This is a genomic window from Sorangium sp. So ce1504 (assembly GCF_051521635.1).
In the GTDB taxonomy this organism is placed as follows: Bacteria; Myxococcota_A; Polyangia; order Polyangiales; family Polyangiaceae; genus Sorangium; species Sorangium cellulosum_B.
The window spans coordinates 3,462,254-3,577,596 of sequence record NZ_CP150365.1 but is presented as its reverse complement, the minus strand read 5'-3'; the positions used below and the strand labels follow the sequence as shown (position 1 = coordinate 3,577,596).

Below are 115,343 nucleotides of genomic sequence, written 5' to 3'. Positions count from 1 at the left end.
ACGACGAGCCGATCGCCCGCCGACGTCACCTCCATCTCGTAGCGCCGCCCGGAGGAGAGCGAGACGGTCGCCGAGGGGACCGGCGCGCCGCTCGCCGCCCCCCGCGAGCCCATCTCTTCCTGAGGACGGAGCCCGGCCTGATGCAGCCCGCGCTCGCTATCGGGTGGATCCCCACTCATCAGGATCGGAGCCTAACGCAGCAAGCGCACGCCCCGCGAGCGCTTTCGACGCTTGTGACGCTTGTGACGCTTGTGACGCAGGGTTCAAGCGTCTGAGCCCGGCCCAGTACGCCGCCTGGGGAACACGCGGCTCGCCTTCCTGCGATCGGGCGCGGGCGCATCCGAGCCCAACCGACCCCCTCCGACGCGGTGCGCCCGGTCGCCTTGGCTCGCGCCTGAGCGCCGCGGCCTGCGCTCGGTCGCGCAGGGTTGCGCAGGAGCGCGCTCGGTCACCCAGGAGTTGGGTCGAGGGTGCACTCCGACACCGAGCGCTTACGTGGCCCAGCGTGTCTTCATTTCACGAGGTGCCTCGCTGCGCTCAAGCCCGGGCTGCGCTGACAAAAATCGCCGCGGCTGGCGTTCTCTTGGAATTTCTCGGCGCTGATCGCAATGCGTCGAGAGGGGTCATTCCGGGCGTATCCCGGCCCATCTTCGCTTGAAACGGTCGCGTCTGTAGTAAAGCGGGCTGCGAGCTCTTCCCGACAGGAGGTCTATGAAGACTACCTCTCTCGCGCTTGCGCTGCTGTTCACCGCGTGCCTCCCAGGCTGCTTCTACACCAGAGAGACTATCGAAACATGCGACACCGAGTGTGAGAACGTGCCCAACCAGGACGCGTGTCTAGCGGAATGCGGGACGTGCGTGGATCAATGTAAAAGCGAGCCCTACGGGCCCGACCGTTGGGATTGCATAGCGGAATGTCGGACATGCGCGAAAGTGTGTAGAAACCAGCCCGACCGCGACGCGTGCATCTCGGCATGCGACGACACGTGCAGCGGCGACCAGTGTGTCGAGCCGGCTCCGGAGGGCTTCTATGGCCCGGCGCTGCTCTGGGTCGGCAGAACGGTGGACGAGCCGAACTGCCCCGGCAGCGCCCCGACCAGGGTGTACAGGGGGTACGAGGCCGCTGACTTCCCCTTCGCGTGCAGCCCATGTCGGTGCGGCGAGCCAGCCTGCGCCTTGCCCGCCGATCTCAGGACGGCCGCCTCGTTGAAGTGCGGTGGCTCGCCGGTGTCGGTGCATGAGCCCCGGGACATGCTGAACGGCACCTGCGTGGTGCCCAGCGACGCCCTGGTGAACGATCAGCAATCGCTCGTCCTCGGCGCGACCCGAGTGACGCCTTGCGAAGCCAGCATCGAGCCCCCCCCGGTGCCACAGTTCAGCTTGCGGTGGTATCGCTCCGGCGTTGCGTGCGGAGGCATCCCCGAGAAACGCACGTGCGCCTCTCCGTCGAAGACGTGCGTGCCGCCCGTTCAGGAACACGGCTTCGCTCAGTGCATCATGCACCTCGGCGAGGGCGAGGTGACCTGCCCGGAAGATTACCCGGAGGACGTCGTCCTCTACGACGGCATGAGGGACGAACGCCACTGCACGCCGTGTGAGTGCGGTCCTCCGACAGGCAGCGAGTGTTCCCTGGCGCTCCTTTCCTTCCGGGACGGCGCGTGCGGCGAGCTGATCACCGCCGGTACCGCTTCGAGCCATGCCCCGGGGTGCGTCGCCGCCAAGCCCGGGGAAACGCCCAAGAGCATGAGGGCTATCTGGCAGGTCAACCAGCCCGGAAGCTGCGAGCCGAGCGGCGGAGAGCTGCGAGGCGAGATCGTCCTCACCGGTCCGAGCACGTTTTGCTGCCAAACACGTCCAGGCGAGAACGGGTGACGGTGACGCGCCGCGAAGGGCGGCGCAGCGCCGCCCGAGCCACACGATTCGGGCTTCTCCTGAACCACAGTCGGGCTTGACCAGAACCTGCGATGTCAGGCAAAGGCGCCAAGTAGATGGATCCGTGGGCATGACGGAAAAATCTCTCGATAGGGAGAAATCGACGAGCCAAAACGCAATGCGACCCGCGCGCTCGAGAGCGCACACAAAAGCCTTTACGTGCGCTCCAAAGTCAGTATCTACAGGATCACGACGTGGGAGCGGCGACGTCGAGCCGGCCTCCGTCACGCGGCAGAGGTGCACTGTCCTACGGGCGCCGGAGACGGTGAAGAGGGGGGCCACATGGCGGGGTGTTGCGGCCGGACGGGAGACAGCGGCGTGCATCGGGTCGAGGTGTCCACTCCGCTCCGTACCGCACCGATCCCGCCCTAGCCGGGACGCCGATGCGACGCGCCGGTTGTGCCGCCGTGCTCGTTGTCTTGATGGCGACGACCCCGGTGCACGCGGATACGCCTCGGTCTGAATCGGGACGGGAGACTCAGGAGGACGACCACATGTTCCGCGGCGAGATCTCCGCGTCACCGCTGCTCGCGGTGGGCCTCCTGCCCGCGCTCGGCGGAGGGGCCTCTTTCGCCACGGCGTTCCGCTGGCCCAGCCTGTCGATCGGCGTCGAGGCGCGGATGTTCACCTCCCTGGCGGACACCTTCGCGGACGGCGTCTTGGTCCATGCGAGCCTTGCGATGCCGACGCTCGACATCTGCGGTCATCGCGGGGTCCTGTCGGTGTGCGCCGTCTTCGACGCCGGCGAGCTGCGGATCACGAGCGACCCCGGCGTCAGCATTCAAGCGCGCCAGCCGTGGGTCAGCTCGGTCGGCCTGCGGGTCGCGGGCGACTGGCGCTTCTCCGAGCAGCTGTTCCTGCGCGGGTTCGCCGAGCTGCACACGAACCACAGCCGTCCGTCCCTCTGGGTCAACAACAGAGAGGTATGGCGGGTCCCTCCGCTCTCCGGCGTGGTCGGCGTGGGGCTCGTGCTCCCCGTGGATGCCTTCTGAGCGAGTCACACTGGCCGCTCCCTGGACGGGAATGCGGCCGATGACACCTGGCCTGAACAAGCGGTCACCACGCCGCGATGAGCACCATGTCAGCAGCATCAGCAAGAGACACCGGGGCTGACGCGGCAACGCAGGACCGACCCAGCTCCGCGCGTCGGCAATCCCTGGCCGGACTTCGGGCGAGCGGAGCTAGCGTCCGAGCGCCGTGGTGGCTCGTCGCTGCGGCCGCGGCCCTGCTGTGGCCCTGGCGCGCCGGCGCCGCGCCGCCCCGCGCCGCAGTGCAGCTCGAGTACCGGCGCGCGCCAGGGGCCGAGCGCTGCCCGGGCGAGGCGCTCCTGCGCGAGGAGATGGCCAGGCAGCTCGGCTATGACCCGGTGGAGCCCGAGGCGGCCGCGCAGGCCAAGGCCCTTGTCTTCCGCGGTCCAGGGAGGGAGATACACGCCACCATGGATCTCTACGACGCGGATGGGTCCATCGCATGGTCTCGGCACCTGGTCGTCTATCACGACGACTGCAAAGAGCTTGTCATGAACATGGCGCTCTCGCTCCGCGTCGCGCTCGATCCGAGCCTCCACGTGCCCCCCGCCCCGCCCCCACCGCCGCCCTCCCCTGCCCCGCCCCCGCCCGACGCCGCTGCCGCCGCGCCCGCGCGGCGGGCGTGGCCCGACGTCAGGATCGGCCTTGCGGGGTCCGCGGTGTTCGGAACCCTGCAGGAGACGACCGCCGGGACGGCGCTCCATGTCGCGCTCCGCTATCCATCCTTCACCCTCGGCATGGAAGGCCACGTTCAATTGCCGGTCACGATTCAGCTCGACGAGGCGACGAGCATCTCGACCTGGCTCGCGGCGGCGAACGTGATGCCGTGTTCGCAGCGCCGTCACCTCTTCGCTTGTGCCGTCGCGTCGGTCGGGGTCGTGACCACCTCCAGCACCGACGCCAGGATCATCGACACCTCGTCGCTCTGGCTCGCCACAGGGCCGCGCGCCGGCATCGAGATGCCGATCTCCGATCGGCTCGCCATCCAGTTCTATGGCGACATCGTGCTGCGCCTCTCGGAGTTCCGCGTCGAGAGCCAGGAAGGTGTGCTCTGGACCCCGCCCGCCTACGGCGGGCTCGTGGGCCTCCGTCTGGACGTGAATCTCGATCCGCGGAGCGAGGCGCCCGCGCGTCGCGCTGCCCTCCCTCGGGGTGCCGAGGCAGCGCATTGACAAGCTTCGCGACGACGCCGTCGCCACGCTCGAGGGGGGAACAGAGATGGGGTCACAGTCACGCAAGAACACATCCGCAGAGCCTTCCCACGCCCGCATGGCGGAGATCGCCGACGAGCACTTCTCGTTCATCGCCCGCTACCTCGCCCGCCTCGGGGTTCGCGCGCAGGACATCGAGGACGTCGCCCAGGAGGTCCTCGCCGGCGCCTACCGTGCGCTGCCGCGGTTCGATCCCAGCCGGGGCACCGTGCGGTCGTGGCTCATGGGCATCGCGACCCACCAGGCGTCGAATCATTTCCGGCGGGCTCACCGCCGCCACGAGCGCCTCCGGCCGTTCGACGATCTCGCGGCGCTGCCTGACGTCACCCCCGACTCCGAGCAGCACGCCATCGCGAGGGACCGGCGCTGCGTGCTCGACAAGCTGCTCCAGGAGATGCCCATGGAGCGCCGCTGCGTGTTCGTCGCCCATGAGCTCGAGGAAATCGACATGTCCGAGATCGCCCAGCAGCTGTCGATCCCCCTGAGCACCGCGTGGAGCCGGCACCGGCTCGCCTGGGTCGACATCGAGGCGGCGATGCGTCGCTGGCAGGCGCGGCAGCGCGGCCGCGGGCTCGCGCTCATCCCCTTCAGCGCCGGCGCGCTCGTCCAGGAGGCGCGCACGGGAGGCGAGGGCGCGCCAACGTGGCTCACGAGGCTGTACCGCAGCGTTCGCCGGGTGTTCTCTCCGTGGTCATGCAAGCTCCCGATCGAGGGCAGCGCGCCGACGCGGGCAGGCTCGCTCCATATCGCAGCGAGCATCGCAGTCCCGCTTGCGAGCGCCGCCGCCGTCATCGCGCTCACGCTAGGCGCGCTGCGCGCCGCCTCGACGCCGGCCGCCGCCGGAGCGCGCGCCGCAACCGGGCTCGCCATGGCGGTCATCCGGACGCCCCCGCCCGCGCTGCCGCCGCCGTCCCCGGCCACGCTATCGCTGCCTTCCCCGGCTGCGCTGCCGCCGCCGTCCCCGGCTGCGCTGCCGCCGCCGTCCCCGGCCGCGCTGCCGCCGCCGCCCGGCGCAGCTGCAGCGGCGGACGCTCCGCAGGGCGGCCGGATCGCGGGCGCCGGGAGCTCGCGAGCGACCAGCGCGGCGCTGCGCGCGCAGAAGGGCGCGCCCCGTACGGCGGGCGGAGCTACCTTGCCCCACGCGGGACCGTCTGGGGCGTCGAACGATCAGGAGATCGCCGCGGAGCGCACCCTCATCGACGGCGCGATCACGGCGTTGTCGCGCGGTCACTATGCGGAGGCGAAGCGCCGCCTGATCGAGCACCGGATGAGGTTCCCAGCTGGCCGCCTCACCGCCGAGAGGAACGCTGCGCTGCGCGCGCTCCGCGCCAGGACGGCTGCCGCCGGGCCACGCCCGCTGCTCTAGAGCGACGGTCACCCGCTTCGGATACGGGCCCACCTCGACGTTTTCGGTGCTCAGCGCACCGGAGTGCGCTTGCGCGCCGAAAACGCCGATCTGGGCCCGTCTCCTGTGCGGGAGACCGCCGCTCTACTTGGCATGTAGCTGAGGTGGGCGGAAACCGCTGTAGAGCACTGCTCGGATGGCAAGGCACGACTTCAGTGCTGCTCTCCTGTACAGGACACGACCCATCCCAACCGCCGACGACTACTGCTCTCCCGTCCGCGGCGCTTGCGGGTGAGTTGCGGGGGATCGCGCGCGCACAGAAGATCAATTTTCAGAGCCGGTGGCTTTTTTTTGAGATGGGAGATCTGCTCCTCCTAACTAAGCGAGCATGGGACAACCGCATCGCACTCTCGCACCGTCGATGCCGCTGGATAGACAGCGGGCCTTCGTCCGGCTCTTTCGGGGGAAGACCTACGACTCCGTATGGAATTGGCTTAGGCGGCTCGGGGTCCCACGCCGCGATCGGCGAGACATTCTCCAGGATGTGTTCCTCGCCGGATACCAGAGCTTCCCATCGTACGACCCGCTCCGCGCGCGACCGGAGCGGTGGCTCAACAGGATCACGGTCCACGTGGCCGCCCACTACCGCGACCGCGCGCACCACCGGCGCGAAGAGCTGTCCTCCGGCCACGCCCCGCGCCGCGTCGCCGACGAGCGCCCGAACGCCGAGGAGCAGATCGACGCAGAGCAGACGCGCTCCCTCATCCTCTCGCGGCTCAGGTCGCTGCAGGCCGAGGAGCAGCAGATCCTCATCGCGCACGACATCGAAGGCGTGCCGATGGCGACGGTCGCCGAACAACACGGGATCCCGCTGTCGACGGCGTACAAGTGGCGCACGCGCGCGCTCGCGTCCCTGCGCGCGCTGCTCGAGGAGCCCCGCGCAGAGCGCAGGCAGCAACGACCGCCGCGACCGACGGCGAGCGACGTCACCGAGGCGGCGCGCTCGGCGAGCGCCACACGCTCGGCGAACACCCCACGCCGGACGGCGCTGGTAGAGCGACCCGCCCGCTCGACCACGGCGGGCACGAAGCGGCCGGCGGCGCCCTGCCGCACGCAGCCGAAGGGCGCCCCGTTCCTGCGGCGACCGGGCGGGGAGCGGGCGCACTCGCCAGCGCGCATATGACCGGCGGAGGCCGCCAGCGCGGTCGGGCCAGCGCGCGCGCGAACGCCAGCGTGAGCCCGGATCCGACGGCCCCCCATGGCCCGATAGCCCGCCCGCGCCTGCGAGACAAATCTTCAGGCCGATCGCAAGGCGTACGGAAACGGGAGTACGGGGCGCCGTACAACGACCAGAAAGCGCCTCCGGCCCACGCGCGGGTAGTCGGGGCGTATGTCGTCGCGCTATGCTGGAGCCTCAACGATGTACTACTCGACCGACGACCTTCGTATTGCAGGGCTCAGGCCCTTGATCCCCCCCGCGATCCTTATCGAAGAGATCCCCGTCAGCCCCGCGGCCTCCGAGACCGTGGCCTTCACGCGCAAGGCCGCCGAGCGCGTGATCTCGGGCGACGACGACCGGATCATCGTGGTGGTGGGCCCCTGCTCCATCCACGACCCCAAGGCCGCCCTGGAGTACGCCGCGCAGCTCCGGGAGGCGCGCGACCGGCTGAGCGATGATCTGCTCGTGATCATGCGCGTGTACTTCGAGAAGCCGCGCACCACGGTCGGCTGGAAGGGGCTGATCAACGATCCCGACCTCGACGGGAGCTTCTCGATCAACAAGGGGCTCCGCGTCGCCCGCGGGCTGCTCCGCGACATCGCCGAGCTCGGCCTCGCGAGCGCGACCGAGTTCCTGGACACGATCTCGCCGCAGTTCATCGCCGATTTCATCTCCTGGGGCGCGATCGGCGCGCGCACGACCGAGAGCCAGATCCACCGCGAGCTCGCCTCCGGGCTCTCGTGCCCCGTGGGCTTCAAGAACAGCACCGAGGGCGACGTCCAGATCGCGGTCGACGCCGTGCGGGCCGCGCGCGAGGCGCACCATTTCCTTTCCGTGACGAAGCAGGGGATCTCGGCGATCGTGGCGACGCGCGGCAACGCGTCGTGTCACGTGATCCTGCGCGGCTCGCAGCGCGGGCCCAACTACGCGGCCGAGCACGTCCGCGAGGCGGCCGATCGCCTGACCAAGGCGGGCCTGCCGCGCCGGCTGATGGTCGACTGCAGCCACGGCAACAGCCAGAAGGATCCGGCGCGCCAGAGGATCGCGGCCGAGAGCCTGGCCGACCAGCTGCGCTCGGGCTCGCGGGACATCCTCGGCGTGATGATCGAGAGCCACCTCGTGGGAGGCCGGCAGGATCTCGCGCCGGGCAAGCTCCCCACCTACGGCCAGAGCATCACCGACGCCTGCCTCGGCTGGAACGACACCGTTCCGGTGCTCGAGCTGCTCGCGCAGGCGGTGCGGGACCGGCGAGCCAGCAAGGCCGCGTGAGTTTTCCGCGCAGCGCCCGCGGCCGTGCGTGATGGCGCGGCGGCCGCCGCGCCTGGCGACGCGCCGACCCGCCGCGCCTGGCGGATCCCTTCAGAAAATTTCACCATAAGCGCAATTCACGGCCCGCGGCACGCTGCAGCCACGGCCGCCTGGGTTTCGTGCGCCGCGGGCCCGGCGCCTTGGCCGTCCGGGCGAGCGACACGCTATGCCTGCGCCCGGGAACGCCGCGGAGGGAGCCGCCATTCTCTCGGAAATCCTCATCATCCTGGCCCTCGTGCTCGTGAACGGCGTCTTCTCGGGCGCCGAGATCGCGATCGTCACCGTCCGCAAGACGCGGCTCGACCAGCTCGTCCAGTCGGGGAGCCGCCGGGCGTGGGCGGTGAAGCGCTTGCGGAGCAACCCGGAGCGCTTCCTCGCCACCGTGCAGATCGGCATCACCGTCGTCGGCGCGACCGCGAGCGCCTTCGGCGGGTCGACCCTCGCGAAGGACCTCGCGCCGGTCCTCCGCGCGGTGCCGTGGGTCGGGGACGCGGCGGACGAGCTCGCGTTCGCCGCGGTGGTCGCGCTCGTCTCCTTCCTGTCGCTCGTCCTCGGCGAGCTCGTCCCGAAGTCGCTCGCGCTCCGCGCCTCCGAGCGGTACGCGATGCTCGTCGGCCCGCCGCTCCGCGGGCTCTCGTCGCTCGCCCGCCCGCTCGTCTGGCTGCTCACCGCCAGCTCCAACCTGGTGCTGAGGCTCTTCGGCGACCGCACGAACTTCGTCGAGGCGCGCCTCTCCCCCGAGGAGATCCAGCAGATCGTCGACGAGGCCGCCGAGGCGGGCTCGGTCGACAAGCGCGCCGGCGAGATCGCGTCCCGCGCCATCGATTTCGCCTGGCTCACCGCGCTCCAGGTGATGCTCCCCCGCGGCCGCGTCGTGGCGCTCCCGCGCGACGCGGCCGCCCCGGAGGTGCAGCGCGCCGTGCTGGAGCACGGCCACACGCGGATGCCGGTCTACGAGGGGTCGAACGACAACGTGATCGGCTACGTCACGATGCCGGAGGTGCTCGCGCTCCTGTGGGGCGACGGGCAGTTCTCGCTGGAGAGCATCCTGCGCCCGGCGTACTTCGTTGTCGGGTCGATGCCGGCCGTCGATCTCCTCGCCGAGCTGAAGCGGCGCCGGCTCCAGCTCGCCGTCGTCGTGGACGAGCAGGGCGGCATGATCGGCATCATCACGATGGAGGACCTCGTCGAGGAGCTCGTCGGCGAGATCTTCGCCGAGAACGAGGCGCACCCGCCCCACGCAGAGACGATCCGGCGCGAGCCGGACGGGTCGGCGCTCGTGCCCGGCGACATGCCGGTCCACGAGGTCAGCCGACAGCTCGCGATCGCGCTGCCCGACGACGTCCGCTGGTCGACGGTCGCGGGGCTCTGCCTGGGGCTCGCCCGGCGCATCCCCGCACCCGGCGACGTCGTGACGACCCCGGACGGGGCGGAGCTCCACATCGTCGACGCGAGCCCGCGGCAGATCCGTACGGTGCGGGTCCGCATCCCGCCCGCGCATGCGAGCGAGCCCGAGGACGAGGAGCGGCGCGGCGAGGGCTGAACCGGCGCGACGCGTCAGGATGCAGGGACGGACGCGCCCGGGGGCCTCCGCTGGAAGTAGTCGACCACCACGTAGCGCCGGGCGAGGAGGCCGAAGACGACGGCCGCGATCAGGATGAGCGCCGCGAAGAAGAGGTATTGGAGCGCGCCCGTGAACACGTTGAGCGCCGCCACGCCGGCGGTGATCAGGTTGCCGACCGTCACGGTGAGGTTCCAGAAGCTCATGAGGGTGCTCTTCATCTCCCGCGGCGCCTGGGAGTAGGCGAACTCGAGGCCCGTGGTGGACACCAGCACCTCGGCGAACGTGATGAGCAGGTACGGCCCGGCCTGCCAGAGCACGCTCGGGCGCTCACCCGAGGTCATGGCGAGCTCGATGGCGGCGACCGCCACGAACGAGAGCCCCGCGATCGCCATGCCGGCCGTCATGCGGCCGAGCGCCGCGAGGCGGACGCCGCGCCGCTCGAGGGCGGGGTAGAGGATCATCGTGTTGAAGGGGATGATCAGCATCACGAGGAGCGGGTTCAGCGCCATGAGCTGCGACGGAGCGAGCTTGTGGCCGAGGACCTCGAGATCCATGCGGGTCGCCTGGACGATCCAGGTCGACCCCTTCTGGTGGAACAGCGCCCAGAACACCGGGATGGGGGCGAAGATCGTCACCACCCGCAGGACGGCCTTGGCGCCGTCGATCGCGCCCTCCGGGTGCCTGCCGCGCGCGGCGTCGAGGAAGTGCCCGCGCGCGGCGCTGCCACGCGCGTCGCGCCCCACCCGGACAGCGTCCCAGAGGACGCGAAGGAACGAGTGGGGGTTCTTGCCGGTCGGCGGCACGTGCACATACCGGTCGCGCCCTATCCAGAACACGAGCGTCGCGATGAACATGAGCGCGCCCGGGATCCCGAACGCCACCCTCGGCCCCCACCACTCCAGCGTCTTCGGGATCAGCGCCGACGCGAAGAACGAGCCGAAGTTGATGATCCAGTAGAAGAGGGCGAACACGCTCTTGACGAGGTGCTTGTTCTCCTCGGAGAACTGGTCACCGACGTGCGCCGAGACGCAGGGCTTGATGCCGCCCGAGCCGAGGGCGATGAGCGCGAGCCCCGCGTAGAAGCCGGCCGGACGGCTCTCGAAGACCGCGAGGCACGCGTGCCCCGCGCAATAGACGAGCGAGAGCCAGAGGATCGTCCGATATTTCCCGAGGAAGCGGTCGGACAGGAATCCCCCGAGGAGCGGGAAGAAATAACAGGCGCTCACGAACAGGTGGTAATTGGCCTTGGCCACATGCTCGTGGATCAACATGATGTTGATCATGAAGAACGTTAGGATGTTCTTCATCCCGTAGAAGCTGAAGCGCTCGCACCCCTCGTTTCCGATGATGTACTTGATCTGAGGGGGGAATCGGTCGGTGCTCGGAGCGGTTTGCGTCATGGCAGGCCCTCGCGCGCGCCATCCATCCGTAGACCGCCTCCCGCGCCAGGACAATCCGCGCTGCCTCCCGCCCCTCCGGAGAGCGCGGGCGCGGGCTGGCCTGGCCACGCACGCCTAGGCCAGCCCGAGCAGCGCACCCTGTGGTCAAGGTGTGCGACGGTGGCAAAACGGCGCGCGCACGCGCCGGCGCAGACGACGATCGACGCTCTGCGCGCGGGATTCAGGCTGCAAGCATTGACATCCTGGAAGGCCATCGTCGTATCCTCCCGGTAGCTCCGCGTTACGACCCCCGTCGTCGGCGACTCTGCCGAGGGAAGGTTCATGGAAAAGCTCAAATCGCGCTTCAGGCTCGCGCCGACGTATACCCTGCTCTGGCTCGCTGCGGCGGCGCTCGCCTCCGTGGCATCGTGTTCGGACGGCGGCCCCAGCACGAGCGCGTGCGTCGCGCCGGAGACGGAGTGCGACGGCATCTGTATCAACACGGGCACGAGCACGAGCCACTGCGGCGCGTGCGGCGTGGCGTGCGGCAGCGATCAGACCTGCCGCGACGGCGAGTGTGTGGCCGTGGCCGCGTGCGACGACGGCCTCGCGGCGTGCGGCGACAGCTGCGTCGACACCCAGAGCGACGAGGCGAACTGCGGCCGCTGTGACAACGCCTGCGAGGCGGGGCAGACCTGCGAGGCCGGCGAGTGCCAGGACCAGGGCGGCTGCGCCGCGGGGCGCACCGACTGCGGCGGCACGTGCGTCGACGTCGCGTCCGATCCGAGCAACTGCGGCGAGTGCGGCGCCGCGTGCACGGACGGCCAGACCTGCGAGTCCGGCGAGTGCCAGGACGGCGAGTGCTCGGAGGGGCTCACCGACTGCAACGGCGCCTGCGTCAACCTCCAGAACGACGCCGGGCATTGCGGCGAGTGCGGCACCGCGTGCACGGACGACCAGACGTGCGTCTCCGGCGAATGCCAGGACGGCTGCGGCTCCGGGCTCACGGCCTGCGACGGCGTCGATGTCTGCGTCGACCTCCAGACCAACGCCGATCACTGCGGCGAGTGCGGCGCCGCGTGCAACGACACGCAGGTCTGCCAGGCCGGGGCGTGCGCGTGCACGGTGAGCCCGGGCAACGATCTCGGCAGCGCCGTGCCGCAGATCGTGAACGGCACGACCGCGGGCCAGGCGAACACCTATTCCCCGACGTGCTCCGCCGCGAGCTCGGGCGAGCGCATCTACTCGTTCACCGCCGCGACCGCGGGCGTCTACTCGTTCGACAGCACGAACTCCGGCTACAGCGTCGTCCTCGCCCTCCTCGACGCGACGGGCTGCTCCGAGCTCGCGTGCAGCGCCGACCCGAGCGCGGTCATCACGGCCGATCTGGCCATGGGCCAGACCGTCTACATCGTGGTCGACGGCGCGGAGGGCCAGGCGGGCACCTTCGAGCTGAGCGTGACGCGGGCGAGCGCGCCGAGCTGCCCGGCGGGGACCCTCGCCTCGTCGGTGCCGCAGACGATCACCGGCAGCACGATCGGCCGGCCCAACAGCGTGCGGCCGACCGTGACGACGGCCTGCCGCCAATCGAGCAGCCCCGACGCGGGATACGCGTTCACGGCGCCGGTCGCCGGCGACTACACCTTCGATACGTTCGGATCGGCGTTCGACACGATGCTCCACGTGCACGACGCGACCTGCGGGGGGGCTCAGCTCGCGTGCAACGACGACACGGACGTCGAGCAGTCGGAGGTCACGGTGACGCTCGCGGCGGGTCAGACCGTCGTGGTCGTGGTGGACGGCTCCACCGACACCAGCGACGGCGCGTTCACGCTCAACGTGAAGCGGGCCGTCCCGCCGCCGGTATGCGACGGCTCGGGCACCTGCGGCGACGGCAGCTCGGGGTGCACCCGGTGCGCGCTCGAGACCAGCTGCGCCGACGAGCTCTCGGCGTGCACGGAGAGCATCCCGTGCATGGAGTACGTGAGCTGCTTCCGTACGTGCGACACGGCCGCCTGCAAGGAGGCCTGCAGGACGGCAGACCCGGCCAGCGCGGCCCTCTACGACGCGATGCTCCAGTGCGCCCACTGCGACGTGTGCCGGAACGATTGCAGCGGCTCGCCGGAGGTCGTGTGTCGCTGAGAGAGCGGGTGAAATAGAAACGCTGCGTCGCCCGTGTTACGAACGGGATGATGCAGCGCATCCTCCACGGCCACTTCTGGACGGTCGCTCCCTGGCTCAAGCACCAGATTCACGCCCCGCGGCTCGCTCCGTCTTCCCCCTTCTCGGTCCACGTCGATGAGACTCCTGCCGGGCCCGTCCGGTTGCTCGGCAGGATCCGCCACCGAGAAGACGCGGGCTCGATCCTCGTCGTCGTCCACGGGCTCGGCGGTACGAGCGAGAGTTATTATGTGGTCGAGGCCGCCCTGAGGGCCGAGCGCGCGGGGCTCGCCTGCTTGCGCATCAACCTGCGCGGCGCCGGGGGCGACGGAGACGACATCTACCACGCTGGCCTGTTCTCCGATCTCCACGCCGCCATCACCTCCCCCGAGCTCGACCGGTACGAGCGCGTGCTCGTCCTCGGCTACTCGCTGGGCGGGCATATCGCCCTCCGTTACGCGGCGTCGGGCTCGCTCGACGGGCGCGTCTCCGCCGTGGCGGCCGTCTGCCCGCCGCTCGACCTGGAGCGAGCCGTCGCCGCCATCGATCAGCCCGAACGGTGGGTTTACCGCAGGCACGTGATGGCCGGGCTGAAGGAGATGTACACCGCCGTCGCCTCGCGCCGCGCCGTGCCCGTGCCCCTCGACGAGGCGCTCGCCATTCGCACGATCCGCGAATGGGACCGGCGCATCATGACGCGACGCTTCGGCTACCAGAGCGCGGAGGCCTACTACACGAGCGAGAGCGCCGCCCCGCGCCTCCGCGACATCGCCGTCCCGTCGCTGATCGTCGCGGCGGAGGCCGACCCGATGGTGCCGCTCGACACGGTGCGGCCGGCGATCGATGCCCACCCGCGCTCGCCGCTGCTCGACGTGCAGTGGCTCCGGCACGGCGGGCACGTGGGCTTCCCGCGGACGCTGAGCCTCGGGTTCGGGGCGGCGCCGGGCCTCGAGTCCCAGGTCATCCACTGGCTCACGAGGCATTGACCCGCGGGCGCAGGCGCGGCCGTGCCCGCGGCGCGCTGGCTCCCGGGCTCCCCAGGGCATCGCGGCGCGGGAGCGCGATCGGATCACCGCGCGGCCGCGGCGCGGCGGCGTCACCCGCGCGGCGCGGCGGGCGTCAGCGCATAGACGTCGACGTCCACGCCCGGGCTATAGAGCACGTGCGGCGCCCCCGCCGGGGCGGGCAGGCCGGCCGCGGCGACGACGCTCTCCTCGACGTGGGTCACCTCGGCCCGGTGGAGCGGATAGGGCGCGTGGTGCACCTGCCCGATCTTGAGCGCGCCGCCGCTCGCGGCGAACAGCAGGTAACGCTCGGCCAGGAAGTGCTCGAAGGTCCCCGGCGCCGCGGCGCCGCCGTCGATCGCCGCGCCGACGCGATAGCGCGCCTCGAAGCGCGCAGGCACGGGGCCCGGCCAGCGCCGCTCGCTGCGGTAACGGACCTCCCCGTCCCTCGAGTCGAGATCCATCGAGGCGTGGTGATAGGGCAGGTGCCAGCCGACCCGGGCCGCGACGACCGCGATCGCCTTGGCCGCGTCCAGGCTGAAGAACCAGACGCCCGGCGCTCGCCCCTCGTGGTGAACGTAGGTGCGGACGTTGAGCTCGTGGAAGTTCGAGATCCCGGGCACGCTCGGCGACCACCAGGGGCTGACGTCGCGCATGGTGAAGGCGACGACGCCGACGTAGGCCCTGCCCTCGAAGGTGTCGAGTTCGAGCGCAGGCGGCACGACGGCGCGCAGCGCGGCGATCGGCGTCTCCCAGTGCAGGAAGAGCAGCTCTCTCCAGCGCTGGAAGCCCGCCGGGCGGCCAGGGGGGCGGAGCGTGGGGGCGATTCGATCCACGGCGACCTCATCATAGGACGGCGCGGTCAGAAGATCTCCTCTCGCGGCGGGCAATGGCATGGGGATATCCTGCGCGCGGGCCGAACGGGTACGGAGCGGAGGCCGGATGAAGAAGCTCATCAATGCGCCGGACGATCTCGTCGATGAGGCGCTCGAGGGGATGGCGCTCGCGCACGCCGAGCTCCTCCGGGTGAACGCCGCGCCGCGCTTCGTCACGCGCGCGGAGGCGAAGGGCAAGGGCAAGGTCGCGCTCCTCTCCGGCGGCGGCAGCGGGCACGAGCCGCTGCACGCCGGGTTCGTCGGGCGCGGCATGCTCGACGCCGCCTGCCCCGGCGCCGTGTTCACGAGCCCGACGCCCGACCAGATCTTCGAAGCGACGCGGGCAGTCGACGGCGACGCCGGCGTGCTCCACATCATCAAGAACTACACCGGTGACGTGATGAACTTCGAGATGGCCGCCGAGCTCGCGCGCGAGGCGGGAATCCCGGTGGAAGGCGTGCTCGTGAACGACGACGTGGCGGTCGAGGACAGCCTGTACACGGCCGGACGGCGCGGCGTGGGGACGACCGTCCTCGTCGAGAAGATCTGCGGCGGCGCCGCCGAGGCGGGCCGCCCGCTCGAGGAGGTGGCGGCGCTCGGCCGACGGGTCAACGCGCGCGGCCGCAGCATGGGGGTCGCGCTCTCCGCCTGCACGGTGCCACACGCCGGCAAGCCGTCGTTCGAGCTCGGCCCGGGCGAGATGGAGGTCGGCATCGGCATCCACGGCGAGCCCGGCCGGCGGCGGGCCATGCTGGAGCCGGCCGACCGGGTGGCCGAGATCCTGATGCAGCCGATCCTCGACGACCTGCCGTTCGAGCCGGGCGACGACGTGCTGCTGTTCGTCAACGGCATGGGCGGGACGCCGCTCCTCGAGCTCTACGTCGTGTACCGCAAGGCGCGCGCGATCGCGCAGGGCCGCGGCCTCAAGGTCGCTCGCAGCCTCGTGGGGTCGTACATCACGTCGCTCGAGATGGCCGGCGCGTCGGCGACCCTGCTCAAGCTCGACGACGAGATGCTCCGCTGGTGGGACGCGCCGGTGCACACGCCGGCGCTGCGCTGGGGGACCTGAGCCATGGACGCCTTGAACGGCGCGCACATCGCGGCGTGGATCGAGCGCGCGGCCGACGTCATGGAGCGCGAGAAGGTCCTCCTGACCGAGCTCGACGCGGCGATCGGCGACAGCGACCACGGCGTCAACATGGCGCGCGGCTTCACGGCGGTGCGCGCCCGGCTCGGCGGCCTCGATCACGGCGACGTCGGCGCGCTGCTGAAGGGCGTCGGGATGATCTTGCTGTCGACCGTCGGCGGGGCGAGCGGCCCGCTCTACGGCACGCTGTTCCGCGACGCGGGCCAGCGGGCGACCGGCGCGGCGGCGCTGGACCTCGCGGCCCTGGCCGGGTGCCTCGAGGCGGGCCTCGACGGCGTGAAGCGGCGAGGCAAGGCGTCGCCCGGCGACAAGACGATGGTCGACGCGCTCTCCCCCGCGGTCGACGCGCTCAAGGCCGCGCTGAGCGCGCCGGCGCCCACGGGCGACCCGGCGCGCTCCCCGCTCATGGACGGACTCGCTCGCGCCGCCGAGGCGGCGCAGGCCGGCGCGCTTGCGACCGTGCCGCTCATCGCTCGCAAGGGCCGGGCGAGCTACCTCGGTGAGCGCAGCGCTGGGCACCAGGACCCCGGCGCCACGTCGTGTTCGCTCTTGCTGCGGAGCCTGGCCGCGACGGCAGGCGTATGAGCGGGGCGGCGGGCCGCGTCGGGCTCGTCCTGGTCTCGCACAGCCGCGTGCTCGCCGAGGCCACCGAGGCGCTGGCCCGCCAGATGACCGGCGAGGCGGTCGCCATCGCGTGCGCGGCGGGCGCGGGCGACGGCGGCGCGGAGCTCGGCACCGACGCGACCGCGATCGCCGCGGCGATCGAGCGCGTCTGCGGGCCGGCCGGCGCCGTCGTGCTGATGGACATCGGCGGCGCGATCCTGAGCGCCGAGATGGCGCTCGAGCTCATCGATCCGGCCATCGCCGCGCGCACGCGCCTCACCGGCGGGCCGATCGTGGAAGGGGCGGTCGCGGCCGCCGTGCGGGCTGCGGCGGGCGGCACGCTCGATCAGGTCACCGCGGAGGCGCGGCAGGCGCTCGTTCCGAAGGCCGAGCAGCTCGGCGAGGCGGAGCGCCCCGCGCCGGCGGTGGTGGCCGCGACCGATGCGGCCGCCGCGGCGGCGGTGGCCGCGACCGATGCGGGCGCGCCGGCCGCGACGGTCGAGCTCGCGATCGCCGATCCGGGCGGCCTGCACGCCCGCCCTGCCGCGCGGCTCATCACGCGCGCGGTGGCCTTCGACGCGGCGATCACCCTGGAGAACGTGACGGCCGCGCGCGGTCCGGTGCCGGCCTCGAGCCTGATCGCGCTCGCCTCCCTCGGGGCGCGCCGGGGAGACGTGCTGCGCTTGCGCGCGACCGGGCGGCAGGCGGTCGATGCGGTCGAGGCGCTCGCTGCGCTCCTGCAGCGCGACGCGCCACCGGCCGCGCCTGCGGCGCCCCCCGCCTCGTGTCACGCGATCCCTGTCGCGCCCGGCGTCGCGCTCGGCCCCATGGTCCGGCTGGTGCGGTCGATCCCGGAGGTCCCCGAGACCACGGTCGACGATCCTGCGGCCGAGGCCGAGCGGCTGCGGCGGGCGCTCGATCTGGCAGCGCAGGACCTCGGCAGCGCGCTGCGCGGCACCGACATCCTCGACGCCCATCAGGCGCTGCTCTGCGACCCGGCGCTCGTCGACGAGGCGATCTCCCGCATCGAGCGGGAGCGCTGCAACGCCGCCTGGGCGTTCCGCCAGGCGATCGACGCCGCGGCCGCGATCTACCGGCAGCTCGACGACCCGTACCTGCGGGCGCGCGAGGCCGACGTTCACGACGTGGGCGACGCCGTGGTGCGCGCCCTGCTCGGCGGCGCCGCGGCGGTGCTGCCCGACGGGCCGCCGGCCGTCGTCGTGGCCGAGGACCTCACGCCGTCGGAGGCCGCGCGGCTCGAACCGCGGCGGGTGCTCGGCGTCATCGACCGGCGCGGCGGTCCCACCTCGCACGCGGCCATCCTGCTGCGGAGCGCCGGCATCCCCGCCGTCGCCGGGGCCGCGGCGCTGGTGCCGGACGCGGGCGGCGCGCGCGCCGGCCTCGACGGCGCGACCGGCGAGGTGTGGCTCGACCCGGATCCCGAGACCACGATCGAGCTCCAGCGGCGGCAGGCGGCCCTCCGCGCGTCACGGCGGCCGCCAGGCGCCCGGGACGGCCGGGTGCGCCTCGCCTGCGGCCGCGAGGTCGAGCTCTGGGCGAACGTGGCTGGCCCGTCGGATGCGCGCGTCGCGCGCGAGGCTGGCGCCCTCGGGATCGGGCTCCTGCGCACCGAGATGCTGTTCCTGGACCGCGTGGACGAGCCTGGCGAGGACGAGCAGGCGGAGCTGCTCGCGGAGATCTTCGCGGCGTTCGCCGGCGCTCCGATCGTGGTCCGCACGCTCGACGCCGGCGGGGACAAGGCGCTGCCGTACCTCGATCTCGACGCCGAGGCGAACCCCAGCCTGGGCGTCCGCGGCGTCCGCCTCTCCCTCGCGCGGCCGGCGCTGCTCGAGGCGCAGCTCCGCGCGATCCTGGTCGCGGGGCGCGGTCATGACATCCGGGTGCTGGTCCCGATGGTCTCGACAGCCGCGGAGGTGAGCGCCGTGCGCGCCGCGCTGGAGCGCGCGCACGAGGCGCTCGCGGCGACGGGCGCGGCGCACCGCTGGCCCGTGGCCACGGGCATCATGGTCGAGGTGCCGTCGGCGGCGCTCATGGCGGAGCGCCTCGCGCGCCAGGCCGACTTCTTCAGCATCGGGACCAACGATCTGACGCAGCACACGCTGGCGGCCGAGCGTGGTCACCCGCGGCTGCACGCGCTCGCGGATCCGGCGCACCCGGCCGTGCTGCGGCTCGTGCGTGCGGTGGTGGAGGCGGGGCACGCCACGAAGCGGCCGGTCTCGGTGTGCGGCGAGGCCGCCGGCGATCCCGGCGTCGCGCCGCTCCTCGTCGGGCTCGGGATCACGCGCCTCAGCATGTGCGCCTCCGCGTTCGACGCGGTGGAGGACGCGCTCGCCGGCGCCTCGTTCGCCGATCTCGCCACCATCGCCGAGGAGGCGCTCGCGGTCGACGATGCGGCGGCGGCCCGCGCAACCCACGCGGCCGCGCGGCGTCCGGGCTGACGTCGGTGCGGTGACGGAGCGGCCAGACGCCTGGCCAGGGACCGCCAGACGTCTGGCCAGTCCGGCGCCCGACCTCCCGAGCGATCCGGGCCGCGACCGCCGATGCGCCGCTCGCTACAGCGCCCCCGCCGGCGCGGCGCCCTCGTGCGCGGAGCGCGCGGTGGTGTCGCCCGAGGGCTGACTTGCCCGCACCGGGTGTCCCAGCAGGCACGCGCCTTCGCCGGGCAGCTCCGTCGCCGCGTCGCACGCCGCGAGCTCCCAGCCGGTCGCCTGTTCGGCGTCGGTCCCGGTGAGGTCGGCACCTCGGAGGTTGGCAGCGGTCAGATCGGCGGTCCCGAAGGTCGACTCCATCAGCGCGGCGCCCGAGAGGTCCGCCCCGGCGAGGCGCGCGTTCCGGAAGCTGCTCTGGCTGAGATCGGCTCGGGAGAGATCGAGTCCCGACAGATCCAGCCCGTCGAAGCTGCGGTGACCGCTCCGCGCGAGGAGGCGTACGGCGGTGGACCGTTGCGCGGCGTCGCCCGAGGCGAGCGTGGCGCGCAGCCGGAAGACCGCGAGGCGCGACGGATCGAGGCCATAGACGAGCGTCGCGGCGAACGCGGCGAGCACGAGGCGGGCGCCCAGGGAGCGCGGGGCGTTGCGTTCGGCGCCGACGAGAGGCAGCGCGAAGGTCAAGAGCGCCGCGCCCAGCGCGCTGCCGGCGTGCGCTGCCAGGAGGAGGCCGCGTGGAGGGATCTTCGCCAGAGCGACGGCGGCCGCGAGGACGAGGAGCAATGCGCCGCCGGAGAGCGCGAGGCGCAGCTCGGTCGACCGCGCGAGCTGGGGCGCGTCCGGCGCCCTCCGAGGGCCACCGGACACGGCGGCGCGGCGGACCGCCGGAGGCTCGCGCTCACCGGCAGCGCGGCGCGGGGCGCTGATCGCCACGCCCTGGCGGGGAACGTCGGTCGCGGGGGGCATCCGCTGCGACTCGGGTATCCGCTGAGACTCGGGTGGCGCCGAGCTCCGTTGCGATGACCACGCCGCCTCCATCCGCCGCGAGTCCGGCGCCGCCTCCATCCGCCGCGAGTCCGGCGCCGCCTCCATCCGCCGCGAGTCCGGCGCCGCCTCCATCCGCCGCGAGTCCGGCGCCGCCTCCATCCGCCGCGAGTCCGGCGCCGCGGGGCGACGGCTCCGCGCTGCGCTCTCGGGGACCGCGTCGGCGCTCGCGAGGGCGTCGCGCAGCGGCGAAGGGAACGACGCGATGTCGTCGAACGACGCGCCCGCGCTCGCCAGCGCCAGGATGGCCTCCTCGTCGAAGCCGGAGCGCGCGCACGCCGACGGATCGACGCGCGCGCCCACGAGCGAGCCCGCCGAGGAGAGCGAGCGCGGGAGCTTGGCCCCGCGCAGATCCGCGGCCGCGAGCAGCGCCCCGCCGATCAGCGCCCCCGAGAGATCGGCCCAGCGCAGGTCGGCCCCGGTGAGGTCGGCGTTGACGAGCGACGCGGCGTCGAGCCGCGCCCCCCCGAGGTTCGCGCCGGTGAGCTTGGCCCCGTCGAGGCGCGCGCCCGCGAGGTTCGCGCCCTGGAGGTCGGCGCAGCGCAGGTGCGCGGCCGCGAGGTCCGCGCCGGGGAGCTCGATGGCGGTGCTCTCGCCGCCGCGGCGCGACGAGAGGGCACCGAAGAGCGTGTGGAGAGCTGCGGTGTCCATGGCGGCGCCGCCTACTCGTCCGGGTCGATGGTGCCGATCGTGCTCGCGAACACCACCTGCCCGTCCTTCATGTAGCCGTCCAGCGCGAACCACGCGTGTGTATTGTCCCCGTCGAGGTCGCCTCGCGCATAGGCGGCCCACCTGCGCTCCACCGGCACGTCCTCCGGGAAATGGTTGACGGAGACAGGCATGGGAGAGCCACCGAGTCGATATCGATACTGGTACGACTGAGGGTGGCTGACCGAGAACGCAAGGCACTTCCAGCCAACGGTCGGACTCCCGGTGTTGTAGTCCACACCCGGACTGGGATCGGGCTGATATTTCTTCCCCTGGACACGATAGAACGCGTTGGGCACGGTGACCGCATCGCTGCACAGCGGCTGGACCGCCGCGGTGCCCGACATCGCCTGGAGACGCTCGGCCGAACCGACGACGGCCCTGGCGATGCCGCCGACCGTCTGCTTGGCCTCGGCCGATTTGGCGAGCACGAGGTACTTCGACACCCCCTGGGTCCCCAGGGCGGCCAGGATCGCCACGACCCCGCCCGCGACCATCACCTCGACGAGCGAGAAACCTCGTTGACCTCGCCCTCGAGCCGCCCACTCCACGCCAGGTCGAAAACTTCTTGCCACGATACAACTATATACCGGGGCTGTTCATCGATAAACAAGCACAACCCAGAGCGCTCTGGGCCATGGAACGCTGTTTGGTCGGGGGTTGTGGGGAGTGTGGTCGTGCGGCCGGCGCGACTCCCACGTAGGCCACGGAAGAAGCGATGTGGCGGCGCGGTGAGCGCGCGTGGTGCATCCTGCGCTCGGCGTCGCGTCAGTCGCGTCAGTCGCGTCAGCACCGCGGCGAGCGAGGATGGGCGGTGAGCTCAGGCGCGCGGGCCAGCGGTCTTGGGCGGCGGATCACCCGCGAGGAACGCTTCCAGCGCGTCGGCGATGCGCTCGCCGGTCTTGCCGTCCCATCCCTCAGGCACGGAGCCTCGCTTGGCGCGGCCGTCGAGGATGGCGTCGACCTCGCGCGCGATGAGCGCGGCGTCGAGCCCGACGACGATGTTCGTGCCCTGCGTCACGGTGATGGGCCGCTCGGTGCCCTGACGCATCGTGAGGCACGGGATCCCGAGCGCGGTCGTCTCTTCCTGGATGCCGCCGGAGTCGGTGGCGACGAGCAGCGCATTGCCCATCACGGTCACGAAATCGTCGTATCCGAGCGGCTCCATGATCCGGAGCCCCTTCGTCTCGCGGAGGCGCGCCGACAGCCCGAAGGACTCGGCGCGGGCGACGGTGCGCGGGTGGACGGGGAACACGGTCGGCAGGCGCCGCGCGATCGCCTCGAGCGCGTCGAGCGTCTCGGCGAGCCGCTCGGCGCTGTCGACGTTGGCCGGGCGGTGGAGCGTCGCGATCGCGTACTTCTTCGGCTCGAGCCCGAAGCGCGAGAGCGCGTCCGTCTGGCGCTTGAGGGCGTAGTGGACCGAGTCGATCATCACGTTGCCGACGAACCGGATTCGCTCGGGCGGGATGCCCTCCGCGAGCAGGTTGGGGTGGGCGTCGTGAGAGGGGGTGAGCAGGAGATCGGAGAGCTGGTCCGTGAGGATGCGGTTGATCTCCTCGGGCATCGTCCAGTCGCGCGAGCGCAGCCCGGACTCCACGTGGACGACGGGAATTCCGAGCTTGGACGCCGCGAGCGCGCCTGCGAGGGTGCTGGTGACGTCCCCGACGACGACAACCACCTTGGGCCGGTGCTCGATCATGTCGGCCTCGGCGCCGACGAGGACCGCCGCCGTCTGCTGGGCGTGCGAGCCGCCGCCTGCCTTGAGCGTGTGATCCGGCGTCGGCAGGCCGAGATCCCGGAAGAACACATCGCTCATCGTCGTGTCGAAGTGCTGCCCCGTGTGGAGCAGCCGCATCGGTAGACGGCGCGCCTTGAGGGCGCGGCAGATGGGGGCGAGCTTCATGAAGTTCGGGCGCGTCGCGGCGACGAGGTAGATCATCTCGACCGAGGATGATGCCGTGGTACTCGGCGCAGCACCAGCGTTTTGACGGAGCCGCGGGCGCGGCCGGCGCTCGATATCGTCATCGTCATCGTCACGACTTACGATGACGACACCTACGCGCCGCGGTTCGCCATCGCGCCCGCGACGCCGCCCACGTCGGACGCGTCGGACCTGCGCTCGCGATCCGCCGAGCGCCGCGCCCGGCGTGTGCGCCACCACCGCTCGACGCTCATCACCGGCAAGATCGACATCGCCACCAGCGTCGACTTCACCCACGCGTCGAGCGAGAGCGGCGCCGAGCCGAACAGCGTGTGCATGAACGGCGCATAGACGAAGCAGAGCTGCAGCGCGAGCAGCGCGCCGATCCCGACGTAGACCCAGGGATTCGAGAAGAGCCCGATCTTCAGCATCGAATCGCGCAGCGACCGGCAGTTGAGCACGTAGAAGATCTGGAACAGCACGACCGTCGTGACCGCCGCGGTCTGGGCCTCGCGGTAGGCGATCTCCGAGACGACGCCGCCGCGCACCTCCGTGAAGTACTCGTAAAAGAACAGCCCGATCGCCCCGGCCGTCATGAGGACCGCGACGATCGCCGTACGAACGAGCACGAACCGGCTCAGGATCGGCTCGCCCGGATCCCGGGGCGGGCGGCTCATCACGTCCTTCTCCATCGCCTCGAACGCGAGCGGCAGGGAGAGCGCCACCGTGGCGACCAGGTTGACCCAGAGGATCTGGACGGCCGTGATCGGCATGAGCGGCGCGCCCCCGACGATCGGGAAACTCATCACCGCCACGAGCAGGATCAGCGCCTCGCCCAGGTTCGTCGGCAGCACGAACGCGAGCGCCTTGACCAGGTTGTCATAGACGCGGCGCCCCTCCTCGACCGCCGCCCGGATGCTCGCGAAGTTGTCGTCCGTCAGCACGACGTCGGCGGACTCCTTCGACACCGCGGTCCCCGTGATCCCCATGGCCACGCCGATGTCCGCCTGCTTGAGCGCGGGCGCGTCGTTCACGCCGTCGCCGGTCATCGCGACGACCTTCCCCTCGGCCTGCAGCGCCTTCACCAGGCGGAGCTTGTGCTCCGGCGCGACGCGCGCGAACACGTGCGTGGACGTCGCCGCCGCGCGCAGCTCGCCCTCCGAGAGCCGCGAGAGCTCCGTGCCGTTCATCGCGCGCGCCCCGTCCGGCACGAGCCCGAGCTGCTCGCCTATCGCCCGCGCGGTCGCCAGGTGGTCGCCCGTGATCATCTTCACGGTGATCCCGGCCGCGTGGCACGCCTTGATCGCGTCGATCGCCTCGGGCCGCGGCGGGTCGATCATCCCCTCCAGGCCGAGGAGCTCGAACCCCTCCGGGAGGTGCTCCTCGTCGAGCGAGGCCACGTCGCGGCCCGCCGGCCGCGAGGCCACGGCGAGCACGCGCATGCCCTGCGCCGCCATCTGCTCGACCTGCGCCATCACCTGGGCCCGCCCCGCCTCGCCGATCGCGGCGCGGCCGAGCACCGCCTCGGGCGCCCCCTTCATGAAGATCACCCGGTCTCCGCCGGGGGCCTCGTGGAGCGTCGCCATGAGCTGCCGCTCCGACGAGAACGGGACGACATCGACGCGGCGGTGCTCCCGCCGCGTCCCCTCGACGTCCACGCCGAGCTTCTGGGCCGCGACGACGAGCGCGCCCTCGGTCGGGTCGCCCTCGATGCCGCAGGCGTCCCCCTCGCGCGTCATGCGGGCGTCGTTGCAGAGCAGCCCCGCGCGGAGCAGCGCGCGCACCGCCTCGGGCACCTCGCCGACCGGCGCTCCGTCGCGGCGGAGCTCGCCTTCGGGCGCGTAGCCGACGCCGGTCACCTCGAGCGCGGCTCCGGCCTGCTCGAGCGCCGCCTCCCCTTGCGCGCCGGCGGCGGGCGTCCACAGCGCCCGGACCGTCATCTCGTTCCGCGTCAGCGTGCCGGTCTTGTCCGAGCAGATGACGCCCGTGCTGCCCAGCGTCTCGACCGCGGGCAGCTTCCGGATCACCGCGCGGCGCCGCGCCATCCGCTGCACGCCGATGGCGAGCGAGATGGTGATGATCGCGGGCAGCCCCTCCGGGATCGCGGCGACCGCGAGCGAGATGCCCGCGAGCATCGCGTCGACCGGCCGGTAGCCCCGGAGCAGCGCGACCCCGACGATGAGCAGCGCGACCGCGACGATCGCGACGGTCAGCACGCGGCCGACCTTGGCCATCGAGCGCGTGAGCGGCGTCTCGATCTCGGTCGCCTCGTGGAGCATCGAGGAGATGCGGCCGAGCTCGGTCGCGGCGCCCGTGGCGACGACCACCGCGGTGGCCGTGCCGCTGGTCACGAGCGTCCCGCCGAAGGCGAGGTTCTTGCGATCGCCGACGCCGGCGTCCTCGGGGACCGCGGCGACGTGTTTGTCCGACGGCACCGACTCCCCGGTGAGCGCCGACTCGTCCACGTGGAGGTTCTTCACCGAGAGCAGCCGGGCGTCAGCGGGGACCTTGTCGCCGGCGTCGAGCACCACCACGTCGCCGGGGACCACGTCGGCGGCGGGGATCACGCTCCGCTGGCCGCCGCGCACGACCGTGGCCGTCTGGGGCACCATGTCGACGAGCGCCTCGATCGCCTTGCCCGCGCGGAGCTCCTGGACGAAGCCGATCGCCGTGTTGAGCACCACGACCGCCAGCACGACCGCGCCGTCGATCGCCTCGCCCATGGCCATCGCGAGGGCCGCCGACGCGAGCAGCACGTAGATGAGGGGGTCGTTGATCTGACGGAAGAGCAGCTTGAGCGGGCCGTCGCCCTTCGCGCGCTGGATCACGTTGGGCCCGACGTCCTTGAGCCGCCGGGCGGCCTCGTCGCCCGCGAGGCCGGCCTCGGCGCTCTCGATCCTGGAGAGCACATCGGGGGCAGGCAGGCTGTGCCAGGCGATCGCGGCCGACGGGGGGAGGACGCGTTGGGACATGGAGTCATCTCCTGCGGTGGCAGCCGCGCTGTGCGCGCTGAACCGACCGGCTGTGGCTGCTCATCACGTGGTCTTCACGTGCTGGCGCGTGGTTTCCCCCGTCTTTCGGCACGTCTCATGCCAGACCGCGCCACAGCGGAACCGGGCTGTTCAGCACCCTGGGCGGCTCGCGCGGGCAGGCTGCCGGCGGGACCTTTTCACCCCGGCGGGGAATTTTGCCCCACGACGCTCGCCCCGCGCGTCCGGCGGCGCGTCAGAGGGTGCGGGCTCGCGGCGCTCACGGGTGGCCTAGCCGCGCGCGTAGGCGAAGGTGCCGTCGATGTTGAGCAGCCGCGTCGCCTGGACGAGCTCGGCCACGGTCACGCCGAAGCGCCGCACGAGCCGATCGGCGACGTCGCGCCGGAGGATGTCCCTGCGAAAGATGTGCAGCGTGCGGGGGGCGAAATACCCCTCGAGCTCCGCGAACGTGAGGCGCTGGTAGTCCGCGCTGCCGGGGACGGGCTGCCGCGACACGACATCGTAAAAGAAGAAGATGCCGCCCGGCCGGAGCAGGCGGAGCGCCTTGTCCATGAGGCCTCGCTTGAGCTCCGTGTTGGTCACCGACGACAGGACCGCGAACATCATCACCACATCGAACGGGCCCCCGACGTCGGCCGTCAGGAAGTCGCCCGCGACGAAGCGGATGCCAGCGAAGCGCGAGCGCGCGAGCTCGGTGCGCTGCGCGACGAGATCGATGCCGGTGAGGCGCGTCGGATCCGCGCCGAGCTCGACCAGCCAGGCCAGGTTGGATCCCGACCCGCAGCCCACGTCGAGCACCGACATCTCGCGCAGCGCCTCGGGCGTGCGCACGCCGCACGCGACGAGCGCCTCGCGCAGGCGGCGCTGCCGCTGCCGCGCGACGAGGTACGGGTGGGCGTTGAGCAGGCTCGCCCAGGGGTTCCCGGGCAGGAAGCGCTCGGTGTAGTGCCGCTTGATCGCCGCGAGATCCCGCTCGAAGCCGCCCTCTTCAGCCATCGGTCCGCCTCCCTCCCCTGCGCGCCCCGCCGGCCCGCTCCATCAAGGCTGCCCCACGGCCCACGCCGGCAGGCGCTGGACCCCCCAGCGCACCACCTTGAGCAACCCGAGCGCCACCGTTTGCTCCACCGTGAGCCGGCGATGCGGCTTCCGCCGCGCGAGGTACGCGTCGAGGTAGCGCAGGAACTCGGGATCCGGCTCCATGCCGCCCACCTCGCGCCGGATGCGCCGGTACTTGCGCGTCTTCCAGATGAAGTTCTCCCAGCTGTCGAAGTAGTCGTGCCGCATCAGGAGATCGGGCACGTAGACGACCCGCAGATCAGGGAAGTCCTTCGCGATCCGGTAGACGAGGTAGACCCCCTCGGCGCCGTAGAACTGATCGGGAAAGCCCCCGGTCGAGAGGTAGACGCCGCGCCGGATCGCCATGTGCCCCTCGGTCGCGAGGACGTCGTCGACGACGTCGTCGCCGCGGTCGTAGTGCCCCGCGAGCGTGCAGAAATAGGGGTGCTCCTTGGGGATGATCCGGCCGCGCATCGCCGCGATGCGGGGGTCCTGGAAGACACGGCAGACGACCTCGACGAACGTCGGCGCGATCAGCCCGTCGTCGTCGATGAAGGCGACGTACTCGCCCCGCGCCCAGGCGATGGCGGCGTTGCGCGCGGCGTTCAGCGGAATTCCGTCGGTGAGGCGCAGCTCGACGTCGACGAGCGGGGCCGAGCGCGGCCGCAGGTGCTCGATGCCGCCGCTGTCCGCGAGCAGGATCTCGAACGGCACGTCGAGCGCAGCCGTCTGGCCGCGCGCGTGCTGGAGGCACTCGATCAGGTAGTCCTTCGCCTTGTAGGAGATGACGATCAGCGTGAGCTTCGGCGACGGGACCTCGCGCCGCACGATGAGCTCCTTCACCTCGGGCGCGTATTTCGCGCGCCACGCCTCCTGAAGGGCGCGCTCGGCCTCGGGGAGCCCCGCTCGATCCTGGAGAAGATGGTCAGGCATCGCGGGCTCGCATGCCACGGGGGCCGCCGCGCAGGCAAGGATGTCGAGCGGGCGCCGCCCGGGGAGCGGCGTCGGCGCGCGCGCTCAGCGCGGAGAGCGCGGCGTCAGGCGCGCGCGCTCAGCGCGGAGAGCGCGGCGTCAGCCCCTCGGGCTCGCCGCGACGTCCTCGAAGAGGCGGGCCAGCGCCCCCGCGCTGGCGCGCGCGCTCAGCGCGGAGAGCGCCGCGTGATCGGGCTCGACGAGCGGCCGACCGGCCGCGCGCGCGTCGAGCGCGTCCTCGATGCGGCGCTCGATCGCCGCGGCGTCGCCGGCCGCGTGCGTCCAGCCGAGGCGGGTCGTCTCGAGGATGCGCTCGATCTCAGGGGACGCGAAGGCGGCGAGCACGGGCGCGCGCGCGAGGAGGTAGTCGTAGAGCTTGCCAGGCAGGAAGTACGGCTCCTCGCCGCAGCCGGCGAGCAGCGCGAGATCGGCGCCCGCGACGAGGCCGAGCCCCTCGGCGTACGGCAGCACCGTGCGGTACTCGAAGAGCCGCGACACCCCGAGCTCCTCGGCGAGGCGGAGGTCGCTCCTCGCGACGCGCCCCAGGTTGAGCAGCCGGATCGCGCCCGGGCCGAGCGATCTCCGGCGCGCGACGGCCGCGAGCGCGCGGACGAACGGCGCGAGCGTGCGCTCGCTGTAGCAGTTGCCGAAGTGCACGAGCGTCACCGCCTCGCCGCGCTGCGGGGCGGCCGCCGCGTCCGGATCGAAGCCGGTCCGGATGCACTCGACGCGGCGCGCGATGCGCCGCTCGGCGTAGGCGTCGCGGGTCATCTCGGACGTCACCGTGAAGGCCGCGGCGGCGCCCACCACGGCCCGCTCGACGAGCGCCGCGGCCGCGCGGCTCCAGGCGGGCCGCGTCGCCATCAGCGGGCCGAACGACCACGGATCGCGGAAGTCGACGACGACCGGCCGGCCGATGGCCCTGCCGGCCAGCACGCCCGCGAGCACGGCCTCCCACGGCGGCCCGCTCGCGAAGATCACCTCGGCGCCGACCTCGCGAGCGAGGCGCGCGATGCGGACCGCGAGGGCCGGGACGCGGCCTGCATCCGGGCCGATCACCGGGACGTAGCGGATCTCGGCGGCGACCCGCGCGAAGCCCTTGCGCTGCGCGACCGGCACCGGCGCCTCGGTCGGCGCCTCCAGGGTGCCGTCGGAGCCGAGCGCGCGGCGCGGCATGCGCGCGAGCTCGGCGTCCGTGAGGTAGTCGCGGCGTACATCGCACGCGGGCAGGTCGGCGTCGGTGAACGACGGATCCACCCGCTCGCCGGGAGGCGGCTTGGCCGCGAGCACCGTCGTCTCCCAGCCGTGCTCCGGCAGAAATTTCGCAAAGCGGTACGCGCGCTTACCGCCGATGCTGAACCGCGGGGGGAAGTAGTAGCTCACGAGGAGCGCGCGCTTCATCGCGGGACCTATATCACGGGCTAGCCGGGCGCCGCGCGCACGCCTCGGGAGGCCGCTCCTGCCCGCGCATGTGCTACCGAGCCGCCATGCAGGACGAGCAGCCCGCCCCGGTCGAGCCGAGCGCGCCCTCGCGGGCCCCGGAGGTCGCGCGGGCTGCCAAGGCAGCGCCGGGCCCCGGCGAGGCGCAGGGCACATCGCTGGCCGACCGGATCGGGATGATCGTCGGCGGGCAGGTCGTCAACACGCTGATCGTCCTCGTGCAGGGCATCGTCGTTGTGCGGCTGCTCGGCAAGGCCGAGTACGGCGTGCTCGCGTTCGCGACGATGCTGTTCGTGACGGGGCGCGATTTCGCGCTGCTCTACCTCCCGGAGTCGTTCCTCTATTTCGCGCCCAAGGTGACCCGCGCCGAGCTCCGTGGGCTGGTGCGGCAGAGCATGCTGCTCCTGGTCGGCCTCGGGGCGCTGTCCGCGCTGGCCTTCTCGGTGTTCGCGCTGGTCCCCAGCGTCTTCCTCGACGGCCGCGAGGGCGTCACGCAGCTCCTCCTGCTCATCGGCCTCATGAGCGTGATCGCCTACCCGGCGAGCGTGTTCGGCCCGCTCTTCATCGCCACGAACAACCACCGCAAGTCGGCGGGGCTCGCGCTGATCGTCACGCTCTCGAACGCCGCAAGCGCGATCGTCCCCGCGGCGCTCGGGTGCTCTATCGCCTGGATCGTGGCCGCCCAGTGCGCCGCGCAGGCCCTCCGGCTCTGGCTCTCGTACCGGCTCTACGCGCGGCTGTTCCAGGACGTCGCCGCGGCCCCGTTCCCTGGCGGCGTCAGGGCGCAGCTCGCCTACGCGCTCCCGCTCTCGGTCACGCGCTTCGCCGGCCTCTTCAACCAGAAGCTCGACAAGTTCGTCATCGGCCTCTTCTTCAGCGCGGGTCTCTACGCCGAGTTCTCCGTCGGCTCGCAGGAGCTCCCGCTCGTCGGCGTCCTCGCCTACTCCGTCGCCTCGACGATGCTCCCCGACCTCGTCGCCCGCGTCGAGAACGGCCGGACGCCGGAGGAGGGCGCGAGGGCGGCGATCGACCTGTGGCACTCGGGCGTCCGCAAGACGACGCTGATCATGCTCCCGATCGCGGTGTTCCTCCTCCTCTTCGCCGAGCCGCTCATGCGCGCCATCTACGGCGACGCCTACGCCGGCGCCGCCGTCCCGTTTCGCATCTACTCCGCGCTCCTGCCGCTGCGCGTGACGGCGTACGCGATCATGCTGATGGCGTTCGGGAAGACGTCGATGATCCTGCGGATCCAGGTGCTCTCGATGGCGTTCAACGCCGCGGCGAACCTGGTCCTCCTGCCGACGGTCGGCATGGTCGGCGCGCCGCTCTCGGCGGTGCTGACCCAGGTGCTCGTGATCGCCTTGACGGTGGCCTGCATCGCGCGCTTCTCCGGCGTCGGCCTCCGCGGCGTCTTCCCGTGGGGCCATTACGGGCGCGTCGCGGCCACCGCGATCGTGGCCGCGGCGCCGCTCGCCGCGTTCCTGCTCACGGGCGCGACCGACAGGCGCCCCGCGCTCTGCCTCGCGCTCTGCGCCCCGCTCTACGCGGGCCTCTACCTCGTGGCCGCGCGGGTCACCGGCGCGCTCGCCCCCGAGGACCGGGCGTTCGTGGCGCGCTGGCTGCGCCTCGAACCGCTGCGGAGCCGCCACGGCTGACGCATCCGCGCGCGTCGCACCCTCGCTGTCTCGGGCGGCGAACGAGGGCTGCCAGCGTGAAATGCGCGCAGGCTGCGCCAAAGGGCCCTCGCCTCGAAGGCGGAAAAGATTGACAGTGGCCGGGTCGTCTCCCGCGCGGCGCCCGCCTTCGGGTGGATTTCCCGCCGATCGGTGTTCTAGGCTTACTTGCCGGCCTCATCGGCGCCTTGTGCGATGGAGACGACCATGAGCGAAGACCAGGAAGCAGGGCTCGTCCTCCGGGTCATCTCGGGCCCCCTGGCCGGGCAGACGGCGCGTATCCCTGGCGACCGTCCGCTGCTCGTCGGCCGCGCGCCTGAGTCGGATCTCTCGATCACGAGCGACGGTGAGCTCTCTGCCCTGCATTTCTCGGTGGAGCAGATCGACGGCAGCTACCTCCTCCGCGACCTGGGGAGCCGCAACGGGACGCAGGTCAACCGGGAGCGGGCGCGCGAGGTGTCGCTCCGGGACGGCGACGAGATCCGCGCGGGGGGGACCGTCTTCGCGGTGGTGCGCCGCGAGGTGAACCGCCGCTACGCGCCGACCGAGCCCGCGCCGCCCTCGCGCCGCGCGCGCAGGGCCGCGGTGCTCGCGACCGGGGCGCCGTTCGCCGCGTCGGCGCGGGCGCGGCTCCGGCAGGAGCGCTCGCCGCTCTTCGCGGTGGTCGACGCCGCCCGCGACCCGCGCATCCGGCTGCTGCTCGGCGACGCGGGCGAGCAGACCGCCTCGCTCTACACCGGCTTCCAGGGCGAGATCCTCGCGGACGTCGGCCCCACGCTCGTGCACCTCCCGCACGGGTCCAGGCTGCTCGACGCGCTGGTCGACGGAGGCTGGGGCGACTGCTGGGGCGTCTTCCTGACGAGCGACCGCGCGTTCGGCGACGTGCGGAAGCACCTCCGCCGGTTTCTCCTTGTCGAGAACGGGACAGGCAAGCAGCAGTATTTCCGGTTCTACGACCCGCGCGTGCTCCGCGGCTTCCTGCCCACGTGCGGTCCTCGAAAGATCGAGGCGCTGTTCGAGGAGGTCGAGGCCTTCGCCATGGAGGCCGAGGATCCGGGGAAGCTGCTCCGCTTCACCGCCCGGGGCGGCAAGGCGCTGCGCGAGGAGTCGGCGCTGGAACGCGACGGCTGAAGGCGCGCGCCGGCCCCGCGGGCCGGCGTGGCTCAGCGCGGCGGCGCGCCCGCGGCGCTGCCTGGGTCCTGGGCGGGCAGGTCCCAGGCGACGAGGCGCAGGAGCTCTGCCACGCTGAAGGCCTGCGCGAAGCTGCCACCAGGGTGGTGCGGCGGCTCGCCGGCGGCGACCTCGGGCACCTGGCCGAGCGCGATCTCGTTCGCGGCCGCGGAGGCCGCGAGCCGGTGCAGCAGCGGGATCACGTGCTCGCCGAGCGTGGAGAAGCGCCGGGCGGCGCGCGCGTAGAACCCGAGCAGGAACGGCCAGGCCGTGCCCTGGTGGTAGGCGCTGTCGCGCGCCTCGGGGCCTCCCTGGTACCGGGGCGCGTAGGCCGGATCGGCCGGCGAGAGCGTGCGCACGCCGGCGGGGGTCACGAGCTCCAGGCGGACCCGGTCGAGCAGCGACGCGGCCCGCTCCGGCGTGAAGCAGGCGGGATCCACGGCGACGGCGATCAGCGCGTTGGGGCGGATCGACGCGTCGCGGAACGCGCCCTCCCCGTCCGCGCGCTCCGAGATGACGTCGTACGGGTAGCCGGTCTCCTCGCACCAGAAGCGGGCGGCGAAGCCCCGACGCGCCGCGCTCGCGGCCGCCTCCGCCCGCCCCGCGAGGCGGGCGTCGCCGGCGGCCCGCGCGAGGCGCGCGAGCGTCTCCGAGCCCTTCGCCCACAGCGCCGTGAGCTCGACCGGGCAACCGGCGCGCGGGGTCACCGCGCGGCCCGCGACGCGCGCGTCCATCCACGTGAGCCCGTCGAAGGCGCCCTCGCCCAGGCGCCCTGCGGCGAAGAGGCCGTCGGCCGTGACGTGGATCCCGTTCCGGGTCCCGCGCATGGCCGCCTCGAAGGCGTCGCGGAGCGCGCCGAGCAGCTCGCCCGCCACGAACGGGTGCGTGTCGCCGACCGCGTCCGCGAGCAGGCGAGCCGCCTCGAACAGCCAGAGGGTCGCGTCGGCCGCGTGGAAGTCCGCCGGCTCGCCCGCGTCGGGGAGCCGGTTCGGCACGAGGCCGTCCTGCATCGCGTCGATCATCGCGCGGAGGACGCGGATCGCGGCCTCGGTCTTGCGGGGCACGAGGTAGAGACCGGGCAGGGAGATGAGCGCGTCGCGGCCCCACACCTCGAACCAGGGATAGCCCGCGATGACGCTGGGCCGCGCGGCCGCGTCGGCGCGGAACGCCTCGGCCGCGATGGTGAGCTTCCGCTCCAGGAGCGGGCGCCGGGGCCCCGGGTCCTCGGCGCGGATCGCCGCGCTCGCCGCCGCGAGGAGGTTCTCCGGCTCGTCGTCGGGCAGCGCGCCCACCGCCACGAGCAGGTGAACGGGCTCGGCACCGATCACCGTCTCGAAATGGCCCGGCGTCCAGAGATCCTCGAGGAAGTCGAGGCCCCGATCCTGCTCGCCGAGGTACTCGAAGCGTCGCCACCAGTCCTGCGAGCCGACGAACGTGCCCTGGTAGCGGAAGCAGATCCTCGGCAGCGCGCGGTTCGGCTGCACCCGGACCTCGCCCATCACGGGGCGGTCGCGCCCCGAGCCGGGCTCGCCGCGCGCCGCCCCTGCGCGCAGCTCGACCTTCTGGGAGATCCCGCCGTTCTCGCGGAGCAGCTGGTGGATGTGGCGGGCGGCGAGGAGCGGGCGCAGCGTCAGCATCACCGGATCCGCCCCGCTCCAGGCATAACGGAGGACGGCGGCGTTCTCGCCGCGCACGAGGCCGAGCGTCACCTCGAGCTCGCCGCCCGGGACGGCGTACGCCCAGCGCGGGAGCGGATCCTGATCGAAGCGCTCGAGGTAGAACGAGCTGCTCTCCGGATCGATGCCCGGGAACTGGTGCTTGGCGAGGTCCCACCGCGGCCACGAGGCGCGGCGCTCGGACGGCGCGCCCTGCTGTCGGACCGGGCGGACGCAGACGTCGACGTGCGAGAGCATGACGTGCCGGCGCCGCGGAGGGTCGAGGGCCGCGACGAGCAGGCCGTGGTAACGGCGGGTGTGCATGCCGGCGATCGTCGAGCTCGCGTAGGCCCCCGCGCCGTTCGTGTGCAGCCACTCCTTGCGCGCGATCGAGAACTGGCCCCGCACCTCGACGTGCGGCCACGGCGAGGCGTGCTCGAGCGCGGCGCCCTGGCCGCGGGGCGCCGCGGGCGTGGACGACAGCGCGTCGTGGGGCGGGGAATTCCGCCGGGATCCGTCCGAGCTCATCGACCGCCGGTTGCCTTCCTGAGCGAATCCTCGGCGGCGGAGCGCATCACCTCGACCGGCGCCGGGAGGCCGGTCCAGAGCGTGAAGGACTGCGCCGCCTGGCCGACCAGCATCCCGAGCCCGCCTTCGGCGCGGAGCCCTCTCTCGCGCGCCGTCCGGAGGAAGGGCGTCACCGGGGGGTTGTAGACGAGGTCGTAGAGGCACACGCTCGGCGAGAGCGCGTCCCACGGGATGATGCCCGTGACCTCCTCCCCGGGCGGCCCCCCGAGCATGCCGGCGCTCGTGGCCTGGATGATCAGGTCGGCGGCGACGGTGAACTCGCTCCAGTTGAGCCGCAGCGCCACGGAGGACTTGCTGCTGATCGACCTGTCGGTCGGGATCGGCCAGGGCGCGGTGAGCGCGCCGAGCTCGGACGCGCGCTGCCCCGCGGGCGACTCGAGCATCGCCTCGGTGCCGGTCCACGAGCGGGTGGTCACGCTGATGAGGTGATAGCCGAGCAGCTTGCACGCGGCGATCGCCGCGAACGCCGCGCCGCCCGCGCCGATGATCACCGCGCGCTGGCGCGGGCTCGAGCGCGCGCCGTACGGCCCCTCCGGATCGTCCCCGCGGGGCGGGGCGGATCCCAGGAGCAGCGCGAGCTCGTCGCGGAGCGCGACCACGTCGGTGTTGTACGCCGTCACGCGCCGCGCCTCCGTCGCGCAGAGGACGTTCGCGGCGCCGACGTCGGCCGCGCTCGCGTCCACGTCGTCGACCATCGACATGATCGCGCGCTTGTGCGGGATCGTGACGTTCGCGCCAGCGATAAGGCCGCTCCGGATGTCGCTGACGAAGCGCGCGAGCTCCGCGCCGGTGGGCACGTCGAACGCGCTGTAGATGTGCGGCAGGTGGTGCGCCCGAAACGCGGCCGAGTGCATCGCCGGCGAGACCGAGTGGCCCACCGGGTGCCCCACAAGACCGAACCTTCGCCGCTCAGCGTTCGACATGGTGCCTCTCCTCAGGACCGGCCTCCGCGCCGCCCTGCCCCACCGAGACCTGGCCGGCGGCGCCCGCGCGACCGACGGCCGGGGCGTGCTCCTCGGCCGCGAAGCCGAGCCCGAGTTGCTCGCACGCGGGCGCGCCGGGCTGCGTCCTCTTGCGCCTCGGCGCGCGGCCGGACGCGGCGCGCGGGCCGCCGCCCTGGCGCGCAGGCGGCGCGGGCGCCGCCGCTGCCACCGCTGCCGCCGCTGCCGGCGCGTGCGCGTGGCCCTCGACGAGCGGCTCGTCCGGACCTGCGGTGACGACGACCCGCGCGAGGAGCGCGCCGTGGTGCACGCGCACCGCGATCGGATCGCCCGGCGCGACCTCGCGGTGATCCCGGACCGCGCGCCCCGACGCGTCCGTCGCGATGGCGTAGCCGCGCGCGAGCACGCGGAGCGGCGACATCGCCTCGAGCCGGGCCACGTCGCCCGCGAAGCCCTCCCGCAGGAGGGCGACGTGGCGGTGCGCGGCGGCGGCGAGGCGCACCGACAGCGGCCTGAGCGCCCCGCGGGCGCCCGCGAGCACCGCGCGCGGGTGGCGCGCGGCGAGCCTCCGCTCGAGGCGCTGGAGCGCGGCGCGATCCTCGACGAGGATGCGCTCCATGCGGCGCCGGAGCCTCGCCATGGCGTCGTCGATGCGCTGCTGGGGCTCCGCCAGGATCTGCGCGGGCGAGCCGAGCCGGGCGCGCTGCCGGTCGAGATCGGCCCGAGCGCCCCGGAACCGGTGGGCGATCGCGCGGCGCATGCGGGCCTCGAGGTGCTCCAGCGCCGCGCGCCGCGCGGCCGCGTCCGCGACGAGCATCTCTGCTGCCTGCGAGGGCGTGGCGGCGCGCGCGTCGGCGGCGAGGTCGGTCAGCGCGACGTCGATCTCGTGCCCCACGGCGCTCACGATCGGCACGCGCGCGGCCGCGACCTTCCGGACGACGATCTCCTCGTTGAACGCGCTGAGGTCGTCGGCCGAGCCGCCCCCGCGCCCCACGATGATCACCTCGATGCCCGGGAACTCCTCGAGCAGCGCGATCGCGCGCACGATCCGCTGCCCTGCCCCGGCGCCCTGGACCGGCGTGCGCGCCAGGATCAGCCGTGCGCCGCCGCGGCGGAACGCGACGGTCACGATGTCGTGGATCGCCGCGCCGTCGCCGCTCGTGACGACGCCGATGATCTGCGGATCGACGGGCAGCTTGCGCTTGCGCTCCGGCGCGAAGAGCCCCTCGGCGGCGAGCTTCTCCTTGAGGCGGAAGAGCGCCTCCAGGAGCGCGCCGCGGCCGGCGAGGCGCGCGTCGTCCGCGGAGAACTGGAGCCGGCCCCGAGGCACGTAGACCGTGGCGCGGCCGGTGAGCACGACGCGCGCGCCGTCGGCGAGCAGCTTCCGCGCGCGCGGCGCCGCGGTCCTGTACATCACGCAGTCGATGGCCGCCTCTTCGCTCTCGTCCTTGAGCGTGAAGTAGGCGTGGCCGCTGCCCACGACGCGCAGGCCCGAGATCTCGCCCTCGACGCGTACGTCCGCGGTCGACCCCTCGAGGATCCGCTTCAGCCGGCGATCCAGCTCCGCGACCGAGACCACCTCCGGCTCGGCGCCCCGCTGGCGGCGCGAGGGCGGCGGGCCCGTGAGCTCGCGAGGCTCGGCGACGGGAAGGGCCGCGAACGAGAGCTCGGGCGGGATATCGCGGCGCTGCACAGGGCAGACGTACCCTTTTGCTCGGCCTGTGGAAAGACTCTCGCGGGCCTGATCCCGCGTCAGGCGAGCCCGCCGTCGGGCGCGCGACGAGGCTCGGCGCGGAGCGGCGGAGCGACGGGCCGTTCGCGGAGGCGATTCCGTGTGAAAGGGCCGGCTCGTGATCCGCAAGGTCCTCCTCCCCGACCGCGGCGAGATCGCCGTGCGAGTCCTCCGATCGCTGCATGAGGCCGGCCTCCAGGGCATCGCCGTCTGCAGCGACGCAGGCGGCGACAACCTCCATGTCCGCCTCGCGAGCGCGTCGTACGCCATCGGTCCCACGCCTGCGGCAGAGAGCTACCTCCGCTTCGACCGGATCCGCCGCATCACCAGTCGTTCCGGGGCAGGCGCTATCCATCTCGGATACGGAAAACCGCGAGTTCGAGGAAGCATGCGAGCGGACCTCATCGGGCTCCTCGTCGCCGAGGAGGGGTCGCAACGCGGCGTGACACGTCGCAGCGCACGCCATTCGCGACCCGCCGGGGACGTCCTCGGCAGGCCGTAGTCGGTCGTAACCGGTCGTAACCAGTCGTAACCGGTTGTAACGGGTTGTAACAGAGCGGGTCGTCAACAACGCGCAGCACCCTACGCAGCGCGTTGTCCCAAAGTCCCCTCGCTCCGGCCTCGGTCAATGCTATTCTACCGCCAACTTTCGGTCGGGGTGGAGGTGCGATGGGACGCGAGGCGAAGGGCCAGAAGGACCCGCTTGGGTCCGTCGCGATGCTCCCGTCGATCGAGGTCCGAGCCCACGAGCCTCCCTCTGCGACAGGCAGGCCGGCGACGCAGCGCGCGGGCGAGCCGGCGAGCGACGCCGCCGTGACGCCTGTCCCACGGGCCCGTTGGTTCGACGCGACCGCTCCCGACGTGACGCCAGCGGGGGGCACGGACACCCGGCGGCGCTGGGCGATCCCGCTCTTCCTGGCCGCGCTCGTGCTGGTCGTGACCGCGCGCGGCCTGATATTCCGTGCGCTGTTGCCGGTCGCCCTCGTGACGGCGGCGGTCGCGCTGCTCGCGCGGGGACGGCGGCAGCTCGTGCCCCCTCCGCAGGTGAGCCGGCGCGGGCTGAGCCTCGAGGGCGATCAGCTGCTCCTTCGAAGCCAGAGCAGCGCTGCGCAGCACGTGCTGCTCACCACCCGCGAGCGGTTCGGCGTCACGCTCCTCGCGACGCCGCGCCGGGATCGTATCGTCGCCCTGCTCAGCTCCAGCGCCGGGATGTCCTCCATCGGGGCCGGCTTCGACGGCCCCTCGCGGCGCACCTTCGCCGCGTTGCTCGACCACGCGTCCGTCGTGGGCTCCGACGAGGTCGGGCTCGAGGCGATCGGCCCGGACGGCGAGCCGATCTCGCTCAGCCCCGCGGCGCTCGCCGCGCTGCTCGAGGAGCTCACGCTGCGCTCTCCTGGGTGCCTCGAGCGCTTCCTCCTGACCGACGCGCGCGGCGCCGCCCTCGGCCTCGACAGCCGCGAGCTCCGCGCCGGCGGCCGCGTCTTCGATCTGACGGCGCCGCTCGAGTGGCGCGCGTTCGTGTTCCAGGAGGCGCTCGGGCAGGCGATCGCGGTGTACCAGGGAACGTGGGTACGCCAGGGTACCAACGAGCTCTCCCTCGTCTGTCTGCTCCCCGCGATGACGCCGCCGCTCGACGTGCTGGGGACATCGCTCGGCCCGCTCGATCGCGGCGCGCTCCGTGACCTCCGGCTGATGCAAGGCATACCGGAGAGCCCGCCGCCCGCCGATCAGCGCGTCGCCATCGATCGCCTGCTGATGGTCCCGATCCGATCCGCGCTGGACAAGGCGCCCCGGCCCGCCGCGCAGGCGCCGCGCGCGCGTGCATGACGCATCCACGGTGAACCCAGCGCCAGGGTTGTCCTGATGGGTCGACGAGGCGGCGCGCCAGGGCTGCCCTGACGGAGCGAGGAGACAGCGCGCGGGCGTCGTGCTTCGCTTGACTCCCGCGCGCGGGCACGGGTAAACCGCGCTCGGTATCCAGGCGATTTCGAGTCACCGTCCCACACGACATCCGGAGGCGATCCATGGCCGTCGATATCCAGAAACTGTTCAACGAGGAGCTGCCCGCTGCGCTGGTGAAGCATTCGGACGCGGCCAAGCAGATCGGCGGGAAGTACCAGATCAACGTGACGGGCGAGGGCGGCGGCGAGTGGCTGATCGACCTGTCCGACAGCGGGCCCAAGCTCTCCTCGGGCAACCCTGGCAACGCGGATGTCACGATCTCGCTCAGCAGCGAGGATTTCCAGAAGCTGCACGAGAATCCGCAGGCCAACTCGATGCAGCTCTTCTTCGCGGGCAAGCTGAAGGTCACGGGCAACCAGATGCTCGCGATGAAGCTCCCGAAGCTGTTCCAGCTCAACGCGGGCTGATCCGGGCGCCGGCGGAGATCCGGCGAGCCCGCCTGCGCCGCCGCGCGCGGTAACGGCTCGCTGGTGGATCGCAGCCCCTGCGTCCGCCCCAGCCAACCTCGTGTGCCTTCTGCGCGCGGCGCGCCCTTCGCTCATCATTCCTCGATCGCTCGATCCCTCGACGGATCTCGCGCAACGACAGGAAAGCCGCCGTGCGCCCTCTCACCGACACGCGCGTCCTCGATCTTTCGAGGCTCTTGCCGGGCCCCTTCGCGACCCTCGTGCTCGCGGATCTCGGCGCGACGGTGGACAAGATCGAGGACGTCGCCGGCGGGGACTTCCTGCGCCAGCTCCCCCCGCAGATCGCCGGAGAATCCGCGGCGTTCCAGCTCTTGAACCGCGGCAAGCGCAGCGCCCTGCTCGACCTGAAGGCGCCTGAGGGTCGCGACGCCTTCCGCCGGCTCGTCGCCGGCTACGACGTGCTCTTCGACCAGTTCCGCCCGGGGGTGCTCGATCGGCTCGGGCTCGGTCACGCGGCGCTGCGCGCGGACAACCCGCGGCTCATCGTCTGCGCGCTGACCGGCTACGGTCAAACGGGCACGCTGGCGGCGCGCGCGGGGCACGATCTCAACTACATCGCGCGCGCGGGGGTCCTCGGCGCGCAGGGGCCCGCCGAGGGGCCACCGCAGGTGCCGGGCTTCCAGGTCGCCGACATGAGCGGCGGGATGTGGTGCGTGATCGCCATCCTCGCCGCGCTGCGCGAGCGGGAGCGGACCGGGCAGGGCGCGGTGCTCGACATCGCCATGACCGACGGCGTGCTCGGCTTCGCCCTTCCCACGCTCGCCGCCGCGCTCGCGAGCGGCGGAGAAGCGGTCGGGGAGACGGCGCGCGCGGCGGGCGGCGCGCCGCTCACCGGCGGGCTCGCGCCGTACAACACCTACCTCTCGAAGGACGGGCACGCGATGGCCCTCGCCGCGCTGGAGCCGAAGTTCTGGGCCTCGTTCTGCGAGGGCGCCGGGCTCGATCCCGACCCGAGCGCGCTCGTCCCCGGGCCGCACCAGGCCGAGCTCAAGCGCAAGCTGGCCGCCGTCGTTCGGGAGAGGACGCGCGCCGAGTGGGAGACCTTCGCCGCCGAGCGCGACTGCTGCCTCGAGCCGGTCGTCGATCCGCGGAGCGCCGCGGCGGATCCCCACCTCGCCTCGCGCGATCTCCTGTTCGAGATCGCCTCGCCGCGCGGCCGGATCCCCCAGCTGAGGACGCCGGTCACGCCGGCGGGCGTCGCGTTCGCGCCGGCGCCTCGAGCCGGCGAGCACACGCGCGCCGTGCTCCGCGACGCGGGCTTCTCGGAAGGGGACATCGACGCGCTGATCCGCGCAGGCGCGGCGCGGGAGGCGCGCTGACGGCCGCCGTTCGCGAGCGCGCCGCGCGCCACGTGCCACGTGCCACGTCGAAGATGCGCGCGGCGCGCCGGCAGCGGCGACCGAGCTGCTGCTTCGCGTCAGATCTTCTTCAGCTCGTCGACGAACTCCCAGTCGGCGATGAGGTGCTTCTTGAGCATCAGCGACAGGAGCGCGGCGAACATCGCCTCCCAGCGCACGTTGTTGCCGAGGATCTCGCTCGCGTCGGCGCCGTGGGACACCGCGCGCAGCGCGGAAACCAGATCGCGCGCGGTGAGGCCCGAGTCGTCCGCCGTGGGAGGAGGAGGCGGCTCGGACTGCGCGGTGGCGCGGGGGGACGGGGCTTCTTTTCGCGGCTGCTGCGGCTGCTGCTGGGATTTGGACCCGCGCGCGGGGAGCGTGATCGTCGTCCCGTCGAGCAGGGTGAGCGAGACCATCCGCCGGCGACCGCGGCCTTGCGGCGCGGGGATGTTGCGCACCTCGCGCTCGCTCGGGGGCTCGTCGCCGTAGTCGGGCACGCTCTCCGGGACGGTGCGCGCCGCAGCGCTGGCGCGTCCGAGCACCGCGCCGAGGAGAGCCGCGGCTGGCGTGCTCGACGTCGGCGCCCCGTCCATGCTCGGCGCCGCGTCGCCGGCGGACGCCGCGACGGGCCCCGGTGCGGAGCTCGGGCGCATCGTCTTCCGGCGCTCCGGCTGCGCTGCCTGCGCCTGTGCCGCCTGCGTGAACTGCGCCTGCGCTGGCTGCGCAGGTTGCGCGGGCGTGGCGGATCGTGCTGCCTGCGCCGCCGCGAGCAGCTCGGGCGTCGGCGCGACCTTCAACGTCGGCCGCGAGCGCTCGTCCGGTCGGCCGCGGATCTGCCGCTCCTCCGGGGAGCTGCGGACTTCCTTGGCCGCGGAGCGAGGCGGTTCCCACGCCAGCTCGTCATCCATGACGCCCACGTCGGAGGGGTCGACGTCGGAGGTCTCGATCGCCGGCCCCGCGTCCTCGACCAGCCGCGCCCCGGATCGCATGGCGGGCCTGGTGAGCAGCAAGGGCTCCGGCGTCGATGGCGTCAGCGGCGTGTCCTCCGCGTGGCGCGCGGTCTCGGGCGCTCCGGAGAGCTCGGACGAAGGAGGCGGGTCGGCGGGGCGCGCCCGCGACTGCGGCTCGCTCACCTGGGCCTGCTTCGCGGGCGCGGGCGGCGGCGCCGAGCGGGCGCGCGCTCCGTAATAGACCCGGATCGCGTTCCGGATATCGCTCGGCGGAGCGATCATCGCGCGCACGGGCAGGCCGGAGAACGCCATGCACTCCTTCATGCCGTCCTCGTTCGTCGGATCGTCCATCGCGACGTACAGCGTCTCGCCCTGGTTGCGGACGTGGCGAACGTAGATCGGGACGAGGCAGTAGCGCTCGGCCACGTCGTGCGGGACGAGGTTGAGCAGCTGCCGCGAGAACTCGATGTGCAGGAGCGACACCCACGGGACAGCGAGCTGGTGCGACAGGATCTGCGTCAGCTGGGTTTCGTTGATGAGCCCTTGCTCGACAAGGAGCGTCCCCAGCCGCCGGCCATCCGTGCGCTGCTGCTCCAGGGTCCTCTCGAGGGCGTCCTGGGTGATCATCCGCGCGTCGACCAGGAGCTGACCGAGACGTAGGCGAGGCGTAACCATCGCGCCCGAGGTTACCCCAAGAAGGATCCAGGACCTAACAGACGGCTGGACGAGCCCCCCCGCCCCCCTCCGGACGGCGCCCCCTCGGGCCGAGGGAGACCTCGACTCCAATCGCTATCCCGAACGTGGTAAGGTCCCGCGCGTGTCCACAGTGGTCTGCCCGCAATGCGCGAATCCGTGCGAGCAGGCGCACAAATTCTGCCCGGTGTGCGGCTTCCCGATCTCGGAGTTCAACCGGACGTCCGACGATCCGCTGATCGGGACGACGCTCCCTGGCAACTACGTGATCCTGGAGCTCGTCGGGGTGGGCGGCATGGGCCGCGTGTACAGGGCCGAGCAGAAGGCCCTGGGGCGCACCGTGGCCGTCAAGATCATCCATCCCCACCTGCTCGGCGACGAGAGCGCGTCGGTCCGGTTCATCACCGAGGCCCGCGCCGCGAGCCGCCTCAACCACCCGAACTCGGTCGGGGTCATCGACTTCGGTAAGAACGGCGGGCAGCTCTACCTCGTCATGGAGTTCCTGCGCGGGCGCGACCTCGCCCGCGTCGTCTACGAGGACGGCCCGCTCCCGTTCCGCCGCATCGTCGACATCCTCTGCCAGGTGCTCGCGGCGCTCGCCGAGGCGCACCACCTCGGCATCATCCACCGCGATCTCAAGCCCGAGAACATCGTGCTCGAGCCGATGCGCTCGGGCGGCGACTTCGTGAAGGTCGTCGATTTCGGCCTCGCGAAGCTGAAGGGGGAGGTCGCGACGACGAACATCACGAGCCCCGGCATCGTCTGCGGGACCCCGGACTACATGGCCCCGGAGCAGGGGCGAGGCGATCCGATCGACGCGCGGAGCGACCTCTACGCGTGCGGCGTCATCCTGTTCCAGCTGCTGACCGGCCGGCTCCCGTTCGAGGCGGAATCGCCGACGCAGGTGGTGCTGATGCACCTCTCCTTGCCGCCGCCCGATCCCGCCCTGCTCGCGCCGGAGCGCGAGATCCCCGAGCCGCTCGTCGAGGTCACGCTCCGGGCGCTCGAGAAGGACGCCGCGCGGCGCTACCAGTCGGCGGACGAGTTCGCGGCGGCGCTGCGCGCGGCGCTCGGGACGTTCGACACCCCCTCGGGGCGCTTCTCGTTCTCCGACGCGACGGTCATCTGCGGCTCGTGCCGGGCCATCGTGCCGCGCGGCCAGAAGTTCTGCGGCGAGTGCGGCGCCAGGATCGCTCAGGCGCACTCGCCCGCCCCTGCGCCGCGCGCAGCGCCCCAGGCCGCCCGGCGCGATCGCGCCCCCTCGGCCCCCACGCTCCCGCTCCCGTTCGCGGCGCGCGAGGACGACCTCGCGTGGCTCGACACCTGCCTCGCCGACGTCGAGGGCTCGGTCGTCGCCGCGCGCATCGTCGGCGAGCACGGCGTCGGCAAGACCCGGCTCCTCCGCGAGTTCCTCGACGTCGCCGCGAGCCGGGGCGACATCGTCATCCAGACCGGCCCGGACCCGTGGGGCGCGGAGGTCGGCTACTACGCGCTCCGCTGGGCGATCGCCGGGCTCGCCGAGCTCCCGCCCGACGGCGGCAACGCGTCGAACTGGAGCGGCGCGACGCCGGAGGCGCGGCGCGGGCTGCTCGAGATCTTCGGCAAGGGCGACCGCGGGAGCGACGTGCGCAGGCACGCGTGGAACAAGCCGACGGCGGGGGGCCTGTCGCCCGACGATCGCCGCTTCATCGCCGCGGAGGCCCTGCGCTGGGCGCTCTCTCGCGCGCAGCAGACCGCCTTCCCGCACCGGGTCCTGCTCGCGATCGACGACCTGCACGCCGTCGACGGCGCGAGCCGGAACGCGTTCGCCGACGTGATCGCGGAGCCGCCGCTCGCGGCGCTGCTCATCGTCGCCAGCCACACGCCGGGCTTCGAGCCCGAGTGGGGCGGCGCCGTGCGCGCGCTCGGCGGCCTCCCGAAGGACATCGCGCTCTCGCTCCTCCGCAGCAGCGTCGGCCTGGACCACCGCGCCGCCCGCAAGACGCCGCCGAGCATGGGCGGCCTGCGGCTGTCGCCGCGGCGCGACCCGTCGGACGGCGCCGCCGATCAAACCCCGCTGGCCCTGCCGCCGAGCGCGGCGAGCCCGGCCGTCCTCGGCGGCGAGGCCGCGACGGTGCCGCCGCTCTACATCGACCAGCTGGTCCGCTACACGCTCGAGGGGGGCAGCGACCCGCCCGCGCGGATGGCCGACCTCGTCGCCGCGCGGATCGAGCGGCTCCCGCAGGACGCGCGCCGCACGCTGCAGGCGCTCGCCGTCATCGGCGACGCGGCGGACCGGGCCACGCTGCAGCGCCTGCTCCCGGACATCCGCGCCTTCGACGACCTGCTCGGCAAGCTCGCGGCGGCGGGCATGATCGAGGAGCACTCGAGCGGCATCCGCACGGCGCACCCGCTGCTCCGCGACGTGACGCTCGCGACGATCCCGGCCGGCGTCCGGCGCGATCTGCACGCCAAGGCGACGTTCGACAGCGCGGGCGACCCGCTCGCGCTGCCGCTCGAGGTGCAGGCGATCCACGCCTACCACGCGCAGAACGCGTTCGTCGCGCTGATGCTCCTCGAGCAGGCGGCGGACCGCTCCGCCGCGCGCGGGGACAGCGCCGGCAGCGTGCTCGCGCTGCGCCGCGGCCTCGATCTGGCGCGGCGGGAGATCTTCCGGGGCGAGCTCGACGATCCGGTGCGCGCCGTCCTGATCTTCAGCCGGAAGCTCGGCGAGGCGCTCGCGCGCGCCGGTGATCTGACCGACGCCGACGGCGTGCTGCGCGAGGCGCTCGACCTCGCCGGCCCAGGCGGGCCTGATCGCGCGCTCGTCCTGGGCGCGCTGGCGCACGTGGCGCACCAGCGCGAGCGCACGGGCGAGGCGTCGATGTACCTCCGCGAGGCGATGGACCTCGCCCGGCAGGGCGCCGACAGCGACGTGGTGCAGTCGCTCGACAAGATGCGGCGCGAGTGGATGTCGCGCTGAGCGAGAGACGGTGAACGACGAGGAACGATCGCGAGGGCCCGGATCGCCGGCGAACGCAGCGGCATCGCCGCCGCGCGCGCCGTTCATCGCGCGGTGGGACCTCGACAAGACCTACCTCCGGACCGACTTCGACACGCTGCGCGACCTCGTGCGGACCGCGATCGAGCGGCCGGATCAGAAGCGCACCGTGCCGGGCGCGGGGTCGCTCCTGCGCGAGCTCGGCCGCGCGGGCGTCGAGACCCACATCCTCTCGGGCAGCCCGGAGCAGCTCCGCTCCCGCATCGAGCAGAAGCTGCGGCTCGACGGGGCGCGCTGGGCGTCGCTCACGCTGAAGCCCAACCTGCAGAACATCCTCCGCCTGCGCTTCCGCGCGCTGCGCGGGCAGCTCGGCTACAAGCTGCCCGCGCTGCTCCAGCGGCGCTGCGAGCTCGCGGATCAGCGCGACCAGAGCGGCGCGCTCATCCGCGAGGTGCTGCTCGGGGACGATGCGGAGGCCGACGCGTTCGTCTACTCGCTGTACGCGGACGTCTGCGAGGGCCGGGTCACCCCGCTGGAGCTCGGCGAGGTGATGCGGCTCGGGCACGCGTACGACGACACCATCGTCGATGCGATCCGGTTCGCGAGCTATGTCGAGAAGGGCCCCGTCGTCGAGCGCATCCTGATCCACCTCGACCGCCAGTCCTCGCCGTCGGATTTCCGGATCTTCGGCGACCGGGTCGTCCCCTTCTACAACTACCTGCAGGCGGCGTTCGTCCTCCACGAGGACGGCCGGATCGCGGCGCACGCCGTGCTCCGCGTCGCGCAGTCGCTGGTCGTCGCCCACAACTTCGATAGCGTCGCGCTCGCGCGGAGCTACGTCGATCTGTCGCGCCGCGGGCACGTCTCCGGCAAGGGCATCGCGTCCCTCGCGGCCGCTTACGGCGAGCTCGCGCAGCGCAGGGCCGCGGGCGCGAGCGATCTCGGCGCGATGGTCGCGGAGCTCACGCGGCTCTGCAGCGATCTGCGCCCCGCCGTGAGCCGGCCGCACGCGGACATCGACTATCGCGCGCTCGCCGCCGGCCACAACCGCCGCTCGAAGCGCGGCCGCTGACAGCGGGCGGGGCGCCGCCGCGGCGACGCCCTCGCGCTCACAGCCAGGCGTTGTTGAGGATCTCGCCGACGCCGCCGGCGCCCGGGACGATGTACTGGATGCTGTTCAGGCCGCGCTCCTCGTCCCAGTGCGTGCCCGGCTCGGTCTTGAGGACGCGCGCCGGCGAGAGGCCGCGATCGAGCCGGAGCGCGTAGATGATGGCGTCCGGGTGAGCCTCGGTGACGCGGCGGATGTACTCGGGCGTGACGATGAGGTGCATGGCGATGCACTTGGCCGGCCGCCCCTCGAGCGCGGTCTTGTAGTACGTCATGGCGCTGACCATGGACGAGCCGGTGGCGCCCATCGGGTCGGGGAAGAGCACGTGGCGCCCCTCGACGTCGCGGCCGATCTTGGCGTCGTGCCAGGTCGCGCCGACGACCTCGCCCTGCTCGTTCGTCTGCCGGCTCATGAACAGGTGATCCTGCCGGACCAGCGCGGGGTCGAGGACCTCGTTCAAGAGCTCGTAGACGACCTGGGAGGGCATCGTCCCGGCGCGCGCGATGCCCACGGTGACGGCCTTGGTCGCGCGCGACAGCGCGGCGCCGCGATACACGGCCTCCGGGTGAGAGGAGATCATCCGGGTCGGGATGTCGACGCGCGCGCGCCCCAGCTCGGCGGCGAGGACGGCGCGCGCCAGGTTCTGGTAGAGAACCCCGACGAGACGCCCGACGTCGGGCTGGACCGTCTCCGGGGAGCAGGCTCGAGCCAGCAGAGTCCATGCGAGCGGGTCATCGAGCAGGTGCACGCACGGACCGTACCGGTGAGCGATTTCGGGGGGCCGGAATCGACTCTCAGCGTACGCAACGTCGACCATCGTTTTTCTGTTACACTACCTGGCCCGGCGCGGGGTATTCCTCCGGGTGCGCGCCGGTGCTCTCCCCGGGAGCGGAGTGGTTTCGAAGCGATGAGGGCGCCCGCCCAGCGGGCTGTCCGGGTGGACTTGCAAAGGAAGGGATGTTCGGTGGATAGCGACCTTGCCGAGTCGGTTACGGCGCTCAAGGATGCCTTTGTCCGAAGAGGCATCCCTGCGAGGTTCGGAAAGGCGGCTCCAGCGGCGGTGGAAGAGCTGCGCAAGACGCTGCGGGTGCCCGCGAGGTACCGCGCTTTCCTGCAGGAGGCCGACCCGCTCGACGTCGAGACGGTGACCCCGGTTGAGCGTGTACGCCTCATCCCCTCCGAGAAGCTCGCGGCCGAGCAGCAGGCGAACGGCGGCGACAGCTCCCTCGCAGGCTGGCGCAAGAGCTGGATCCTCATCGCTCGCAGCGCCCTGCTGGGAGATCCCTATTTCCTCGACATCTCGAAGCTCGACGCCGAGGGGGACTGCCCTGTGTTCACCTGTATGACAGGGATCGAGTCGCTCAAGCCAGAGCTCTGCGCGTCGAGCTTCCAGCAGTTCCTGCGCATCCTCGCTACCTCGATGGAGGTCGCGTCCGGCTTCGGAGAGAGCGGCCTCGACGACGACGACGAGGCCATCTTCCGCGAGGCGCTCGCGCCGAAGATCAAGACCATCGACGCCGCGGCGCTCCGCGCGGGCCACTGGACCTGACGTAACCTCCACGGCGCGCTGCTCGCCGGGCGCGCCGCGGATCGAGCTGACCGCGCCATGGCCAGGTGCCTCGTATGCAACGCCGAGAACCCCGGCTCCGCCCGGTTCTGTGTGGCGTGCGGCGCGTCGCTGACCGCGAAGGAGGCGGGCGTCGGCGCGGCGACCTCGGCGCCTCCTGCGCCCGGCCCGCGGACGACCGTCCCTGGGCAGCCGCTGCTGGGCGCGCTGGTGCCCGAGGATCCGGCGCACAGGGCCCGCCTCTCGGCCCTCGCGGCCGGCGGCGCGAACGGGCCCGCAGCCAACGTCCACGCGCCTCACATCGTCCCCGCGCCGCTGGCGGGCTCGCTGCCGCGGCGCGCGCCGGGCGGCCACCTGCCGGCGGGGACGCTCGTCGATCAGAAGTACGTGGTCGAGCGGGTGCTCGGCGAGGGCGGCATGGGCGTCGTCTACCTCGCTCGGGACGTCCACACCGGCCTGCACGTGGTGCTGAAGGCGGTGCGCCAGGAGCTCGGGCACCGGCCGGATGTGCGCGCGCGGACGCTCGCCGAGGGCCGCGCGCTCGCGCAGATCGATCATCCGAACGTCGTCCACCTGAAGGCGGTGGTGGCGGAGCGAGACGACCTCTGGCTCGTCATGCAGTACATCGACGGCGAGAGCCTCGAGCAGACGCTCGCCAGGTACGCCGAGGAGCGCCGGCGGATGCCCCTGCCCGAGGCGCTCTCGATCTTCCGCCAGATCGCCTCCGGCATCGCGGCCGCGCACCGCGAGGGCGTGATCCACCGCGATCTCAAGCCGGCGAACGTACTCATCCGCGGCAAGGACGGCGTCGCGAAGGTCACCGACTTCGGCATCGCCAAGGCCGAGGCGGACGCGCTCGCGGGGCGCGGGCTGACCAAGGGGATCATCGGCTCGCTCTATTACATGTCGCCGGAGCAGGTCCTCGGGCGCCGCGACCTCGACAAGCGGGTGGACATCTACGCGCTGGGCGTCGTGCTCTACGAGATGCTGGTAGGGCAGGTGCCGTTCGACGCCGAGAGCGACATCGAGATCATGCGGCAGCACGCGGAGGTGCCGCTCCCCCTGGTCAGCGCCGTGCGTCACGACGTCCCTCCGGCGCTCGACGCCTTCCTCCAGAAGGCGTGCGCCAAGGAACGGGCGGATCGCTTTGCCAGCTGCGAGGAGCTGCTCGCCGCGGTCGACGCGATCGCCCACCCTGCGCCTGCCGCGGCCGCCGCGCCGCTCGGCGCGTCGAGCCGCCCGCCGCCGCCCGCGGCCACGACGGTCGACGAGGTCCGCGAGGGGCTGCGGTCGCCGTCGGGCGCTGCGCTGGCCAGCGGGCCTGCGGGGTCGCAGCGCGCGCGTGGCTCGTGGCTCGCGATCGGCGCCGGGGCCCTCGTGATGTTCGGCGGGGCCGCCGCGCTGCTCGGGCTGGGCGTGCTCGACAGGCCGCGCGATGGTCGCCGCCGGGCCGTCTCGTCGAGGGAGCAGCGCCCGGCGGCCAGCGCGAGCAGCACCACCCCGGCGGCGAGCGCGGAGCAGCCGCAGCCGCAGCCGTCGCCGCTCGCCAGCCTGATCGGGCTGTGGGTCGGCAACGGGCGCGAGCTCGAGGCCGTCCTTGCCGGCGAGTCGCTCGAGTTCCGGGTCCGCCGCCCGGAGCAGTTCGCGCCGCAGGACTATGCCGAGGGCGAGGCCCGCTTCTCGCTGCGCGAGATCCCCGGCGAGACCGGGGTGTTCGCCGTCGAGGACCGGCTCCGCTTCATCGCCCCCGAGTCGCGCAAGTTCGATCCGGCCCGCTCCAGGGGCACCTGCCAGGACGTCCGCAGCGCGGTGGAGGGCCACCCCCTGCGCGCGAGCTTCGACGGGGCCCGCCTGAGCGTCGAGTTCGCGAAGATCGAGCCCTCGACGAGCAACTTCGTGGTGGAGCGCGGCAAGGTCGTCAGCTGCGTCGGCCTCAGCGCCCTCCCCGCCACGCGCGTCGTGAGCACGCTGTCGCGGCTGTAGCGCGGCACGCCGCGCTACAATCCGCCGACCGCGGGCACCGGCTGCGGCTTTCCGGCGTGGATGACCGCGCAGCGGACGGTCGTCGACGAGGTCGGCGCGCTCGCCCGCCCGCCACCCAGGACGAGCGTGCCGAAGATGTTGCGCGCCGCCGCATCGACCTCCGCGGCGCCGCGCGGCGGCACCGGGTTCCCGCTCGCGTCGAACACCGTCACCGCCTGCACGACGCCGCGGGCGATCTCGCCCTCCGGGAAGGACATCATCACCGTGGCGCGGACGTAGGCCGAGGCCCCCTCGACGATCCCGAAGCTGTACGGCTTCTTCGCGAAAGCGCCGCAGAAGCCGCTCGTGCCCATGCCACCGTCGGGCCCGTAGTTCGCCGACGCCCACTGCCCGACGTTGACCGTGAGCCCGCTCTCACCCGAGCCCTGCGCGTACTGCACGCACTGGGCGAGCGCGGGATCCCACATCGCGCCCGTTGGGCAGCGCCCTACCTTCGCGCACGCCTGGCCGGTCCAGACCTCGTCGCGCGCGCAGGTCTGCGAGAGCGGTACGCACGCGGCGGTCGGACCGTCGACGATGAGCTCCTGGCCAGGTGGGCACCCGAGCTTCTGCCCGGCGCCGACCGCGACGCCGATGTTGGTCGCCACCTGCTCGCGCGACACACAGTAGCCCGTGCTCTGGTCGATCTCGTCGCCGGGCCGGCAGCGATCAGGAGCGCACCCGCCGGCCTCGTAGTGGCGACCCACGCCGCAGTAGGCGTTCGCCGCCTGGGGCGTGAGGCACTGGCCCGCGACCGAGAGGTAGCCCTTCAGGCATCGGCAGCGGTTCTGCTTCGTGTCGAAGCCGGCGCCGTCGCTGCACGACGAGATCGAGCAGCGGCAGCTGCTGCCCTGGCAGATCTTGAGGAAGCAGGAGTTCTCCGGGCAACCGACGAGCACGGCAGGCGCCAGCGCGAGGAGCACGACCGAGAGCGCGGTGGAGGCGAGACCAAACGAGCCGGACCGCATCGGGCGACCCTACTCGATCCGCTCAGGCCGGGGAACTCGGGGAGCGACGCGCGGCAGCCGCCGCGATGCGCTGCCGCGACCGCGGCGCGCGCCGCGGTCGCAGCCGCGCGGCCGACATACCGGCGGCCGGGGTGGTGTGGTACGGGGTGTCGCCACCCACGCGGAGATTCCACCGCGCCGGTCCATATCAAGCCATGCTGCCCATCTACATCGAAGGTTCGCCTCAGTTCGAGTCCACCCTGTCAGCCCTGCGCACCCGCGGCACGGGCGACCTCGCGAACGTCACGCCGGCCGTGACCGAGATCATCGACAACGTGCGGCGCGGGGGGACGTCCGCCGTGCTCGGGTACATCGAGAAGTTCGAGCGGAGGACGTCGAAGGCGCTCGTCCGCCACGCAGGCCCCGAGGCGGAGGGCGGATTCGGCGGAGCCGAGGCGCTCGCGAGGCTCTCGCCGGAGGTCCGCGCCGCGCTCGAGACCGCGGCAGCGAGGATCGCGCGTTACCATGAGCGGCAGCGCGACGCGGGCGATCTCGGCCCCGCGAACGTGGCGGCGAACGGCCCCGCGCTGCAGGCCGGCTTCAGCTACGAGGAGGAGGGCGTCCTGCTGGGCATGCGCGTGCGCCCGCTGCGCCGGGTCGGCGTCTACGCGCCGGGCGGCAAGGCCCGCTACCCCTCCAGCGTGCTCATGTCGGCCATCCCCGCGCGCATCGCCGGCGTGCGGGAGATCGTCCTCGCGAGCCCGTCGGCCGACGACGCCACGCTCGCCGCCGCGCACCTCTCCGGCGTGACGACCCTGCTCGACTCGGGCGGCGCGCAGGCGATCGCGGCCATGGCCTACGGGCTCCCGGAGCTCGCGCCGGTCGACAAGATCGTGGGGCCCGGCAACGCGTACGTCGCCTGCGCGAAGAAGCTCGTCTTCGGGGATGTGTCGATCGACGGCATCACCGGGCCGAGCGAGATCCTCGCGCTCGCCGACGAATCCGCGGATCCCCGGCTCGTCGCCGCCGATCTCCTCTCGCAGGCCGAGCATGACGAGGCGTCCTACGCCCTGCTCGCGACCACCTCCGCGAAGCTGGCGGAGGCGGTCGCGCGCGAGCTCGACGCGGCGCTCCCCGAGCTCACGCGTCGCACGATCGTGCAGGCGTCGCTCTCGACGCACGCGGCGGCGCTGGTCGTCGGCTCGCGCGCCCGCCTCGCCGAGATCGCCGACCAGCTCGCGGTCGAGCACGTGGCCTTCCACGTCACCGACGCCGAGGGGTTGTTCTCGGAGATCGGCACGCTCGGCGCCGCGTTGCTCGGCGACCTCACCCCGGTCGCCGCGGGCGACTACCTCGCGGGGCCGTCCCACGTCCTCCCGACCGGCGGCTCAGCGCGCTTCGGTGCGCCGCTCGGGGTCTACGACTTCGTGACGCGCGCGAGCCTCATCCGGTACTCGAGCGCGGCGCTCCGGACGCAAGGCCCGATCATCGAGAAGCTGGCCTTGGCCGAGGGCCTGCAGGCGCACGCCCGCGCCGTGTCGCTCCGCCTCGCGAGCAAGGCGACCGACCCCGCGAAGCGCGGCACGTCGCAGTCCTGACACCGCGCTGCCGCCCGGCGCGCCGCGCCCTCGGGAGCGCGGCGCGCGAGGACGCGCTGTCGACCGCGCTCCCCTGACCTATCGAGCTCGGTTCAGCCGAGCGCTGCGCGCGCCGCCGCGATCGGCCGCCTTGCGCGGCCTCGCGACGCCGTGCGCTCCCGCCAGGCTCACTCAGCGCGGAGGTAGCCCGCGTTGATCATCTTCAACACGGACTGCGCGGTCTCCAGATCCGTCGCGGGGCTCTTGTTGAGGACCATCGCGAGGTGCCCGTGGTTGTAGACGACCTGGAGGACGTCGAGATCGACGGGCGAGAGATCGCGGAGCTGCGGCTTGAGCGGCTGGGGGATGACCAGGCGCGCCGACAGGTCCGGGAGCTGGTGGCGGATGTTGTTCAGCTCGTCGATCTGCCGGAGCCCCTCCATGAGGAGCTCCTGCACCGTCGCGCTGATCTCGCCGGTCATGACCCGCTCCTCGGCCGCCTCGAGGTCGAACGTCCCGCCGGCCCAGGTGAGGATCCGGTAGACGCTCTTCAGCGGCGGGACGTCGGTCAGATCGTTGATGGTCGCAAAGGTCACGATGCCCTTGCGCAGGTAGATCTTGCCGACGTCGTCGTCGGAGCGGACCACGAGGACGCCGCTCTTCTTCGATGTGCCGAAGAGCTGCAGCAGATCCGGGAGCGGGATCTCGTCGATCGACCCGGACATCGACCGGGTCTGACCGCTCCTCAGCGATGGCTCGTCCATCCGTTTCCGCGCCGGCGGCGCGCCCGGGTCGGTGGAGACGACCTTGAGGATGCTGGTGCCGATGAGCACCCGATCGCCCTCCTTCAGGGTCGTCTTCTTGATCTTCTCGCCGTTGACGAACGTTCCGTTCGTCGAGCCGAGATCCTCGATCACAATCGACTGTTCGGTGCAGGCAATCCGGGCATGGCGCCGGGAGACCATGTCCTCGACGAGGACCATGTCGAGGTCGCTGGAGCGACCCACGACGATCTCCTGCTGCTCCCCGAGGGGGAATTCGCCGCCTTGGTACTTCCCGGAGATGAAGCGCAACGCTAGTTGCCGCGTTGCCGACACCTTGGGAGCGTGGTTATCCATCGCAGGGAGTAAAAACCTTCGTGCGCTTACGAGAGCGCCAGCAGGGGGCAAAGCTTAGTTTCACCGAGCAAAGGTGGTCAAGAGATCCGGTCTGTTCTTTCAAATGAGTCGGCTCGTCCGATCCTGACGCAACGCGCCGGCCCCCCTCCCTCGGCCGCCACAGTGGCGAGCCGCGGGGGTAGGGGCCAACGTACTCGGCGCACGCGAGTGTATCCAATTTGAGGGAAAGAGGGCGATTGGCTCCGTCGAAACGGCCGGCATCGCCGGTTTCCGGGGCCCCCGGGCCCCGGGCGGTGCGCCGGGCCGCCTCAGCGAGGAATCCTGCGGTCGCTCGGCTCATTGCCCTTGCTTTCGAGCCCGGCATGTTGAACGGCCTCGACGTGAGCTCCGAAGCGACGCGACCCACCCTCTCCGCAGGCGATCCGCTGGGCACGCACCGCGTGCTCGACCCACCGGGGGCCATGCCGCAGCCGGCAGAGCGGCTGGACGCCGACGCCTCGCGCCGCTTCGAGACCGAGATCGTCGTCGATGTGCAGACGCTGAACATCGACGCCGCGAGCTTCCGCCAGATGGAGGAGGCCTCCGGCGGCAGCCCGGAGGGCGTGGCCCAGCTCGTCCTCGAGACGGTGGCGCGCCGGGGCAAGCAGCACAACCCGGTCACCGGCTCGGGCGGCATGCTGCTCGGCGTCGTGCGTCGGGTCGGCTCGCTCGCCGAGCACCGCGGCGTCGCCGTCGGCGATCGCATCGCGACGCTCGCGTCGCTCTCGCTCACGCCGCTCTCGCTTCGCCGGGTCATCGCCGTGAGGCCCGCGTCCGCGCAGATCGACGTCGAGGGCACCGCGATCCTCTTCGGGTCGGCGCCGCTCGCCCGGATGCCGACCGACATGCCCGAGCGGCTCGCCCTCGCGCTGCTCGACGTCGCCGGCGCGGCGCCTCAGGTGGCGCGCCTCGCCGGCCCGCGCGACAGCGTCGTGGTGCTCGGCGCGGGCGGGAAATCGGGCCTCCTGTGCGCGGCCGAGGCGCGGCGCTGCGTCGGCCGCGCCGGGCGCGTCATCGGGATCGAGGCGTCGCCGGGGCTCGCCGCTGATCTGCGCTCGCTCGCGATCTGCGACCACGTCGCGGTCCTCGACGCGCGCGACCCCCTCGCCGTGCGCGACGCCGTGCTGCCGTTCACCGGCGACGCGGGCGCCGACCTCACGCTCTCGTGCGTGAACGTCCCAGGCGTGGAGCTCAGCGCGATCGTCGCCACGCGCGATCGCGGCAAGACGTACTTCTTCGCGATGAGCACGAGCTTCACCGCCGCCGCCCTGGGGGCCGAGGGGATCGGCAAGGACGTGGACCTCTACATCGGCAACGGCTACGCCCACGGACACGCCGAGCACACGCTCGCGCTCGTGCGCGAGCATCCCGCGCTCGAGCGGCTCATGACCTCGCGCTACGGCTGAGCGCCCCGCTCGACGCAACGCGCGCAGCGCGCACGCGCCCGGACGCCGCGGGCGCTTCCGGGGTCACCCGCTTCAGCCGGGCCGCTCCTGAGGGGCCGGCTCGGCGGGCGCCAGCGCCGCGGGCGACGGCTGCGGCGCGCTCAGCTTGTCGACGGCGGCGGGGAGGATCACGGCGAAGGTGCTCCCCTTCCCCTCGTACGACCGGACCTCGATGCGGCCGCCGGCGCTCTGCGCGATGCGCTGGCTGATGGACAGGCCGAGCCCGGTCCCCTTGTCCTTCGTCGTGAAGAACGGCAGGAAGATGTTCGCGAGCACCTTCTGGGAGATCCCGGGGCCGTTGTCGGTGACGTTGAGCTCGACGAACGGCTCGTCCGAGCCCGAGCCGGGCCGCGTGCCGCGGCCGAAGCGGACGCGCGTCGAGATCACCACCTTGCCCCGGCTCTTCATGGCCTGAACGGCGTTGCGGAACAGGTTCATCAGCACCTGCCGCAGCTGCTCTGGATCGATGGCGACGCGGGGGAGATCGGGATCGAGCGTGACCTCGACCTCGAGCTGGTCGTTCCTGCGCTCGATCGAGAGCACCTGCAGGGTGCGGCGCACGATCGCGTTCACGTCGGTCGGGACGACCGAGCCCTGCGCCGGCCGCGCGAGATCGAGCACCGAGCCCACGACGCGATCGAGCCGATCGACCTCCTCGAGGATGATCCCGAGGAACTCGCGCGACGCCGCGTCGATCTGCGCTTCCGGCACGGGATCGGCGAGCAGCTGCGCCGCCCCCTTGATCGCGCCGAGCGGGTTCCTGATCTCGTGCGCGAGCCCGGCCGCCATCTGGCCGAGGAGCGCGAGCCGGTCGCGCTCCTTCATCTGCGCGTAGAGCCGCGAGTTCTCCAGGACGACGCCGATCTGCGCGGCGAGCGTCTCGAGCAGGGTCAGCTCCTCGGGAGAGAACGCGTCGCGCACGCGCGTGTCCGCCACGACCAGGAGCCCGATCGGCTCGCCCTGCTCGTCGCGCGCGCACAGCACCACGCCCGAGCAGAGGCTGCCGAGCACCTCGGCCGCCGCGAGCACCGCGTCCTCGGGGACCTGGGGCCGCACCTCCGTCCGCCGCGCGAAGTTGCCGTCGTCGTCCGCGTCGCTCTGGCTGCGGCGCGCCCGCCGCTCGCGCGCCTCCCGCTCCAGCTCCTCCATCGCGAGCGGCCCCCGGTCGAGGCGATCGAGCAGCGCCCTCGCGGTCGCCACCTCGATCCGCTCGGGGACCCGCGGCCCGAGCGAGGCGAGCCGGTCGAAGCCCGTCCCGTCCTGATCGCGGAGGTAGAGCGCCGCCGCCGTGACCCGGCGCGACTGCTCGAGCGCGCTCATCACGATCGAGCCCATCTCGTCCACCTCGAGCGTGTGCACGAGGCGCCGCCGGGCCTCCGCGAGCGAGCGGTCGAGATCGAACCGCTCCCGCAAGAAGACGCGCTGGAGCTGCTCCTCGACGCGCTCCCGCAGCGGGTCGAACAGCACCAGGATGACGATCGCGGCGAGCACCGCGTTCAGGTACATCGTGTTGAAGCCGCCGATGAACGTGAGCAGGAGATAGAAGATCAGCGCGATCAGGAACGCGACCGCCGTGGCGACGAGCAGGCGCGCGAGCATCTCGTAAGCGTCGAGCAGGCGCTCGTGACGGAGGGCCTGGGCGAGGACGAACAGGAACACGATCGAGAGCGCCGCGCCCACGGGCGGCGGCTCCGCGCCGAGGAACCAGGCGAAGTCGGCGACGCTGGCGAGCCCGGCGAGCGCGCCGATCACCACGAGGAACCGCACGCGGCGCTGCGTCGCGCGCGAGGAGCTCTGCTTGCCGCGCTGGCCGAGCGTGTACAGCCCCGCGGTGAGCAGCGCGAAGACGTAGAGGAAAATGCAGCCGCGCGTGAGCCAGTCGAGCCACGAGCCCGGCTCCCGGCTCACCAGCACGAGGATGAACAGCGGGATGACGAGCACCCCCGCGAACCGGAGCAGCCGCGAGCGCCGATCCGGGTCATGGGGGATCATCGCCTCGAAGAGCTGCAGCGCGAACTGCGGGAGCAGCACGGCGAGGATCGCCGTGAAGCGCTCCCAGATCGAGGCCTGGAAGAAGCCGAAGAGCGACTGCGAGAGGTACCAGAGCCCGACGTCGGCGGCGAACGCAGCGAAGAAGAGGTGGACGCGGCGGACGCGACCTCGCAGCAGCGTCGACGCCGCGATGGCGAGGGCAAGGGCCCCGCAGACCAGGGTCGTCCGTGTGCGGAGATCGATCCCGAGCGGCGCCACGCGCGAAGGCTACCGCGGCGAGCCGCGCGGCGACCGCAAAACGCGCCGGAGAGCGGGGCCGGGCGGCGCCGGGGCGCGGACGCGCTCAGGCCGCCCGGGCGCGCGGCTCAGCGCGTCCCGTCGCTCTCGGAGGGAGCGGTGTCGTGTCTGTCCGCGCTGCTGGGGCTCCACGGGAGCGGGTCCGGGTTGCAGCGCTCCTGCGATCGCACCTCGATCGTCGTGGGCGCGCCGTCACCGCTGGACGGCGGCGCGACGTCGCGCGGCGGGAGCGACGCAGGCGTGACGAAGTCGGTGACGGGTACGACGACATCGCCGTCGGTGCCATCGCTCGATCCGGACGCTTCCTCGGAGATCATCGGGTCGAGATCGCTCCACGCTTCGACGCTCTGCTCCTCGTGCTCCGGGGACGCGATCGCGCAGCCCGCCAGCAGCAGAGGCGCCGCGAAGCCCCCCGACAGCCAACTCCTCCAGCAACCTCGCATCACTTCAATCCTCCGAAGTCCCGCCAAAGCCATACTGTTTGACAAGCTGGGAAAGCCGCGGACGTTTCATGCCCAGGAGCACGGCGGCGCGTGTGATGTTCCCACGACTTTCGTCGAGCGCCCTAGCAACGCACTCGCGCTCGATCTCGCGCTTCATGTCGCTGAGGCTGACCCCTCCGCGGACATGAGCGTACGCGAGCTCCAGCGGCGTGCGATCCACAGGCATCGACGGGGGATGCGCCACCAGCGTCGCCTGATCGGGCGCCGACGCGCGTGGCCCGCTGGACGGCTCTCTGGGCGCGTCTCTGGACGACTCTCTCGACGATTCTCTCGACGATTCTCTCGACGATTCTAAGGCAGGGTGCATGCCAGCCCTCGGCGTCATCGGAGCGCTCACCAGCTCCGCGGCGTCGAGCTCCCGCAGCCCTTCGACGTTCGTCGTGAAATCCTCGAGATCGATCACATCGCTGTCCGCGAAGATCGCCGCGGCGCGCAGGGCGTTCTCGAGCTCGCGCACGTTCCCCGGCCAGGAGTGCCGCGAGAGCGCCTCGATGGCCCGGCTGGACAGGCGCTTCGGCGCCACGCCACGCTCGCCGCCGATCCTCTCCAGGATCGCGGCCGCGATCGCGGGCAGATCCCGCGGCCGATGGCGCAGCGCGGGGACCTCCAGGACGACCTGCCGGAGCCGGTAATAGAGATCTTCCCGGAACTCGCCCCGGGCAACCATCGCACGCAGGTCGCGGTGGGTCGCGCAGAGGATCCGTACGTTCGCGCGCAGCGGCGTGACACCCCCGACCCGCTCGAAGGTCTTGTCCTGCAGGACGCGGAGCAGCGCGACCTGCGTGCGCGGCGAGATGTCCCCGATCTCGTCGAGGAAGAGCGTTCCCCCCTCGGCGAGCTCGAAGCGCCCGCGACGGCGCGACGCCGCGCCGGTGAACGACCCCTTCTCGTGGCCGAACAGCTCCGAGAGCAGCAGCGTCTCGACCAGGGCGGCACAGTTGACCTTGATCAGCGGGCCCGCGCGCCGCGCGCTCACCTCGTGGATCGCCTCGGCGACGAGCTCCTTCCCGGTGCCGCTCTCGCCGTGGATCAACACGGTCGCGTCGCTCGCGCCGACCTTCTCGATCTGGTGGATGAGGCTGAGCAGCGCCGGCGTCGTCCCGACCATCCGCTTGATCGCGGGGCCCACGCTCGCCGGCCTCGGGGCGCGAGCCGCCCCCCTGGCGCACCCGGCGCACGCGCTGGAGCCGCAGAGCTCGCAGCCCCTCGGCTCCGCCTCGGCGGCGCTGCGCGCGCACGCCTCCAGCCGGGCAAGCTCGGCGAAGCTCCGGCGCGCGAGGAACTTGCGCGAGATCTCGGGCGGGAGCGACTCGGCGATGCGATCGCGGAGGTCGATCGCCGCCTCCAGGTGCGAGCGCGCCGCCGTGGGCTCGTCCTCGGGGGCGCGCGACGCGCGGTCCCCTGCGGACGACGCGTGGTGAAGCAGCACGTGCGCCTCCAGTGCGCACTCGTGGCTGTGGGCCTGGCGCGACAGCGCGAGCGCCTCCGCGGCGATCGGCCCGAACGGCGCGCCGGCGGCGCGCGAGCACATCGCCTCGAGGAGGGCGATCTCGGCGCGGTGCCGGTCGGAGGTCGCCTCGGCGCGCGCCCGCTGGATCATCTGACCGGCCTGCAGGAGGTCGCCGTCGTGCAGCGCGATGCGCGCGGCGATCGCGTAGCACTCGCCGAGCTTCGAGCCGGCGCCGTAGGCGAAGGCGGCCGTGAGCTCGGACCAGGCGTCCACCGTGCGGCGGCACTCGAGGTGGATCTGCGCCGCGACGTAGGCGACGTGCGTGATCCGAACGCCAGGGATGACGTGGCCGCAGGCCTTCCGCGCGAACGCGAGCGCCTGCTCGGCCTCCTCGATCAGCCCGAGCTGTAGCCGGATCTCGGCGAGGTTCGTGATGAGGTTCACGAGCGCGACCTTGTCGCCGATCCTCCGGAAGATCTCGATCGCGCGCTCGAAGAGGCGCAAGGCCTCCGGGTACTCGTGCTTCAGGTGGGCGATGACCGCGAGGTTCGTGAGCGCATAGCCGGTCGCCGCGCGCTCGCCGCGCCGCTCTCCCTCCTCGAGCACGCCGGCCAGCATCGTGCGCGCCTCGTCGAGGCGGCCGCTGGAGAGCAGCGCGATGGCGCGGTTCAGCCGGGCGCGCAGCTCGCTCACGTGCTCGCCCGCGCACGCCGCCTCCCACGCGTCGGCCGCGAAGTGCAGCTCCGCCTCGGCCCAGGCCTGCTGCGCGAGGAGGAGCTTGCCGAGGATGTTGCGCGCCTGGAGGCGCGTCGCGATCTCCCCCGCGCCGGCGAGCCCTTCCTCGGCGCGCGCCTTGGCCGCCGCGAGGTCGCCCGTCTTGCAGCAGAGCTCCGCCATCTCCACAGCGCCGCGCGCCCGCTCCTCGGGCGTGGCGGCGAGCGAGAGCGCCCGCGAGAGCACCATCGCGGCGGTCGTGAGGTCGCCGCGCGCGCTCGTCGCGCGGCCGCGCACGAGCAGCGCGGCGAACGTCTCCCGCTCGCGCTGGGCCGCGGAGGAGAAGTCGATGGCGAACTCGATGTCGCCGAGCCGGAGCGCGAGCGTCGCCGCGCGGAGCAGCCGCTCGCCCGACGCGGCGCTCCCGCCGGAGAGCGCCCGCATCGTCCGGGCCCAGCGCTGCCAGAAATCGGCGCGCGCCGACGGCTCGCCGACCGAGGAGATCGCGAGCATCGCCGCGGCCTCGGCGCGGTCGTCCTGACCCAGCGAGGCGAGGAGCTCGCTCGCGCGCGAGAGGCTCCACGGGTCGGACGACTGCTCCTCGAGCGCCTCCGCGATCGCGAACACATCCTCGCGGTCGACGTTGGCCGGGTCGACGATCGCGCGCCGCGCGGCGACCCACCCTCGATCGTCGACCTCGATCAGACCGAGGGCGGCGAGCTCCTGGGCGACCCCCTGGCACGCCGCGTCCCCCGGCCCGGGCTCCGCGCGCCGCGCCGCGAGCTGGCGGAGCTGCGCGGACGGCCAGGGCCGCTGGCTCAGCGCGAGCCGGTCGAGCAGGCGCGCGGCCTCGCGGCTCGGCGGCTGCCGCGCGGGGCGCTGCTCGGGCGGCGCGGCCAGCACGGCGGAGCACCAGCCCTCCAGCGCGTCGAGCCGCTCGATCTTCGCGACGACCCGGCGCTCCGCGTCCGCCGCGAACGCCTCCCAGAAGCGGTGCAGATCGTCCGGCGACGCGATGCCGTCGATCGTGAGCGCGCTCGTCCAGGGCCGCATCGCGCCGTCGCTGCACACGATGACCAGCGCGGAGCACGACCCCTCCGCGATGAGGCGCGTGACCTCATCCAGCACCAGGCTCCCCCAGCTGGTGGCCTCTCCCTCGGCGACCAGCAGGATCGCGCCTTGCGCGGCGGCGCTGATGCCCTGCGCGGCCGCGGCCGGATCGGCAGAGGTGACAGCGCAGCGAAGCGCGAGATCGCGCCAGGGATCCCGATCCGCGGCGTGCGCGGCCGAGATCAGCGAGCGTCCCACACCTCGAGCGCGGCGCGCGAGGTGGGAACAAACGGCGTCCAGGACCGACCGCTGTCCATGGACGTGGAGCACCCCACGCGACGCGGCATCACGGACGCGCTCATCGAGCGCCCGGAACCCCCCGGAGTCGCTCGTGATGACAGAAGAAACGCAGGCTGCGGCAACGGATCCCAAGGCAACAAAAGCGTACCTCTCCGCCGGACCTCGCATCAATGGATCCCGCCGTTGAATATAATGAGGCGCCTACCTCACCATAATAAAATTACAGTCTTATTGCTCTGTTCCGTCCAGGACCCGCTGGATGGCGTCGAACGCATCCGCAGGTGCTTCGCCCAGGACGCGGGCCAGCGGGAGCTGCGTCGCCGCGGCGGCGACGTAGAACGGTACGAGGTGCGGCGCGAGCCGACAGAGCGCTTCGAGGTGCCGCGCGACGCCGGCCGCGTCGCCGCGGCGCACCGGCCCCGTCAGCGCGTCGGGCACGCCGAGGACCTCGACGTTGTCTGCGACCGTGCGGAGCAGCGGGCCGAGCATCTCGGCCGCCGTCCTCCGATCGATGCCCGCGCGCTCGAGCAGGTCGACGCCGGCGGCGGCGAGCGCGGCAGCGCCGTTGGCGACCAGGCCCGCAGCCGCGTGGTAGGCGACGCGGTCGAGGCCGGAGAACGTGCGCGGCGTCATGCCGAGGCACACCCCGAGCGAGCGAGCGGCGCGCACGGCGGTCGGATCGCCGTCGATGTGGAGCTGGCCACGCTCGAGGAAGGGCGCGAACGAGGGCGAGGCGAACGAGATCATCGGGTGCATCTGCGCGACCGAGACGCGGCCGCCTCGCGCCGCCGCGAGCGCCTCCGGGCCGAGCGCGCCGGCGCAGTGCACCACGGCGACGTCCCTGTGGCCGACGAGCCCGCGGTCGCGCAGCGCCTCGGCGCACGGCGCGATATCCCGATCGCGCACGGCGAGGATCACGAAGTTCGCCTCGATGCGCTCCGACGGCAGGCCGTCCCGGGCCGGCCGGAGGGTCACTCGTAGCCCCGCGTCGCGGATCGCGCGCGCGAGCCCGCGACCCACCTTGCCGCCGCCATAGATGAACACCTCCAGGAGGGCGTTGTCCTCCGGGTGCACCGGCGACGGGCGCGTGCTGTCCATCTCGCTCACGGGCCGCTCCCGTAAAGGCGGTGCGCGAGCACGTAGTCCAGCACGGCGCGCGGCACGCGCTGGTGGACGGCATCGAGATCGCCCGCCGCGAGCGCCCGGCGGATGTCGCTGCTCGAGATCCGAGGGAGCTCCACGTCCGCGGGGCGCAGGTGAGGACGCTCATCGGCCGGCTCCGCATCGAGGCGCTCCGCGGCGGGCGCGACGACGCCGGAGCGGCCGAGGACGATCGGCGGGGCGAGCTGCTCGATGCGGTCGAAGCGGTGCCACCTCGGTAGATCGGGGAGCACGTCGGCGCCCACGAGCAGGCGCATCGCCCAGTCCGAGTGCGCCGCGGCGAGGTGCTCCAGCGTGCGCAGCGTGAGGCTCTCGCCGCCGAGATCGCGCTCGACGGGCGACACCGACACGCCCGGGAGCCACCCGAGCGCGAGGTGGCACATCGCCAGACGATGCTCGAACGGCACGAGCTCCTTCGAGAAGGGGTGGCGGTAGACAGGGACGACGAGCACCTCGTCGATCGGCGCGATGGAGATCGCGTAGGTGGCCGCGAGGACGTGCGCGACGTGGGGCGGGTTGAAGCTGCCCCCGAAGATGGCGACGCGGCGCGCCTCGGGCGCGCGCGCGGCCGGGGCGCGGGCGGGCGCATCAACCGTGCGAGCCACCTTGAACCCTCAGCCTGGGGCCGGCGGCGGACGGGCCCACGATCTCGCGCGCCGTCACCGCGCCGCTCGCGTTCATCACCTCGATCCGCACGCCGCCCTGCCCGTCGTCGAGGAGCGCCGTGCCGCCGTCGGAGCCGATCGGCCCCGGAGAGAAGAACGTCCGCGAGCCGACCTTCTTGATGAGCGGCTCCGGGCTCTTGCCGAAGACGAGGAGCGACGCCGCCACGATGTCCTCCTCGTCGAGCGCCGCCTTGTCGAACACGAAGAGCGCGACGCGCCCGTCCAGGATCTCGATGGTGCGCCGCCCCGACGGCAGGCTCATCAGCACCCGGAGGCGCAGCCGAGCGCGCTCGGACGCCACGAAGGCGTCGATCTGGTCCGGCGTCGCGGCGGCGCACCGAGCGGCCCGATCGAACAGCGCGCCCTCGGTGGGGTCCGCGCCGACCAGGCGCTGCGCCCAGCCCACGACGACCCGGTCGAGCGCGTCGTCCTCGGCAACGTAGATGACCCGCTCGGCGTGGCCTTCGTCGAGCAGGTGCTGCGCGCCGCGAGCGAGCGCGGGCAGATCACCCTGAGCAGGGCCGAGGACGCCGAGGCGCATCGGACACAGCATAGATCACCGCGCGAAGGTGAGGGCACCTTCTCCACTCCGCCCGCTCTGCGCGCTATCCGCGCCTCGGCTGCCTCCCATTGCCTCCCTTTGCCTCCCATGATTCCCGCGCCGCCCGTGCCTCCCGCGCCTCCCGTGATTGCCCGCCTCCGCGCGTCGGGCTCCTGCCGCCGGCGATCGTCTGTCTTTCCCTGCTCCGGCCTCTCTCCGTCTCTCTCCTCCTGCTTGCTCCCGCGCCCTCCTCTGCCGGCGCGGCGCGCGTCTGCTAGCGTCCGCCCATGTTTCGGCGAGCTCGCGCGCTCCAGCATCCGGTCACCATCACCCTCGACGGGGCGGACGTCCCGGCGGAGCGGGGCGAGCCCCTGGCCGTGGCGCTGATCGCCTCCGGGCGCGTGACGCTCGCGCGGAGCCCGAAGCTGCACCGTCCCAGGGCGCCGACCTGCCTGCGCGGAGGCTGCGACGGCTGCCTCGCGCGGGTCGATGGCGTGCCCAACGTGATGACCTGCCTGCGGCCGGCGGCCGGTGGAGAGCGCATCGAGGTGCAGAACGTCGTGGGCTCGCGGCAGGCCGACCTGCTCCAGGTGACCGACTGGTTCTTCCCGCAGGGGATCGACCACCACCACCTGATGGCCGGCGTCCCCGGCCTGTCCGGGGTCATGCAGTCGATCGCGCGCAAGCTGGCGGGGCTCGGGCAGCTGCCGAGCGCGCCGCTCCCCCCCGAGCGCGCCGCGCGGCTCGACGTGGACGCGGCCGTGATCGGCGCCGGGCCCGCAGGCGTGGCGGCTGCGTCGGCGCTCTCGGCGCGCGGCCTCCGCGTGGCGCTGGTCGACGACGGGCTCGCCCCCGGCGGGTCGCTCGCCGGCGCGCCGCGCCGCGCGGCGGAGCTCCTCGCGCGATACCCGCTCGACGGCGTCCGCGTGCTCCGCCGTCACGTGGCCGCAGGCGTTTACCTCGGCGAGCTCCTGGTCGCCGGCGACGCGGGCGCGACCGTGATCAGGGCGCCCGCCAAGGTCTTCGCCACCGGGGCGCACGACGGCGTCGCGGCGTTCTCGAACAATGATCTGCCCGGGGTCTTCTCGGCGCGCGCGTTCTGCCGGCTCCTCGCGTGCGGCGTCGAGCCGACCGGCCCCGTCGCGCTCGCGGGCGAGGGCATCTGGGCCGACGAGCTCGCGAGCGCCCTCGGCGACCGCATCGCGATCCGGATCCCGCTCGCCGCGCTCGCCGCGGTGAACGGGATCTCGCAGGTGAAGAGCGTCACGGTGCGCGACGCGCCGTTCGCCCCCGACAGCCCGACGAGCGACGTCCGGGTCGTGGCCGTCGCGGTGGACGCGCCGGCCGCGCCCGCGTTCGAGGTCGCCGCGCAGGCGGGCGCGCGCGTCGAGATCCACCCGCGCGCGGGGTACGCGGTGCAGGTCGACGCGCGCGGTAAGGCCGGCGACGGCCTGTGGGCGATCGGCGAGTGCACCGGCGCCTCGCACGATCTCGCCGGCATCGAGCGGGCGGCGACGACCCTCGCCGACGACGTGCTCGCGGCGCGCGGCGCGCCCGCGTGAGCCTGCGGGCGCGCGCGTCGAGATCGACCCGCGCGGCGGCTCAGCCCTCGATGATCAGATCGAAGAGGCCGAGCCCGCCCGCGAGGAACACGACGTCGAACACGCCCATGAGCGCCACGTAGTCGGTGAGCTCGCCGATCGTCGCGCCGCCGAAGAGCTCCCTCGTCCCCGCGACCGCGGCGAGCAATGTGGGCGCGAGCAGCGGGAAGAGCACGCTCGCGAGCACGAGGTCGCGGGCGCGGGTGCGCACGGTCATGGCCCCGAAGAGGGTGCCGCTCGCGGCGATGCCCGGCGTCGCCGCGAGGCAGAAGAGCGCGAGCCCCGGGCCCGTCTTCACGAGATCCACCGCGAAGAGGAGCGCCGCGACCGGGATGATGATCACCTCGACCGCGATCACGAACGCGCAGAGCCCGAGCGCCTTGCCGGCGAAGAGCGCGCTCCTCGCGATGGGCAGCACGAGCAGGCCCGAGAGCGCGCCGTCCTCGCGCTCCCGCTGCCACGTGCGGCTCAGCGCGAGCACCGACGCGAACGCCACGCTCACCCAGATGACCCCGGGCGCGACCCGCTCGGCCGCGTCCTGGCCCGCGTAGAACGCGAGCGACGCGATCACGGCGACGAGCACCGCGAAGAACCCGCTCGTGGTGACGATCTCGCCCGTGGCGAGCTCGATCGCGAGGTCCTTCCGCGCGACGAGCGCCGCCTGGCGCGCCCAGCCGGGCCGGCGCCGGGGGAGCGACGCGCGGACCGTGGGCGCCGTGCTCTCCGAGATCACGGCGCGGAGGTGAGGCTCAGGTACGTCTGGTCCTTGAGCCCTCGCTCGTAGTCGGCGAGGAGGCGCATGCCCTCCGTCGGCTTGAGCAGGTCCTGCTTGATCGCGCCGTCCACCTGGGCCTTCACCTTCCCCACGAGATCGCGGTTGTCGTACTGGGTCAGCGCCAGCACCTCGTGGATCTTGTTCCCGGCGATCGTCTCCTCGATGTAGTACCCGCTCTCCTCGTCCTCATCGAGGAAGACGTGCACCTCGTTGACCCGGCCGAAGAGGTTGTGGATGTCGCCCATGATGTCCTGGTACGCGCCGGTCAGGAAGATGCCGACGTAGTACGGCTGGTCGCCCGAGATCGGGTGCAGCGGGAGCGTGTCCTTCACGTCGTTGAGATCGATGAACTTGCTCACCTTGCCGTCGGAGTCGCAGGTGATGTCGACGAGCGTGCTGTCGACCGCGGGGCGCTCGTTCAGCCGGTGGATCGGCACGATCGGGAAGAGCGCGCCGAGCGCCCAGTGATCGAGCAGCGACTGGAACACCGAGAAGTTGCAGATGTACTGGTCGGCGAGCTGCTTGCGGAGCTCGCCGAGATCGTCCGGCACCTCCTCCGGCTCGAGCGACGACGCGATCTTCTGCATGGCCTCGGCGATCTCCCAGAAGAGGATCTCGACCCGGGCCTTCACGTCGAGGTTGAGGAGGCCGAGCTCGAACATCTTCTGCGCCTCTTCCTTGATCTGGAGGAGGTCGTGCCACGACTCGCCGAGGTTCGGCCCGGAGATGTTGTCCTTGATGTAGAGGAGGTTCTGGATGAGCTTGTGCTCCTCGGTCTGGATGTCGATCGGCGACATCGGCGTCTTCTCGATCGAGCCGAACGCCTGGACGACCAGCACCGAGTGGTGCGCGACGATCGCTCGCCCGGACTCGGAGACGATGTTGGGGTGAGGCACCCGCTCCTCGTCGCAGATGTCGGCGATGTTGTGCACGATGTCGCGCGCGTACTCCTCGACCGAGTAGTTCATCGAGGAGTGGAAGGTCGAGCGCGAGCCGTCGTAGTCGATGGCGAGCCCGCCGCCGACGTCGATGTACTCGATGCGCTGCCCCATCTTGCGGAGCTTCGCGTAGTACCGCGTCGCCTCGCGCACGGCGCGCTTGATGATCAGGATGTCCGGCACCTGCGAGCCGATATGGAAGTGGAGGAGCTTGAACGAGGAGCTCATGCCCGCCTCGTCCATGATCCTGCTCGCCGCGAGGATCTCCGCCGTGGAGAGCCCGAACTTCGCGTTCTCTCCGCCCGAGGTCTTCCACTTGCCCGCCCCCTCGGTGAGCAACCGCACCCTGAGCCCGATCATCGGCTCGACGTTCATCTCCTTGGCGACGCGGGTGATCATGCGCACCTCGGAGAGCTTCTCCGCGATGAGGATCACCTTCTTGCCGAGCTTGCGCCCGATCAGCGCCGTCCGGATGAAGTTCTCGTCCTTGTAGCCGTTGCAGACGATCAGCGACTCGGGGTCGGTATGGACCGACAGGCCGGCGAACACCTCGGGCTTGGAGCCAACCTCGACGCCGTAGTGGTAGGTCTTTCCCGCGTCGAGGATCTCCTCCACGACCTCCCGGAGCTGGTTCACCTTGATCGGGAACACGCCGCGGTAGGTCCCGCGGAACTTGCTCTCGGCGATCGCCCTGTTGAAGGCCTCGTTGAGCGCCCGCACCCGGTGATGAAGGAGATCCTGAAAGCGGATGAGCAGCGGCGTGCGGAGCCCTTGCTCGAGCGCCGCGTCGACGACGTCGCGGATCGCGATCTTGCTGCCGCGCTCCTGGAGCGGCGCGACCGTGAGGTTGCCGTCCGGGCTCACGTCGAAGTAGCCACGACCCCAGCGGTCGATCATGTAGAGCGACTTGGCGTCTTCGGTCGTCCAGACGTCGGTCTCGGTCTCGTGCGCGCTGCTCACGGTCGTTCTCCTTGGCGGGGGCCGCGGCCGGCGGCACCCACACCTTCTCTGGGAGGGCCCCCACGAGGGGGCTTCTGGCTCATCAGGGGGACGTCAGATCGTCGGTCCGACGCAGGACGGCTGGATGCCGCGCGCTGGCGACGCGGCTCATTACGATAGGAACGCCTGACCTTCAAGGGCAGGCAGCCCGGTCACAACCGGCGGGAGGGGGCTCCGAGCAGCGCGCGCTCAGGCCTGGGCCTTCGAGGCCGCCTTCGCCCGCTTCGAGGCCGACTGGTAGAGATCATAGAGGCGCGGGACGGGGTACGCCTCGAGGCGCTTCCTGTACCCCTGGTCCTTCGACCGGTTCAGGACGGTCAACGTCTCGTCGATGAGCTTCGCCCGCGTCCCGAACTTCTCCTTTACAACGCTGAACGTCGCGTGGAGGCGGAGGAGCTTGGCGTTCGAGACGTGATCCAGGCCCTTCGTGCCGCCCCGATCGGAGCTGACGCGCCCGAGCCAGAGGTCCTCGGTCGCGAACCCTTTCACGGCCTCGACGAGCTTCGCCTTGTCGCCGAAGCGCTCCTTCACGATCGCAAGCGGATTTTTGCTGGCCATTGCTGAGACTCCCACGGGCAGGCGAGGCCTGCGCCGGACATGCGCGAGATGACTCGCGCGGCTTTGAAGAGGGGCGCGATCTAGCAGAGCAGGGCAGGGCGCCGCAAGGCCGCGCTGCGGAGGGGCGGCGCCGGCGGCGGTCGAGATCCCGCGTCGCCCGAGTGTCGCCGCTGTGCTGGGCCGCGGATCGTGGTACACGGCGCGCCGATGCTCAACCTGGGGAGCTGGCTCGTGGCGCACGTCGACCGGCTCCGGCCGCTGCAGCCGCCCCTCTCGGACGTCAGCTCCCGCCTCGCCGGGCCCTCGTCGGCCCTGGGGAGCACCGTCCTCAAGGCCCTGTTCCCGGTCGTCGCGTACATCGCGCTCGCGCCCGTCCTCTGGCTCTTCTTCCGGCGCACCTGGCGGGAGCTCGACGTCGAGGCCCACGAGCACCAGCGGCGCACCCTCGCCGCCGGCGGCTACGACCGCCGCCCCGCGGTCCTGTTCACCATCACCGCCGTCGTGCTCATGCTGCAGCAGTACTACGGCGGCCGCGCCGTCTACGACGAGCACATCCGGCCGTGGCTGCGCGAGCTCGAGCTCGCTCAGGCGCTCTCGCCGGGCGGGACGCTGCTGCCCATCTCGATCCGCCGCTACGACGAGCTCTACGGCTACGTCTGGTGGTCGTTCACCCGCGTCTTCGGGTACGTCGCCATCCCGATGGTCGCGTGGAAGGCCTGCTTCCCGAAGGACAGCCTGCTCGACATGGGGCTGCGCGTCCGGGGGCTCGCGAAGCACGCGTGGATCTACCTGCTCTGCCTCGCCGTCGTCGTCCCGGCGGTGTTCGTCGTCGCGAGCGCGCCCGACTTCGGGACCTATTACCCGTTCTACAAGCAGTCCTCCCGCTCCTGGTTCGACCTCATCGCCTGGGAGACGATGTATTTCGCCCAGTTCTTCGCGCTGGAGATCTTCTTCCGCGGCTTCTGGCTCGCCGGCCTGCGGCACACGCTGGGCTCCGGCGCGATCTTCGCGATGATCGTCCCCTACTGCATGATCCACTTCGGCAAGCCGTACCTGGAGGCGGCCGGCGCCGTGGTCGCCGGGATCGCGCTCGGCTCGCTCGCGATGCGCACGAAGAGCATCTACTCGGGCTTCCTGGTCCACGTCACGATCGCGCTGCTCATGGACCTCGTCGCGCTGTCGAACCGCGGCGCGCTGCCGCGATCGTTCTGGGGGACGTGACGTTTCCTGACGTCTCCTGACGTCTTCTGACGTCTTCTGACGTCTTCTGACGTCTTCGCCGGCCGGCCGGCGGCGCGCCCGATGACGCGCCCTCGCGCCCTGGCTCAGCCGAGCGTCCGGGTCAGCTTGCGCATGATCTCCGCCCGGCTTCGGTCACGGATCCCGCGCCGGTAGAGCGCCTCCAGCCCGCCCGCGGCCGCGCGCACCGCGTCGCGGTGCTCGCCGTCCCAGGGGAGCACCGCGAGCCTCCGCCAGAGGATCTTCTCGAGGAGCCGGGGTTTGCGCCTGGCCAGCGCGCCGCTCGCGAGCTCGATGACCCGAGCCGAGGTCGGGTCGGCGCGCATCGCGCGCACGAAGAACCCCACGGCCGCTGTCACGCGGCGGCCGCCGTGCATCGCCTGTACGCCAGCGTCGCACAGGGCCTCGGCCCGCTCGCGCGGGGTCGCCGCGCGCCGCGCGCGCTCCCGCGCGGCCTGCACCTCGGCGCTCAGCGCGTCCCGGCGCCGCCGGGCAGGGCGCATCTTGACGACGAGGAACAGGATGAAGAGGGCCGCAACCCCCGCGAGCACATGCCGCCAGCCGATCTCCATGGCGCCCGCCTTACTACAGCGCCCGGGACGTGCTCACCAGACCGAGCTTCCACGACGGGGGGGCGGCGCGCCGGATCGCCTCACGACGGCGTCCTCGGAATGACGGCGCGTGCCCGAAGCGTTGCTCTCCAATTCAGCTTCCTCCGATTCCACTGGCACGATTTCCGCCGATACGGTGCGGTTTGCGCGAGCGGACGATCGCAACCTATGCTGAACCGAGAGATGCCTGCCCCGTCGACCTCCGGGCCTTCCCTTCGCGTGCCCCTGCGCGCCCTCGCCGCCGCGCTCGGGCTCGCCGTCCTCGCGCTGCACCCGGGCAGCGCGCTCGCCGACATCTTCACGTACACCGACGCGGATGGAACGGTGCACTTCGCGAACCGCCCCACCGGCGACGCGCGGTTCAAGCTGTACATCAAGGGCGACGGGCGCCGCTCTTCGACGACGCGCGCGGGGGTGACGCCCGTCGCGCCGAGCGACAAATCGCTCGAGCGCTTCAGCCGCTACGACGCGTGGATCCGGCAGGCCGCCGCGCTCTATCAGATCCCCGAGGAGCTCGTCCGCGCGGTGATCAAGTGCGAGAGCGACTACGATCCACGGGCCGTCTCGCCCGTCGGCGCGCAGGGGCTGATGCAGCTGATGCCAGAGACCGCGCTCCGCATGCAGGTGCGCGACGCGTTCGACGCGCGAGAGAACATCTTCGGTGGAACGCGGTACCTGCGCATCCTGGCCAACCTCTTCAACGGAGATCTCGATCTCACCATCGCCGGCTACAACGCCGGTGAAGGGGCGGTCATGAGGCACGGCGGCATCCCGCCGTACGAAGAGACCCAGGCCTACGTGACGCGCGTCCGGACCTACTACGCGCGCTACCGCACCACCCGCGACACCACGGTCGCGTCGATCGAACCCTGACCGGCTCGCGCGCCCGCCAACCGCGAGCGCGCTCGCCAACCCCCCGCCCGCCCGCCAGAGGCGCCGCTCGGCGACAAGCGGCGCACATCGCCCCCGACCGGGGTACCGCGATGCTACGCTCCCAGGAACCGCTGCCGCAGCCTCTCCCGGGCAGGCCCCGAGACGCGTAGGCGCAGGCACGCGGCCATCCCTCGACGCTCTCTTTGCTCCGCGCGAGCAAGGGTCCACGACATGACGACCACCTCGAGCCTCATCGAACTCAGCAAGCGAAGCCACGACATCGCGCCCCTCAAGCCGCCGGTGGACCCGGCGTCCCTCCAGCACGCGAACCTGCTCGAGCTGCCCGATTTCCGGAGGATCCCGGCCTACGCCGACGTGACCGACGAGCAGTTCATGGACCACCGGTGGCAGGCGAAGAAGTCGATCACCCGCCCCGACAAGCTGCTCGACACGCTGCGCGGGATGGTGTCGGACGACTTCATCCGGGACGCGACGGAGGGCTTCGCGCACGCGCCGATGAGCGTCCGGGTCTCGCCGTACATGCTCTCTCTGATCGACTGGAACGATCCGTACGGCGATCCGCTCCGTACGCAGTTCATCCCGCTGGCCTCGCGCTTCCTGCCGGATCACCCGAAGCTCGGGCTCGATTCGCTGCACGAGCGCGCGGACGCGCCCGTCCCCGGGCTGACGCACCGGTACGCCGACAAGGCGCTCTTCCTGCCGCTCGACACGTGCCCCGTGTACTGCCGCTTCTGTACGCGCAGCTACGCGGTGGGCATCGACACGGAGGAGGTCGAGAAGACCCACTTCAAGGTCGACGAGGAGCGCTGGAAGCGAGCGTACGCGTACATCGCGTCGCGCCCCGAGCTGGAGGACATCGTCGTCTCCGGCGGAGACGCGTACAACCTGCGGCCGGAGCAGCTCGGCGCGATCGGAGAGACGCTCCTCAGGATGCCGAACATCCAGCGCATCCGCCTCGCCACGAAGGGCCCGGCCGTGATGCCGCAGAAGATCCTGACCGACGACGAGTGGATCGACGCGGTCACGCGCACGGTCGAGCTCGGCCGGAAGCTGCACAAGGAGGTCGTGATCCACACGCACTTCAACCACCCGAACGAGATCACGGGCGTCACCCGCGACGCGATGAACAAGCTCTTCGAGCGGGGGATCACGGTCAGGAACCAGTCCGTGCTGCAGCGCGGGGTGAACGACACGCCCGAGACGATGAAGCTGCTCGTGAAGCGCCTGGGGCACGTGCACGTGCACCCCTACTACGTCTACATCCACGACCTCGTCCGCGGCGTGGAGGACCTCCGGACCACGCTGGCGACCGGGCTCACGATCGAGAAGTACGTGCGCGGCTCGACCGCCGGGTTCAACACGCCGACGTTCGTCGTCGACGCGCCCGGCGGCGGAGGCAAGCGCGACGCGCACTCGTTCGAGCACTACGACCGCACGACCGGGATCTCGGTGTTCGAGGCGCCGAGCGTCAAGCCGGGGCAGCGGTACACGTACTTCGATCCGATCGATCAGCTGCCGGCCGAGGGGCGCGCCCGCTGGGCGGACCCGGCGGAGCACCAGAAGATGATCGACGAGGCGCTCCAGGCCTCGCGCTGAGGCGGGCCAGCTCCGCGGGTCAGGGATCCCACCCGGGATCGCTGGACTGCGGAGCTAGGCCTCGGCCGGCGACGGCGGCTCGTCGTAGCGAGCGAGCGCGCCGGCGAGCTCACGCTTCACGCGGTCCACGAGGTCGGGCGGCTCGACGACGCGCGCGGTCTCGCCGAAGCCGAGGACCCACGTCGCGAGCTCCGTCATGTCGCCGATGAGCATCGTGAGCCGCACGCCGCCGCCGGACAGCGGCGTGATCTCCTGAGACGGATGCACCTTGCGCGTCCGCACGAACTCGGTGACACGCTCGTCGAAGTCGATCACGACGCGCCGGGGCTCGCCCCCGCGCCAGATGCCGAACTGGCCCTGGAAGTAGTCGTCGATGGAGAAATCCGGGGGCAGCTCGAACCGCTCGGTGACCGCGCACTCCGTGTCGCGCATGCGATCGAGCAGGAACGTGCGCACCTCGCCGCGCCCCACGTGGAGGCCCACGCAGTAGATCGCGTCCTTGTAGAGGACGAGCGCGTACGGGTGGATGAGCACCCGCTCCTCGCGCCCGTCCCGCGAGCGGCGGTAGCGGCACCGCAGGGGGCGCAGGTCGGCGACGGACTGGAACAGGTCGTCGAGCTCCTCGGTGCGCGCGGCGTAGTCCTTCGGGGCGAACGGGAGATAGAGGAAGCGCTCCTCCAGCCGCGCGTCGGCGACGCCGGCGTTCGGCCCGCGCCCGGGCCTGCGCGCGACGCCGAGGAGGCGCTGCGCGGCGAGGTCGATCTCCTCGAACAGGGTCGAGCCGCGCATCGGCTCGAACAGCCGGCGGGCGGCGAGCAGGGCGTACGCCTGCGTCCGCCGCACCTCGACGCGCCGGGGCGCCTCGCTCGGAGACAGCCGCCAGAGGCGAGGGCCCCCGGGGCGCGTGGCGACCGACACGAGATCGAGCTCGCGCTTGACCTCGACAAGGTAGCGCCGGAGCGAGCGCGGCGTGACGTTGAGCTCGCGCGCGAGATCGTAGATCGTCAGGCCGGCAGGGTGCTTCTGCAGCAGGCTGCGCAGCGAGTCGAGCCGCCGGTGCTGCGTGAACGGGCCGCGCGGCCGGCCGCGCTGCGCGCCGCCCCGCTCGTCGTCCTCGTCGTCGTCGTCGTCCGGCGGAGGAGGCCTCTTCGAGGCGGCCGCAGGAGCACCCGCGTCCGCCCGCGGAGGGCCCGCTGGAGGGCGCACGCTCGGCGCGGGCGGGGCCGCTGGAGGGCGCACGCTCGGGGCCGCCGTGCTCGATCTGACGTCGAGGGCCGCGTCCCCGGTGAGCCGCGGCGCCGCGCCCGCGCGCGGCTTCGAGGGCGGCGTCGCGCCGCTCGAGAACGGGTCGGCGGTCTGGCCGGCGCGCGGGCGCGGAGCAGCCGCTGCCCCGCTCGATTTGCCGGCCCCTCGCGCGCGGGTGGACGACGAGGTGGCAGGCGCATGGGCACCCCCAGGGCCTGTGCGAACAGCGCGCGCCATCAGCTCAGCGCTGTATCGCATCACCCCCTCCCGTCCAAGATGTTTGTCCCGCGCCCTGCCGACCGAGCAGCGATCGCCGGCCGGGCGCGCGGCGGCGACGCTCGCCGCTCGCGGCGCTCCAGGAAGCGGCGCTCAGCGCTCGCCACGGCGCCGTGAGCTCGCGAAAATGTCGTTGGGTTACGGGAATTTCGCCGCGGTGAGCCGCGGGGACGCAGCGGCGAGCGGCGCGAACCGGAGCGGATCCGCCGCGCCGCCGGCGGGCGGCTCACCAGGGACGATCGCGCATCGTCTTCTTGTACTGCTCCTTGTAGAGGTCGTGGCACTGCTTGCAGCTCGCCTTCGCGCCGTCGACGTCGCCGGCCTTCGCCTTGGCGATGCCAGCTTTCGTGATCGCCACCCAGCTGCCCATGCCGGGCGGCGGCTTGCTGGCCACGTACTGCAGCGCCGTCGCGATCTTCGCGGCGTCGCCGCTCGAGGTCGCGGAGGCCATCGTGCTCTTCATCCAGGCCTGCATTGGGCACATCTTCTGGCCCTTCGCCCCGCACTCGAACTTCTTCTCGCCCGCCTGCGCGGCGCCGGTCGACGCTGGTCCCGCGGCCGCGGCGGCAGACGCAGCGGCCGTCGCCTTCGGCGCGGCCGTCTCCGCCGGCTCGGCGGTCGCCGCGGCCGTCTCCGCCGGAGCGGCCGACGCAGCGGCCGTCGGCTCGGCGGTCGCCGCTGCCGGCACGGCCGCCGTCGCCGCCGTCGCCGCCATCGTCGCCGCAGGGGCGGCGCTCTCGGTCGGCTTGCCCTCGGCCACCGCTCCGGGGGCCGTCGCGTCGCTCCCCTTGCTATCGCAGCCGAGCGTGGCGAAAGACAGGCTCGCGAGCAACAGCGCGAGCGGCGTGATCGTTCTCCTCATGCAGTCTCCTTGGGTGATGAACGGAAGCGCTCCTGACGAGCGCGAGGCCGAGGGATGCGTGCCGCGGTCCTCTGTGCGCCGCGCAGTGTAATCGGGTCGCCGTCCGTCCGCTGCGGTCGCGCGCCTCGGTCGGGGCGCCATTCCTCGAAGCGCCGCGTCCCCACAGCGCCCTCGCCAGGGGCGCCGCCGAGGCCCCCCATCGGGCGATCGGGCGCCGCGCCCCGACGTGCCCCGGAGCGGCGCCTGCCCTACCGCCCTGCGCGGCGCTTCACTCGCGCGTGCCGGGCGTCGAGGCAAACGTCGACCACTGGAAGTTGTCGAGGAGGGCCACGGAATCGTTCCAGGGATCGCCGGTGTCCCAAAGTACGAAGCGCAGCTCCATGATCTCACCTGAGGTGACATTGCCGTTCATGACCAGCCATCCGGTCCCGCCGCCCGCGAGCTCGCTCGATCCGCACCAGCCAGGGTCACCGCCGACCTGGGCGGGCGGCCTCGTGGCATCGAACCCCGTCCCGCGGAGCTGGGTGATGCTCGTGCAGGTGGTCGTCGTTCCGGGGGTGGCGCCGCCGCCGCACCCGGTCGGCCCGTTCACGCACTGGGTGAAGAGCCCGGTGTCGCCGAACGCGAGGTTCGTGCCCAGCGGGTAGACCGGCGCCCCGGCGGGCGGCGGGTCATAGAAGGCGAGGTTCCCGTCCGCAGGGTTCGCCGCCTCGCCTGGAAAGGGCTCGAACGTCGAGTCGAGGAGCGCCAGAAAGAAGTCGTTGAACCGGCTGCACACCCACTCCGGATACTCGGACGAGAGGAAGAACGTCGAGACGCTGAACGCGCTCGCGTTCGTCGGCACGCGGACGCGCAGCTTCAGCATCACGGGATCGAAGGCCGTCGCGCCGCCCTGCGGGTCAGGGCACCCGGGCGCGTTCGGGAGGTTGTCGCCGTTCGCGTCGAGCCAGTCCGCGGGCACCCTGCTCGACGTCCCCATGTCCTGACCGCCCTGGAACGGGGCGAAGCTCGGCCTCGTGTCGTTCGGCGCCGCCTCGGCCGCAGCGACGCCGGTCGAGAGCACCGCGAGCCGCGCGCCCTGGAGCGGCGTGATGCCGGAGCCGAAGCCCTGGCGGATCGATCGCTGGGCCGCGGCCGGCGCGCTTGCGCCGTCGGCGCGGTGGAAGCTCGCGGAGAGGACACCCCACGTGCGCTGCGAGCGCGACGGTGGGCTCGCCGTCGTGGTGACGCAGAGGTCGATCGCCTTCGCATAATCGAGCGCGGTCGGCGAGTCGCTCGTGAGCCCGGCGTCGCAAGGCGCGGTGTTGTCTGCCACGCCGTCGCAGTCGTCGTCGATCCCGTTGCCCGCCACCTCGAACGCGCCGCGGTTCACGAGGGCCGGGGTGCCGCACCCGTCCGACGGGGAGTCGCAGCAATCGCCATCGCAGATCGTCCACCCGTCGCCGTCCTGATCGGGTGGGTTGTCGACGGCGCCGTCGCAGTCGTTGTCGATGTCGTCGGCGCACACGTCGAGCGCCGGCAGCACCTGGTGGAGGCATGGCCCCCACGAGAGGCCGCTCGGCCTGCAGGTGGAGACCCCGGGGGCGCAGGGAGCGACCCCTTCGGTGCCCGGCGATCCCTCGTAACACACCCTCGTGTCGCCCGGCGTGCACGAGCAGGGCCCGCGCTCTGCTTCGTCGTGCTCGCACCCGTCCGCCGGGTCGTGGTTGCAGTCGAGGAACCCGTCCTCGCAGGCGGTGAGCGCGCACGCTCCCGACGCGCAGGCGATCCCGGCGTGCGAGAGCTCCGGACAGGCGCGACCGCAGGCGCCGCAGCTCAGCGCGTCCGTCAGGAGATCCCGACAGACACCATCGCAGCACGCCGCGCCGCTCTCACACGGATGCGCCGCCGAGCAGCCCTGAACGCACTCGCCCTCTCCGGTGCACAGCGCGCCCGGGGGACAGTCGCCGTCGACGATACAGGCAACACAGGCGTGCTTCGCGGGATCGCAGGTGAGCGGAGCTGCGCAGTCGGACTCGTCTTCACAGCCCGAAAGGCAGCGCTTCGCCTCGGGATCGCAAACCTGACCGGGCGGGCACGCCAGAGGGCCAGGCAGACAGGCCACGCAGTCGCCCGTCTCCCGGTCGCACAGCGGGGCGCTCGGGTCCGCGGCGCAGTCGGCCGGACAGCCGGAAGCGCCCTCGCCTCCGGCGCCTCGCGGGGTGTCGGGGCCTGCCGCGCCGGCGCAGGACGGCGCCACGCCGGACGCCAGCGCGAGCCCGACCACGGCGGCGAGCCCTCCGCTCCAGGCCAGCGGGCGGCGACGGACTGCGCGGGTTCTGGTCGACATCGGCAAGCGGCTCCCCTCCTCGGCGCGACGCACCCGAGGGGTGGCCGACCGCAAGGATCGTAGACTACCCGGTCGGTGCCTGGAACGACGGCAGATCGGCGGGGATGAGGCGCCTCGCCTGAACGTCACGTCACCGACGCGCCCCCTGCGACCACGGCGCGCTTCGCGACGCGCGACACACGACAGCGGCGCGCTCGGCTGCGCCGAGCGGAGGTGCGACCGGGGCGTCGCTCAACGCGTGTGCTCGTAGAGCGTGAAGGCGCCATCGCGCTCGATCCGGCGAAACGAGGGGTGCGCCGCGGTGAACACCGGCTTATCCGGCCGCTCGTTCCGGAGGATCACGTAATCGTACGCGACGCCATGGACATCCGGCTTGAACCACTCACCGCGGTTCGACGGCGGCGCGGGGAGGCGACGCTTCAGCGTGAAGGGGAAACCCACGTTGTGCCAGCCGTCCGCGCTGAAGCCCCCGTGCATGATCTGCACCCACGAGGAGAAGTGGTTCGTGCCCTCGATGATCAACGATTCATCGGTCCGTGGAGGCAGCGTCAAGAAGAGGACCTCGGCGCCCGGCGGGATGCGCGCCACCATCCGGGCGAACGGCTCGACGCGCTCGTCGAAGCGCGCGTATTTCTCCGAGAGGTGGAGCGGCAGCACGAGCGCGGCCGCCACGGCGGGGGCCATCAGGAGGCGCGAGCGGCCCTGGAGCGGCGCCGTGATGGCCAGGAAGCCGAAGAAGCAGATGAACGGCGAGAAGCGCCCGCTCACGAACCACCAGTCGAAGGGGCGAGCCAGGTGCAGCGGCACGAGAAAATAGCAGATCGCCATCGCAGCGCAGAGGGCGAGAGAGCGATGGCGGTGCAGCCGGTCGAGAAGCGAGCCGGCAGGCGCGGCTGGCTCGCGCGCGGGAAGGCCGCGGCCAAGGAGGAAGCGCCGGGCGACGCGCGCGACGCCAGAGAGGCCCAGCAGCGACGCCACCGCGAGGAGCACCCAGAAGAGCCGGGTGTCGAGATCGCCCGATACCGAGTCGAGCGTGTACTCGGGGAACGATCGGAGCATCTCGTGCCATGGCACCCAGACGCCCTGGAACCGCGGGCCGCTCCGCAGATCGACCATGGGGCTCTTGAAGGCGACGAGCTGCCACAGGACGAGCGCGACGGCGGGCGCGAAGAGCGGCAGCGCGACGGCGATCCGCGACCACCGGGGCAGGTGGCAGAGCATCAGCACGGCGACGCAGACGTAATAGCCGAAGAGGATCAGCGGATGGCTGAGGCCGCAGCCGACGCTGAGCAGCGCGACGGCGGCCCCGCGCAAGGGGCTCGGCCGATCGAGGTAGGCGTCGAGCGCGAGCACGCCGGCGAGCAGCAGCGCGACGCCGACGAGGAACGGCAGGAAGCCGCACGCCCAGGAGAGGGTGAAGGCCAGCGGGAAGGTGAGGACCGAGAGCCAGGGGCTGCGCCGCGTCCGGCGCGCCCAGCCGAGCGCCGCCGCGGGGATGGCGAGCACATAACCGGAGAGCACGACGCGATTCGCGTTCTCGAGGCCGACGCCATAGGCGATCACGTGCGTCAGGATGTGATAGGCGCCGTAGGGGGCCGGACGGAGGCTGAGCTCGTAGAAGTCCCTGAAGCGCGTCCACGGCTCATCGAAGCTGTGCCAGATATGGACGGCCGCGAGGTGGTTCGGCAGATCGAGCAGCGGCAGGAACCGCACCCGCCATATCGGCACGATGGCTGCGACGGCGAGGAGCACGAACGTCGCGATGAACGCCCTGTCGCAGGGCCAGCGATTCCCGCTCCCGACCGCGGGAGGCGCCTCCGCGCCGGGAGATGGAGGCGGCGGGGCGGCGGACGCGCTGGCCCGGGGCGTGGGATCGCTGTCGGACGGGCTCGAACCGGGCATTTCCATGAGAAGTGTGGCGCTCCCCTTCCCTCCGCTGCTGCGCGAGGAGCGGGTAGGCCGCGAGCGTTAGCACAGCGCGCCGCGCGGATTGCAGCGCCGCGTGTCTTCCTCTAGTTTCCCGGGCACCTCGCCGGGTGGACACGGCACGAGGTGACGACCACTGCCCAGCCGGAGCGGCACGGGGCGCTCCACGCAGCCCTCCAGGAGACCCGAATCCATGAGGCACCTCGCTCGCGTCGCAGGCGGCGCCGCAGTCCTGCTCGCCGCCGCCACGCCGCGCGCGCAGGAGCCCGGGCCCGCGGCAGAGGAGCCCGCCGCCGCGGTCGCGAGCCCTGGCGACGCGCAGGCAGAAGGGGTCGAGGCGGCCGCCGAGCCGGGAGGCGCAGCGGCGCCGGCCGCTCGGCCGAGCGCGCCTGCGCGGGAGCCGCGGCCGCGCGAGGCGCCAGCGCCCGCCTCTCCGGCCCCCGCGAGCGGCGACCGCGGCGACCTCTTGCCGCCGGGCTTCCGGGAGCGGGTGCGGGTCGCGCTCGGGCCGCTCGAGATCGCGCCGATCGCGCTGCTCGCGCTGCAGGCCGCGCCCTACGTGGGCGACGACGCGCTGGGCCAGGCCGGCGACAGCGCCGAGCAGCCCGGCTTCCGGCTGCGCCGGGTCCGCGCCGGGCTGCGCGGCGACGTCGCGGGGCTCGTGCGGTTCGCCATCTCGACGGAGCTCGCCGGGGACGACGAGGGGACGGCGCGCATCCACGAGGCGTGGGCCGGCGTCACGGCGGCGCGCGCGCTCGAGGTGATCGCGGGCGCGCGCACCGTGCCCTTCTCTCGCTCGGCGATGACCGGCGCCGGCGACGGCGCCCTCGCCGAGCGGCCGCTCGCCGTCCGCGCGATCGCCCCGTTCACGCAGGTCGGGATCCAGGCCGAAGGGCACTTCCAGGACCGCGCCTTCAGCTGTCACGCGGGCGTCTACAACGCCTTCCAGCGCTCGGATCAGTTCTACGCAGGTCCCTCCGAGAGCCTCGCTCCCCTCGGCAACCGCTTCGAGGGGATCGCCGTCGCCGGCCGGGTCGCCACCGAGCCGCGGGGCCCGCTCGGCCGTACGCTCCAGGACGTCGCCCGCTCGCCCTTCCGCCTCGGGGTCGGCGCCGACGGCTTCTTCAGCGACGGCGGCGCGCGCACGCTCTACGGCGCGAGCGCCGATGTCCTGGTGCACGCCGCGGGGCTTCACGCGCTCGGCGAGGTGCTCTGGACCGGGGCGAGCCCCAAGGCGGTGCCCACCCAGCCGATCGCGCAGATCACCTCGGTCTCGTCGCTCGCGCTCGTCTTCGAGGCAGGCTACATGCTCATCGCCCGGAAGCTCGGTGTCTCGGGTCGCGCGGAGTGGATCGACCCCAACCTGGATATCGACGATGAAGGGGACAACCTCGTGCTCACCGGCGGCGCGAGCTACCACGCGTACGACGATCTGGTGAAGGCGCAGCTCGAATACACGCACCGGGAGGAGCTCGGCGGGCTGTCGAGCTCGAACGACGTGCTCCTCCTGCAACTCCAGCTCTCGCTGTAGGAGAGAGCTCTGTGCGGCGAACCCACCGCTGGCTCACCCGGATAGCGCTCGTCCCGCTCGCCGCCGCCGCGCTCGCCGCCCCCGCGCTGCCGAGCTGCGGGGGCGATCGGCTGCTCCGCGCCAAGCGGATAGAGCAGCGCGCCGAGCTCGTCGGCGGCCCGGTGGCGATGGCGGACATAGGCGACTTCCTCCTCGAGAACGACCAGATCCGCGTGGCGATCCTGGGCGGGCGGGACTCGCCTGGGCCGGGGATCTTCGGCGGGGCCGTGGTCGACGTCGACCGGCGGCGCGGCCGGATCGGCGAGGAGGGCGGACAGGGGCGGGACCGGTTCGCGGAGATGTTCTCGCTCGCCAACCTCATCGTGCCCGACCCGACGGCGACCGACGTCTCCGTGCTCGCGGACGGCTCCGACGGCGCAGAGGCCGGGATCCGCGTCGAGGGAGACGGCGAGTTCCTGTTCGAGGCGATAGGCCTGCTCCGGGCGCAGGAGGATCTGCTCGGCCTCTTCTTCCCCGGCGTCCGCTCCAGGATCCGCTTCCGGACAGACTACCTCCTTCACCCGGGCGATCGGTTCGTGACGGTGCGCACGGTCCTCCTGCTCGACGACAGGCCGCCGCCCGGCTGCGAGCCCCAGAGGAGCTGCGAGCCGTGCCCGAACGGGTATCGGCAGGATCCGGGCGGCTGCCTGACCTGCGCGTGCAGCGACGTCCTGCCGCTGGACAACGCCACGGCCCCGGTCTCGGTGTTCGGCGGCGTCCTCGGCGATCCGCCGGAGGCCGCGCAGGAGGCGTCGTCGCGCCGCGCCGGCATCGTCGCCGGAGATTTCGTGTTCTTCGGCAACCAGAACGACGTCTTCGCGCCCGGCGCGGGCTTCGACGAGGACACGGCGGTCCAGGACGCGTGGAACGCGGGGCGGAACTCCTTCCAGGCGCCGCTCACCTTCGATTTCGTGGCCGCGGCGGGCGGCGACGTCAGCTACGGCTACTTCACGAAGGCAGCGGAGGGCGCGGCGCCGCCTTTGGTCAACGTGCCTCTCTTCGCGAGCGCGGCGACGGCGTTCGTGTCCGCCAGCCGATCGTGCCTGTTCAACGAGGAGGACGACGCGGCGTGCGACGCCCACCGCGCGTTCAGCTACGAGCGCTACCTGGCCGTGGGCGACGGCGACGTCTCGAGCGTGACCGGCGTGATGCACCGGCTCCGCGGGACCGCGACCGGCGCGGTCAGCGGCCACGTGCTGTGGGAGGACACCCTCGAGGCCGCGCCGAACGCCCGGGTGTTCGTCTTCGCCGATCCCGATCCCGCGCGGCCCTTCGCCTCGCTGGACGAGCTCGTGGCGGCCAACCGGGAGGCGCGCGGCGACGTGGGCCTCATCGACGAGATCGACGCGGATCTCGGCCTCGACCCGTCCGAGGACGGCGATTTCCGCGGCGCCCTGCCGCCCGGAAGCTACCTGCTCGTGGCGAGGAACGCGGCGGGGACGGCGATGTCGGCGCCCATCCGGGTGAGCCTGCGGGCGGGACTGGAGGCCGTGGTGTCGCCGCGCCTCCCCGCGCCGGCGAGGGTGCGCTACCGCGTCGCGGACGAGGCGGGCCAGCGGGTGCCGGCCAAGCTCGCCTTCGCCTCGCTCGACGAGGCGGGGCGGAGGCTCCCGGGCGACGGCCGGCGCAGGGTCTACCTCGGCGACGGCCGGCTCGGGAACGGCAACCGCGCCGTCGAGATCACGGCCACCGGCGAGGGAGAGGTCGAGATCGAGCCGGGGCGATACCAGATCACGGTGTCGCGCGGCATCGAGTACGGCATCTACGTGGAGCGCGACGTCACGCTCGCGCCGGGCCGCACGTTGCAGCTCGACGCCACGCTCGTGCGCGAGGTCGACACGAGCGGGTGGATGTCGGCCGACATGCACCTCCACTCCGAGCCGAGCTTCGACAGCGGCATGGCGCTGCCGCGGCGGGTGGCCACGGTGGCGGCGGAGGGCGTGGAGCTCGCGGTGTCGACCGACCACGACGTCGAGACGGACTACCAGCCGACAGCGCGCGCGCTCGGGCTCGCGCCTCACCTCGCCACGGCGATCGGGGCGGAGATCACCACGCTGGAGCAGGGGCATTTCATCGGGTTCCCGCTCGAATACGACGAGCTCGACGTCCCGGGCCACGGGGCGCACGACTGGACGTGCGAGCCCGGCGGGGCGATCCTCGACGCCCTCCGGGCCTCCGGCGACGGCACCGTGGCGCCGCTGACGATCGTCGCGCACCCGCGCGACGGCTTCTTCGGCTACATCGACCAGCTCGGCGTCGACACCTACACGATGGGCCGGACGCCGACGTTCCTCGAGGAGAACAACCCCGTCTTCCGGACCGCGAGCTGCGCGTTCGACGCGATGGAGGTCATCAACGGCAAGCGGTTCGATCTGGTGCGCACGCCGAGCGTGGCCGAGGTCGTCGACTGGAACCGCTGCCTCGCGCGGCTGAACGCCGCCGGGAGCGCCGCCGAGATCGAGGCCGCGTGCCCCGAGGCGGCGGGCTGGCTGCGCGCGTCGTGCACGGCGCCGTCCGCGCCGGGCGGCGCCCCCGGCGCAGGCGCGGCTGCCGCCGCTTTGGCCGTTTCCGATTGCAAGCGCCGCGCCCGCACCGAGCTCGCGTGGGCGCTGATGAAGCGCATCCTCGCCCGGACGCCCGACGAGCAGGCGAACAACTGGGGCTTCTCCGGAACGACCTCCGACAGCCAGGAGCTCTGCGGGCCCGCGGCGCTCGGCGGCGATCCGGTCCCCGAGGACGCGCGCGACGCGCCGTGCACGTACCGCGCGGGCCAGGTGGACGATTATTTCCGCTACCTCGAGCGGGGCTTCGCCCCGGCGCAGATCGCCAGCAGCGACAGCCACGACGGGTCGAAGGAGCCGGGCTTCCCGCGGACCTATTTCCGGAGCGCGACCGACTCCCCGGCCGCCCTCGAGACGCCGGCCGCGGTCGAGAGCTTGCGGGGCGCGCACGCCTTCGCGACGTACGGCCCCTTCATCCGCGCGACGATCCGCGGCAAGACGTATGGTGAGGTGGCGGCGGCGAGCGCCGGAGAGTCGCTCGAGCTCCTGTTCGATGTCCAGACGGCGAGCTGGTTCGGCGTCGATCGGGTGGAGATCTACCTGAACGGCGGGATGGTCCGCTTGCTGGAGCCGGCCATGCCGCCGAGCGCGATCGTGGACGTGCGCGGCAAGGTCACCTTCACGGCGCCGGATCGCGACTCCTGGGTGGTGATCATCGCCATGGGGCTCGAGGACAGGAACCTCATGAGCCCTGTCTCCCTGGACGTCCCCTTCGGTGAGATCCAGCTCTCGCGGCTGGCCGGCGACGCGTTCGGCAGGATCCCCGCGCTCAGCGCCCTGTTCGCGCCCACGCCGACGGTGCCCGACTGGTCGCCGGTCCCGCCCTATGCGATCACCAACCCGATCACCATCGATGTCGACGGCAACGGCCGCTACGACGCCCCGCTGGCGAGGCCCGATTTCTGCTCTCGTCCCTGCGATCCCGGCGCCCTCGATCCGGAGCAGTGTCCCGCGGAGCAGGTTTGCCTGACGGAAGAGGCGGTCTGCGGCTTTCCGATCCCCGGCAAGTGCGACCATCGTCGCCCGGCGCTCACGCACCGCGACGACTGAACGCCGATCCCCGGGAGCGCGCTTGCGTGGGACGCGCCCGCGTGGCCGGGCCGAACCCGGCCGGCGCTCAGGAGATGACGTTTGCGTGCACATGCCGCGGCACGTGCACGCAAACGTCGCTTGATCTCGGGGGGAGGATCGGCCAGCCGCTCCGGCTGGAGCTTACCGGCCCTCGATCGTCTGCGACTTGATATGGAACTCGACGCGCCGGTTGCGCTGCCGGCCTTCGGGCGTGTCGTTGGACAGGAGCGGCCGGCGGGAGCCATAGCCGACGGAGGTGAGCCTCTCCGACTGAACACCCTTGTTGATCAGGTAGACCCTGACCGCGATGGCGCGGTTGTGCGCGAGCCGGTCGTTGTAGTCGATGGTGCCCTGGTTGTCGGTGTGCCCCTCGATGCTGAGCAGCTTGATCTCGGGGTTCGCCTTGAGCAGGCGCACGACCTCGTCGAGGATCGGATAGCTCTGCGGGAGGATCCTGGAGCTGTCGAACTCGAACTCGACCTGCTTCATGATCTCGATCTCGGCGGAGCCCGTGATCCTGCGGATGTAGAAGGGGCAGCCGTTCTTCTCCGGGTCTTCGACGACGACCTGCCCCGGCTCCTTCGGGCATTTGTCCGTGGCGTCGGGGATGCCGTCCTGATCCGCGTCCTCCTCGGGGCAGCCGTCGCGATCGTCGATGCCGTCCTTGTCCTCGGGGTCGTCCGGGCACTTGTCGACGACGTCGGGGATGCCGTCGCCGTCGCGGTCGGGCATGTCCGGACATCCGTCGCTCGGCTTGGGCTGCTTGCCGTCCTCGGGGTCCTCCGGGCAGAGGTCGATGACGTCGGGGTAGCCGTCGCCGTCGGTGTCCTTCTCCGCCGTGATCACGTAGTTGAACCCGGGCGAGCGGGCTTCGGAGTCGGCGATGCCGAACGAGCCGCCGACGAGGGCGACCCCCCGGAAATCGGGCGCGTAGCCGCCGCTCATGCGGGTGCCGACGCCGGCGCCGACGTAGACCGCCTTGTCCTTGGTGAGGAACATCTTGCTGTTGAGCTGCCACTCGATGGGCGAGGCATCGAGCTCGCCCGCGGTCTCCTTGAGGAGGCCGAACGAGCCGAAGATCTCGGCCCCGAGGCGGAGCTTGCCGTCGAGGAGCGGGACGTAGCCGCCGACGCCGTACGTGAGCTCGCTGCCCACGACGAGCTCGCTGAGCGCCACGCGCGGCCGGATGGCGACGCCGGTGTTCAGGGTGACGAAGAAATCCTTGAAGTCGTACTCGGCGCCGAGGCCGAACGAGCTGCTCACGCCCCGGTCGCCGGCGAACGAGTACGTGTTGCCGATGGGCACGAAGACCGCGCCGGTGAGGCCCAGCCGGAAGCGGCGCTCGTCGAGCTCCAGGGCGACGAAGCGCGCGTCGACCCGGAGGTCCATCGGGGTGGCGGTCTTCAGGTCGACGCTCTGGTTGAGGCCGAGCTCGCGGTGGTAGGTCTGGTTGCCGTCCTGGAACAGGACGATGGGGAACGCGACCTGGAGGGCGCCGCGGCCGAGGATCTCGACGCCCGCGTTCAGGTAGGTGATGAGCTGCGAGGTGACGGGCCCGTCGCCCTCGATCCGCTCCTCGATGGCGAGGTTGTCAACGTAGTTGTCGTCGCGGAGCGGGTGGACCGACATCCCCAGCCCGAGCTGCCCGAAGAAGCGCGTCCGTTCCCCCATGTGCGGGCGCCAGACGCCGATTCCGTCGTCGGGGGCGCCGGCCATCCTGAGGCGATCGAGGTAGAAGGTCCGGTCCTGCGCGCGGGCGGCGGAGGGCGCCAGCGCGGCGAGGGCCGGTGCGGCCAGGGCCGCTGCGGTCAGCGCGCAGCGAAGGCGCGACGGGCGTCGCGGCGCACGGCCCGGCAGGTTTCGTCGATCCATCACGGTGAGCTGTCCTCCAAGCAACGCTCGAAAAACGAGGTTGACGCGGGCGTTCCGCCGCATGCGGGCCGGCGTCCGGGCGGGAGACTACTCGGCCCGGGGGAGGATGTCTCCTGGGTCGAACCAGGAGGTGCGAGGACCGCCGCGGAAGCGGGCGGCTGTGTCCGGGGCGCGCGGGCTTGAGGCGGCGGGCTGGCGCGCGGTGCTACCGCGTCCTCGGCACGGTATGTAGCGTGGGCCGCGTGGCGACGGTGAAAAAGCGGCGAACGGGCTACGGCGCGGGTGCGCGGATGGCTCCCTGGCAATTGCGGCCGGGATGACCAGCTGCGACCTGGTGCTCGGGCTTGACGACTTCAAGGACGCTCCGCGGGCGGGTGCTGGGGAGGCGGAGCTGGCGGCGACAGCGCCTCGAGCTCGGGCGCCGGGGGTTGCGCGCACGACGAGCGCGACTGCGTCGGCGATACGCCCCATTGGCGTCCGGTACGGCAGTCGCCCTGGGACCGCCCTTCACTCCTCGATTTGGGCTCGGACACGGCGTTCACAGGGCAGAGATGCAGGACGCCGGCGGGGGAGTCCACTGCCGCGTCAGCTAGTTGGCAATGGGTGGAATCTCGACCTCGTTGATGGGCAGGAACCCAGCACCGGCAGGGTAAGCGTAAGAAACACGATAGTTTTGCTGAATCGCGCCCCACCCCCATACCGTGACCCCGAAGGGAAGATCGCTCCGCATCTCGTGCCGGCCATTGGCACAAGCACCTATCGGTTCGAAGTTCCCTGTGGTAATATCGACGATGGTGTACTCGTAGTCTCCGTCTCCGATCGGCGTCCACCCAGTAAGCTTGCCTGCGCAGTCCAGCTCGACGTCGGCGAACTCGTTATTCACCCTAGAACGGGTACGGACGACGACGAGGCTCGTCTCGGGGTAGGTCGGATCTGTGAAGAACACATAGTAATCCAGGAATTGAGACGGCGGGACCACATTGACCCAATCCGGATCGCCGATGTTCGTGTATGCGCTACCGCCGGTCATGTACTGACCGACATAGAACGGATGATTCACGTCCTGGCTCTTGACGATAAAAGGCCCGCCACTGTCGAACTGATACACTTCACCGAGCTTGACGGTATCCGGCGCGCCCTCTGGCTTGGACGGCTCCCAGGTGAGCTTCGTATCGTCCACCATGCCTACGATCCGCCAGGGCGGCGACTCCTCGCGATCCGCGATGCGGTTCCGGTAGCGGACCGACACGTACTCGCTCCCGGTAGCCCGAACCGGCGCGATTTGCTGTTGACCTGAATCGCAGTCGGCGACACCGTTCGGCACGACCATGCAAGCATGGGCTCCGAAGAGGCCGATGGGCTTCGTCGACTCGATAGGGCTGCCAGTCAGCTCATCCGCCTGGGTGATCTGCAGGAATTCACCGGTGTTCAACCGGTAAGTCTTCGCCACACCTTGTTCGGCTCCCTCTACACCGGTGCTCTCCTGAATATTCACCTTCGGCAAGATGGTCACATCCGTCTCGTCCTGATGGGCAACGATGGCCAGCGAGGGAAACGCACCGCGGTAGGCGGCCGAGTCCGATGACGAGTAGCCGTTGATGGCAACGTAGTTGGTGTGCCAGGCGCTGGTCGGCAGGAGCAAGGTCGCGGAGGTGATGGCGGCCTGCCCTCCGCCGTAGGGCAGCATCTGATAGGCTACGACTGGATAGTCGGTCGTGATGTGAAACGCTGCTCCGCGACCGGTGCCATCGACACCAGTCTCCTCATCCAACGCGCCCGGTTCAGGGCAATCAACGACGCTCGATCCCGCAGAGAGCCTCGAGAGGAACAGGACAGCGACCTCTCCGACGCCGAGCCCAGCGACCGGATCGTAGGGCTTATACTGGATGTCTTCGATGGAACCTTGCCCCTCCGGAATGTAGGCGAAGTTCTCTACATCAAGCGGCTGCCCACCGCGCTCAACATTGATATGGACCGGCAGCTCCCACGTGTTGGCGACAATCGCGGAGAAACAGGCCCCCTGAGCGGTCGGCCGGAGGGCCGTCTTGAGCGCCCAATAGTCGCATCCGTACGAGCTCTTCGACCTCTCCGCCGCCTCGCACGGGTTGGGCACGCACTCCGCGTTGACGCAACCCTCATCAGGCTTGCACTCCTCGATCGTCGCGCCATTGCAGCTGATGACCTTCTTCAGATCGTTGGAGCACGTGTACTCGCACCGCCCCCCCTCCCCGAAGGTCCCCGTGCTCCCCCCCTCCCCGCCCGCGCCGCCGGTGCCGCCGCCGCCGCCGCCGGTCCCGGTGGGGCCCGAGCCGGAGCCGGTGAGCCCTTGGCGGTACGAGTCCGTGCACGCGGCGAACGAGCCCGTCACACCGGCTGTCGCTGCAAGTAACCCCACAATCGCGTGTCGACGGTATCTAGCCATGTTCGCCATCTCCACAGGGCTCCTTCCCCCACAAGCATCCTGAAAACTTCGCGCCTGCGAGCGTAACACGGTTCGTCCGCCGTGGGGAGGCCCGCGAAAGCGTTCGCATTTTTTCGGGGGTGCCGCGAGAGCGGGTTGCAGGTCCCAGGAATGCAATGCGCGACCGGCATCGCGCCATCGCCCCCTAGCGCCCGGACGGACACAGAGCCACTGTTCAGCCAGCCGTCCTCACGCCTCTCCTGCGGGTAGGTCGAGGTGGTGCATCAAATTTGGCCACCGCGACTTCCACATACGTCGGCCCCACTCCCGCTCAATGGTCGTCGTCGCCGTCCGACGCAGCCCCCGCCCGGCCGCTGCCGAAGACACGGAAGAGCACGTACAGCGATGGGAACAGCAGCACGGATCCGACGCCGAGCACCCAGACAAGCAATCGCAACGTCCTCGGGTTCGCCGCCGCCCCCTCGAGCGTCACGTCGGGCACCACCAGGAACGGGTACTGCGAGGCCGCCCAGCCGAGCAGTATCAGCGTGACCTGCGCCGCCGCCGCGAAGCGCGCCAGACGGAAACGGCGGGTCCACAACGCGAAGAACGCCGCGGTGGCCGCGAGGCCCGTCGTGACGTGGAGCGGCCACGTGATCGGATGATCCGTCAGCCCCTCTCGAATGAGCGGGGCGCCCCGGAACGACGCCGCGAACGACGCCAGCGCGAGCGCCGCCACCACGCAGCCCGAGGCGAGCGCGCGCCGCCGGAAATCGTCGACGAGCGCAGGCTCCTTCGCCTCGTTCGTCAGGTACACCGCCGCGAGAAACGCGAACAGCGCCAGCGCGAACAGCCCCACCACGAACGGAAACAGCGAGAGCCACGGCGCGAAGAAGCCGCTCGTCACCACCCCCGACGCCACCCGGATCCGCCCGGACGCCACCGCCCCGACGATCATGCCGAGCAGCACCGGCGCGATGACGCTCGCGAGCGAGAAGACGAACCCCCAGCGCTTCTGCCGCCGATCCCCCCGGGAGTCGTAGCTGCGGAAGCTGAACGCCGAGCCGCGAAACACGACGCCCACGAGGAACAGCGTGAGGGGGACGTGCAGCGCGATCGAGATCGCGGCGAACGCGGGAGGAAACGCGGTGAAGAGCAGCACCACGACCAGGATGAGCCACACGTGGTTGGCCTCCCAGATCGGGCCGATGACCCGCTCGATGAGGGCGCGCTGCTCCCGCTTCCGCGGGCCGGAGGCGAGCAGATCCCACACGCCGCCGCCGAAATCGGCGCCCCCGAGCAGCGCATACAGCACGAGCGCCGCCATCATCACCCCGCCGATGAACCACTCAGTGCGCATCGGGCTCGCCTCCCCCGGACGCACGCGGCGCGCCGCCGCCGCCCGTCACCCCGAGCGGCGCCGCGCGGAGCTGGCGCACGAGCAGGTAGACCACCACCACGCCGAGAAAGACATAGAGCGCCGTGAACGTCCAGAAAGGCGCCGCGAGGTGCGGGAACGGGGTCACCGCGTCGCGCGTGCGCATCGCGCCCCGCACGATCCACGGCTGGCGACCGAGCTCCGTCACCAGCCAGCCCGCCTCCATCGCCACGATGCCGAGCGGGCTCGCCAGGATCGCCGCCCAGAGGAACGGGCGCTGATCCGGGATCCCCCTGCGGCGCCACGCGAGCACCGCCCCGACCACCGCCAGCAGCGCCATCGCGGAGCCCGCGCCCACCATCACCTGAAACGAGAGGTGCGTCGCCGTGACCGGCGGCCACTCGTCCCGCGGGACCGCATCCAGCCCGGGCACCACCGCGTCAGGATCCGCGTGCAGGAACACCGAGAGCCCCGCCGGGATCTCGATCGCGTAGTCGACCTCGCCCCGCTCCACGTCGGGCAGGCCGCCGACGAGGAGCGGCGCGCGGGCCGAGGTCTCGAAGTGCGCCTCCATCGCCGCGAGCTTGGCGGGCTGCCCCGTCCCGACCTCCACCGCCGCGTAGTGACCGACGAGCGGCTGCGCCAGCGCCGTCACCCCGGCGATCGCGAACGTCACCGCGAACGCCTTGCGGAACAGCGGGCTCGACGGGTGCCGCAGGAGCACCAGCGCGTGGATCCCCGTCATCACGAACGCCGTCGCCTGATAACACGCGAGGATGCCGTGCAGCGTCTCGTGCTTCCACGGCGGGCTGAACATCGCCGCGACCGGGTCGATGTCCGCGGGGCGCCCGTCGACCATCGTGAACCCGGCAGGGTGGTTCATGCACGCGTTCACCAGGATCACGAAGAACGCCGAGAGCGCGCCGCTCAGCGCGACCAGCGCGCCCGAGAGCAGGTGCAGCCTCGGCGAGAGCTTGCCGCGCCCGTAGAGATAGATGCCGAGGAAGATCGCTTCCGTGAAGAACGCGAACCCCTCGAGCGAGAACGGGAGCCCTATCACCTCTCCGAACGTCCCCATGAAGCTCGGCCACAGGAGCCCGAGCTCGAACGAGAGCACCGTCCCCGACACGGCGCCCACCGCGAACAGGATCGCTGTCCCCTTCGCCATGCGCTTCGAGAACTCGAGGTAGTCTCGATCGCCCGTCCGGTGCCAGAGCGCGTCCGCGATGACCATGATCAGCGGCAGCGCCACCCCGGCGGCGGCGAAGATCATGTGAAATGCCAGCGACAGGCCCATCTGGGCCCGGGCATAGAGGAGGCTGTTCATGAGGCCCAGGTCGGCTCCCTTCTCCCGCGCGACCGCGACCGACGCCGTGTCCGCTCTCCTGCGGGGACGGTCCGCGCGCTCCCGCCGACCATAGGGGGGCCCGCGCCAGGGACAAATAGGGGCGAACCCGGGTAAGCTCGACGCCGATGCAGACCCTTGTCGAGCTCGTCGCGAAGAAGCGCGACGGCGGGCGGCTGTCCGAGGACGAGATCGCGCGGATCGTCCGCGCCCACAGCGACGGCGAGCTCGCCGATTACCAGATGGCCGCGCTGCTCATGGCGATCTTCTTCCGCGGCATGGACGACGCCGAGACGGTCGCGCTCACGCGCGCGATGCTCCACTCGGGCGACGTCCTCGATCTGTCCGGCGTGCCCGGACGGAAGGTCGACAAGCACTCGACCGGCGGCGTCGGCGACAAGGTCTCGATCTGCCTCGCCCCCCTCGTCGCCGCCTGCGGCGTCCCCGTCCCGATGGTGTCCGGCCGCGGCCTCGGCCACACCGGAGGCACCCTCGACAAACTCGAGGCGATCCCGGGGTTCGACGTCGCGCTCGACGTCGACGCGTTCGCGCGCGTCGTCCGCGAGGTGGGGACGTGCATGATCGGGCAGACCGAGCGGATCGCGCCCGCGGACAAGCGCATCTACGCGCTGCGCGACGTGACCGCCACGGTCGAGTCGATCCCGCTCATCGTCGCCAGCATCCTCTCGAAGAAGCTCGCGGAGGGCATCGACGCGCTCGTGCTCGACGTCAAGGTCGGGCGCGGCGCGTTCATGAAGACCCTCGGCGACGCCCGCGCCCTCGCGACCGCGCTCGTGCGCGTCGGGACCGCGGCCGGCAAGCGCGTCTCCGCGCTGCTCACCGACATGAGCGCCCCGCTCGGGCGCACCGTCGGCAACGCCATCGAGACCCGCGAGGCGATCGAGGTGCTGCACGGCCGCGGGCCGGGCGACCTCGTCGCGTGCACGCTCGCCCTCGGCGAGGAGATGCTGATCGCCGGCGGCGCGGCGGCGAGCGCGGCCGAGGCGCGGGTGAAGCTCGAGGCCGCCATCGCGAGCGGCGCGGCGGCCGAGGTCCTCGCGCGGATGATCGCCGCGCAGAAGGGCGATCCGGCCGTGGTGCAGGACGCCGGCCGGCTGCCCAGCGCCCCCGTCGTGGTCGAGGTCGCCGCGCAGGACGAGGGGTACGTCGCCGCCGTCGATCCGCTGGAGATCGGCCTGTCGGCGGTCGCGCTCGGCGCCGGGCGGACGCGCGCCGACCAGCGCGTGGACCCCGCCGTGGGGATCGAGCTCGCCGCGGTGCGCGGCGATCGCGTGGACCGCGGCGCGCCCCTCGCCCGCATCCACGCGCGCCGGGCGGACGACGCGCGGGCCGCGGCCGATCGCGTCCGCGCCGCCTTCCGGCTCGGCCCGGCGCCCGCCGAGGCGCCCGCGCTCGTGCTGGAGCGGGTCGAGGCATAGCCGCGCGCGGGCGCTCGCGGGCGCTCGCCGGCGGCGCGGGGCCCCACTAAGCTGCCGGCATGCGGACCCCGAGGCGCGACCTCACCACGCTCGGCTACCGGCGGATCATCCAGCTCCTCGTTTACCTGGTCATCATCCCGGGCGTGCTCCTGTCGGGCGTCGGCTTCCTCCTGCTCGTCCTCGGCGAGGCCCAGTACAACCTCATCATGGGGATCATCGTCCTCACGTTCTGCGGGACGCTCGCGACCGGGGTCATCCTCGTGTGGGTCTTCCTCCGGCGCGAGCGCAACCTGTCCGAGCTCCAGGCCGATTTCGTGTCCAAGGTCTCGCACGAGCTGCGCACCCCGCTCACGTCGATCCGGATGTTCACCGAGACCCTCACGCTCCGGCGCGGCGACGCGATCAGCGAGGATCGCTGCATCGAGGCGCTCACCAAGGAGAGCGCCCGCCTCCAGCAGCTCATCGATCGGCTGCTCGACTGGGGGCGGATGGAGAGCGGCCGGCGCGTCTACGAGCTCTCGGAGCACCACCTCGGGGAGATCGCCGACGAGGCGATCCACGCCTTCGAGCCGACCCGCGAGAAGCGCAGCGTCGACCTCGACGTCTCCATCGACGCGAACCTCCCGCCCGTGCTCTGCGATCGCAGCGCGCTCGTCGACGCGATCGTGAACCTCCTGTCGAACGCCTACAAGTACGGCGGCCAGCCGAGGAAGATCAGCGTCTCCGCCCACATCCTCAAGCGGTCGGCGCTGCTCACGGTCCGCGACAACGGCAAGGGCATCGCCCGCGCGGAGCACAAGCGGATCTTCGAGAAGTTCTACCGGGTCGACGATCTCCTGGCCCGGCAGCAGGAGGGCTCCGGGCTCGGGCTGTCGATCGTCAAGCATGTCATCCGGGCGCACGGCGGCAAGATCCTCGTCGACAGCGAGCCCGGGAAGGGCAGCACGTTCACCCTCGTGCTCCCGCTCCGGAGCATGCCCAAGGCGAGCGCCGAGCGACGCCCGCGGGTTGCGGCGCCCGCGGTCGCCGCGGCGCACAACGACGCGTCGGATCACGGCGCCGACGCGAGCGCGCCGCCGTAGCGCGGCCGCCGCCGGTCAGGACATGAACATGCTAGAGGACCTCCTCAGCATGACCCGAACCCCTCAGACACCCGCGCGGACCGTCCTGCTCGTGGAGGACGACCCCAGCATCGCGATGGGTCTCGAGATGAACCTGACCGCCGAGGGCTACCGCGTCCTCGTGGCCGAGGACGGGGAGCGCGGGCTCGCGCTGGCCCGCGGCGGCGGGATCGATCTCATCATCATCGACGTCATGCTCCCCCGGCTGAACGGCTTCGAGCTGCTCCGCATCCTCCGGAACGAGCGGCGCACCCTGCCGGTGATCATGCTGTCCGCGCGCGGCGCCGAGATGGACAAGGTGATGGGCCTCGAGCTCGGCGCCGAGGACTACATCACGAAGCCGTTCAGCCTGGCCGAGCTGCTCGCGCGCGTGAAGGCCGTGCTCCGGCGCGACGCGATCGCGCGCGCCGACGGGGCGCAGCTGCGCGCCGGCGACATCGTGATCAACGCGGCGACGCGCGAGGTCCGCCGCGGCGACGCGCTGCTCGAGCTCACGGCGACCGAGTTCGACGTGCTGCTCTGCCTCGCCGAGGCAGGCGGCAGGGTCCTGTCGAGGGAGCAGATCCAGGCCAAGGTCTGGGGCCCGACGCACCACGGGACCCCGCGCACCATCGACAATTTCATCCTCCAGCTCCGCAACAAGCTGGAAGAGAACGCGACGACGCCGCGCCACCTGCTGACGGTGCGCGGCGTCGGCTATCGCTTCGTCCCCTGATCACAGCCGCGAGGGCCGCGCTGCGGGCGGGGCGGCCCCAGTCCGCGGCGATCGGAGGGCGAGCGCTTCGGGGGCGCGCCCCGTCAGGGCGCCTGACAGAACTTGTTGATGTTGTCGACGAGGGGATCTTCCTGCTTGATCGCCTTCTCGATCGACGCCTGGGCGGCGTTGCTCTTCTCCGCGTCGTTGGCGTCCGCCGCCGTCGCGAGATCGCGCGCCGCCTTGGCCACGTCCTTCGCCATGGCCTGGTACTCGCCCGAGAACTTCTGCAGCTCCGGGGTGGTCAGCTTCACCTGCGCCGCGTCGGCCGCCACCTTGTCCATCGCGTCGGCCATCGCCTTCAGCTCGCTCGACCCGCCCTGGTCGGTGCCGGCCTTGGTGCCTTTCTCGATGCTCTGAACGCCCTTGTTGATGACCTCGATGAGCGCGTTGCACTCCGAGACCTTGTTCTGGCCGCAGCCGCCAGCGCCGGCGACGAGCCCGAGCGCAGCGACGAGCGCTGCGAGGGTGACCTGGGTGCGCATTCTGCTGTGTCTCCTCATGTGGTGAGCGAGGCCGGTCCGCCCATCCCTAAACGCCAAGGCATGAACCCACATTTTGCGGGTACGTTTCAACATGGAATCGGCGATCCGCGTCCATGGCCGCCGCGTGGGTCAGGACCGCACCCGCCAGTTCCCCTGGAAAGTTCGGCCGATGTCGTCGGCTGTCGGATCGGTGATGATGAGCTCCGGCCGACCGCCTTGCGCGAACACGATCGTGTTCTGCCGGAAGACGCGGCCGAAGGCGATCGCCTCGTCCCGGTCCATGCCGTGGACGAGCCACGCCGGCTCGCGCCAGATGCCCTCCGGCTCCGCCTCGGAGCCGACGCACGGCTCCACCCGGTAACAGCCGAGGATCAGGAGATCGCGGAGGACGTGGTGGCGCTGATCGTTGACCCGGCGCGGGATGAGCATCGAGCGCGGGTTGTAGGCGGTGAGCACCGCGAACTTGCGGGTCAGGAGCTCGGGGAGCCCGGCCTGATCCTGGACGATCTCGCCGTCCAGCGAGACGCGCAGCGTCCCCGCCGGGGTGGGGAACTCGTAGATGGTCGAGAAATACGACCGGAGGAGCGTCTGATCCATCGTGCAGCGGTGGGTGTGAGGGGGCCGCGGCGCTCGGCGCACCGGGTGCGTCGCCTTGCAAAGGGGCCCATGGCGTGAGCGCCCGGGCCGCCGGGCGCGACGGCGCAGGGTTACCAGAGACGCGCGGCTCTGGCTACTCGCCGGCGCGCTCGTCGTCAGACCGCCGCCAGACCACCGCCAGAGCCCGGCGCGCGCTTCCCCTGCCCCGCCCGGTGCGCTAAGCGTTCCGCGCGATCGACCGCCTGCCCGCGCGCACCGCGCCGGCGGCCCTGACCCCCTGCGCCCGATGCCACGATGATCGAGGTCGAGCACCTCTCCAAGTCCTACGGCCCCCACCAGGCGGTGAGCGACCTCTCGTTCCAGGTGAGCCAGGGGGAGATCGTCGGGTTCCTCGGGCCGAACGGCGCAGGCAAGAGCACGACCCTCCGCATCCTCGCGGGGTTCCTCGGCGCGACGTCCGGCCGGGTGCGGATCGCGGGCCACGACATCACCGAGGAGCCGATGCGCGCGCGGGCCTCGCTCGGGTACATGCCCGAGACCTCGCCGCTCTACCCGGAGATGCGCGTCTCGGAGTACCTCGCGTTCCGCGCCGAGCTGAAGCTCGTGCCGCGGAGGGCGCGCGGCGAGGCCGTCGCGCGCGCCCTCCGCGACGCGCGCGTCGAGGACGTCGCGAGCGTCCTGATCGGCCACCTCTCGAAGGGCTACCGCCAGCGGGTCGGCCTCGCGGACGCGCTCGTCGGCGACCCGCCGCTGCTCATCCTGGACGAGCCGACGGCGGGCCTCGATCCGAACCAGATCCGCGAGGTGCGCGCGCTCGTGCGCCGGCTCGGCCCGGGCCGTACCGTGCTCCTCTCGACGCACATCCTCTCCGAGGTCGAGGCGACGTGCACGCGGGCGCTCGTGATCGCCCGCGGCAGGCTCGTGGCGGAGGGCTCGATCGACGAGCTCCGCGCGATGCGCCGGTCGTCCGGCGCGCGCGTCGTCGTGCGCGGGGCGGCGGACGCAGCGCTCGCGGTGGCGCGCGGCGCGGCGCAGGTCCGCTCCGCCGAGGCGGAGGACGCCGGCGAAGCGGCGCGGCTCACGGTCGAGTTCGACGCCGGCGCCGACGCGGGCGAGGCCGCCGAGCGCCTCGTCGCCGCGCTGGTCGCCGCGGGTTTCGGGGTGCGCGAGCTCGTCCCCTGGGCTCCTTCGCTGGAGCAGGTCTTCTCCGAGCTGACCGCGGCCGACGACGCCGGCGCGCGGGGCGGCGCCGGAGAGGCGGCCGAGCCCGGGGCGGAGGGCGGCGAGGCGCCTCGGCCGGCGGCCGGGAACCGGAAGAAGAAGGGCAGCGCGGCCCGGCGCGGCGAGGGCGGCGCGGGGAAGGAGCGGCGGTGAGGGGCTTCTGGCCGATCTTCAAGCGGGAGCTCTTCTCGCTCTTCGTGACGCCGCTCGCGTGGGTGCTGATCACCACGTTCCTGCTGGTGCAGGGCGTGCACTTTTTCCTGATCGCGACGCAGTTCGCCGGCGAGGTGGAGCTCTCCGCCGACACGGGCCCGGTGCAGGTCTTCTTCGGCCAGACGATCCTGATCTACCTGCCGCTGCTCTTCGTCTGCCCGCTGCTCACGATGCGCCTCTTCGCGGAGGAGCGCAGGAGCGGCACCATCGAGGCGCTCCTGACGGCGCCGGTCGGCTCCGCCGGCGTGGTGCTGGCGAAGTACGCAGCGGCCCTCGTGACGTACGTCGCGATGTGGGCGCCGACGCTGCTCTACGTCGTGCTCATCGGCAGGACCGGCGAGCTCGACTGGCGGGTCGTGGGGTCGAGCTACCTCGCCGTCTTCGCGGTCGGCGCCGGCTACCTCGCGATCGGGACGATGACCAGCGCGCTCACGAAGAGCCAGCTCATGGCCGCGGTGCTCAGCACGATGGCGGTGATGGGCATGTTCATCCTCGGCATCGGCGAGTTCATCTTCCCGGACGGCCCGGCGCACGACCTCTGCGCCTACGTCTCGGTGTGGACGCAGATGAACGACTTCTCCCGGGGGATCGTCGATCTGCGCCGCCTCGTGTTCGACGGGACGGTGGTCGCGCTGCCGCTGTTCGTGACCGTGCGCGCGGTGGACGCGTGGAGGTGGGGCTGATGTCCGGCGAGCGGCCCGCGCAAGCCGGGGCTCCGCCGCCGGGCACCTCGCTCGGCGAGAAGCTCTCGGCGAGCGTCGGGATCATCGCGGCGATGGTGCTCGCGGTGCTGGTCAACTTGCTCGTCGCCCGCCACTACAGGCGCTGGGACTGGACGCAGGGCGGCCTGTACACGCTGAGCGACGCGACCGTCTCGACGCTGCGCTCGATCGAGGAGCCGATCCGCGTCTACGTCCTGCTCTCGGAGGGCGACCCCCTGACGCTCTCGGTGCGGCACCTGCTCGACGCGTACCGGGCCGAGAACCCGCGGATCGAGGTCGAGGTGACCGATCCCGACCGGCGCCCGGCGGAGTTCCTGGCGGTGCAGCAGCGCTACGGCGTCGTCGCGGGCAAGACGGACGACGGGCGCATCGTCACGGACGCGGCGATCATCGTCGCGCGCGGCGATCGGCCCCATTTCCTGACGGCGAGCGACCTGGTCGAGGTCGAGGACGAGGACGACCTGCGGTCGCGCCCGCGGCTCGAGCAGGCGCTCACCGGCGCGCTCCGGAGCGTCCTGCGCAGCGAGCGGCCGCTGATCTGCTTCGCGGCCGGGCACGGCGAGAAGTCGATCGAGGCCGGCGGCGCCGGCGGGCTCGCGGCGCTGAAGGACCGGCTCAACAAGAACAACTACGAGGTCGTGGCGCTCGGCGGCGGCCGCGGCGCGGACGGCCACGGCGACGAGGAGGAGGCTTTCGCCGCGCCGCCGGAGCCTGCGCCGGAGGTCGATCTCGACCGCTGCCGGGTGCTCGTCCTCGCCGGGCCGAGCCGGCCGGTGCCGGCCAGCGACGTGGCCCGCTACCGCGCGTTCATCGAGAAGGGCGGCAGCGCGCTGATCGCGCTCGGGCCCGTGCCGGACGAGAGCGATCAGCGGTACGTGGACCTCGGGCTCTCGGGCCTGCTCGCCGTGGCGGGGGTCGAGCTCCGGTCGGACTTCGTGTTCGAGCTCGACCCGAAGCTCCGGTCGACGCAGGGCTTCGGCGAGACCTTCGCGCCGATCGTCAGGCCGCACCCGATCACCGAGGGACTCATCAAGGCGGCCGATCTCGGGCTCGGCCCGGTGCTCACGGTGGCGAGCTCGCTCGCGCCCACGGCGAGCGGGCCGGTGGTCCCGGCGCCCCTGCTCGTGACGAGCGACCAGGCCTTCGGCATGGTCGATTTCTTCGGCTGGGCCCGGGATCCGTCCGAGCCGAAGCCGCGCGACGGCGATCACCCGGGTCCGCTCACGGTCGCCTGCGCCTCGGAGCTGCCGAAGCCCGCGGGGTCCAGCGCCGCACACGGGCCGCGCGTCGTGGTGGTCGGCTCGCCCGGCGTGCTCCACGGCGCGAACTGGCAGAGCCCGGAGCTCCGCGGGACAGCCGTGCTCGTCGAGAGCGCGCTGTCCTGGCTCGCGGCGAGCCCGCCCATGCTCGACATCCCGGACAAGCCGGCGTTCACGGCGGGCCTGCGGATCAGCGAGGACTCGCTCGCCGGGATCTTCCGCTACGTCATCGTGTATATGCCGCTCGCCGCGGCCCTCCTCGGCCTCGCCGTGTACCTGGCGCGGCGCGGCTCCGAGCGCCGCCCCGGCGACAAGGGGGGCCCCGGCGCGCCGGCCGAACGCGGCGCGCGCGGCGCGTCGGCCGGGGCCGAGCGCGAAGGATCGCCGTGATGCGGCCGCTGCGCCGGCACGCGACGACGCTGCTCCTGGTCGCGCTCACCGCCGCGGCGGCCGTCGCGCTGCTCGTCCTCGACCGGGGCTCGGTGTCCACCGACGAGGCCGAGCGCCGCAAGAAGCACCTGATCGAGGCGTGGCGGCCCGACGAGATCACCGAGCTCACCGTGACGATGGCCGCGCCCGGCGCGCCGCAGACCGCGCGGCTCACCCGCGGCGAGGTCGACGACGCCGGCCAGCGCCCCTGGAACGTCGAGATCGACGGGCAGCGCTACCCGGCCGACGAGCCCACGGTCGACCAGCTCCTCGGCACGCTGGAGTTCGCGACCGCGGAGCGGCGCGTCTCCGCGGAGGCGAGCGATCCGGCCGCTCTCGGCCTGGCCTCGCCCAGGCTCTCGATCGCGCTCGCGATGGGCCCGCGCCGCGAGCGCCTGCTGCTCGGCGGCGGCGCCCCGACGCCGCCCGGCGCGGTCTACGCCGAGGTCGCGGGCCGAGGCGTCTTCGTCATCACGAAGCAGCTCGCCTCGGCCCTCGACGTGGCGCCGGATCGCTTCCGCTCGCGGAGCTTCGTCCCCTACGTCGCCGCGGAGCTCTCGGGCCTCACGCTCGACGGCGACGGCGGATCGCGGCGGTTCTCGCGCGCCCCCTGGGGCGGCGGCCGCGGGGCCGGCTTCCGCTTCGCGGAGGGCTCGCCCGAGGGCAGCGGCGTCCGGGTCAGCGCGCCGGCGCTCGACCTCGTGCTCTCGGCGCTCGGCCGCATGCAGGCCGAGGCGTTCCTCTCCGAGGAGGAAGCGCAGCAGGCCGCGTCCTCCGGCGGCCCCCGGGTCACGCTGACGCTGGAGCCGAGCGATCCCGCGGCGAAGCGCGGCGTCATCGACGTGGGGGGCGCCTGCCCGGGCCGGCCCGACCACGTCGTCGCGGCGCGGCGCGAGCCCGCGCGCGCGGCCGCCTGCGTGCCCGCGAGCGTGCTCGATCCGCTCACCGAGGAGGCGTCGCGCTTCGTCGATCTAGCGCTCGTCGCCGCGCCGCTCGACGAGGTCGCCGAGGTGAAGCTCGCCGCCGGCGAGCGTTCGCTGGAGCTCGCGCGCGCCGGCAGCGAGTGGCACCTGCGGGCCCCGCAGGACCGTCCTGTCCCGACGGAGACGGGCCGCGCCCTGGTCCAGGCGATCCTCGACGTCCGCGCCACGCGCCTCCTGCCCGGGGAGCGCGATCTCGCGGCGCTCGGCCTCGCCTCGCCTCGGGCCACCCTGCGCGTCGTCTCGACGCCGCCGGGCGCGATCGCCGAGGGCGAGCCGCAGGAGCGGATCGAGACGCTCGAGATCGGCGCCGAGCAGGCCGGCGTGGTGCACGTCCGGCGGCTCGAGGACGGCGCGATCGCCGAGATCCCTGCCCAGGCCGCCGGCGCGCTCCTCCCTTCCGAGGTGTCGCTGCGCTCCATGAAGGTCTTCGATTTCACCCCCGATCGGGTCAGCGCGCTGCGGATCGAGCGCCCCGGCCTGGTCCAGCGGCTCCGCCGGACGGGCGAGGGCGCCTGGCGGCTCGTCGAGCCGAGCGGCGAGGGCCTCGCGGCCGACAGCGGGCTGGCGGACGAGCTCGCCGAGCTGCTCGCCAGCCTCCAGGCCGAGCGCTGGATCGCCGAGGATGCTGGCCCGAGCTACGGGCTCGGCGCGCCCCGGCTCGTGGTCGAGGCCGAGCTCGACCCCGCGCCGGAGCCCGGCGGTGGAAGCGCCGGCGCGGCGACGCGCGCGGCCCGGGTGGCGCTCGGCGCGCGCAGCGGCGCGGGCTCCTTCGCGCGCGCCGGGGACGGCGCTGCGGTGTTCGTCGCGCCGCCGGCGCTGGAGGCCGCGGCCGGTCGCCTGCTGCTCCGCCGCGACATCTTCCTCGTCCCGCCTCACGAGATCGCCCGGGTGACGCTGGCCCCTCGGGGCGCGAAGCCGGTCGTGATCGAGCGCTCGCCGGAGGGCTTCACGATCGCGGGAGCGGCCGATCAGGCGAGCGCCGCCGCACTGGCTGCGAGCGTCCGGGACGCGCTGGCCGATCTTCGGGCCGAGGGCGCCGTCGCGCTGGGCGAGCCGGAGCGGCACCATGGCCTCAGCCCGCCGCGCCTCCGGGTCACCGTCGAGCTTTCCCGGCCGCAGGCCGCCCCGGCGGAGGAAAGCGTCGCGGTCCCGCCGCGGGCGCCGGTGGGGTCGTTCACGATCGCGATCGGCGCGGGCGACGCCTTCCGCGGCACGAACGTCGTCTACGCCCGGCGCGACGGCGTGCGCGCGGTCTACGCCATCGCGCAGTCCCGGGTGCGACCGCTCCTCGAGGCGGCGGGCATCGCGGGCGACTGAGCGGTCCGCGGCCCGATCGAACGGACTATTTCGTTCTGATGGCTCACCTGTGCTAGGCGACGTGCTGGACATGGCGAAGGCGGACATGGCGAAGAGGCAGCGCCCGCTGACGGTCGACATCCCCCGTCCCGGCGATGAGCAGCCGGTCTGGTCGCGGGTCGGGGTGATCGCGCTGGTGGGGTTTGTCGTCGGCGTCGCGTGGCCCAAGCTCGCCGGCGTCCGCATCGGCCCGACCGTACCTTCCGACGTCAAGGCGACGGCCGAGGCCACGGCGGCGCCGGCGTCCCCTCCCCCCGCGGCAGCGGCGCCCGGGACCGCGGAGCCCGAGGCCAAGCCTCCCGAGGCCGCCGCGAAGAACCAGCAGCAGGTCGTGGTCGGCGCTGGCAGGATCACGCGCTGCTCCGACAAGAAGAACAAGAAGGTCGAGGACTGCGGAGAGCTCCAGTTCGATCCGATCGCGCTGCCCCGGCTGAAGGAGCTCGCCCAGTGTCCGGCGGCGCTCGGCGTGGACGGCAAGCTCCCGATCGGCTTCGAGCTCAACTTCGAGAAGAAGGAGGTCCAGGTCGTCAAGGGGAAGAAGACGAGCCTGCCGGCCTCGACGGTCAGCGGCATTCTCCAGTGCGCAGCGCGGGAGTTCTCGAACGTGTCCCTCGAGGAAGTCCCGCACAAGTACCGCCGGTACTCCCTCGTTTACACTGCCACCTTCTATCCCCCGGGCGCGCAGTCCGACGCCGCCAAGGCGGAGGCCGGCGGCGACGACCAGGAGCAGGCGGCCGGCACGACCACGAGCGAGACCGCCGTGAGCGGCCTGGCCACGGTGAGCTGGGATACTGCGCTCGTCCGCGGCGCGCCCAAGGAGGGTGATGTGGTGATGCGGCTGGTGCGTGGCACTCGGGTCAAGCTCGTTGGCCGGCAGAACGATTGGTACAAGATCGAGCACCGCGGCAAGACGGGGTGGATGTACCGCGGCGCCATCGGCCTGTAACCGGGGGCCGCGAGCGTCGGCCTGATTGGAGACACGCAGGCGGCTTCAGGCGCGGATTCCAGGGCCGCGCCCGAGCGAGGGCGCGTCGGTTCGCGTAGAATGGTTGGGGCCGATGACGCGCAAGTTTTCGCTCCCCCTGCTCCACCGGGCCCGCGCCGACCGCGCGACGGCGCCTGCGTCGGCCACGCCCACGGTGGACGCGGTGCGTGAGCGCCTCGGCGGGCGCGCGTCGACCGAGCCCGGCGTGGGCGAGCTGGTCCTGCTGACCACCGCCACGGGCAAGGCGCTCCCTGGCGTGGTCCTGTACAGGGGTGGCACCACCGTCGATGTGTGGATTGACACCACCACAACGGCATCATCCACCCCGGACGAAGCGCGAAGCCTGGGCCTCGCAAGCGCCGTGACCCGCCGGGGCGTGGTTCACCGAGCGCGCCCTGCCGACCTCGCGCCGTTGCGCGTCGCTGCGCCGGAGTCGCTCATCGCCATCGCGGCCGACGCGCGCGTCTTCGCGGCACTGAGCGAGGGCCAGCGCATCCGGTTTCAAGACGGCGGCGATCTCGCCGAAGGCACGCTGGTGGAGAAGTGCCGCTTCGGCGGCCTGGTGCGGCGCGACGACGGCACCCTCCTCGGCGTCGGCTTCCGCCGGCTCTGGCCGGCGCAGTCCGAAGGGGCCAAACGGGGCCAGCGGAACTGAGAGGGAGGCGGTATCGCACACTGGCCAGCTCCCTGGCGCACGGCTGGCGGCGCACGTGCGGCTTGTGCCTCCTCCGCGGACGCGATAAGAGGGCCACCGTCATCGAAGCTCGCGCGCTGCGCGTCCAAGTCGGAGGATACCCCTTGAAGCTCGCCCCCTCGTTCACGATCGCCCTCGCGCTCGCCATGCTTCCGGGCTGTGGTGCTTCGCTGTCCGGCCTGTGCGAGGACAAGTGCGATTGCACTGGCTCGTGCAGCGAAAGAGACGAGGTCGAGTGCGTGGACGCCCTCGAGGACGCCGAGAGATCCGCGGAGTACGACGGCTGCGAGGACCAGTTCGACGAGGCCATCTCCTGCATCGACGATGAGTTCGTGTGCGACGGCAGAGACGTCGCCATCGCCGGGTGCAACACGGTGATAGAGAACCTGCGCGAATGCGCCGGACTGCCCGTATCCGGCGCCGTCGTGGCCCAGTTCTTCTGATCGACGGCGCCGAGCCTGTCGCGCGCGCCGCGTGGCTGCTCTGCGCCCCTCGTGACAGGGCACCTCGCGCGAGGCGCGTATGCGTATGCGTTGCGGCAGGCCTGGCGCCGCGCGTGCCGTCCCATCTTCCTGCAAGCTGCTCCTGCGCGCGGAGGGCCTTTCCGGTCGCCAGGGTTCGGTCGAAGCAGCGCCTGGCGCGCGCCGAGAGGGCGAGATCGCTTATTCGCCGAGGTGGGTGCGGACCTTCGTGAGCAGCGTATTGCTGTCGAAAGGCTTGATGAGGTAGTCGGTGCACCCGTTCGCGAAGCCGATCTTGATGCTCGTCTGATCGCTCCTCGTCGTCATCATGATGATCGGCACGGTCTTCGTCGCATCGAACGCGCGGAGCCACCTGCAGGCCTGGAAGCCGTCCATCGCCGGCATGACGACGTCCATCAGGATGAGATCGGGGCGCTCCGCAATCGCCTTCGCGATGGCCTCCTTGCCGTTGCGCGCGATGACGATGTCGTAGTCGTCCACGCCGAGCGTCAGCTGCTGTGACAGCAGCGAAGTCAGCGAGTCGTCGACGACGAGGATCTTCTTCTTTCGAGCGGTCTCGCTGGCCTGGCTACTTGGCGCAGACGGCCGGCTCCGCGGCGCCGAGTCGGAAGCGGAGGCCGTTTCCGGAGAGCTCTTTCGCGAGGAGTCGACACGACGATCGGCCATGAGGGAGCCTCCATGAGGAGGCGCCGTTCCCTGGAGCGCCTCCGGAGTGTTCAGGTTGCAACGAGTGATCCCCCCGTCACCTTATCAGGATCGCTACCGCACCGGAACCAAGTTCCACTGTCACCCGATGTGGCCAAACCCGCGAAAGTATTCCTGAACAGACCGCTGCGCTCACCCGCAGCGAGCCGCCGAGGCCAGCTGGCGAGAGGAGGAGTTACCCGCAAACCTGCGAACCCACGACAAGCGGCTGCGCCGTGCGGAACGGCTGCTCACGCTAGCGTGTGAGGACGGTACGGCGGCGTTTGCTCGCCGGTCGAAGCAAGAGAACGGTAGTGCCCAGGGACGGAATCGAACCGCCCACACGAGGATTTTCAATCCTCTGCTCTACCAACTGAGCTACCTGGGCTTGCTGCGGGCCCCGCGCTTACGCTGGAAGCGTCGGTCACGGGCGGGCTACGTTACGCGGATGTAGCCGAATGTCAAGGAATTCTTCGGCGCGCTCCGCGGAGCGATCGAGCAGCCGGAAGGCGGCCGCGAGCCACGAGGCGCGCAGGTAGGCCGCGGCGGCGAACGCCGCGAGCTGCGCGGCGAGCGCGGCCGCGACGCGCGGGCCAGTGCTGACCCCGGCGAGGTGCATGCCCAACGCCCCGCCGGCGAGCGCGACGACCGCGAGGGCGCCCCGGGACGCACAGGCCCAGACGGCCGCGAGCGGAGCACCACGCAGCGCGTCGAGCCCTCTGGAGACGGCGGTGTAGAAGCCCCGCTGCTCGCCGAGCACGGCGACCCGCGCGAGATCGTGGAGAAGGGCGATGGCCGCGACCGGTACCAGCGCGACCACGGCGACGGCGATCGCCGCAAGGTCGCGGCCGCGCGGCAGGATCGGGAGCTCCGCGCAGAGCTTCGTCCCGGGGACCAGGACGAGCGCCGCTGCGGCGACCTGCGCCGCGAGCGCGACGCCCCAGAGCAGCGCGAGCGGGCCCAGGGCGCGCGCCGCCCGGCCTCCCAGGTCCTGCGCGGAGAGCGGTCCCTTCTGGCTCAGCGCGGCGAGGAGCACCGCGAGCGGGAGCAGCCCGAGCGCGGCGGCCAGCAGGGTGCCCAGGCTGAGCTGCGTGGCGAGGGCAGCGGCGGCGTGCACCGAGAGACGCGCGAGCTCGCTGAGCATCAGGCCGCCGGGGTCGAAGAGGATCGCGTCGCCACGCGGGTATTCGCCGACGATCTGGGCCACGAAGACGGACAGCGGCGCCGCGACCACGAGCGAGGCGAGCGCCCGGTAGCCGAAGTACAGCGCGACCGCGGCTGGCCGCTCGTGCGCGGCGGGGCGCCCCGCGGCGCGCCGCGCGCACCCTGGCTCGGCCACCGCGGCCCCCTGCGAGCCCGGATCGCTCGCGCCCCGCTCCGCCGGCGCGCTCATGGCCCGAGGAGCGTGAGCGCGAGCCCCACGGCGAAGCTCGCGCGCGAGAGCACGCCGGGCGCGAGGAAGTCGGGGCGCGATCGGCGCGCGTTGTTCGCGAGGTCCTCGTCGAGCAGCACCCGGTGGTCGGGGTCGATCACCACCGCGGCGAGCGGAGAGGCGCCGGCGTAAGGGATCGCGGCGGTGCTCTCACGCGCATCCCACCGCGCCCGCTGCACGCTCCCGTCCTCGCCGTGCAGCGCGACGTCGACGGGGAGCACGAGCGAGCCGCGGCGCCGCACGACGGCGCGGCCGCGGTAGCCCGCCGCCTCGATCCCGGCCTCGCCCGGCGCGGGCGCCGCGCCGTCCGCGGGCCATGCGTCGAACGCCTCGACGGTGTAGTCGACCCACGCGCGCTCGAAGAGCCCGGCTCGGAGAGCCTCGGCCGCCTCGTCGCCCACCTCCCGCCGCACCGCGTCGAGCAGCGCCTCTGGGCCGGGGTGCCGGAACCGGTTCTCGCGCGCGTAGCGGCCGACGGCTTGCCGCACGAGGTCCTCGCCGTACACGCCGGCGAGGGTCGCGAGGAGCACAGCGGGCCTCCCGTACACGAGCCCGAGGTAGTCCTTTCCGTCGACGAAGCCCGCGGCCGGCTGGGCGACGGCGCCGTTGTGGCCCGACGTGAGCGCGTCGGCGCGGTACTGCGCGCGGAGGTCGATCTCGAGCCCGAGCAGGCGCGCCCACGAGCCGTCGCCGTAGCGCGCGCGCAGCGCGTCCGCTTCCGCGTAGGTGGTGAGGCCCTCGTCGAGGAACGGGTAACGGTGCTCGTTCGTCGCGACGAGGCCGTAGAACCACTGGTGCGCGAGCTCGTGCACCGTGACCGCCTCGACGAGACGCACGCCCACGGCGGGCCAGAGCCAGCTGCCGCCGGTCGTGATGAGCGTCGGATACTCCATGCCGCCCGCCTCCTCGGCGCCCTCCGGCGGGTGCACGATCGTGAGCGTGCCGTACGGGTAGCGGCCGAACGCCGCGCCGAAGCGCTCGAGGCCGAACCGGACCAGGTCGATCTCCAGCGCCGCCTCGCGCTCGCTCCCTTCGGGGAAGAGGCACCGGATCGCGACGCCGTCGCCGGTCGTGGCGCGCAGCTCGCGGAAGCGGTCCCACGCGGCGAAGGCGAAGTCGTGCACGTCCTCCTGCACGAACCGGCGGATCGCTCGCCCGTCGGCCCGCCGCTCCTCCACGAGCCGGCCGGTCGCCCCGACCACGAAGCGCTCCGGGACGTCGACCGTCACGTCGTACGCCCCGAAGTCGGCGTAGAACTCCGAGAGCCGGTGGTAAGGGAAGTGCGCCCAGCGCCCGTCGGGCTCGAGGCGCGCGATCTTCGGGAACCACTGCCCCACCATGTGGAAGCTCCCGTGGTGACCCGTCCTGAGCGCGAGCGACGGGAGGTCCGCGTCCCACGCGAGATCGATCGTGATCGCCTCGCCCGGCGCCACGGCCCGCGGCAGCTCCACCCGGATGTCGGTCGCGTCGTCGGGATCGCCGGGCGTCGTGGGCTTCCCGCGGGGCCAGACGTCCGCGCCCTCCATCTCGCGAACCGCGAAGCGGGCCACCTGGATATGACCGTAATCATACAGTATTTCGCTACCGCGAAAGCCGTTGATGGACGAGCGGAGGAACACGGTGCGCGGGTCCTTGAAGGCGTTCAGGTAGAGGTGGACGAACAGCTCGCGCTGCGGCTCGCGCGACGCGTTCCGCCAGACCAGCGTGCCCTCGCCGTGCATCGTGTGCTGCGCCGGATCGAGGCTCGCGCGCAGCGTGTAGCTCGCGATCGGATCGGCGTGGGCCGCGAGCTCGGCGCCCGGCGGAGGCGCGGGCGCCGGAGCTGCCAGCGCTGGCGCGGCGCTCGCGTCGGAGGGGGCGGCCGGCGACCGCTGCGCCGGAGCGTCGGGCTCGATCGGCTGGACCGTCGAGAGCAGCGACGCGCCCATGCGGCCGGCGAGCAGCGCGAGGAGGAGACCGAGAGCGGCCTGGAGAGCCGTGCGCACCGGTGCAACCTAGCGAGCTTGCGGCATCGCGGAAAGGCGGGTCTGGGGACGCGGCGGTCCGCTCGGAACGATGAGGCGGCGCCGCGACGTCAGGCGAGGCCGGCGCCTAGACGCTGCAGACGATCCCCTCCTGCACGAGCTCGTACAGGAGCCGCAAGGCCTCGAGCGACTGCATGCCCGACACGTCGAGGATCTCGTCGATCGAGCTGTAGCCGTCGATGCACGAGAGCAGGAAGCCCGCGCGGTGATCGAGGTTCAGCGAGCGGAGCTGATCCGGCGACACCGCGAGCCGCAGCACCCGCGAGCCGTCTCCGAGGCGCGACTGGTACATCTGCCGGAGCATCTCGACGCAGCTGTCCGCGTACTGCCGCGCCATCCAGTCCTTCGGGTTCTCCTCGAGCAGGCCCTCCGCGAGGATGAGCGCGCCGCCGAAATCGCCCTGATCGAACCGGTGCTGCATCTGCTCCCGCGGCCCCTGGGCGCTCAGGTGGGGCTCGGTTGCGCGTGAATGAACCCCCTTGTCGACCGTCGCGACGGCCGCAGGCGCGCGCTCGGTCTCGGATCGGCGCGGAGCGCGCGCCGCGCCCTGCGCCTCGCCCGATACCCTGTACGAGGTCGAACCGGCGAGCGCCCCCGTCCCGCCGCGGAACGCGGGCTCGTCGTCCTCCACGAGCAGGCCGTAACGGAGCGTGCCGGGCGGCGGCGTGATCGGCGGCTCGTCCATCGGAGGGCCCGGCTCCTCGAACCCGAGATCGAGGCGAAAATCGATGCCCAGCGGCCCGCCGTCGTCCGGACGAGGGACGCGCCCCTTCGCCGCCGGGGGGACGTGGACGTCCCGCGCATCGACCGGCGGACCACCGAAGACGTCGATCTCGCCAAAGCTGCGCGGGTACGACGGGCTCGGCTCGCGCAGGAGCTCGTCGTCGAGCTCCGACCCGAAGTCGCGCTCGGCGTCGAGCGATCCGAACCCAATCCGCCCGCCGGGCCGCGACGGGACCCCGGGCTCGTCGCACTCCAGGCCGAGCCTCGCGGTCTCTCGGCCGGGAGCGCCGTGTTTGCCCGAGAACGAGGAGCCAGGCGGCGGCTCCCAGGGGATCGTCCGGCGCGGCGGCGGGACGGGCGGGTACCCCTCCGGCGGAAAGGCCTCCGGAGGGCGCTGCCGCTGGGCGGTGATCTCGGAGCTCGAGTGAGAGCGGCGGGTCATCATCTTTGCCACGTAGTCGCTGACCGGGATCGGCGGCGGGAGCGTGATCTTGCCCTCGCCGTCCGGCTGCAGAGGCGTGCCGGCGGGCGGGGTTTCCATGCGGGGTGAGCCCTTCTCCTCGCGGGCGAGCGCGGCGAGCGCGAGGAGCTCCTTCGAGGCGACCGGTTGGGTGTCCTCGAGCTCGTCCACCTCGTCGAGCCCCCAGGAGGAGTCCAGGGTCTTGGAGTCAGGCGGCACCGACCGCATCGTCTTCCCTCATCGCGGCCACCCCTCACCCCTGTGGCCTGGCTACGACACCCTTGAACATCCGGTGGGTGCGCGAGAGCGCCTCCATCTGCTCCTTGACCGCGGCCGCGTCGCGCCGGCCGATGGCCTGACGCGAGCGGTCCACGATCCCGCGCGCCTTGCCGATGGCGTCGCGGCCGAAGTCGCTGGACGCCACGATCTGCTCGACCTGCGGGAACATCCGCTCGATCTCGGCGATGAGCTTCTCGGCCTCCTGCCGGACGCCCTCGAACTGGTCGCTCGCGCGGCGATCGACGAGGTACTCCTTCGCCGCCTCCATCATCTCGCCGACCTCCTCCTTCGTGAGGCCGCTCGACGCGGTGACCTGGATCGACTGCTGCTGGCCCGTCTCCAGATCCTTCGCGCTCACCGAGACGATGCCGTCGCTGTTGATCTCGAACGTGACCTCGATCTCGACCTGCCCCTTCGGCGCGCGGCGCAGGCCGGTGAGGATGAACTCGCCGAGCAGCTCGTTGTCCGTCGCCTTCTGGTGCTCGCCTTGCATGACAAGGATCTTCACGGCGGTCTGGTTGTCGCGGCTCGTCGTGAAGATCTTCGACCGGCTCGTGGGCACCGTGGTGTTCTGCGGGATGAGCTCCTCGAAGTTCGACCCGAACGTCATGATGCCGAGCGCGTGCGGCGTGACGTCGAGCAGGATCATCTGCTTCGTCTCGTCCACGAGCGCGGCGCCCTGCACCGCCGCGCCGAGCGCGACCACCTCGTCGGGGTGCACCCCCTTGCACGGCTCACGCTCGAAGAAGTCGCGGACGGCCTCCTGCACCCTCGGCATGCGCGTCATGCCGCCGACGAGCACGACGTCCTCGATCTCGTCGCGGTCGAGCCGCGCATCCTCGAGCGTCTGGCTGCAGATCTCGATGCACCGCTCGACGAGGTCCTCGCACAGCTCCTGCAGCGTGGCCCGCGAGAGCGTCCGCTGGAGGTGCAGCGCCTCGTTCCGCGCGCTCGAGATGATGAACGGCAGGTTGATCTCGGTCTCCAGGACGCTGGACAGCTCGCACTTCGCCTTCTCGGCCGCGTCCTTGAGCCGCTGGAGCGCCATCCGGTCCTGCCGCAGATCGACGTCGTGCTGCTCCTTGAAGCCCTGCACAAGCCAGTCGATGACGCGCGCGTCGAAGTCCTCGCCGCCGAGGAACGTGTCCCCCGCCGTGGCGATGACCTTGAAGACCCCGCCCGCGCCGATCTCGAGCACGGAGATGTCGAACGTGCCGCCGCCGAGGTCGAAGACTGCGATCGTCTTCTCGACGTTCTTGCCGAACCCGTACGCGAGCGCTGCAGCCGTCGGCTCGTTGACGATGCGGATGACGTCGAGCCCCGCGATCTGGCCCGCGTCCTTCGTCGCCTGCCGCTGGTTGTCGTTGAAGTAGGCGGGGACCGTGATGACCGCCTTCGAGACCGGTTCGTTGAGGTAGTCCTCGGCGAACAGCTTCATCTCCTGGAGGACCATCGCGCTGATCTCGGGGACCGAGTACGTCTTGTCGCGCAGCTGGATGCGGACGTCGCCGTGCGGCCCCTCGACGATCTTGTACGAGGCGGTCAGGATCGCGTTCTTCACCTGCGGGGACGACCACTTCCGGCCGATCAGCCGCTTCGCGGCGTAGACCGTGTTCTCGGCGTTGGTGATCGCCTGCCGCTTCGCGATGTGCCCGCAGAGCCGCTTGCCGGCCTCGGTGATCGCGACCATGGACGGCGTCGTCTTGTACCCACCGCGATTCGGGATGACGGTCGGGACGCCCTCCTCGACGATGGCAACGCACGAGTTCGTGGTGCCAAGGTCAATGCCGATGACACGCTCCATCGATGCCGCTGCTCCTCTTGTGATCTTCGGCCCGAACGGCCGCTGAGGCCACGATGCTAGACCGTTTCGCGGAGCCGAGCGGGCCAATCGTGCGCCGGCCATGCGGAAGGCGCCGCCCCGGGCCTGCCCGAGGCCGACGCGCCTTCTGTAAGGGCCGGCGCTAGACTTGCTTCCCCTGCTGTTTGGCCTGCTCGCGCGCCTGCGCGACGAGACCGCGCAGCCTACCATCGTTCCCTGCGAGCTCGGCGGCGCGTTCGAGCTCGCCGGCCGCGCTCTTCGCGAGCCCCGCGGCGGCGTACGACAGCGCGAGCGTGATCCGGTACTCCACGGAGGCGGGCACGAGCTCCACCGCCCGCCGCGCAAACTCCACCGCCCGCCGCGAGCTCTCCCCGGCCTGGAGCGTCGCGTGCGCGACCCGCTCGTGCGCGCCGGCGTCGTCCGGGCGACCGTTGCACACCTTCACGTAGCTCAGCGCCGCCTCGACCCAGCGGCCGGTCTGTGCCTCGTACTCGGCCTGCTTGAGGTACCCGTCCGCCAGCGCCACCGCCGCGAGGCGCTCCACCTCGGCCGACGCCCTCTGGAGCTCTGCGTCCTCCGGAGCCAGCGACGCGGCGATCCGGTACGCGTTGGCCGCGCTCGCGAACTCGCTCCGCTCGAGCGCGGCCCGAGCCACGTCGGAGTACCGCGCGATCTGGCTCCGGAGCGCCTCGTTGCGGGCGTTCTCGTAACGCGCCTTGAGCGCCTCGACCGCCCGTATCGACTCCGGCGAACGCACGCCGGAAGGGATCTTCGGAGGCGCCGCAGGGGCGCCTGCCGCCGCAGCTGGCACGACGGACGTTCCAGGCGCAGCGGTCGCCACGGCCGGCGGGGTGGCCGCCCGAGGCGCAGCGGTCACCGCGGCCGGCGTTGCAGCTGCCCCGGACGCAGCGGCCGCCGACGCAGAGGGCGCCCCCGGCGGAGCGCGCCGCAAGCCTCCGGTGAGCTTGCGCGCGAACGTCTCACGCCGATCCTTGGCGGTGGGGGCAGGCGCGACAGGCGTGGCCGGCGCTGCGCTCCGCGCCGGCGCGCCTCCGTTGTCGGGCGAGCCTCCTCCTGCGCGCGGCTGCGCCGGCGACGGCTGAACCGGCGCGGCGGCACCGGAGGACACAGCGGACGCGCCCTGCTCCGCGGGCGCGCGCTCGGAGGAATAACGCCCGGGCGACGCGCCCATGTCGCGCGGATCGGCGAACGCGGCGCGCACCGTGGCGTCGACGGCGGTAGTTATCGTGGCGATGTCGCGCGGCGTCTGCTCGATCAGCGCCGCCATCGTCCGGTTCTTGTGGGTCTGCTCGAGGTACGCGTCGTACTCGGCGCGCCGCTGCTTCGACGTCAGCGTGTCGTGCGCCAGCGTGATGCGCGTGAAGATGGCCTCGATCTTCGGCTTGTAGGAGCCGAGCTGCTTCCGGAAGTAGGTGTCCGGATGGAACTCTGGCGCGAGCTGGTAGTAGGCGCTCTTGATCTGCTTCTTGTCCGCCTGATCCGGGACGCCGAGCAGCGCGTAATAACTGAGATCCTCGAGACGGTAGTAGAGGTCGAGGATCCGCCGCTTCCGGTCGGAGGCGAGCTCGACCGGCTCGTCGAGCTCGGCGGGATCGTAGAGCGGCAGGGACTCCATCTGCTGCAGCGCGTCCCGGCCGAGCGGGACGGCCTCGGACCCGGACGGCATCGTCTTCTCCGGATCCACCGCGGCCGCGCGCCGCGCGGCGTCCCGCGGCGGAGGCTGTCCGGAGGGCTCCCCATCCAGGAGGATCGCGCCGAGGTCGCGCAAGCGGCGCAGCGCCTCGACGGTATCGCCGTGCGACATTCCCGTGATCAAGGACAGATCCCGATCCGTCAGGACGCCGTCGATGCGGGACAGGAGGAACGCCTCCGCGGGTTTCAGCGGGAGCGATTTGAGATCGTACCCGGGCTTCGGCCTTGGAACACGGAACGTCATCGGGTCGAGCGGCGGCCCCCTCCCGCTCGAGTCTAACGACGAACGCGCGCCCGTCGCAATTGCAGACCACGGCGAGCGCGCCCTTCAGCGCGGCTTTTCCCCGGGGCCCGTCAGGGCCTCGGTGATCACCTGGTCCTGGATCGAGATCGCCCGCTCCAGCAGCCCGACCGCCCGCGCGCGGGCCTGCGTCGCCGCCTCGCGATCCCCCTTCGCTTCGAGCGCCTTCGCGCGGCGCTCCTCGACCACGCCCGCGACCTCGTAGAGGTGGCCTTGATAATGAGAAGGCGCCGGCGCCAACCGGAGGCCCGCGTCGATGTCGCGCGCCGCGGCGTCGAACTCGCCGGCCTCGCTCCGGAGCTCCGCCAGCCGGGCGTACGTGTCCGCCGTCACCTCGGCGACCTCCGGCGGCGCCCCCGGCGGCCTCGGCGCGGCGATGATCCCCTCCAGGGCGCGGAGCGCAGCGGCGCGATCGCCCGCGCCGAGCGCGACGTCGGCGGCATGGTGCGCCGCGCGCGCCCTCGAGAGGAAGGCGAGGAGCGTGGGATCGACGACCTGGGCCGGGGCGCACGCGCACCCCGGATCGCCCGGGCCCCCGGCAGCGCGCGCCCGCTCGTCGCCCGGGGCGCACCCGAGGTGCGCCGCCGCGAAGAGCCCCAGGCAGACGGCGACGAGGTGCGGGCCCCGCATCAGCGCACCCCCCACGCCGCGTAGCGGTTCTGGCGCAGATCGGACGCGCGCGCGGCGGCGATGCGATCGATCCGCTCCGTCTGACCGCCCTCCCGCGGAAAGGGCGCGGCCGGATCGAAGAGCGCGGCGGTCGAGCGCGCCTCGATCAGCAGGGGCCGCGCGGCGAGCGCCGCGGCCGGAGCACCGGCCGCGGGCGCGCGCGCGACGGAGGCGCGCTCCTCCCTGATCTGGCCGACGATCAGCGCCACGGCCGCCGCGGCCGCGGCGAGGGTCGAGAGCGCCGCCATCGTCACCGGCGCGATGCGCCGGGGGCCGCGCGCGGGCGAGGCGCGGAGGGCCTGGTCGATGAGCGCGCGCCCCGGGAGCTCCGGGAGCGCCGCCGGACGCCACGCAGCCCGGAGCGCGACAGCGAGCTCCGCGAGATCGTCGCGTGCATCAGGCGAGCCGAGCGCCCCCTCGCCGCCGGAGCCGCCGCCCCGCCCCGGACCACC

The 115,343-nt window shown here is 72.3% G+C and carries 85 protein-coding genes and 1 tRNA gene (2 of these 86 running past the window's edge); 40 read left to right on the top strand and 46 right to left on the bottom strand.

Features of this window, described 5'->3' with window-relative positions; all coding sequences use genetic code 11:
• Positions 1–113, bottom strand: the start of a protein-coding gene (locus WMF39_RS13660) for a hypothetical protein (RefSeq protein ID WP_437745951.1). 673 nt of this gene lie to the left of the window's left edge; 113 of the gene's 786 nt are visible here — the first part of the coding sequence; its start codon is at positions 111–113; its stop codon lies off the left edge, out of view.
• A 598-nt stretch (positions 114–711) separates the two neighbouring features.
• On the opposite strand from WMF39_RS13660, the gene WMF39_RS13655 reads away from it, so the two are divergent.
• The 7 genes from WMF39_RS13655 to WMF39_RS13625 all read left to right on the top strand — a co-directional run bounded on the left by WMF39_RS13655 (position 712) and on the right by WMF39_RS13625 (position 9,586).
• Positions 712–1,872 carry a hypothetical protein gene (locus tag WMF39_RS13655; protein WP_437745950.1) on the top strand — a complete coding sequence of 387 codons (1,161 nt, stop codon included), beginning with the start codon at positions 712–714 and terminating at the stop codon, positions 1,870–1,872.
• A gap of 554 nt (positions 1,873–2,426) precedes the next feature.
• Positions 2,427–2,924 (top strand): hypothetical protein, encoded by a 498-nt coding sequence (locus WMF39_RS13650; RefSeq protein WP_437552330.1) that lies wholly within the window; start codon positions 2,427–2,429, stop codon positions 2,922–2,924.
• A 278-nt stretch (positions 2,925–3,202) separates the two neighbouring features.
• Positions 3,203–4,132, top strand: a complete 930-nt coding sequence (locus WMF39_RS13645) for a hypothetical protein (RefSeq protein ID WP_437745949.1) — start codon at positions 3,203–3,205, stop codon at positions 4,130–4,132.
• Positions 4,133–4,229: 97 nt separating this feature from the next.
• Positions 4,230–5,537 carry an RNA polymerase sigma factor gene (locus tag WMF39_RS13640; protein WP_437745948.1) on the top strand — a complete coding sequence of 436 codons (1,308 nt, stop codon included), beginning with the start codon at positions 4,230–4,232 and terminating at the stop codon, positions 5,535–5,537.
• A gap of 367 nt (positions 5,538–5,904) precedes the next feature.
• Entirely contained in the window at positions 5,905–6,699 is a 795-nt protein-coding gene (locus WMF39_RS13635) for an RNA polymerase sigma factor (protein WP_437745947.1), read from the top strand.
• Positions 6,700–6,936: 237 nt separating this feature from the next.
• Positions 6,937–8,004, top strand: coding sequence for a 3-deoxy-7-phosphoheptulonate synthase (locus WMF39_RS13630; protein ID WP_437745946.1), 1,068 nt, complete (start codon positions 6,937–6,939; stop codon positions 8,002–8,004).
• A 205-nt stretch (positions 8,005–8,209) separates the two neighbouring features.
• Positions 8,210–9,586 carry a hemolysin family protein gene (locus WMF39_RS13625; protein WP_437745945.1) on the top strand — a complete coding sequence of 459 codons (1,377 nt, stop codon included), beginning with the start codon at positions 8,210–8,212 and terminating at the stop codon, positions 9,584–9,586.
• Positions 9,587–9,600: 14 nt separating this feature from the next.
• Here WMF39_RS13625 and WMF39_RS13620 read toward each other — a convergent pair whose 3' ends face one another.
• Entirely contained in the window at positions 9,601–11,007 is a 1,407-nt protein-coding gene (locus tag WMF39_RS13620) for a POT family MFS transporter (protein ID WP_437745944.1), read from the bottom strand.
• A 321-nt stretch (positions 11,008–11,328) separates the two neighbouring features.
• Between WMF39_RS13620 and WMF39_RS13615 the strand changes: the two genes are divergently transcribed.
• A complete protein-coding gene (locus tag WMF39_RS13615) occupies positions 11,329–13,128 on the top strand; it encodes an MXAN_6577-like cysteine-rich protein (protein ID WP_437745943.1) in 1,800 nt (599 codons plus the stop codon).
• 47 nt (positions 13,129–13,175) lie between these two features.
• Positions 13,176–14,132 (top strand): YheT family hydrolase, encoded by a 957-nt coding sequence (locus tag WMF39_RS13610; protein WP_437745942.1) that lies wholly within the window; start codon positions 13,176–13,178, stop codon positions 14,130–14,132.
• Positions 14,133–14,242: 110 nt separating this feature from the next.
• On the opposite strand, the gene WMF39_RS13605 is transcribed toward WMF39_RS13610, so the two are convergent.
• Entirely contained in the window at positions 14,243–14,986 is a 744-nt protein-coding gene (locus WMF39_RS13605; protein ID WP_437745941.1) for a YqjF family protein, read from the bottom strand.
• 106 nt (positions 14,987–15,092) lie between these two features.
• Here WMF39_RS13605 and dhaK point away from each other — a divergent pair, with 106 nt between their 5' ends.
• Genes dhaK through ptsP form a run of 3 tightly spaced genes read left to right on the top strand, consistent with a single transcriptional unit; the run spans position 15,093 to position 19,234 of the window.
• Positions 15,093–16,094: a dihydroxyacetone kinase subunit DhaK gene (gene dhaK, locus WMF39_RS13600; RefSeq protein ID WP_437745940.1), complete on the top strand. Its 1,002-nt coding sequence runs from the start codon at positions 15,093–15,095 to the stop codon at positions 16,092–16,094.
• Between the two features lie 3 nt (positions 16,095–16,097).
• The gene (gene dhaL / locus WMF39_RS13595) at positions 16,098–16,757 is read left to right on the top strand and encodes a dihydroxyacetone kinase subunit DhaL (protein ID WP_437745939.1); all 660 of its coding nucleotides are present in this window, start codon (positions 16,098–16,100) and stop codon (positions 16,755–16,757) included.
• Positions 16,754–19,234 (top strand): phosphoenolpyruvate--protein phosphotransferase, encoded by a 2,481-nt coding sequence (ptsP, locus tag WMF39_RS13590; RefSeq protein WP_437745938.1) that lies wholly within the window; start codon positions 16,754–16,756, stop codon positions 19,232–19,234. Before dhaL ends, ptsP begins: the two co-directional genes overlap by 4 nt.
• A gap of 114 nt (positions 19,235–19,348) precedes the next feature.
• On the opposite strand, the gene WMF39_RS13585 is transcribed toward ptsP, so the two are convergent.
• The 7 genes from WMF39_RS13585 to WMF39_RS13555 form a co-directional block, all read right to left on the bottom strand.
• Entirely contained in the window at positions 19,349–20,917 is a 1,569-nt protein-coding gene (locus WMF39_RS13585) for a pentapeptide repeat-containing protein (protein WP_437745937.1), read from the bottom strand.
• An 11-nt stretch (positions 20,918–20,928) separates the two neighbouring features.
• On the bottom strand, positions 20,929–21,549 hold the full coding sequence (locus tag WMF39_RS13580) for a pilin (RefSeq protein WP_437745936.1): 621 nt from the start codon (positions 21,547–21,549) through the stop codon (positions 20,929–20,931).
• Positions 21,550–21,794: 245 nt separating this feature from the next.
• The gene (wecB, locus tag WMF39_RS13575; protein ID WP_437745935.1) at positions 21,795–22,913 is read right to left on the bottom strand and encodes a non-hydrolyzing UDP-N-acetylglucosamine 2-epimerase; all 1,119 of its coding nucleotides are present in this window, start codon (positions 22,911–22,913) and stop codon (positions 21,795–21,797) included.
• Positions 22,914–23,029: 116 nt separating this feature from the next.
• Positions 23,030–25,867, bottom strand: coding sequence for a cation-translocating P-type ATPase (locus WMF39_RS13570; RefSeq protein ID WP_437745934.1), 2,838 nt, complete (start codon positions 25,865–25,867; stop codon positions 23,030–23,032).
• A 288-nt stretch (positions 25,868–26,155) separates the two neighbouring features.
• A complete protein-coding gene (locus tag WMF39_RS13565; RefSeq protein ID WP_437745933.1) occupies positions 26,156–26,881 on the bottom strand; it encodes a class I SAM-dependent methyltransferase in 726 nt (241 codons plus the stop codon).
• Between the two features lie 42 nt (positions 26,882–26,923).
• On the bottom strand, positions 26,924–27,874 hold the full coding sequence (locus tag WMF39_RS13560) for a glycosyltransferase family 2 protein (protein ID WP_437745932.1): 951 nt from the start codon (positions 27,872–27,874) through the stop codon (positions 26,924–26,926).
• A gap of 138 nt (positions 27,875–28,012) precedes the next feature.
• Positions 28,013–29,314: a glycosyltransferase gene (locus WMF39_RS13555; protein WP_437745931.1), complete on the bottom strand. Its 1,302-nt coding sequence runs from the start codon at positions 29,312–29,314 to the stop codon at positions 28,013–28,015.
• 86 nt (positions 29,315–29,400) lie between these two features.
• Between WMF39_RS13555 and WMF39_RS13550 the strand changes: the two genes are divergently transcribed.
• Positions 29,401–31,008 carry an oligosaccharide flippase family protein gene (locus WMF39_RS13550; protein ID WP_437745930.1) on the top strand — a complete coding sequence of 536 codons (1,608 nt, stop codon included), beginning with the start codon at positions 29,401–29,403 and terminating at the stop codon, positions 31,006–31,008.
• Between the two features lie 225 nt (positions 31,009–31,233).
• A complete protein-coding gene (locus WMF39_RS13545) occupies positions 31,234–32,157 on the top strand; it encodes a DUF4123 domain-containing protein (protein WP_437745929.1) in 924 nt (307 codons plus the stop codon).
• A gap of 32 nt (positions 32,158–32,189) precedes the next feature.
• On the opposite strand, the gene WMF39_RS13540 is transcribed toward WMF39_RS13545, so the two are convergent.
• Genes WMF39_RS13540 through xseA form a run of 3 tightly spaced genes read right to left on the bottom strand, consistent with a single transcriptional unit; the run spans position 32,190 to position 37,073 of the window.
• Entirely contained in the window at positions 32,190–34,379 is a 2,190-nt protein-coding gene (locus tag WMF39_RS13540; RefSeq protein ID WP_437745928.1) for an amylo-alpha-1,6-glucosidase, read from the bottom strand.
• Positions 34,376–35,362, bottom strand: coding sequence for a shikimate dehydrogenase family protein (locus WMF39_RS13535; protein ID WP_437745927.1), 987 nt, complete (start codon positions 35,360–35,362; stop codon positions 34,376–34,378). Before WMF39_RS13535 ends, WMF39_RS13540 begins: the two co-directional genes overlap by 4 nt.
• Positions 35,349–37,073, bottom strand: coding sequence for an exodeoxyribonuclease VII large subunit (xseA, locus tag WMF39_RS13530; protein WP_437745926.1), 1,725 nt, complete (start codon positions 37,071–37,073; stop codon positions 35,349–35,351). Before xseA ends, WMF39_RS13535 begins: the two co-directional genes overlap by 14 nt.
• Before the next feature lie 157 nt (positions 37,074–37,230).
• On the opposite strand from xseA, the gene WMF39_RS13525 reads away from it, so the two are divergent.
• From WMF39_RS13525 to WMF39_RS13510, 4 genes are all read left to right on the top strand, one after another.
• The gene (locus WMF39_RS13525) at positions 37,231–37,614 is read left to right on the top strand and encodes a biotin carboxylase N-terminal domain-containing protein (RefSeq protein WP_437745925.1); all 384 of its coding nucleotides are present in this window, start codon (positions 37,231–37,233) and stop codon (positions 37,612–37,614) included.
• Between the two features lie 167 nt (positions 37,615–37,781).
• Positions 37,782–38,939, top strand: coding sequence for an IMP dehydrogenase (locus WMF39_RS13520; RefSeq protein WP_437745924.1), 1,158 nt, complete (start codon positions 37,782–37,784; stop codon positions 38,937–38,939).
• A gap of 197 nt (positions 38,940–39,136) precedes the next feature.
• Positions 39,137–39,481, top strand: coding sequence for an SCP2 sterol-binding domain-containing protein (locus WMF39_RS13515; protein WP_012235105.1), 345 nt, complete (start codon positions 39,137–39,139; stop codon positions 39,479–39,481).
• Between the two features lie 191 nt (positions 39,482–39,672).
• Entirely contained in the window at positions 39,673–40,860 is a 1,188-nt protein-coding gene (locus WMF39_RS13510; protein ID WP_437745923.1) for a CaiB/BaiF CoA transferase family protein, read from the top strand.
• Positions 40,861–40,958: 98 nt separating this feature from the next.
• Here WMF39_RS13510 and WMF39_RS13505 read toward each other — a convergent pair whose 3' ends face one another.
• A complete protein-coding gene (locus WMF39_RS13505) occupies positions 40,959–42,503 on the bottom strand; it encodes a hypothetical protein (RefSeq protein ID WP_437745922.1) in 1,545 nt (514 codons plus the stop codon).
• A gap of 142 nt (positions 42,504–42,645) precedes the next feature.
• Here WMF39_RS13505 and WMF39_RS13500 point away from each other — a divergent pair, with 142 nt between their 5' ends.
• Complete coding sequence (locus tag WMF39_RS13500) at positions 42,646–45,483, top strand: protein kinase domain-containing protein (RefSeq protein WP_437745921.1); 2,838 nt, start codon at positions 42,646–42,648, stop codon at positions 45,481–45,483.
• A gap of 10 nt (positions 45,484–45,493) precedes the next feature.
• Positions 45,494–46,573 (top strand): hypothetical protein, encoded by a 1,080-nt coding sequence (locus WMF39_RS13495; RefSeq protein WP_437745920.1) that lies wholly within the window; start codon positions 45,494–45,496, stop codon positions 46,571–46,573.
• Positions 46,574–46,610: 37 nt separating this feature from the next.
• On the opposite strand, the gene WMF39_RS13490 is transcribed toward WMF39_RS13495, so the two are convergent.
• The gene (locus WMF39_RS13490) at positions 46,611–47,426 is read right to left on the bottom strand and encodes a uracil phosphoribosyltransferase (RefSeq protein ID WP_012235100.1); all 816 of its coding nucleotides are present in this window, start codon (positions 47,424–47,426) and stop codon (positions 46,611–46,613) included.
• A 243-nt stretch (positions 47,427–47,669) separates the two neighbouring features.
• On the opposite strand from WMF39_RS13490, the gene WMF39_RS13485 reads away from it, so the two are divergent.
• On the top strand, positions 47,670–48,158 hold the full coding sequence (locus tag WMF39_RS13485) for an SMI1/KNR4 family protein (RefSeq protein WP_437745919.1): 489 nt from the start codon (positions 47,670–47,672) through the stop codon (positions 48,156–48,158).
• A 57-nt stretch (positions 48,159–48,215) separates the two neighbouring features.
• Positions 48,216–50,159: a protein kinase domain-containing protein gene (locus WMF39_RS13480; protein ID WP_437745918.1), complete on the top strand. Its 1,944-nt coding sequence runs from the start codon at positions 48,216–48,218 to the stop codon at positions 50,157–50,159.
• A 14-nt stretch (positions 50,160–50,173) separates the two neighbouring features.
• Here the strand turns inward: WMF39_RS13480 and WMF39_RS13475 are convergent, their stop codons facing one another.
• The gene (locus WMF39_RS13475; protein ID WP_437745917.1) at positions 50,174–51,166 is read right to left on the bottom strand and encodes a hypothetical protein; all 993 of its coding nucleotides are present in this window, start codon (positions 51,164–51,166) and stop codon (positions 50,174–50,176) included.
• 194 nt (positions 51,167–51,360) lie between these two features.
• Between WMF39_RS13475 and hisD the strand changes: the two genes are divergently transcribed.
• The gene (gene hisD, locus WMF39_RS13470; RefSeq protein WP_437745916.1) at positions 51,361–52,743 is read left to right on the top strand and encodes a histidinol dehydrogenase; all 1,383 of its coding nucleotides are present in this window, start codon (positions 51,361–51,363) and stop codon (positions 52,741–52,743) included.
• Between the two features lie 167 nt (positions 52,744–52,910).
• Here the strand turns inward: hisD and WMF39_RS13465 are convergent, their stop codons facing one another.
• Positions 52,911–53,840, bottom strand: coding sequence for a DUF4388 domain-containing protein (locus WMF39_RS13465; protein ID WP_272103306.1), 930 nt, complete (start codon positions 53,838–53,840; stop codon positions 52,911–52,913).
• Between the two features lie 362 nt (positions 53,841–54,202).
• Here WMF39_RS13465 and WMF39_RS13460 point away from each other — a divergent pair, with 362 nt between their 5' ends.
• A complete protein-coding gene (locus WMF39_RS13460; RefSeq protein WP_437745915.1) occupies positions 54,203–55,285 on the top strand; it encodes an L-erythro-3,5-diaminohexanoate dehydrogenase in 1,083 nt (360 codons plus the stop codon).
• 72 nt (positions 55,286–55,357) lie between these two features.
• On the opposite strand, the gene WMF39_RS13455 is transcribed toward WMF39_RS13460, so the two are convergent.
• From WMF39_RS13455 to WMF39_RS13430, 6 genes are all read right to left on the bottom strand, one after another.
• The gene (locus WMF39_RS13455; RefSeq protein WP_437745914.1) at positions 55,358–57,574 is read right to left on the bottom strand and encodes an ATP-binding protein; all 2,217 of its coding nucleotides are present in this window, start codon (positions 57,572–57,574) and stop codon (positions 55,358–55,360) included.
• Positions 57,575–57,681: 107 nt separating this feature from the next.
• Complete coding sequence (locus tag WMF39_RS13450) at positions 57,682–58,056, bottom strand: hypothetical protein (RefSeq protein ID WP_437745913.1); 375 nt, start codon at positions 58,054–58,056, stop codon at positions 57,682–57,684.
• A 4-nt stretch (positions 58,057–58,060) separates the two neighbouring features.
• Entirely contained in the window at positions 58,061–61,588 is a 3,528-nt protein-coding gene (locus WMF39_RS13445) for a sigma 54-interacting transcriptional regulator (RefSeq protein WP_437745912.1), read from the bottom strand.
• Between the two features lie 270 nt (positions 61,589–61,858).
• Complete coding sequence (locus WMF39_RS13440; protein WP_437747975.1) at positions 61,859–62,728, bottom strand: DUF2520 domain-containing protein; 870 nt, start codon at positions 62,726–62,728, stop codon at positions 61,859–61,861.
• Between the two features lie 5 nt (positions 62,729–62,733).
• Positions 62,734–63,396, bottom strand: a complete 663-nt coding sequence (nadD, locus tag WMF39_RS13435; RefSeq protein ID WP_437745911.1) for a nicotinate (nicotinamide) nucleotide adenylyltransferase — start codon at positions 63,394–63,396, stop codon at positions 62,734–62,736.
• Entirely contained in the window at positions 63,380–63,997 is a 618-nt protein-coding gene (locus WMF39_RS13430) for a hypothetical protein (protein ID WP_231864811.1), read from the bottom strand. The genes nadD and WMF39_RS13430 overlap by 17 nt, the downstream gene beginning before the upstream one ends.
• 287 nt (positions 63,998–64,284) lie before the next feature.
• On the opposite strand from WMF39_RS13430, the gene WMF39_RS13425 reads away from it, so the two are divergent.
• Positions 64,285–65,559 (top strand): (2Fe-2S)-binding protein, encoded by a 1,275-nt coding sequence (locus WMF39_RS13425; protein WP_437745910.1) that lies wholly within the window; start codon positions 64,285–64,287, stop codon positions 65,557–65,559.
• A 40-nt stretch (positions 65,560–65,599) separates the two neighbouring features.
• On the opposite strand, the gene WMF39_RS13420 is transcribed toward WMF39_RS13425, so the two are convergent.
• The 3 genes from WMF39_RS13420 to WMF39_RS13410 all read right to left on the bottom strand — a co-directional run bounded on the left by WMF39_RS13420 (position 65,600) and on the right by WMF39_RS13410 (position 68,868).
• Positions 65,600–66,331 (bottom strand): heme exporter protein CcmB, encoded by a 732-nt coding sequence (locus WMF39_RS13420; RefSeq protein WP_437745909.1) that lies wholly within the window; start codon positions 66,329–66,331, stop codon positions 65,600–65,602.
• A complete protein-coding gene (speA, locus tag WMF39_RS13415) occupies positions 66,328–68,271 on the bottom strand; it encodes a biosynthetic arginine decarboxylase (protein WP_437745908.1) in 1,944 nt (647 codons plus the stop codon). The genes WMF39_RS13420 and speA overlap by 4 nt, the downstream gene beginning before the upstream one ends.
• A 228-nt stretch (positions 68,272–68,499) precedes the next feature.
• Positions 68,500–68,868, bottom strand: a complete 369-nt coding sequence (locus tag WMF39_RS13410) for a hypothetical protein (RefSeq protein ID WP_012235084.1) — start codon at positions 68,866–68,868, stop codon at positions 68,500–68,502.
• A gap of 207 nt (positions 68,869–69,075) precedes the next feature.
• On the opposite strand from WMF39_RS13410, the gene WMF39_RS13405 reads away from it, so the two are divergent.
• Entirely contained in the window at positions 69,076–70,089 is a 1,014-nt protein-coding gene (locus WMF39_RS13405) for a CPBP family glutamic-type intramembrane protease (RefSeq protein ID WP_437745907.1), read from the top strand.
• 104 nt (positions 70,090–70,193) lie between these two features.
• Here the strand turns inward: WMF39_RS13405 and WMF39_RS13400 are convergent, their stop codons facing one another.
• Positions 70,194–70,679: a hypothetical protein gene (locus WMF39_RS13400; protein WP_437745906.1), complete on the bottom strand. Its 486-nt coding sequence runs from the start codon at positions 70,677–70,679 to the stop codon at positions 70,194–70,196.
• A 207-nt stretch (positions 70,680–70,886) separates the two neighbouring features.
• Between WMF39_RS13400 and WMF39_RS13395 the strand changes: the two genes are divergently transcribed.
• The gene (locus tag WMF39_RS13395) at positions 70,887–71,591 is read left to right on the top strand and encodes a transglycosylase SLT domain-containing protein (protein ID WP_437745905.1); all 705 of its coding nucleotides are present in this window, start codon (positions 70,887–70,889) and stop codon (positions 71,589–71,591) included.
• A gap of 231 nt (positions 71,592–71,822) precedes the next feature.
• Complete coding sequence (locus WMF39_RS13390; RefSeq protein ID WP_437745904.1) at positions 71,823–73,208, top strand: KamA family radical SAM protein; 1,386 nt, start codon at positions 71,823–71,825, stop codon at positions 73,206–73,208.
• Between the two features lie 54 nt (positions 73,209–73,262).
• Here WMF39_RS13390 and WMF39_RS13385 read toward each other — a convergent pair whose 3' ends face one another.
• The 4 genes from WMF39_RS13385 to WMF39_RS13370 form a co-directional block, all read right to left on the bottom strand.
• Positions 73,263–74,711 carry a helix-turn-helix transcriptional regulator gene (locus WMF39_RS13385; protein ID WP_437745903.1) on the bottom strand — a complete coding sequence of 483 codons (1,449 nt, stop codon included), beginning with the start codon at positions 74,709–74,711 and terminating at the stop codon, positions 73,263–73,265.
• Between the two features lie 244 nt (positions 74,712–74,955).
• Positions 74,956–75,591 carry a hypothetical protein gene (locus tag WMF39_RS13380; protein WP_437745902.1) on the bottom strand — a complete coding sequence of 212 codons (636 nt, stop codon included), beginning with the start codon at positions 75,589–75,591 and terminating at the stop codon, positions 74,956–74,958.
• 268 nt (positions 75,592–75,859) lie between these two features.
• Positions 75,860–77,920 carry a MopE-related protein gene (locus tag WMF39_RS13375; RefSeq protein ID WP_437745901.1) on the bottom strand — a complete coding sequence of 687 codons (2,061 nt, stop codon included), beginning with the start codon at positions 77,918–77,920 and terminating at the stop codon, positions 75,860–75,862.
• Positions 77,921–78,151: 231 nt separating this feature from the next.
• Entirely contained in the window at positions 78,152–79,828 is a 1,677-nt protein-coding gene (locus WMF39_RS13370; RefSeq protein ID WP_437745900.1) for a hypothetical protein, read from the bottom strand.
• 211 nt (positions 79,829–80,039) lie between these two features.
• On the opposite strand from WMF39_RS13370, the gene WMF39_RS13365 reads away from it, so the two are divergent.
• Entirely contained in the window at positions 80,040–81,377 is a 1,338-nt protein-coding gene (locus WMF39_RS13365; RefSeq protein ID WP_437745899.1) for a porin, read from the top strand.
• An 11-nt stretch (positions 81,378–81,388) separates the two neighbouring features.
• A complete protein-coding gene (locus WMF39_RS13360) occupies positions 81,389–85,027 on the top strand; it encodes a PHP domain-containing protein (RefSeq protein WP_437745898.1) in 3,639 nt (1,212 codons plus the stop codon).
• A gap of 162 nt (positions 85,028–85,189) precedes the next feature.
• Here the strand turns inward: WMF39_RS13360 and WMF39_RS13355 are convergent, their stop codons facing one another.
• The 4 genes from WMF39_RS13355 to WMF39_RS13340 all read right to left on the bottom strand — a co-directional run bounded on the left by WMF39_RS13355 (position 85,190) and on the right by WMF39_RS13340 (position 92,026).
• On the bottom strand, positions 85,190–86,920 hold the full coding sequence (locus WMF39_RS13355) for an OmpA family protein (protein ID WP_437747974.1): 1,731 nt from the start codon (positions 86,918–86,920) through the stop codon (positions 85,190–85,192).
• Positions 86,921–87,509: 589 nt separating this feature from the next.
• The gene (locus WMF39_RS13350; protein ID WP_437745897.1) at positions 87,510–89,351 is read right to left on the bottom strand and encodes an IgGFc-binding protein; all 1,842 of its coding nucleotides are present in this window, start codon (positions 89,349–89,351) and stop codon (positions 87,510–87,512) included.
• 301 nt (positions 89,352–89,652) lie between these two features.
• Positions 89,653–90,681: a cytochrome d ubiquinol oxidase subunit II gene (locus WMF39_RS13345; protein ID WP_012235070.1), complete on the bottom strand. Its 1,029-nt coding sequence runs from the start codon at positions 90,679–90,681 to the stop codon at positions 89,653–89,655.
• A complete protein-coding gene (locus WMF39_RS13340) occupies positions 90,671–92,026 on the bottom strand; it encodes a cytochrome ubiquinol oxidase subunit I (RefSeq protein ID WP_437745896.1) in 1,356 nt (451 codons plus the stop codon). Before WMF39_RS13340 ends, WMF39_RS13345 begins: the two co-directional genes overlap by 11 nt.
• A gap of 146 nt (positions 92,027–92,172) precedes the next feature.
• Here WMF39_RS13340 and WMF39_RS13335 point away from each other — a divergent pair, with 146 nt between their 5' ends.
• From WMF39_RS13335 to WMF39_RS13325, 3 genes are read left to right on the top strand one after another with little or no spacing between them, the layout of a single operon-like run.
• The gene (locus WMF39_RS13335) at positions 92,173–93,483 is read left to right on the top strand and encodes a thymidine phosphorylase (RefSeq protein ID WP_437745895.1); all 1,311 of its coding nucleotides are present in this window, start codon (positions 92,173–92,175) and stop codon (positions 93,481–93,483) included.
• 59 nt (positions 93,484–93,542) lie between these two features.
• Complete coding sequence (locus WMF39_RS13330; RefSeq protein ID WP_437745894.1) at positions 93,543–94,565, top strand: sensor histidine kinase; 1,023 nt, start codon at positions 93,543–93,545, stop codon at positions 94,563–94,565.
• A gap of 49 nt (positions 94,566–94,614) precedes the next feature.
• Positions 94,615–95,319: a response regulator transcription factor gene (locus WMF39_RS13325; RefSeq protein WP_437745893.1), complete on the top strand. Its 705-nt coding sequence runs from the start codon at positions 94,615–94,617 to the stop codon at positions 95,317–95,319.
• A gap of 83 nt (positions 95,320–95,402) precedes the next feature.
• On the opposite strand, the gene WMF39_RS13320 is transcribed toward WMF39_RS13325, so the two are convergent.
• Together WMF39_RS13320 and WMF39_RS13315 are read right to left on the bottom strand one after the other, a co-directional pair.
• Positions 95,403–95,843: a hypothetical protein gene (locus WMF39_RS13320; RefSeq protein WP_437299476.1), complete on the bottom strand. Its 441-nt coding sequence runs from the start codon at positions 95,841–95,843 to the stop codon at positions 95,403–95,405.
• A gap of 129 nt (positions 95,844–95,972) precedes the next feature.
• Entirely contained in the window at positions 95,973–96,440 is a 468-nt protein-coding gene (locus WMF39_RS13315) for a DUF3293 domain-containing protein (RefSeq protein WP_012235064.1), read from the bottom strand.
• Positions 96,441–96,734: 294 nt separating this feature from the next.
• Here WMF39_RS13315 and WMF39_RS13310 point away from each other — a divergent pair, with 294 nt between their 5' ends.
• The 7 genes from WMF39_RS13310 to WMF39_RS13280 all read left to right on the top strand — a co-directional run bounded on the left by WMF39_RS13310 (position 96,735) and on the right by WMF39_RS13280 (position 104,745).
• On the top strand, positions 96,735–97,814 hold the full coding sequence (locus tag WMF39_RS13310; RefSeq protein ID WP_437745892.1) for an ABC transporter ATP-binding protein: 1,080 nt from the start codon (positions 96,735–96,737) through the stop codon (positions 97,812–97,814).
• Complete coding sequence (locus WMF39_RS13305) at positions 97,811–98,557, top strand: ABC transporter permease (RefSeq protein WP_012235062.1); 747 nt, start codon at positions 97,811–97,813, stop codon at positions 98,555–98,557. Before WMF39_RS13310 ends, WMF39_RS13305 begins: the two co-directional genes overlap by 4 nt.
• Positions 98,557–100,245 (top strand): GldG family protein, encoded by a 1,689-nt coding sequence (locus WMF39_RS13300; protein WP_437745891.1) that lies wholly within the window; start codon positions 98,557–98,559, stop codon positions 100,243–100,245. The genes WMF39_RS13305 and WMF39_RS13300 overlap by 1 nt, the downstream gene beginning before the upstream one ends.
• Positions 100,245–102,584 (top strand): DUF4340 domain-containing protein, encoded by a 2,340-nt coding sequence (locus tag WMF39_RS13295; protein WP_437745890.1) that lies wholly within the window; start codon positions 100,245–100,247, stop codon positions 102,582–102,584. The genes WMF39_RS13300 and WMF39_RS13295 overlap by 1 nt, the downstream gene beginning before the upstream one ends.
• A 70-nt stretch (positions 102,585–102,654) precedes the next feature.
• Entirely contained in the window at positions 102,655–103,569 is a 915-nt protein-coding gene (locus tag WMF39_RS13290) for an SH3 domain-containing protein (RefSeq protein ID WP_437745889.1), read from the top strand.
• Positions 103,570–103,771: 202 nt separating this feature from the next.
• Positions 103,772–104,263 (top strand): hypothetical protein, encoded by a 492-nt coding sequence (locus tag WMF39_RS13285; RefSeq protein ID WP_437745888.1) that lies wholly within the window; start codon positions 103,772–103,774, stop codon positions 104,261–104,263.
• Positions 104,264–104,406: 143 nt separating this feature from the next.
• A complete protein-coding gene (locus WMF39_RS13280) occupies positions 104,407–104,745 on the top strand; it encodes a hypothetical protein (RefSeq protein WP_437745887.1) in 339 nt (112 codons plus the stop codon).
• 219 nt (positions 104,746–104,964) lie between these two features.
• On the opposite strand, the gene WMF39_RS13275 is transcribed toward WMF39_RS13280, so the two are convergent.
• From WMF39_RS13275 to WMF39_RS13235, 9 genes are all read right to left on the bottom strand, one after another.
• Complete coding sequence (locus tag WMF39_RS13275; RefSeq protein ID WP_437535278.1) at positions 104,965–105,450, bottom strand: response regulator; 486 nt, start codon at positions 105,448–105,450, stop codon at positions 104,965–104,967.
• A 333-nt stretch (positions 105,451–105,783) separates the two neighbouring features.
• Positions 105,784–105,856 (bottom strand) — tRNA-Phe (locus WMF39_RS13270).
• Positions 105,857–105,892: 36 nt separating this feature from the next.
• Positions 105,893–106,861, bottom strand: coding sequence for a hypothetical protein (locus WMF39_RS13265; RefSeq protein WP_437745886.1), 969 nt, complete (start codon positions 106,859–106,861; stop codon positions 105,893–105,895).
• Positions 106,858–108,885 (bottom strand): M1 family metallopeptidase, encoded by a 2,028-nt coding sequence (locus WMF39_RS13260; RefSeq protein WP_437745885.1) that lies wholly within the window; start codon positions 108,883–108,885, stop codon positions 106,858–106,860. Before WMF39_RS13260 ends, WMF39_RS13265 begins: the two co-directional genes overlap by 4 nt.
• Positions 108,886–108,991: 106 nt before the next feature.
• On the bottom strand, positions 108,992–110,326 hold the full coding sequence (locus tag WMF39_RS13255; protein WP_437745884.1) for a hypothetical protein: 1,335 nt from the start codon (positions 110,324–110,326) through the stop codon (positions 108,992–108,994).
• A 34-nt stretch (positions 110,327–110,360) separates the two neighbouring features.
• Positions 110,361–112,190 carry a molecular chaperone DnaK gene (dnaK, locus tag WMF39_RS13250; RefSeq protein WP_272103249.1) on the bottom strand — a complete coding sequence of 610 codons (1,830 nt, stop codon included), beginning with the start codon at positions 112,188–112,190 and terminating at the stop codon, positions 110,361–110,363.
• A 160-nt stretch (positions 112,191–112,350) separates the two neighbouring features.
• Positions 112,351–114,165, bottom strand: a complete 1,815-nt coding sequence (locus WMF39_RS13245; protein ID WP_437745883.1) for a DnaJ domain-containing protein — start codon at positions 114,163–114,165, stop codon at positions 112,351–112,353.
• A gap of 84 nt (positions 114,166–114,249) precedes the next feature.
• Positions 114,250–114,852, bottom strand: a complete 603-nt coding sequence (locus tag WMF39_RS13240) for a hypothetical protein (RefSeq protein WP_437745882.1) — start codon at positions 114,850–114,852, stop codon at positions 114,250–114,252.
• A protein-coding gene (locus WMF39_RS13235) for a hypothetical protein (RefSeq protein WP_437745881.1) crosses the window boundary here: on the bottom strand, positions 114,852–115,343 show its 3' portion. It continues 363 nt past the right edge of the window; the window shows 492 of its 855 coding nt (coding positions 364–855); the start codon falls outside the window, past its right edge; its stop codon occupies positions 114,852–114,854. Before WMF39_RS13235 ends, WMF39_RS13240 begins: the two co-directional genes overlap by 1 nt.

Excerpts from the sequence above, each read along its gene's own strand:
- WMF39_RS13650 (WP_437552330.1), top strand. The coding sequence starts at position 2,427 with ATGTTCCGCGGCGAGATCTCCGCGTCACCGCTGCTCGCGGTGGGCCTC.
- WMF39_RS13560 (WP_437745932.1), bottom strand. The coding sequence starts at position 27,874 with ATGCCTGACCATCTTCTCCAGGATCGAGCGGGGCTCCCCGAGGCCGAG.
- WMF39_RS13610 (WP_437745942.1), top strand. The coding sequence starts at position 13,176 with ATGATGCAGCGCATCCTCCACGGCCACTTCTGGACGGTCGCTCCCTGG.
- WMF39_RS13410 (WP_012235084.1), bottom strand. The coding sequence starts at position 68,868 with ATGGCCAGCAAAAATCCGCTTGCGATCGTGAAGGAGCGCTTCGGCGAC.
- WMF39_RS13310 (WP_437745892.1), top strand. The coding sequence starts at position 96,735 with ATGATCGAGGTCGAGCACCTCTCCAAGTCCTACGGCCCCCACCAGGCG.
- WMF39_RS13570 (WP_437745934.1), bottom strand. The coding sequence starts at position 25,867 with ATGTCCCAACGCGTCCTCCCCCCGTCGGCCGCGATCGCCTGGCACAGC.
- ptsP (WP_437745938.1), top strand. The coding sequence starts at position 16,754 with ATGAGCGGGGCGGCGGGCCGCGTCGGGCTCGTCCTGGTCTCGCACAGC.
- WMF39_RS13515 (WP_012235105.1), top strand. The coding sequence starts at position 39,137 with ATGGCCGTCGATATCCAGAAACTGTTCAACGAGGAGCTGCCCGCTGCG.
- WMF39_RS13430 (WP_231864811.1), bottom strand. The coding sequence starts at position 63,997 with ATGCGCCTCGGCGTCCTCGGCCCTGCTCAGGGTGATCTGCCCGCGCTC.
- WMF39_RS13480 (WP_437745918.1), top strand. The coding sequence starts at position 48,216 with ATGGCCAGGTGCCTCGTATGCAACGCCGAGAACCCCGGCTCCGCCCGG.
- WMF39_RS13275 (WP_437535278.1), bottom strand. The coding sequence starts at position 105,450 with ATGGCCGATCGTCGTGTCGACTCCTCGCGAAAGAGCTCTCCGGAAACG.
- WMF39_RS13395 (WP_437745905.1), top strand. The coding sequence starts at position 70,887 with ATGCTGAACCGAGAGATGCCTGCCCCGTCGACCTCCGGGCCTTCCCTT.
- WMF39_RS13630 (WP_437745946.1), top strand. The coding sequence starts at position 6,937 with ATGTACTACTCGACCGACGACCTTCGTATTGCAGGGCTCAGGCCCTTG.
- WMF39_RS13545 (WP_437745929.1), top strand. The coding sequence starts at position 31,234 with ATGAGCGAAGACCAGGAAGCAGGGCTCGTCCTCCGGGTCATCTCGGGC.
- hisD (WP_437745916.1), top strand. The coding sequence starts at position 51,361 with ATGCTGCCCATCTACATCGAAGGTTCGCCTCAGTTCGAGTCCACCCTG.
- WMF39_RS13615 (WP_437745943.1), top strand. The coding sequence starts at position 11,329 with ATGGAAAAGCTCAAATCGCGCTTCAGGCTCGCGCCGACGTATACCCTG.
- WMF39_RS13380 (WP_437745902.1), bottom strand. The coding sequence starts at position 75,591 with ATGAGGAGAACGATCACGCCGCTCGCGCTGTTGCTCGCGAGCCTGTCT.
- WMF39_RS13635 (WP_437745947.1), top strand. The coding sequence starts at position 5,905 with ATGGGACAACCGCATCGCACTCTCGCACCGTCGATGCCGCTGGATAGA.
- WMF39_RS13585 (WP_437745937.1), bottom strand. The coding sequence starts at position 20,917 with ATGGACACCGCAGCTCTCCACACGCTCTTCGGTGCCCTCTCGTCGCGC.
- WMF39_RS13505 (WP_437745922.1), bottom strand. The coding sequence starts at position 42,503 with ATGGTTACGCCTCGCCTACGTCTCGGTCAGCTCCTGGTCGACGCGCGG.
- WMF39_RS13245 (WP_437745883.1), bottom strand. The coding sequence starts at position 114,165 with ATGACGTTCCGTGTTCCAAGGCCGAAGCCCGGGTACGATCTCAAATCG.
- WMF39_RS13330 (WP_437745894.1), top strand. The coding sequence starts at position 93,543 with ATGCGGACCCCGAGGCGCGACCTCACCACGCTCGGCTACCGGCGGATC.
- WMF39_RS13400 (WP_437745906.1), bottom strand. The coding sequence starts at position 70,679 with ATGGAGATCGGCTGGCGGCATGTGCTCGCGGGGGTTGCGGCCCTCTTC.
- WMF39_RS13640 (WP_437745948.1), top strand. The coding sequence starts at position 4,230 with ATGGCGGAGATCGCCGACGAGCACTTCTCGTTCATCGCCCGCTACCTC.
- WMF39_RS13375 (WP_437745901.1), bottom strand. The coding sequence starts at position 77,920 with ATGTCGACCAGAACCCGCGCAGTCCGTCGCCGCCCGCTGGCCTGGAGC.
- WMF39_RS13450 (WP_437745913.1), bottom strand. The coding sequence starts at position 58,056 with ATGCGAGGTTGCTGGAGGAGTTGGCTGTCGGGGGGCTTCGCGGCGCCT.
- dhaK (WP_437745940.1), top strand. The coding sequence starts at position 15,093 with ATGAAGAAGCTCATCAATGCGCCGGACGATCTCGTCGATGAGGCGCTC.
- WMF39_RS13440 (WP_437747975.1), bottom strand. The coding sequence starts at position 62,728 with ATGGACAGCACGCGCCCGTCGCCGGTGCACCCGGAGGACAACGCCCTC.
- WMF39_RS13520 (WP_437745924.1), top strand. The coding sequence starts at position 37,782 with ATGGGACGCGAGGCGAAGGGCCAGAAGGACCCGCTTGGGTCCGTCGCG.
- WMF39_RS13355 (WP_437747974.1), bottom strand. The coding sequence starts at position 86,920 with ATGGATCGACGAAACCTGCCGGGCCGTGCGCCGCGACGCCCGTCGCGC.
- WMF39_RS13425 (WP_437745910.1), top strand. The coding sequence starts at position 64,285 with ATGTTTCGGCGAGCTCGCGCGCTCCAGCATCCGGTCACCATCACCCTC.
- WMF39_RS13540 (WP_437745928.1), bottom strand. The coding sequence starts at position 34,379 with ATGAGCTCGGACGGATCCCGGCGGAATTCCCCGCCCCACGACGCGCTG.
- WMF39_RS13475 (WP_437745917.1), bottom strand. The coding sequence starts at position 51,166 with ATGCGGTCCGGCTCGTTTGGTCTCGCCTCCACCGCGCTCTCGGTCGTG.
- WMF39_RS13535 (WP_437745927.1), bottom strand. The coding sequence starts at position 35,362 with ATGTCGAACGCTGAGCGGCGAAGGTTCGGTCTTGTGGGGCACCCGGTG.
- WMF39_RS13325 (WP_437745893.1), top strand. The coding sequence starts at position 94,615 with ATGACCCGAACCCCTCAGACACCCGCGCGGACCGTCCTGCTCGTGGAG.
- WMF39_RS13490 (WP_012235100.1), bottom strand. The coding sequence starts at position 47,426 with ATGGTCGACGTTGCGTACGCTGAGAGTCGATTCCGGCCCCCCGAAATC.
- WMF39_RS13320 (WP_437299476.1), bottom strand. The coding sequence starts at position 95,843 with ATGCGCACCCAGGTCACCCTCGCAGCGCTCGTCGCTGCGCTCGGGCTC.
- WMF39_RS13240 (WP_437745882.1), bottom strand. The coding sequence starts at position 114,852 with ATGCGGGGCCCGCACCTCGTCGCCGTCTGCCTGGGGCTCTTCGCGGCG.
- WMF39_RS13265 (WP_437745886.1), bottom strand. The coding sequence starts at position 106,861 with ATGAGCGCGCCGGCGGAGCGGGGCGCGAGCGATCCGGGCTCGCAGGGG.
- WMF39_RS13625 (WP_437745945.1), top strand. The coding sequence starts at position 8,210 with ATGCCTGCGCCCGGGAACGCCGCGGAGGGAGCCGCCATTCTCTCGGAA.
- WMF39_RS13555 (WP_437745931.1), bottom strand. The coding sequence starts at position 29,314 with ATGAAGCGCGCGCTCCTCGTGAGCTACTACTTCCCCCCGCGGTTCAGC.
- WMF39_RS13390 (WP_437745904.1), top strand. The coding sequence starts at position 71,823 with ATGACGACCACCTCGAGCCTCATCGAACTCAGCAAGCGAAGCCACGAC.
- wecB (WP_437745935.1), bottom strand. The coding sequence starts at position 22,913 with ATGATCTACCTCGTCGCCGCGACGCGCCCGAACTTCATGAAGCTCGCC.
- WMF39_RS13565 (WP_437745933.1), bottom strand. The coding sequence starts at position 26,881 with ATGGCTGAAGAGGGCGGCTTCGAGCGGGATCTCGCGGCGATCAAGCGG.
- WMF39_RS13300 (WP_437745891.1), top strand. The coding sequence starts at position 98,557 with ATGTCCGGCGAGCGGCCCGCGCAAGCCGGGGCTCCGCCGCCGGGCACC.
- WMF39_RS13385 (WP_437745903.1), bottom strand. The coding sequence starts at position 74,711 with ATGCGATACAGCGCTGAGCTGATGGCGCGCGCTGTTCGCACAGGCCCT.
- WMF39_RS13350 (WP_437745897.1), bottom strand. The coding sequence starts at position 89,351 with ATGGCGAACATGGCTAGATACCGTCGACACGCGATTGTGGGGTTACTT.
- WMF39_RS13340 (WP_437745896.1), bottom strand. The coding sequence starts at position 92,026 with ATGAACAGCCTCCTCTATGCCCGGGCCCAGATGGGCCTGTCGCTGGCA.
- WMF39_RS13550 (WP_437745930.1), top strand. The coding sequence starts at position 29,401 with ATGCAGGACGAGCAGCCCGCCCCGGTCGAGCCGAGCGCGCCCTCGCGG.
- WMF39_RS13295 (WP_437745890.1), top strand. The coding sequence starts at position 100,245 with ATGCGGCCGCTGCGCCGGCACGCGACGACGCTGCTCCTGGTCGCGCTC.
- WMF39_RS13335 (WP_437745895.1), top strand. The coding sequence starts at position 92,173 with ATGCAGACCCTTGTCGAGCTCGTCGCGAAGAAGCGCGACGGCGGGCGG.
- WMF39_RS13465 (WP_272103306.1), bottom strand. The coding sequence starts at position 53,840 with ATGGATAACCACGCTCCCAAGGTGTCGGCAACGCGGCAACTAGCGTTG.
- WMF39_RS13405 (WP_437745907.1), top strand. The coding sequence starts at position 69,076 with ATGCTCAACCTGGGGAGCTGGCTCGTGGCGCACGTCGACCGGCTCCGG.
- WMF39_RS13365 (WP_437745899.1), top strand. The coding sequence starts at position 80,040 with ATGAGGCACCTCGCTCGCGTCGCAGGCGGCGCCGCAGTCCTGCTCGCC.
- WMF39_RS13460 (WP_437745915.1), top strand. The coding sequence starts at position 54,203 with ATGTTGAACGGCCTCGACGTGAGCTCCGAAGCGACGCGACCCACCCTC.
- WMF39_RS13290 (WP_437745889.1), top strand. The coding sequence starts at position 102,655 with ATGGCGAAGGCGGACATGGCGAAGAGGCAGCGCCCGCTGACGGTCGAC.
- WMF39_RS13370 (WP_437745900.1), bottom strand. The coding sequence starts at position 79,828 with ATGGAAATGCCCGGTTCGAGCCCGTCCGACAGCGATCCCACGCCCCGG.
- WMF39_RS13345 (WP_012235070.1), bottom strand. The coding sequence starts at position 90,681 with ATGCGCACTGAGTGGTTCATCGGCGGGGTGATGATGGCGGCGCTCGTG.
- WMF39_RS13315 (WP_012235064.1), bottom strand. The coding sequence starts at position 96,440 with ATGGATCAGACGCTCCTCCGGTCGTATTTCTCGACCATCTACGAGTTC.
- dhaL (WP_437745939.1), top strand. The coding sequence starts at position 16,098 with ATGGACGCCTTGAACGGCGCGCACATCGCGGCGTGGATCGAGCGCGCG.
- dnaK (WP_272103249.1), bottom strand. The coding sequence starts at position 112,190 with ATGGAGCGTGTCATCGGCATTGACCTTGGCACCACGAACTCGTGCGTT.
- WMF39_RS13620 (WP_437745944.1), bottom strand. The coding sequence starts at position 11,007 with ATGACGCAAACCGCTCCGAGCACCGACCGATTCCCCCCTCAGATCAAG.
- WMF39_RS13655 (WP_437745950.1), top strand. The coding sequence starts at position 712 with ATGAAGACTACCTCTCTCGCGCTTGCGCTGCTGTTCACCGCGTGCCTC.